This is a genomic window from Pseudomonas sp. SYWMCR5 (assembly GCF_057197165.1).
The window spans coordinates 967,442-1,082,784 of sequence record NZ_JBXUNH010000001.1 but is presented as its reverse complement, the minus strand read 5'-3'; the positions used below and the strand labels follow the sequence as shown (position 1 = coordinate 1,082,784).

At 63.9% G+C, this 115,343-nt stretch carries 99 protein-coding genes and 1 tRNA gene (2 of these 100 running past the window's edge); 68 read left to right on the top strand and 32 right to left on the bottom strand.

The window, feature by feature from the left end; genetic code table 11:
• The 10 genes from cyoB to AC2CGW_RS05025 all read left to right on the top strand — a co-directional run.
• Positions 1–1,435 carry the 3' portion of a cytochrome o ubiquinol oxidase subunit I gene (cyoB, locus tag AC2CGW_RS05070; protein ID WP_186668303.1) on the top strand. The gene continues 584 nt to the left of window position 1, outside the view, so the window shows 1,435 of its 2,019 coding nt (coding positions 585–2,019); its start codon lies off the left edge, out of view; its stop codon occupies positions 1,433–1,435.
• Positions 1,436–1,438: 3 nt separating this feature from the next.
• A complete protein-coding gene (locus AC2CGW_RS05065; RefSeq protein WP_186668302.1) occupies positions 1,439–2,062 on the top strand; it encodes a cytochrome o ubiquinol oxidase subunit III in 624 nt (207 codons plus the stop codon).
• Positions 2,062–2,394 carry a cytochrome o ubiquinol oxidase subunit IV gene (gene cyoD / locus AC2CGW_RS05060; protein ID WP_054892515.1) on the top strand — a complete coding sequence of 111 codons (333 nt, stop codon included), beginning with the start codon at positions 2,062–2,064 and terminating at the stop codon, positions 2,392–2,394. Before AC2CGW_RS05065 ends, cyoD begins: the two co-directional genes overlap by 1 nt.
• 11 nt (positions 2,395–2,405) lie before the next feature.
• Positions 2,406–3,293 carry a heme o synthase gene (gene cyoE, locus AC2CGW_RS05055; RefSeq protein WP_054892516.1) on the top strand — a complete coding sequence of 296 codons (888 nt, stop codon included), beginning with the start codon at positions 2,406–2,408 and terminating at the stop codon, positions 3,291–3,293.
• Between the two features lie 120 nt (positions 3,294–3,413).
• Entirely contained in the window at positions 3,414–4,541 is a 1,128-nt protein-coding gene (locus tag AC2CGW_RS05050; RefSeq protein WP_186721541.1) for a hypothetical protein, read from the top strand.
• Positions 4,542–4,700: 159 nt separating this feature from the next.
• Positions 4,701–5,909: an alanine transaminase gene (alaC, locus tag AC2CGW_RS05045; RefSeq protein ID WP_186708085.1), complete on the top strand. Its 1,209-nt coding sequence runs from the start codon at positions 4,701–4,703 to the stop codon at positions 5,907–5,909.
• A gap of 200 nt (positions 5,910–6,109) precedes the next feature.
• On the top strand, positions 6,110–6,493 hold the full coding sequence (locus tag AC2CGW_RS05040) for a YkgJ family cysteine cluster protein (protein ID WP_186668298.1): 384 nt from the start codon (positions 6,110–6,112) through the stop codon (positions 6,491–6,493).
• 284 nt (positions 6,494–6,777) lie between these two features.
• On the top strand, positions 6,778–20,760 hold the full coding sequence (locus AC2CGW_RS05035) for an autotransporter-associated beta strand repeat-containing protein (protein ID WP_484573615.1): 13,983 nt from the start codon (positions 6,778–6,780) through the stop codon (positions 20,758–20,760).
• 173 nt (positions 20,761–20,933) lie between these two features.
• The gene (locus AC2CGW_RS05030) at positions 20,934–21,497 is read left to right on the top strand and encodes a GNAT family N-acetyltransferase (protein WP_186668294.1); all 564 of its coding nucleotides are present in this window, start codon (positions 20,934–20,936) and stop codon (positions 21,495–21,497) included.
• Positions 21,498–21,547: 50 nt separating this feature from the next.
• Positions 21,548–22,087, top strand: a complete 540-nt coding sequence (locus AC2CGW_RS05025; protein WP_484573614.1) for a hypothetical protein — start codon at positions 21,548–21,550, stop codon at positions 22,085–22,087.
• Between the two features lie 10 nt (positions 22,088–22,097).
• Here the strand turns inward: AC2CGW_RS05025 and AC2CGW_RS05020 are convergent, their stop codons facing one another.
• On the bottom strand, positions 22,098–22,577 hold the full coding sequence (locus AC2CGW_RS05020) for a DMT family transporter (RefSeq protein WP_186668290.1): 480 nt from the start codon (positions 22,575–22,577) through the stop codon (positions 22,098–22,100).
• Between the two features lie 90 nt (positions 22,578–22,667).
• Here AC2CGW_RS05020 and AC2CGW_RS05015 point away from each other — a divergent pair, with 90 nt between their 5' ends.
• Together AC2CGW_RS05015 and AC2CGW_RS05010 are read left to right on the top strand one after the other, a co-directional pair.
• Positions 22,668–23,585, top strand: a complete 918-nt coding sequence (locus tag AC2CGW_RS05015) for a LysR family transcriptional regulator (protein ID WP_186708079.1) — start codon at positions 22,668–22,670, stop codon at positions 23,583–23,585.
• Positions 23,586–23,672: 87 nt separating this feature from the next.
• Complete coding sequence (locus tag AC2CGW_RS05010; RefSeq protein WP_186708077.1) at positions 23,673–24,062, top strand: lysozyme inhibitor LprI family protein; 390 nt, start codon at positions 23,673–23,675, stop codon at positions 24,060–24,062.
• 204 nt (positions 24,063–24,266) lie between these two features.
• On the opposite strand, the gene mnmH is transcribed toward AC2CGW_RS05010, so the two are convergent.
• Together mnmH and selD are read right to left on the bottom strand one after the other, a co-directional pair.
• Positions 24,267–25,370 (bottom strand): tRNA 2-selenouridine(34) synthase MnmH, encoded by a 1,104-nt coding sequence (gene mnmH / locus AC2CGW_RS05005; protein WP_484573613.1) that lies wholly within the window; start codon positions 25,368–25,370, stop codon positions 24,267–24,269.
• On the bottom strand, positions 25,370–26,404 hold the full coding sequence (gene selD / locus AC2CGW_RS05000) for a selenide, water dikinase SelD (RefSeq protein WP_288377041.1): 1,035 nt from the start codon (positions 26,402–26,404) through the stop codon (positions 25,370–25,372). The genes mnmH and selD overlap by 1 nt, the downstream gene beginning before the upstream one ends.
• Before the next feature lie 125 nt (positions 26,405–26,529).
• Here selD and AC2CGW_RS04995 point away from each other — a divergent pair, with 125 nt between their 5' ends.
• From AC2CGW_RS04995 to phnE, 4 genes are read left to right on the top strand one after another with little or no spacing between them, the layout of a single operon-like run.
• Positions 26,530–27,384 carry a putative selenate ABC transporter substrate-binding protein gene (locus AC2CGW_RS04995; protein WP_186668279.1) on the top strand — a complete coding sequence of 285 codons (855 nt, stop codon included), beginning with the start codon at positions 26,530–26,532 and terminating at the stop codon, positions 27,382–27,384.
• Positions 27,381–28,175, top strand: a complete 795-nt coding sequence (locus AC2CGW_RS04990) for a phosphonate ABC transporter ATP-binding protein (RefSeq protein WP_484573612.1) — start codon at positions 27,381–27,383, stop codon at positions 28,173–28,175. Before AC2CGW_RS04995 ends, AC2CGW_RS04990 begins: the two co-directional genes overlap by 4 nt.
• Positions 28,169–28,996: a PhnE/PtxC family ABC transporter permease gene (locus AC2CGW_RS04985; protein WP_186708070.1), complete on the top strand. Its 828-nt coding sequence runs from the start codon at positions 28,169–28,171 to the stop codon at positions 28,994–28,996. Before AC2CGW_RS04990 ends, AC2CGW_RS04985 begins: the two co-directional genes overlap by 7 nt.
• Positions 28,993–29,760: a phosphonate ABC transporter, permease protein PhnE gene (phnE, locus tag AC2CGW_RS04980; protein ID WP_186668272.1), complete on the top strand. Its 768-nt coding sequence runs from the start codon at positions 28,993–28,995 to the stop codon at positions 29,758–29,760. Before AC2CGW_RS04985 ends, phnE begins: the two co-directional genes overlap by 4 nt.
• A 15-nt stretch (positions 29,761–29,775) precedes the next feature.
• Here the strand turns inward: phnE and AC2CGW_RS04975 are convergent, their stop codons facing one another.
• The gene (locus AC2CGW_RS04975; protein WP_186721554.1) at positions 29,776–30,666 is read right to left on the bottom strand and encodes a bestrophin family protein; all 891 of its coding nucleotides are present in this window, start codon (positions 30,664–30,666) and stop codon (positions 29,776–29,778) included.
• A 258-nt stretch (positions 30,667–30,924) separates the two neighbouring features.
• Here AC2CGW_RS04975 and AC2CGW_RS04970 point away from each other — a divergent pair, with 258 nt between their 5' ends.
• The 3 genes from AC2CGW_RS04970 (at position 30,925) to AC2CGW_RS04960 (ending at position 34,146) form a co-directional block, all read left to right on the top strand.
• Positions 30,925–31,980, top strand: a complete 1,056-nt coding sequence (locus tag AC2CGW_RS04970; RefSeq protein ID WP_186668268.1) for a diguanylate cyclase — start codon at positions 30,925–30,927, stop codon at positions 31,978–31,980.
• 745 nt (positions 31,981–32,725) lie between these two features.
• Complete coding sequence (locus AC2CGW_RS04965) at positions 32,726–32,896, top strand: hypothetical protein (RefSeq protein WP_484573611.1); 171 nt, start codon at positions 32,726–32,728, stop codon at positions 32,894–32,896.
• A 785-nt stretch (positions 32,897–33,681) separates the two neighbouring features.
• Positions 33,682–34,146: a hypothetical protein gene (locus AC2CGW_RS04960; protein ID WP_484573610.1), complete on the top strand. Its 465-nt coding sequence runs from the start codon at positions 33,682–33,684 to the stop codon at positions 34,144–34,146.
• Between the two features lie 40 nt (positions 34,147–34,186).
• On the opposite strand, the gene AC2CGW_RS04955 is transcribed toward AC2CGW_RS04960, so the two are convergent.
• Together AC2CGW_RS04955 and AC2CGW_RS04950 are read right to left on the bottom strand one after the other, a co-directional pair.
• Positions 34,187–34,465: a DUF3077 domain-containing protein gene (locus AC2CGW_RS04955; protein ID WP_484573609.1), complete on the bottom strand. Its 279-nt coding sequence runs from the start codon at positions 34,463–34,465 to the stop codon at positions 34,187–34,189.
• A 13-nt stretch (positions 34,466–34,478) separates the two neighbouring features.
• Positions 34,479–34,712: a hypothetical protein gene (locus tag AC2CGW_RS04950; protein ID WP_484573608.1), complete on the bottom strand. Its 234-nt coding sequence runs from the start codon at positions 34,710–34,712 to the stop codon at positions 34,479–34,481.
• A gap of 374 nt (positions 34,713–35,086) precedes the next feature.
• Here AC2CGW_RS04950 and AC2CGW_RS04945 point away from each other — a divergent pair, with 374 nt between their 5' ends.
• The gene (locus tag AC2CGW_RS04945; RefSeq protein ID WP_484573607.1) at positions 35,087–35,707 is read left to right on the top strand and encodes a LysE family translocator; all 621 of its coding nucleotides are present in this window, start codon (positions 35,087–35,089) and stop codon (positions 35,705–35,707) included.
• A gap of 213 nt (positions 35,708–35,920) precedes the next feature.
• Here AC2CGW_RS04945 and AC2CGW_RS04940 read toward each other — a convergent pair whose 3' ends face one another.
• From AC2CGW_RS04940 to AC2CGW_RS04930, 3 genes are all read right to left on the bottom strand, one after another.
• Positions 35,921–36,223: a Fis family transcriptional regulator gene (locus tag AC2CGW_RS04940; RefSeq protein WP_484573606.1), complete on the bottom strand. Its 303-nt coding sequence runs from the start codon at positions 36,221–36,223 to the stop codon at positions 35,921–35,923.
• A complete protein-coding gene (locus tag AC2CGW_RS04935) occupies positions 36,220–36,591 on the bottom strand; it encodes a type II toxin-antitoxin system RelE/ParE family toxin (RefSeq protein WP_484573605.1) in 372 nt (123 codons plus the stop codon). Before AC2CGW_RS04935 ends, AC2CGW_RS04940 begins: the two co-directional genes overlap by 4 nt.
• A gap of 140 nt (positions 36,592–36,731) precedes the next feature.
• A tRNA-Leu gene (locus AC2CGW_RS04930) sits at positions 36,732–36,816 on the bottom strand.
• A 108-nt stretch (positions 36,817–36,924) separates the two neighbouring features.
• Between AC2CGW_RS04930 and queA the strand changes: the two genes are divergently transcribed.
• The 6 genes from queA (at position 36,925) to AC2CGW_RS04900 (ending at position 42,998) form a co-directional block, all read left to right on the top strand.
• On the top strand, positions 36,925–37,974 hold the full coding sequence (queA, locus tag AC2CGW_RS04925) for a tRNA preQ1(34) S-adenosylmethionine ribosyltransferase-isomerase QueA (protein ID WP_186668249.1): 1,050 nt from the start codon (positions 36,925–36,927) through the stop codon (positions 37,972–37,974).
• A gap of 14 nt (positions 37,975–37,988) precedes the next feature.
• A complete protein-coding gene (gene tgt / locus AC2CGW_RS04920; protein ID WP_162144435.1) occupies positions 37,989–39,104 on the top strand; it encodes a tRNA guanosine(34) transglycosylase Tgt in 1,116 nt (371 codons plus the stop codon).
• A 41-nt stretch (positions 39,105–39,145) separates the two neighbouring features.
• The gene (gene yajC / locus AC2CGW_RS04915; RefSeq protein WP_186668247.1) at positions 39,146–39,481 is read left to right on the top strand and encodes a preprotein translocase subunit YajC; all 336 of its coding nucleotides are present in this window, start codon (positions 39,146–39,148) and stop codon (positions 39,479–39,481) included.
• Positions 39,482–39,546: 65 nt separating this feature from the next.
• Entirely contained in the window at positions 39,547–41,409 is a 1,863-nt protein-coding gene (gene secD / locus AC2CGW_RS04910) for a protein translocase subunit SecD (RefSeq protein ID WP_186668245.1), read from the top strand.
• Positions 41,410–41,419: 10 nt separating this feature from the next.
• A complete protein-coding gene (secF, locus tag AC2CGW_RS04905; RefSeq protein WP_186708060.1) occupies positions 41,420–42,328 on the top strand; it encodes a protein translocase subunit SecF in 909 nt (302 codons plus the stop codon).
• 121 nt (positions 42,329–42,449) lie between these two features.
• Entirely contained in the window at positions 42,450–42,998 is a 549-nt protein-coding gene (locus tag AC2CGW_RS04900; RefSeq protein WP_186668241.1) for a glycine zipper 2TM domain-containing protein, read from the top strand.
• Between the two features lie 96 nt (positions 42,999–43,094).
• Here AC2CGW_RS04900 and suhB read toward each other — a convergent pair whose 3' ends face one another.
• Entirely contained in the window at positions 43,095–43,913 is an 819-nt protein-coding gene (gene suhB, locus AC2CGW_RS04895) for a type III secretion system regulator SuhB (RefSeq protein ID WP_186668239.1), read from the bottom strand.
• Positions 43,914–44,064: 151 nt separating this feature from the next.
• Between suhB and trmJ the strand changes: the two genes are divergently transcribed.
• From trmJ to AC2CGW_RS04790, 21 genes are all read left to right on the top strand, one after another.
• The gene (trmJ, locus tag AC2CGW_RS04890; protein WP_186668238.1) at positions 44,065–44,823 is read left to right on the top strand and encodes a tRNA (cytosine(32)/uridine(32)-2'-O)-methyltransferase TrmJ; all 759 of its coding nucleotides are present in this window, start codon (positions 44,065–44,067) and stop codon (positions 44,821–44,823) included.
• A 5-nt stretch (positions 44,824–44,828) separates the two neighbouring features.
• Complete coding sequence (gene cysE, locus AC2CGW_RS04885; RefSeq protein ID WP_054892548.1) at positions 44,829–45,614, top strand: serine O-acetyltransferase; 786 nt, start codon at positions 44,829–44,831, stop codon at positions 45,612–45,614.
• A gap of 167 nt (positions 45,615–45,781) precedes the next feature.
• Positions 45,782–46,273: a Fe-S cluster assembly transcriptional regulator IscR gene (iscR, locus tag AC2CGW_RS04880; RefSeq protein WP_054892549.1), complete on the top strand. Its 492-nt coding sequence runs from the start codon at positions 45,782–45,784 to the stop codon at positions 46,271–46,273.
• Positions 46,274–46,314: 41 nt separating this feature from the next.
• A complete protein-coding gene (locus tag AC2CGW_RS04875; RefSeq protein ID WP_054925565.1) occupies positions 46,315–47,529 on the top strand; it encodes an IscS subfamily cysteine desulfurase in 1,215 nt (404 codons plus the stop codon).
• Positions 47,530–47,575: 46 nt separating this feature from the next.
• Positions 47,576–47,962 (top strand): Fe-S cluster assembly scaffold IscU, encoded by a 387-nt coding sequence (iscU, locus tag AC2CGW_RS04870; protein ID WP_003443374.1) that lies wholly within the window; start codon positions 47,576–47,578, stop codon positions 47,960–47,962.
• 24 nt (positions 47,963–47,986) lie between these two features.
• The gene (gene iscA / locus AC2CGW_RS04865) at positions 47,987–48,310 is read left to right on the top strand and encodes an iron-sulfur cluster assembly protein IscA (RefSeq protein ID WP_003248536.1); all 324 of its coding nucleotides are present in this window, start codon (positions 47,987–47,989) and stop codon (positions 48,308–48,310) included.
• Between the two features lie 8 nt (positions 48,311–48,318).
• Entirely contained in the window at positions 48,319–48,840 is a 522-nt protein-coding gene (gene hscB, locus AC2CGW_RS04860) for a co-chaperone HscB (RefSeq protein WP_484573604.1), read from the top strand.
• A 43-nt stretch (positions 48,841–48,883) separates the two neighbouring features.
• Positions 48,884–50,746, top strand: a complete 1,863-nt coding sequence (gene hscA, locus AC2CGW_RS04855; RefSeq protein ID WP_186668234.1) for a Fe-S protein assembly chaperone HscA — start codon at positions 48,884–48,886, stop codon at positions 50,744–50,746.
• A gap of 3 nt (positions 50,747–50,749) precedes the next feature.
• Positions 50,750–51,091, top strand: a complete 342-nt coding sequence (gene fdx, locus AC2CGW_RS04850; protein WP_063546067.1) for an ISC system 2Fe-2S type ferredoxin — start codon at positions 50,750–50,752, stop codon at positions 51,089–51,091.
• A gap of 10 nt (positions 51,092–51,101) precedes the next feature.
• On the top strand, positions 51,102–51,302 hold the full coding sequence (gene iscX / locus AC2CGW_RS04845) for a Fe-S cluster assembly protein IscX (RefSeq protein WP_027920277.1): 201 nt from the start codon (positions 51,102–51,104) through the stop codon (positions 51,300–51,302).
• Positions 51,303–51,389: 87 nt separating this feature from the next.
• Positions 51,390–51,815: a nucleoside-diphosphate kinase gene (ndk, locus tag AC2CGW_RS04840; RefSeq protein ID WP_011532343.1), complete on the top strand. Its 426-nt coding sequence runs from the start codon at positions 51,390–51,392 to the stop codon at positions 51,813–51,815.
• A gap of 28 nt (positions 51,816–51,843) precedes the next feature.
• Positions 51,844–52,992: a dual-specificity RNA methyltransferase RlmN gene (gene rlmN, locus AC2CGW_RS04835; RefSeq protein WP_484573603.1), complete on the top strand. Its 1,149-nt coding sequence runs from the start codon at positions 51,844–51,846 to the stop codon at positions 52,990–52,992.
• 12 nt (positions 52,993–53,004) lie between these two features.
• Positions 53,005–53,766, top strand: coding sequence for a type IV pilus biogenesis/stability protein PilW (pilW, locus tag AC2CGW_RS04830; protein ID WP_186708056.1), 762 nt, complete (start codon positions 53,005–53,007; stop codon positions 53,764–53,766).
• Entirely contained in the window at positions 53,763–54,770 is a 1,008-nt protein-coding gene (locus tag AC2CGW_RS04825; protein ID WP_484573602.1) for a RodZ domain-containing protein, read from the top strand. Before pilW ends, AC2CGW_RS04825 begins: the two co-directional genes overlap by 4 nt.
• Positions 54,771–54,773: 3 nt before the next feature.
• The gene (ispG, locus tag AC2CGW_RS04820; protein WP_054892556.1) at positions 54,774–55,883 is read left to right on the top strand and encodes a flavodoxin-dependent (E)-4-hydroxy-3-methylbut-2-enyl-diphosphate synthase; all 1,110 of its coding nucleotides are present in this window, start codon (positions 54,774–54,776) and stop codon (positions 55,881–55,883) included.
• Between the two features lie 24 nt (positions 55,884–55,907).
• Complete coding sequence (gene hisS, locus AC2CGW_RS04815) at positions 55,908–57,194, top strand: histidine--tRNA ligase (RefSeq protein WP_186668219.1); 1,287 nt, start codon at positions 55,908–55,910, stop codon at positions 57,192–57,194.
• A 39-nt stretch (positions 57,195–57,233) separates the two neighbouring features.
• Positions 57,234–57,875, top strand: a complete 642-nt coding sequence (locus AC2CGW_RS04810; protein WP_054892558.1) for a tetratricopeptide repeat protein — start codon at positions 57,234–57,236, stop codon at positions 57,873–57,875.
• A gap of 1 nt (position 57,876) precedes the next feature.
• Positions 57,877–59,019, top strand: coding sequence for an outer membrane protein assembly factor BamB (gene bamB, locus AC2CGW_RS04805; protein WP_288377005.1), 1,143 nt, complete (start codon positions 57,877–57,879; stop codon positions 59,017–59,019).
• A 117-nt stretch (positions 59,020–59,136) separates the two neighbouring features.
• Positions 59,137–60,600: a ribosome biogenesis GTPase Der gene (der, locus tag AC2CGW_RS04800; protein ID WP_186668210.1), complete on the top strand. Its 1,464-nt coding sequence runs from the start codon at positions 59,137–59,139 to the stop codon at positions 60,598–60,600.
• A 192-nt stretch (positions 60,601–60,792) separates the two neighbouring features.
• Positions 60,793–61,941: a pyridoxal phosphate-dependent aminotransferase gene (locus AC2CGW_RS04795; RefSeq protein ID WP_288377002.1), complete on the top strand. Its 1,149-nt coding sequence runs from the start codon at positions 60,793–60,795 to the stop codon at positions 61,939–61,941.
• Positions 61,929–62,720, top strand: coding sequence for an amidohydrolase (locus AC2CGW_RS04790; RefSeq protein ID WP_186668205.1), 792 nt, complete (start codon positions 61,929–61,931; stop codon positions 62,718–62,720). The genes AC2CGW_RS04795 and AC2CGW_RS04790 overlap by 13 nt, the downstream gene beginning before the upstream one ends.
• Before the next feature lie 57 nt (positions 62,721–62,777).
• Here AC2CGW_RS04790 and AC2CGW_RS04785 read toward each other — a convergent pair whose 3' ends face one another.
• The gene (locus tag AC2CGW_RS04785) at positions 62,778–65,333 is read right to left on the bottom strand and encodes a PepSY domain-containing protein (RefSeq protein WP_288377000.1); all 2,556 of its coding nucleotides are present in this window, start codon (positions 65,331–65,333) and stop codon (positions 62,778–62,780) included.
• Between the two features lie 239 nt (positions 65,334–65,572).
• A complete protein-coding gene (locus tag AC2CGW_RS04780) occupies positions 65,573–67,864 on the bottom strand; it encodes a TonB-dependent receptor (RefSeq protein ID WP_186711485.1) in 2,292 nt (763 codons plus the stop codon).
• Between the two features lie 246 nt (positions 67,865–68,110).
• Here AC2CGW_RS04780 and AC2CGW_RS04775 point away from each other — a divergent pair, with 246 nt between their 5' ends.
• From AC2CGW_RS04775 to AC2CGW_RS04765, 3 genes are all read left to right on the top strand, one after another.
• On the top strand, positions 68,111–68,791 hold the full coding sequence (locus AC2CGW_RS04775) for a Fe2+-dependent dioxygenase (RefSeq protein WP_186668199.1): 681 nt from the start codon (positions 68,111–68,113) through the stop codon (positions 68,789–68,791).
• Between the two features lie 2 nt (positions 68,792–68,793).
• Complete coding sequence (locus AC2CGW_RS04770; RefSeq protein WP_186668197.1) at positions 68,794–69,546, top strand: tetratricopeptide repeat protein; 753 nt, start codon at positions 68,794–68,796, stop codon at positions 69,544–69,546.
• A 92-nt stretch (positions 69,547–69,638) separates the two neighbouring features.
• Positions 69,639–70,199, top strand: a complete 561-nt coding sequence (locus AC2CGW_RS04765; RefSeq protein ID WP_186668189.1) for a hypothetical protein — start codon at positions 69,639–69,641, stop codon at positions 70,197–70,199.
• Positions 70,200–70,251: 52 nt separating this feature from the next.
• On the opposite strand, the gene AC2CGW_RS04760 is transcribed toward AC2CGW_RS04765, so the two are convergent.
• Positions 70,252–71,415 carry a type III PLP-dependent enzyme gene (locus tag AC2CGW_RS04760; protein WP_186668187.1) on the bottom strand — a complete coding sequence of 388 codons (1,164 nt, stop codon included), beginning with the start codon at positions 71,413–71,415 and terminating at the stop codon, positions 70,252–70,254.
• Positions 71,416–72,020: 605 nt separating this feature from the next.
• On the opposite strand from AC2CGW_RS04760, the gene AC2CGW_RS04755 reads away from it, so the two are divergent.
• From AC2CGW_RS04755 to AC2CGW_RS04745, 3 genes are all read left to right on the top strand, one after another.
• Positions 72,021–72,509: a sigma-70 family RNA polymerase sigma factor gene (locus tag AC2CGW_RS04755; protein ID WP_484573601.1), complete on the top strand. Its 489-nt coding sequence runs from the start codon at positions 72,021–72,023 to the stop codon at positions 72,507–72,509.
• Between the two features lie 17 nt (positions 72,510–72,526).
• Complete coding sequence (locus AC2CGW_RS04750) at positions 72,527–73,489, top strand: FecR family protein (protein ID WP_288376992.1); 963 nt, start codon at positions 72,527–72,529, stop codon at positions 73,487–73,489.
• Between the two features lie 108 nt (positions 73,490–73,597).
• Entirely contained in the window at positions 73,598–76,027 is a 2,430-nt protein-coding gene (locus AC2CGW_RS04745; protein ID WP_484573600.1) for a TonB-dependent siderophore receptor, read from the top strand.
• A gap of 167 nt (positions 76,028–76,194) precedes the next feature.
• On the opposite strand, the gene AC2CGW_RS04740 is transcribed toward AC2CGW_RS04745, so the two are convergent.
• The 4 genes from AC2CGW_RS04740 to AC2CGW_RS04725 are packed head-to-tail and all read right to left on the bottom strand — an operon-like array spanning position 76,195 to position 79,637.
• On the bottom strand, positions 76,195–77,352 hold the full coding sequence (locus AC2CGW_RS04740; RefSeq protein WP_484573599.1) for an osmoprotectant ABC transporter ATP-binding protein OsmV: 1,158 nt from the start codon (positions 77,350–77,352) through the stop codon (positions 76,195–76,197).
• Complete coding sequence (locus tag AC2CGW_RS04735; RefSeq protein WP_186668177.1) at positions 77,349–78,002, bottom strand: ABC transporter permease; 654 nt, start codon at positions 78,000–78,002, stop codon at positions 77,349–77,351. Before AC2CGW_RS04735 ends, AC2CGW_RS04740 begins: the two co-directional genes overlap by 4 nt.
• Positions 77,999–78,910, bottom strand: coding sequence for a glycine betaine ABC transporter substrate-binding protein (locus AC2CGW_RS04730; RefSeq protein ID WP_186710993.1), 912 nt, complete (start codon positions 78,908–78,910; stop codon positions 77,999–78,001). The genes AC2CGW_RS04735 and AC2CGW_RS04730 overlap by 4 nt, the downstream gene beginning before the upstream one ends.
• Positions 78,911–78,923: 13 nt before the next feature.
• Positions 78,924–79,637 carry an ABC transporter permease gene (locus AC2CGW_RS04725; RefSeq protein WP_054892571.1) on the bottom strand — a complete coding sequence of 238 codons (714 nt, stop codon included), beginning with the start codon at positions 79,635–79,637 and terminating at the stop codon, positions 78,924–78,926.
• A 556-nt stretch (positions 79,638–80,193) separates the two neighbouring features.
• On the opposite strand from AC2CGW_RS04725, the gene AC2CGW_RS04720 reads away from it, so the two are divergent.
• Positions 80,194–81,777 carry a peptide chain release factor 3 gene (locus AC2CGW_RS04720; protein WP_186710992.1) on the top strand — a complete coding sequence of 528 codons (1,584 nt, stop codon included), beginning with the start codon at positions 80,194–80,196 and terminating at the stop codon, positions 81,775–81,777.
• 207 nt (positions 81,778–81,984) lie between these two features.
• Positions 81,985–84,378 (top strand): TonB-dependent siderophore receptor, encoded by a 2,394-nt coding sequence (locus tag AC2CGW_RS04715; RefSeq protein ID WP_186721574.1) that lies wholly within the window; start codon positions 81,985–81,987, stop codon positions 84,376–84,378.
• Positions 84,379–84,419: 41 nt separating this feature from the next.
• Here the strand turns inward: AC2CGW_RS04715 and AC2CGW_RS04710 are convergent, their stop codons facing one another.
• Positions 84,420–85,292 (bottom strand): helix-turn-helix domain-containing protein, encoded by an 873-nt coding sequence (locus AC2CGW_RS04710; protein ID WP_484573598.1) that lies wholly within the window; start codon positions 85,290–85,292, stop codon positions 84,420–84,422.
• Between the two features lie 166 nt (positions 85,293–85,458).
• On the opposite strand from AC2CGW_RS04710, the gene AC2CGW_RS04705 reads away from it, so the two are divergent.
• From AC2CGW_RS04705 to AC2CGW_RS04690, 4 genes are all read left to right on the top strand, one after another.
• Positions 85,459–86,364 carry a DMT family transporter gene (locus AC2CGW_RS04705; protein ID WP_186668165.1) on the top strand — a complete coding sequence of 302 codons (906 nt, stop codon included), beginning with the start codon at positions 85,459–85,461 and terminating at the stop codon, positions 86,362–86,364.
• Between the two features lie 84 nt (positions 86,365–86,448).
• The gene (locus AC2CGW_RS04700; protein WP_484573597.1) at positions 86,449–87,960 is read left to right on the top strand and encodes a glucosyltransferase domain-containing protein; all 1,512 of its coding nucleotides are present in this window, start codon (positions 86,449–86,451) and stop codon (positions 87,958–87,960) included.
• Complete coding sequence (locus AC2CGW_RS04695) at positions 87,957–88,343, top strand: GtrA family protein (RefSeq protein WP_346655305.1); 387 nt, start codon at positions 87,957–87,959, stop codon at positions 88,341–88,343. Before AC2CGW_RS04700 ends, AC2CGW_RS04695 begins: the two co-directional genes overlap by 4 nt.
• Positions 88,340–89,278, top strand: a complete 939-nt coding sequence (locus AC2CGW_RS04690) for a glycosyltransferase family 2 protein (protein WP_063546050.1) — start codon at positions 88,340–88,342, stop codon at positions 89,276–89,278. The genes AC2CGW_RS04695 and AC2CGW_RS04690 overlap by 4 nt, the downstream gene beginning before the upstream one ends.
• 130 nt (positions 89,279–89,408) lie before the next feature.
• Here the strand turns inward: AC2CGW_RS04690 and AC2CGW_RS04685 are convergent, their stop codons facing one another.
• On the bottom strand, positions 89,409–90,383 hold the full coding sequence (locus AC2CGW_RS04685; protein ID WP_186668160.1) for a 2-hydroxyacid dehydrogenase: 975 nt from the start codon (positions 90,381–90,383) through the stop codon (positions 89,409–89,411).
• 113 nt (positions 90,384–90,496) lie between these two features.
• Positions 90,497–91,444 carry a LysR family transcriptional regulator gene (locus tag AC2CGW_RS04680; protein ID WP_186668158.1) on the bottom strand — a complete coding sequence of 316 codons (948 nt, stop codon included), beginning with the start codon at positions 91,442–91,444 and terminating at the stop codon, positions 90,497–90,499.
• Between the two features lie 180 nt (positions 91,445–91,624).
• On the opposite strand from AC2CGW_RS04680, the gene AC2CGW_RS04675 reads away from it, so the two are divergent.
• The 4 genes from AC2CGW_RS04675 to AC2CGW_RS04660 are packed head-to-tail and all read left to right on the top strand — an operon-like array spanning position 91,625 to position 96,356.
• Positions 91,625–93,139 carry an efflux transporter outer membrane subunit gene (locus AC2CGW_RS04675; protein WP_484573596.1) on the top strand — a complete coding sequence of 505 codons (1,515 nt, stop codon included), beginning with the start codon at positions 91,625–91,627 and terminating at the stop codon, positions 93,137–93,139.
• Positions 93,139–95,295 carry an FUSC family protein gene (locus AC2CGW_RS04670; RefSeq protein WP_484573689.1) on the top strand — a complete coding sequence of 719 codons (2,157 nt, stop codon included), beginning with the start codon at positions 93,139–93,141 and terminating at the stop codon, positions 95,293–95,295. The genes AC2CGW_RS04675 and AC2CGW_RS04670 overlap by 1 nt, the downstream gene beginning before the upstream one ends.
• Positions 95,285–95,485 (top strand): DUF1656 domain-containing protein, encoded by a 201-nt coding sequence (locus tag AC2CGW_RS04665; RefSeq protein ID WP_054894899.1) that lies wholly within the window; start codon positions 95,285–95,287, stop codon positions 95,483–95,485. Before AC2CGW_RS04670 ends, AC2CGW_RS04665 begins: the two co-directional genes overlap by 11 nt.
• Positions 95,486–95,495: 10 nt before the next feature.
• Positions 95,496–96,356, top strand: a complete 861-nt coding sequence (locus AC2CGW_RS04660) for an efflux RND transporter periplasmic adaptor subunit (protein WP_186710987.1) — start codon at positions 95,496–95,498, stop codon at positions 96,354–96,356.
• Positions 96,357–96,359: 3 nt separating this feature from the next.
• Here AC2CGW_RS04660 and AC2CGW_RS04655 read toward each other — a convergent pair whose 3' ends face one another.
• Positions 96,360–96,806, bottom strand: coding sequence for a universal stress protein (locus AC2CGW_RS04655; RefSeq protein ID WP_484573595.1), 447 nt, complete (start codon positions 96,804–96,806; stop codon positions 96,360–96,362).
• 192 nt (positions 96,807–96,998) lie between these two features.
• Here AC2CGW_RS04655 and AC2CGW_RS04650 point away from each other — a divergent pair, with 192 nt between their 5' ends.
• From AC2CGW_RS04650 to AC2CGW_RS04635, 4 genes are all read left to right on the top strand, one after another.
• On the top strand, positions 96,999–97,904 hold the full coding sequence (locus tag AC2CGW_RS04650; protein ID WP_186668152.1) for a LysR family transcriptional regulator: 906 nt from the start codon (positions 96,999–97,001) through the stop codon (positions 97,902–97,904).
• Between the two features lie 121 nt (positions 97,905–98,025).
• On the top strand, positions 98,026–99,567 hold the full coding sequence (locus AC2CGW_RS04645) for an MFS transporter (protein ID WP_484573594.1): 1,542 nt from the start codon (positions 98,026–98,028) through the stop codon (positions 99,565–99,567).
• 23 nt (positions 99,568–99,590) lie between these two features.
• A complete protein-coding gene (locus AC2CGW_RS04640) occupies positions 99,591–100,652 on the top strand; it encodes an HlyD family secretion protein (protein WP_484573593.1) in 1,062 nt (353 codons plus the stop codon).
• The gene (locus tag AC2CGW_RS04635; RefSeq protein WP_186710984.1) at positions 100,649–102,097 is read left to right on the top strand and encodes an efflux transporter outer membrane subunit; all 1,449 of its coding nucleotides are present in this window, start codon (positions 100,649–100,651) and stop codon (positions 102,095–102,097) included. Before AC2CGW_RS04640 ends, AC2CGW_RS04635 begins: the two co-directional genes overlap by 4 nt.
• 55 nt (positions 102,098–102,152) lie before the next feature.
• Here AC2CGW_RS04635 and AC2CGW_RS04630 read toward each other — a convergent pair whose 3' ends face one another.
• Positions 102,153–102,965: an SDR family oxidoreductase gene (locus AC2CGW_RS04630; RefSeq protein ID WP_065864146.1), complete on the bottom strand. Its 813-nt coding sequence runs from the start codon at positions 102,963–102,965 to the stop codon at positions 102,153–102,155.
• A 143-nt stretch (positions 102,966–103,108) separates the two neighbouring features.
• Positions 103,109–103,573, bottom strand: coding sequence for a multidrug transporter (locus AC2CGW_RS04625; protein WP_186711183.1), 465 nt, complete (start codon positions 103,571–103,573; stop codon positions 103,109–103,111).
• Positions 103,574–103,897: 324 nt separating this feature from the next.
• On the opposite strand from AC2CGW_RS04625, the gene AC2CGW_RS04620 reads away from it, so the two are divergent.
• Complete coding sequence (locus tag AC2CGW_RS04620) at positions 103,898–104,302, top strand: hypothetical protein (protein ID WP_484573592.1); 405 nt, start codon at positions 103,898–103,900, stop codon at positions 104,300–104,302.
• Positions 104,303–104,483: 181 nt separating this feature from the next.
• Here AC2CGW_RS04620 and AC2CGW_RS04615 read toward each other — a convergent pair whose 3' ends face one another.
• The 9 genes from AC2CGW_RS04615 to algK form a co-directional block, all read right to left on the bottom strand.
• The gene (locus AC2CGW_RS04615; RefSeq protein WP_484573688.1) at positions 104,484–105,938 is read right to left on the bottom strand and encodes a mannose-1-phosphate guanylyltransferase/mannose-6-phosphate isomerase; all 1,455 of its coding nucleotides are present in this window, start codon (positions 105,936–105,938) and stop codon (positions 104,484–104,486) included.
• A 35-nt stretch (positions 105,939–105,973) separates the two neighbouring features.
• Positions 105,974–106,621, bottom strand: a complete 648-nt coding sequence (locus AC2CGW_RS04610; RefSeq protein WP_186668142.1) for an alginate O-acetyltransferase AlgF — start codon at positions 106,619–106,621, stop codon at positions 105,974–105,976.
• 17 nt (positions 106,622–106,638) lie between these two features.
• Positions 106,639–107,796 (bottom strand): alginate O-acetyltransferase, encoded by a 1,158-nt coding sequence (locus tag AC2CGW_RS04605; protein WP_484573591.1) that lies wholly within the window; start codon positions 107,794–107,796, stop codon positions 106,639–106,641.
• Between the two features lie 10 nt (positions 107,797–107,806).
• Positions 107,807–109,267: an MBOAT family O-acyltransferase gene (locus tag AC2CGW_RS04600; RefSeq protein WP_484573590.1), complete on the bottom strand. Its 1,461-nt coding sequence runs from the start codon at positions 109,265–109,267 to the stop codon at positions 107,807–107,809.
• 182 nt (positions 109,268–109,449) lie between these two features.
• Positions 109,450–110,553, bottom strand: a complete 1,104-nt coding sequence (locus tag AC2CGW_RS04595) for a mannuronate-specific alginate lyase (RefSeq protein ID WP_186711188.1) — start codon at positions 110,551–110,553, stop codon at positions 109,450–109,452.
• 7 nt (positions 110,554–110,560) lie between these two features.
• Positions 110,561–112,006: an alginate O-acetyltransferase gene (locus tag AC2CGW_RS04590; RefSeq protein WP_186668133.1), complete on the bottom strand. Its 1,446-nt coding sequence runs from the start codon at positions 112,004–112,006 to the stop codon at positions 110,561–110,563.
• Positions 112,007–112,019: 13 nt separating this feature from the next.
• Positions 112,020–113,579, bottom strand: a complete 1,560-nt coding sequence (algG, locus tag AC2CGW_RS04585) for a mannuronan 5-epimerase AlgG (protein ID WP_186718742.1) — start codon at positions 113,577–113,579, stop codon at positions 112,020–112,022.
• Between the two features lie 18 nt (positions 113,580–113,597).
• Positions 113,598–115,076: an alginate export family protein gene (locus AC2CGW_RS04580; protein WP_186668128.1), complete on the bottom strand. Its 1,479-nt coding sequence runs from the start codon at positions 115,074–115,076 to the stop codon at positions 113,598–113,600.
• Positions 115,073–115,343 carry the final stretch of an alginate biosynthesis TPR repeat lipoprotein AlgK gene (gene algK / locus AC2CGW_RS04575; protein ID WP_484573589.1) on the bottom strand. 1,250 nt of this gene lie beyond the right edge of the window, so 271 of the gene's 1,521 nt are visible here — the last part of the coding sequence; its start codon lies beyond the right edge, outside the window; it ends in the stop codon at positions 115,073–115,075. Before algK ends, AC2CGW_RS04580 begins: the two co-directional genes overlap by 4 nt.

Sequence of the window (115,343 nt, the reverse complement as noted above, 5' to 3'; positions counted from 1 at the left end):
GCTATCAGGCTTGGGTACGACACTGACAGGCGTGAACTTCCTGGTCACCGTCCTGAAGATGCGCGCACCTGGCATGAAACTGATGGACATGCCGATCTTCACCTGGACCTGCACCTGGGCCAACGTGCTGATCGTCGCTTCCTTCCCGATCCTGACCGCCGCACTCGCCCTGCTGACCGTTGACCGTTATCTGGACTTCCACATCTTCACCAACGAGCTTGGTGGGAACCCGATGATGTACGTCAACCTGTTCTGGGCCTGGGGTCACCCTGAGGTGTACATCCTGATCCTGCCGGCGTTCGGCGTGTTCTCGGAAGTAACCTCGACCTTCTCCAGCAAGCGTCTGTTCGGCCACCACGCGATGATCTACGCATCGGGTGCCATTGCCGTACTGGGCTTCGCGGTCTGGCTGCACCACTTCTTCACCATGGGTGCCGGCGCCAGCGTCAACACCTTCTTCGGTCTGGCGACGATGCTGATCTCCATTCCGACCGGTGTGAAGCTGTTCAACTGGCTGTTCACCATGTACCAGGGTCGCGTGCGTTTCACTCCGCCGATGCTCTGGACCCTGGGCTTCATGGTCACCTTCTCCATCGGTGGCATGACCGGCGTACTGCTGGCCGTTCCAGGTGCTGACTTCGTACTGCACAACAGCCTGTTCGTTATCGCCCACTTCCACAACGTGATCATCGGCGGCGCGGTGTTCGGCTACATTGCCGGCTTCGCCTTCTGGTTCCCGAAAGCCTTCGGTTTCACCCTCAACGAGAAGTGGGGCAAGGCGGCATTCTGGTTCTGGCTGTCCGGTTTCTACGTGGCCTTCATGCCGCTGTACGCGCTGGGCTTCATGGGTATGACCCGTCGTCTGAACCACTCCGACAACCCACTGTGGGAACCCTACCTGTACGTGGCCGTGGTCGGTGCGGTGCTGATCCTGTTCGGTATCGCCTGCCAACTGATCCAGCTGTACGTATCGGTTCGCGACCGCAACCAGAACCTGGACGTCACTGGCGATCCATGGGGTGGCCGTACCCTGGAATGGTCGACTTCGTCGCCACCTCCGTTCTACAACTTCGCCCACATGCCTGAGAAGGTCGGCCTGGACGCCTGGCAAGAAGCCAAGGAAGCCGGTGTCGCCTACAAGGTGCCGGCCAAGTACGAAGCGATCCACATGCCGAACAACACCTCGACCGGTCTGTTCATGGGTCTGTTCCTGACCATCTTCGGCTTCGCTTTCATCTGGCACATCTGGTGGCTGGTGGGTGCGAGCCTGGTAGCAACCATCGCGGTCTTCGTTCGCCACGCTGCACGTGACGATCAGGGCTACATGGTTCCTGCCGAAGAAGTGGCGCGCATCGAAGGCGAACGCCAGCGGGCCCTGCAGCTTGCCGGTGTACCTACCGGTGGCGCACGTGTCGAAACCTTTGAACGGGTGTAATCAATGTCCAGTCAAGTAATTCACGGCGATGCGCATGGTCACGACCATGGGCACGACGATCACCACCACGACTCGGGCCAGATGACCGTCTTCGGTTTCTGGCTGTACCTGATGACCGACTGCATCCTGTTTGCGTCGCTCTTCGCCACCTACGCGGTGCTGTCCGGCAGTTTTGCCGGCGGCCCGTCGGGTCATGACATCTTCCAGCTCGACTTCGTGCTGGTCGAAACCGCGTTCCTGCTGCTGTCCTCGATCACCTTCGGCTTCGCCATGCTGAAGATGTTCGCCGGTAACAAGGCAGGCGTACTGGGCTGGTTGGCTATCACCTTCCTGTTCGGTGCAGGCTTCATCGCGATGGAAATCTACGAGTTCCATCACCTGATCGTTGAAGGCTACGGCCCGCAGCGCAGTGGTTTCCTGTCGGCGTTCTTCGCGCTGGTCGGCACCCACGGCCTGCACGTGACCTCGGGTCTGATCTGGATGGCCATCCTGATGTACCAGATCAACAAGCACGGCATCACGCCGACTGCCAAGACCCGCATGAGCTGCCTGAGCCTGTTCTGGCACTTCCTGGACGTGGTCTGGATCTGCGTCTTCACCGTCGTCTACCTGCTGGGGGTTCTGTAATGGCTAACGCACACGACACTCACCACGAAGGTAACCACGGCAGCGTGAAGTCCTACATGATCGGCTTCATCCTGTCGATCATCCTGACCGCGATCCCGTTCGGCCTGGTGATGTATCCGACCCTGCCGAAGAACCTGACCGTCCTGATCGTGGTGGCCATGGCCGTCATTCAGGTCGTGGTGCACCTGGTGTACTTCCTGCACATGGACCGCTCGAAAGAGCAGCGCTCCACTGTCTCGACGTTCCTGTTCACCGCTCTGGTAATCGCACTGCTGGTAGGCCTGTCGCTGTGGATCATGTTCAGCATCCACTACGAAATGTTGGCCAAGTGAGGTAAGACTGCATGTCCGTGAAGCACTTTATCCAAATCACCAAACCGGGGATCATTTTCGGTAACGTGCTTTCCGTGGCAGGCGGTTTCTTCCTTGCCGCGAAGGGCCATGTGGATTTCGCCCTGTTCCTGGCGGTGGTGGTAGGTACTTCGCTTGTGGTTGCGTCCGGTTGCGTGTTCAACAACTGCATCGACCGTGACATCGACCAGAAGATGGAACGTACCAAGAACCGTGTCATGGTTCAGGGCGGCATGTCGCTGCCCCTCGCACTGATCTACGCCACCCTGCTCGGGGTGGCGGGTTTCAGCCTGCTGTATGTCCAGGCCAACCCGCTGTCGGCGTTCTGTGCGTTGATCGGCTTCGTGGTCTACGTCGGCTTCTACAGCCTGTGGCTCAAGCGCAAATCGGTGCACGGCACCCTGGTCGGCAGCCTGTCCGGTGCCATGCCTCCGGTGATCGGCTATTGCGCAGTGAGCAACAGCTTCGACCTGGCAGCGGTCACGCTGCTGGTGATGTTCAGCCTGTGGCAGATGCCGCACAGCTTTGCCATCGCCATCTTCCGCTTCAAGGATTACAGCGCAGCCAACATCCCGGTCCTGCCGGTGGCTCGCGGTATCCTGGCGGCGAAGAAGCAGATCGTGCTGTACGTGCTGGCCTTCGTGCTCGCCACGTTGATGCTGACGCTGGGTGGGTACGCCGGTCTGGGTTACCTGGCCGTCGCAGCCGCCATGGGTCTGTACTGGTTGTACATGGCCTGGGGTGGCTACAAGGCCGAAGATGACAGCAAGTGGGCACGCAAAGTGTTTGGCTTCTCCATCCTGACCGTCACCGCGCTGAGCGTGATGATGTCGGTGGACAGCCAGACTGCTGCCGACGTGCTGATGACCTACGCACGCTGAAGCCTACGCGCATTACAAGAACCCGGCCTTTGGCCGGGTTTTTTATTGGTAGATTTTCCGTCTGCGCGCTGGTATCCGAACGCACTAGTTTGAGCTTCCAAGTCATAAGGAAGCATCCAAATGAGTGTTTTTACCGTCTATTTCTGCGGAACCGGCTCCCACCGTTTCGATCACAACAACCCTAATTTCTGGAATGGCGAGCTGATCGCCACGCTGGCCAACCATACCTTCGGCAGGGAGTTCGTCGACTGGATCGCAGTCGATGGCCCAGGCAGTGGCAACCTGCAGGACGATGCCTTGTTCGTTGACGACGGCGACTACTACAAAGTGACCGGCACGCTGTTCGGCAAAGGTTGGGATGAGAACGTGCGGCATGCCCTGCAGGTCATCAAGGGCAAGAGTACCTGGGCCCGCACCAAGCTCACCGAGCAGCAATACCAGAACCTGAAGAGCGCTGGCATTCCAATTCCTGATGCCGAGGCCGGTGGCTCGTGGTTCTGGCGCACCTACGACTATGGTGATCGCGCGGTGACCCCCCAGGCCTTGCAAGAGCAGATGATCAGGCAACTGCGCAAACCGTTGATCCCGATCACGGTCAACCTGGTGGGGTGGAGCAGGGGCGGAATCAGTTGTCACATGCTCGCCAACGCAATGGCGCAAGATCCGGAGCTGCGTGATGTGAAGGTCAACATCTTTGCCATCGATCCGGTGCCGGGGGTAGGCAACCTGAAGTCTGAGCGCGTGCAACTGGGAGCCAACGTGAAGGAGTACGTGGGGTTCTATGCGCGAGACGAGCGATCCAAAGGGTTCGCCTGTGTGGTGCCTGCCACAGCGTACGGTACACGTGTCAGCGTACTGCCGATGCCGGGCCGCCATGCAACGCTGGTGGGCAATGCTTCGATAGACGGCGCAGGTTCTGGCAAGGCACTGCCTGAGCCGGGGATGATCGTGCGGCACTTCGCGGAGGTTTGCCTGAAGCGTTGGGGCGTAAAGCTGGACAAGTGTCTGGAGTTGGACGATGCGGGGCTGATGACCTATCACAAGACCATCGATGCGAACGATGAGCTTTACCGCGCCATGCGCAAGAAGTCCTATACCGTACTGACCGAAGGCACTGCCGATGAGCGTATGGTTCATCGCGGCAGCATTGCCACGGAGTTCAGCCAGGTGCGTGGCGAGCACCTGGACCCCAGCGATGGGTTGAGTATCCAGCGTTTCGACCTGCACGCCTACAAAGCCCTGCGCTGAGTTCTTCGACCCACCAGCGGGTAAGTCTCGCTGGTGGGCGGCGAATCTATCGACAGCCCCTTTACAACGCCGGGGCAACCAGACTATTTTCTGCCTCGGCCACCGCAGTGGCCAACGTCGCTCGGACGGTTCCGGGCGCTTACGTCTCTCGAGGAAAGCATGGCCAACCCAGGTTCGCCGCGCCGCTTTGCGCGCATCGATCGTCTCCCCCCCTACGTCTTCAACATCACTGCCGAGCTCAAGATGGCGGCACGCCGTCGTGGCGAAGACATCATCGACCTGAGCATGGGCAACCCGGATGGCGCGACCCCGCCACACATCGTCGAGAAGCTGGTGCAGGTCGCCCAGCGTGAAGATACCCACGGCTATTCCACCTCGCGCGGCATCCCGCGACTGCGCCGAGCCATTTCCAACTGGTACAAGGAACGCTACGACGTCGAGATCGACCCGGACAGCGAAGCCATCGTCACCATCGGCTCGAAAGAGGGCCTCGCGCACCTGATGCTCGCCACCCTCGACCATGGCGACACGGTGCTGGTACCCAACCCCAGCTACCCGATTCACATCTACGGGGCGGTGATCGCCGGTGCCCAGGTGCGCTCCGTGCCGCTGGTGCCGGGAGTGGACTTCTTCAATGAGCTGGAGCGGGCGATCCGCGAATCGATCCCCAAGCCGAAGATGATGATCCTGGGCTTCCCCTCCAACCCGACCGCGCAGTGCGTGGAATTGGACTTCTTCGAACGAGTGGTGGCCCTGGCCAAGCAGTACGACGTGCTGGTGGTGCACGACCTCGCTTACGCCGACATCGTCTACGACGGCTGGAAGGCGCCTTCGATCATGCAGGTGCCTGGCGCCAAGGATATCGCGGTGGAGTTCTTCACCCTGTCCAAGAGCTACAACATGGCGGGCTGGCGGATCGGCTTCATGGTCGGCAACCCCGAGCTGGTCAGCGCCCTGGCGCGGATCAAGAGCTACCACGACTACGGCACTTTCACGCCGCTGCAGGTGGCGGCGATTGCCGCGCTGGAAGGTGACCAGCAGTGCGTGCGCGACATCGCCGAGCAGTACCGCCAACGCCGCAACCTGTTGGTCAAGGGGCTGCATGAGATGGGCTGGATGGTCGAGAATCCGAAAGCCTCGATGTACGTCTGGGCCAAGATCCCCGAAGCCTATGCACACCTCGGCTCGCTGGAGTTCTCCAAGAAGCTGCTGGCCGAGGCCAAGGTCTGTGTCTCGCCCGGTATCGGTTTTGGCGACTATGGCGATGACCATGTGCGCTTTGCCCTGATCGAGAATCAGGACCGCATCCGCCAGGCCATCCGCGGTATCCGTCAGATGTTCCGCGCCGACGGGCTGACCAGCAAGTAAGCCCCAGGCGTCAAGCCGCAAGCCGGTCTGCGATGGCAGGCCGATTGCGGCTTTTGCCTGCCACGGTCGGCATGGCGCTCGAGGGCTGCGACCAGCGGCCGTCTTTTTTTCATTTCCCCTCTATCCAGCCGCTCGTGCTTGGATTAAAAATGGCGCCGCGAGCGCCCGCTCGATAACAACAACTTCCCTTCCTGGCCATCATGTCCGAACAGAACCCTTGCCTGACCTGCGGCGCCTGCTGCGGCTACTTTCGTGTGTCTTTCTTTTGGGGTGAATGCCAGTCTTCGGGCGGGTTGGTGCCCGACGATCTGGTGGTGCAGATCAATCCGACCCGCGTGGCCATGATCGGCACCGACGCCAAGCCTTGCCGCTGTATCAGCCTGGAAGGCGAGATCGGCAACAAGGTGGGGTGCACCATCTACGAGAATCGTTCCAGCCCCTGTCGCGAGTTCGACGCGTCGTGGGAGAACGGCGTGCACAACCCCAGCTGTGATGACGCCCGTGCCGCCTATGGCCTGCCACCGCTGACCCCGCCTGGCGCCAACGAACCGCACTGGCCTGACGATGGGGCAGAGGTCGCCTGAACGGCCAAACACATCACGTTTTGCCCACCGGACATGACCGTTCGTCGGTTGGATCCAAGCGACACCCTGCTGCAGCCCGCGAAATACGTGCTGCCTCGAGAAAGTATTAACACCATTTGACCGTCCCCGCGTCCCTTCGCGCCTGCTCGCCAGCGGCTACACATTCCCAACAAGGAATCATGTAGCCATGGTCAGGTGTTTCGTCGTCGCGTGTTCGACTAACCGGCAACATAGCAGTGCACGCGTTCAAGGACCGAACCACCTGATCCACGAAGGAGCTCTCCGTGGACAGAAGCGTCGCCTCCATTTTGCCTACCCGTCTTTCCCATTTGTCGCTCGCTGTGAGCCTGGCTGTCGGAGGCCTGGCCTTCGGTCTGACGAGCGAGCAGGCCCTGGCCGTGTGCAGTGCGGCCGGTTCCACCATCACGTGTAACGGCGCCGCCAACCCTCTGGCACCGAGCTATACCAACGGCGGCAGCGGCCTGACGGTCAACGTGAACCCTGGCGCCAGCCTGGGTACCTTGCTGGGCGTAGGGGGCACGTCGCTGTCGCTGGCGGGCAACAACAACACGTTGAACAACTCCGGCACCATCGACCCTACATTGCTGGGGCTGTTGAGCATTCAGTCCAGTGCAGTGCTGATCGGCAATACCAGCACCGGCAGCACGCTCAACATCAACAACAATGCCACGGGTGTGATCAAGGGCACGGGGGCCTTGCTCGGCGCCAACCTTCTTAACCTCACGGGCATGGCGCTGGACGCGCGCAACGGTGCGGCCGGTACCACTACCATCAGCAACGCCGGCAGCATTGGCTCCTCGGCATTGGCTTCACTGACGCTGCTCAGTGAAGACACCCCGGTCATCGCGGTTACCGGCGGCAGCACGGTGAACTTCACCAACACCGGCACCATTCTTGGCCGGGCAGCGTTCGAGGCTTCTGCCGCAGGCAACACCTTCACTAACGCCGGCACCTTGACCGGCAGCTTGTCGATGGGGGCCAACAGCACCAACCGCTTCAATGCCATCACTGGTTCGAGTGTCGGTGCCGGGCTTGGTATCAGTGTCGCCTTGCTGGTCACCAGTAATCCCAACCTGGCTTTCGCAGCCGCCGGCAAGATCGACGGCGGTGCCGGCGGCACCAACACGCTGGCCTTGCAGAACGCTATTGGTGGCGGCAGCGGGACTGCCGGCAGCGGCACGATCAACGCCAACAACTACATCAACTTCAGCCGTCTGATCGTCGATAGCGGCACCTGGAGCCTGATCGGCGCGGTGCTCAGCGGCACGACCCAGACCACCCTCAACGGCGGCGTGCTCAACTTCGACAACTCCAGCGCCTTCGGCAGCGGCGGCATCACCGTCAACGGTGGCAGCCTGTTGGGCAGTGTCGCGGGGTTGAGCCTGGCCAACGCCCTGACCCTCAACGCCGGCCTGAGTGTCGGCGGTGGCAACGACCTGGCCCTCAACGGCGTGGTCTCGGGCGTCGGCGGGCTGACCAAGACCGGCGCCGGCCTGCTCACCCTCGGTGCCACCAACACTTACAGCGGCGGCACCAACCTGACTGCGGGCGGCCTCAACCTGACCAGCGCTGCGGCGCTCGGCAGTGGAGCGCTCACCGTCAGTGGTGCGGGCAGCCTGCAAGGCAGTGTGCCGCTGGTATTGAACAACGCGGTGGCGCTGAACGCGGCGCTGACCTTGCCCGGCAGCAACGCCCTGAGCCTTGGCGGCGTGCTGAGCGGCACGGGCTCGCTGGTCAAGAGCGGTACCGGCAACCTGACGCTCAATGGCGTCAATACCTTCTCCGGCGGCACCACCCTCGGCACAGGCACGCTCACCCTCGGCAATGCCAGCGGTCTGGGCAGTGGCGCGTTGACCCTGACCGGCAACGGCACCCTCGATACCACGGCCGTCATGACCCTGGGCAATGCCATCAACCTGGGCAGCAGTGCCTTGACCTTGACTGGCAATAACGCGCTCACACTGGGCGGTGTGATTGGCGGTACCGGCAGCCTGGTCAAGAACGGCGCGGCCGACCTGACCCTGAACGGCGTCAATACCTTCAGCGGCGGCACCACGCTCAGCACCGGCAAACTCACTGTCGGCAACAGCGCCGCGCTGGGTACGGGCGCTCTCGCATTGACTGGCAACGCCAGCCTCGACGCCAGCGCAGCGGTCAGCCTGGGTAACGCGATCAACCTCGGCGCCAACACCCTCAACCTGCTGGGCACCAGTGCCACCACCCTGGGCGGGGTGATCAGTGGCACCGGCGCACTGGTCAAGAGCGGCGCAGCCGACCTGGCGCTCAACGGCAACAACACCTTCAGCGGCGGCCTGACTCTCAACACCGGCAAACTCACCGTGGGCAACAACAACGCCCTGGGCGGCGGTGCCTTGACCCTGGGTGGCAATGCCAGCCTCGATGCCAGCACCGGTGTCAACCTGGGCAACGCCATCAGCCTGGGCGCCAATACCCTCAACCTGCTGGGCACCAGTGCCACCACCCTGAGTGGGGTGGTCAGCGGCACCGGCGCGCTGGTCAAGAACGGCGCCGCCGGCCTGACCCTCAACGGCGCCAACACCTTCAGCGGTGGCACCACCCTCAACGCCGGGGTGCTGACCGTCGGCAACAACGCCGCACTGGGCACCGGTGCCCTCAGCCTGGGCGGCAATGCCAGCCTCGACGCGGGCGTGGCCGTCAACCTGGGCAACGCCATCGACCTGGGGGCCAACACCTTGAGCGTGCTGGGCAGCAACGCCACCACCCTGGGCGGGGTGGTCAGTGGCACTGGTGCGTTGGTCAAGAGCGGTGCCAGCAACCTCACCCTCAGTGGTGCCAATACCTTCAGCGGCGGCCTGAACCTCAACGCCGGCACCCTGACCCTGGCCAGCGCCGCGGCGCTGGGCACCGGCGCGCTCAACGTTGGCGGCGCATCCACACTCGCCAACAGCGCGGCGATGACCCTGAACAATGGCGTCAACCTCGGCGCCAACCTGACCCTCTCCGGCGCCAACAACCTGACCCTGGCTGGCAACCTGAGCGGTACCGGCGGCCTGATCAAGAATGGGGCGAGCACCCTTACCCTGAGCGGCAGCAACACCCAGAGCGGTGCCACCGCGCTCAACGCCGGCACCCTGGTGGTCGGCAGCGCCACCGCCCTGGGCACAGGCGCGCTCAACGCCGCCGCAAACACCACGTTGGATTCTTCGGTGGCCGGGCTGACCCTGGGCAACGCGTTGAACCTGGCCGGTAACATCACCCTCGCCGGCAGCAACGACCTGACCCTGGGCGGCGTTATCGCCGGTATCGGTGGCCTGACCAAGAACGGCAGCACGACCCTGACCCTCAATGGCGCCAACACGCAGTTCGGCGCCACCAACCTCAACGCCGGCACCCTTGTGGTCGGCAGCAACACGGCCTTGGGTACTGGCGCGCTGAATGCCGCTGCTGGTACCCACCTGGACGCCAACACCGCAGTCAACCTCGGCAACGCCGTGAACCTGGCCGGTGCCCTGACCCTCGACGGCACCGCCAACCTGGGCCTCGGTGGCGTGATCGCCGGTGCCGGCAGCCTGGTCAAGAACGGTGCCGCCACGCTGACGCTCTCCGGCCCCAACACCTTCCTGGGCGGCACCACCCTCAATGCCGGTGGCCTGGTGCTGGGCAATGGAGACGCACTGGGCGTCGGCAAGTTGACCGTCGCAGGTGCCGGTACCCTGGATACCACGGCTGCGCTGACCGTTGGCAACGCCGTTACCCTGGATGCCGACCTCACCCTGGCCGGCAGCAACAACCTCAACCTCTCCGGCCTGGTCGATGGCACCGGCCGTCTGATCAAGAATGGCACCAGCACGCTCACCCTCGGCGGCCTGAACACCTATGCCGGTGGCACACTGCTCAACGCTGGCGCCCTGGTGCTGGGCAATGGTAGCGCCATCGGCACCGGCGACCTCACCGTCGGTGGCGCCGCAAGCCTGGACGCCAGCGCCGCACTTAGCCTGGGCAACAACATCGGCCTGAACGCCGACCTCACCCTCACCGGCAGCAACGCGCTGACCCTCGGTGGTGTAGTCAGCGGGACAGGAAAGTTGGTCAAGAACGGCAATGCCACCGTGACCTTGGAAGGGGTCAACACCTATGCCGGTGGCACCACGCTCAACGCGGGTGGCCTGGTGATAGGCAACGGCAGCGCCCTGGGGACCGGTGCCCTGACCGTGGCCGGCGCCGCCAGCCTGGACAACAGCGCAGTCGCTACCCTGGGCAACGACATCGCGCTCAACGCCAACCTGACCCTCGGCGGCAGCAACGACCTGACCCTGGGCGGTGTCATCAGCGGTACCGCAGGTCTGATCAAGAATGGCCTGGCCGACCTCACGCTGACCGGCAACAACACCTTCAGCGGCGCCGTCGACTTGCTCGGCGGCAGCCTCACCACCATAGGTACTGGCGCCCTCGGCAACAGCTCGGGCGTCAACGTCGGGGCGGGCGCCAGCCTGAACCTCGGTGCCAGTACCACGATCGGCGGCCTGAGCGGTGCCGGCGCGGTGAGCGTGGCGGGGGGCAGTGACCTGACGGTCGGCGGCAACAACCTCAACAGCGTTTTCAGCGGCGCCCTGGCCGGTAGCGGTGGCCTGATCAAGACAGGTACCGGTGCTCTGGAACTGTCCGGTGTGAACGTGCTTGGCGGCGCCACCACGGTCAATGGCGGCCTGCTCAATGTCAGCGGTTCGCTCGCCAGCTCCGGCGTACAGGTCAATGTCGGCGCCAGCCTGGGCGGCACCGGCAGTCTGCTGGGCGCGGTCGACATCGCCAACGGCGCACACCTGTTGGCCAACAGTGGCGCGACCCTCAACACCGGCGCGCTGACCCTGCACAGCGGCTCGATTCTCGACTTCGGCCTCGGCTCGCCATCCACGGGCGGCACTGCCTTGGTCAACGTCAACGGCAACCTGACCCTCGACGGCACCCTCAACGTCACCGACCTCGGTGGCTTCGGCACCGGTATCTATCGGCTGTTCGACTACACCGGCGCGCTGGTCGACAACGGTCTGGTCGTTGGCGCGTTGCCGGGTAGCGTACTGCCGGGCGATGTCCAGGTGCAGACCGCCATCGGCGCGCAGATCAACCTGCTGGTGGGCGGTGCCACCGGCACCGTGCAGTTCTGGGACGGTGCGCAAAGCGTGCCGAACGGCGTCATCGACGGTGGCGCCGGCACCTGGGATGGCAGCAATACCAACTGGACCGATATCAACGGTGTGCTCAACGGCAGCTGGGCCAGCGATTTCGCCGTGTTCCAGGGCACCGCTGGCGATGTCAACGTGGTGGGCACCCAGGCTGCCACCGGTCTGCAATTCGTCACCAATGGCTATCGCCTGATCGGTGCCGGTGGCCTGGACCTGGTCAACGCCAGCAACGGTGCCTTTGCCGTGCGTGTCGACCCGGGCGTTACCGCGACGATCAACGTCGGCCTCTCCGGCAGCGGCCAACTGGCCAAGCTCGACACCGGCACCCTGGTGCTCAACGGCGCCAACAGCTACACCGGCGGGACGCTGCTCAACGGTGGCACCCTGGTAGTGGGCAACGACACCGCCCTGGGCACTGGCGCGATCAGCGCCGCAACGGGCACCACCCTGGACAGCAACACCGCAGTCACCCTTGGCAACGCCCTGGCCTTGAGTGGCGCGCTGACCATCGCAGGTAGCGCCGACCTCGGCCTGTCTGGCGTGGTATCGGGTGCCGGCAGCCTGGTCAAGAACGGCGCGGCCAACCTGACGCTGGGCAACGCCAACACCTACAGCGGCGGCACCACCCTTGCCGCTGGCACCCTGACCCTGGGCAACGACCTGGCCCTCGGCACAGGCGGCCTGAACGTCACTGGCGCTTCCAGCCTCGCCGCTACTGGCAGCGTGGCGCTGGCCAATACTGTAGCGCTGAACGCCAACCTGACTGTGCCAGGCACTGGCAACCTCACGCTCAACGGCGCACTCAGCGGCACCGGTGGGCTGATCAAGAACGGCACCGGCGTACTCACCCTGAACGGCAGCAACAGCCAGCAGGGCTCTACCAGCCTCAATGGCGGCACCCTGGTGGTTGGCAGCAACACCGCCCTGGGCACTGGCGCGCTGAATGCCACAGGTGGCACAACCCTGAGTGCAGGCGCCAACGTGACCCTGGCCAATGCGCTCAACCTGGCGGGCAACCTCACCATCGCTGGCGCGCAGGACCTGGTGCTAGGCGGCAACATCAATGGTGTCGGCGGCCTGACCAAGACCGGCAGTGGCACACTCACCCTCAATGGCACCAATGGCAACCTGGGCAACACCAACCTCAACGCCGGCACCTTGGTGCTCGGCAGTGCCAGCGCGCTCGGCCTCGGCCAGCTCAACGCGGCTGCGGGCACCACGCTGGACAGCAACTCGGCGCTCACTATCGGCAACACCGTCAATCTGGGCGGCAACCTCACCATCGCCGGCAGCAACGACCTGGGCCTTGTTGGGCTGGTCGCGGGCGCTGGCAGCCTGACCAAGAATGGCGCCGGCAACCTCACCTTGAGTGGCCCCAACACCCTGTCCGGTGGCGTGACCCTTAACGCCGGCACCCTGACCCTGGGCAATAACTCGGCACTGGGCCTCGGCAACCTGACCGTCGGCGGCGCCAGCAACCTGGCCACCACTGGCCCCCTGATCGTGGCCAATCAGGTCACGCTCAACGACACCCTGACCCTGCCTGGTAACAACGACCTGGCCCTGAGCGGCGTGATCAGCGGTACTGGTGGGCTGACCAAGACCGGCACCGGCAACCTGACCCTCGGTGCCGCCAACACCTACCAAGGCACCACCACGCTCGCCGCAGGCACCCTGACCCTGGGCAACGGCAGCGCGCTGGGCGCTGGCAATCTTTCGGTCACCGGCAACAGCACCCTGGCCACCACCGGCGCCCTGCAAGTAGCCAACGCCATCGGCCTGGGCACGGGCGCTACCTTGGGCGTCAACAACGCCCAGACGCTGACCCTCGACGGGGTCATCAGCGGCGGCGGCGGCCTGAACAAGACCAGCACCGGTCAACTGGTGCTCAACGGCGCCAACAACTACACCGGCGGCACCTCGTTGCAAGCCGGCAGCCTGCTGCTGGGCAACGCCAGTGCCCTGGGCAGTGGCGCCCTGAACGTCACCGGCGCCGCAGCCCTCGACGCCAGCCAGGCTCTGGCTCTGGTCAACGCGGTCAACCTGACCGGTGGCAATCTTACCCTTGATGGCAGCCAGGCCCTCACCCTCAACGGTGTGGTTTCCGGCACCAACGGCCTGGTGAAGAACGGCGCCGCCAGCCTGACCCTCAACGGCAACAACACCTACAGCGGCGGCACCACGCTCAACGCCGGCACGCTGACCGTCGGCAGCAATACCGCGCTGGGTACCGGGGATCTGAGCACAGGTGCCAATACCTCCCTCGATGCCAGCGCGAGCGCCGCCTTGGCCAACAATGTGCACCTGGGCGGCACGCTCAACCTGCCAGGCACCGCCGACCTGACCCTCAATGGCGTGCTCGACGGTGTCGGTGGCCTGAACAAGGCTGGCGCCAGCACCCTGACCCTCAATGGCGCCAACAACTACCTGGGTGGTACCACCCTGGGCGCCGGGCAACTGGTGGTGGGTAACGACAACGCGCTGGGGCAGGGCGCCCTGACCGTCGCCGGGGCCTCGACCCTGAGCAGCGGCGTCGCCAGCACCACCCTGGCCAACAACGTCACCCTCAACGCCGGCCTCACTGTCGCCGGCACCAACGACCTGACCCTCAACGGTGTGATCAACGGTACCGCTGGGCTGACCAAGAACGGCAGCGGCAACCTCACCCTCAACGGCAACAATGGCTACCAGGGCGGCACCGAGCTCAATGCCGGGCGCCTGACCCTCGGCAGCAGTGGCGCCCTGGGCACCGGCACCCTCAGCGTGACCGCCGACGCCACCCTGGCCAACAGCGCGCCGATGGCACTGGGCAACACCATCGCCCTGAGCAACGGCGCCAACCTGACCGTCGAGGCCGCCAACGCCCTGATCCTCAGTGGCGATCTGGGCGGCACAGGCAACCTGGTCAAGACCGGTGTCGACGACCTGACCCTGGTCGGCGTCAAGACCTTCACCGGCAACGTCGATATCCAGGCCGGCTCGCTCACCACGCTCGGCAGCGGCGTGCTGGCCAACGTCGACACCCTCAACATCGGTGCCAGTGGCCAGCTCAACCTCAACGGCAACACCAGCCTTGGTGCCCTCACCGGCAGCGGCAACGTCGATGTCGGCGTTGGCAGCACCCTGAACCTGGGCAGCAACAACGCCAGTACGACCTTCGGTGGCGCCCTCAGCGGCTTGGGCGGCCTGGCCAAAGATGGCACCGGTACTCTGACCCTTACCGGTACCAGCAACCTGGCTGACAACACGCAGGTCAACGCTGGCACCCTGAAAATCGATGGCAGCCTGGGCAGTAACCTGCTGACCGTCGCCAGCGGCGCAACCCTCACCGGCAGCGGCTCTGCCAATGCCTCGGTGGTGATCGACAACGGCGGCCACCTGGCAGGCCAGAGCGGCGCCACCCTGGGCCTCGGTTCGCTGGTGCTCAACAGCGGATCGATCGTCGATGTCGGCCTGGCTTCGCCAGGCACTGGCGGCACCGCACTGTTCAATGTCGGCGGCAACCTGACCCTCGACGGCACCCTCAACGTCAGCAATATCGGTGGCTTCGGCAACGGCGTGTACCGCTTGTTCGACTACGCCGGCGCGCTGACCGACAATGGTCTGGACTTCGGCACCCTGCCGCTGGGCGTGAGCCTTGGCGATGTGTCGCTGCAGACCGCCCTGGCCAACCAGATCAACCTGCTCGTCAGCTCCAGCGGCCTGAACATCCAGTTCTGGGACGGCAGCCAGACTGCCCCGAACGGCCAGGTCGATGGTGGCACCGGCGTGTGGAACGCCGGCAACACCAACTGGACCGACCTCAACGGCACCGTCAACACTACCTGGGGCAGCACCTTCGCGGTGTTCCAGGGCACGGCAGGTGACGTCACCGTCGACGGCAGCCAGAGCGTCAATGGCATGCAGTTCGTCAGCAACGGCTATCGCCTGCTGGCCGGAACCGCCGGCCTGCTCGACCTGGTCAACGGCAGCGGTGGCGATACCAGCGTGCGGGTCGATCCCGGCGTGATCGCGACCCTCGATGTCGGCCTGGGCGGTGTCGGCAAACTGAACAAGCTCGACACCGGCACCCTGGTGCTCAACGGCAACAACAGCTACAGCGGCGGCACCCAGCTCAGTGGCGGCACCCTGGTGCTGGGCAGCAACACCGCCCTCGGCACCGGCCTGCTGGACACTGCCAGTGGTACCACCCTGGACACCAACAAGAACGTGAGCCTGGCCAATGCGATCACCCTCGCCGGCCCGCTGAACCTGACCGGCAACAACGACCTGGCGCTCACCGGCAACATTGGCGGCGCCGGCAGCCTGGTCAAGGCCGGCAATGCGCAACTGGCCTTGTCCGGCAACAACAGCTACAGCGGCGGCACCGCGCTGAACGGCGGCACCCTGGTGGTAGGTTCCAACACCGCACTGGGTACCGGCGCGCTCGATGCGGCGGCAGGCACCAGCCTGGACAGCAGCCAGGCCGTGGCGCTGGCCAACAACGTCAACTTGGCCGGTAACCTCAACGTGCTGGGCGGCAATGACCTGAGCCTCGGCGGCACCGTCGCTGGCGCTGGCCGTCTGATCAAGTCCGGCATCGCGCGGTTCAGCCTGCTGGGCGCCAATACCTTCAGCGGCGGCACCGAGCTGCAGGCCGGCACCCTGGTGGTCGGCAACAACGGCGCGCTCGGCACAGGTGGCCTGGACGTGACCGGCAACGCCATCCTCGACAGCAGCGCTGCGGTCACGCTGGCCAATCCGGTCAGTGTCACCGGCATCCTCAACGTGCTGGGCAGCAACGACCTGCAACTGGCCGGCGTGCTCAGTGGCAACGGCGTGTTGAACAAGAACGGCCTGGCCGACCTCACCCTGTCGGGCAACAACACCTTCAGCGGTATCCTCAACATCCTCTCCGGCAGCCTGAGCACTATCGGCACCACCGCGCTGGGTACCCAGAGCGAGTTGAACGTCAGTGCAGGCGCCAGCCTCAATCTTGACGGCAACACCACGCTGGGCGAGATCGGTGGCACCGGCGCGATCCAGATCGCTGCGGGCAACAGCCTCAACGTCGAAGGCGGCGTGTTCGACGGCAACATCAGCGGCACCGGCACGCTCAATAAACTCGGCACCGGCACCCTGGCCCTGAGCAGCAGCAACAGCCATACCGGCAATACCAACGTGCAGGCCGGTGGCTTGAAGGTGGATGGATCGCTCGCCAGCAGCGCGGTCAACGTTGCCAGTGGGGCGACGCTGTCGGGTGCGGGCAGCCTCGGTGGGGCGGTGACCGTCGCCAGCGGCGGCAGCCTCGCAGCCACCAGCGGCACGACCCTGAACGCGGGCAACCTGTCGCTGGATGCCGGTTCGAACTTCAACGCGGCCCTTGGCGCGCCGACTGGCGGCAATTCGCCGTTGGTCAACGTATCCAACAACCTGACCCTTGGCGGCACCTTGAACGTCACTGATATCGGTGGCTTCGGTGCCGGTGTGTACCGCCTGTTCGCCTACGGCGGCAGCCTCGTCAACAATGGCCTGGCCTTTGGCACCACGCCCGTTCCAGTGACCGACCTGACGGTGCAGACGGCCATTGCCAACCAGGTCAACCTGGTAGTAGGCGGTGCCAGCAACGTGCTGTTCTGGGACGGCAGCCAGAGCGTGGCCAACGGCCTGATCGATGGCGGCAGCGGTACATGGGATGCCACCAATACCAACTGGACCGATGCCAACGGCGTACTCAACACCACCTGGAACGACACCTTCGCCGTCTTCCAGGGCGCCACCGGCACCGTCACCGTGAACGGCAGCCACAGCATCACCGGCCTGCAGTTCATCACCGACGGCTATGTGCTCGATGCCGGGACGGGGGGCGAGCTGCTCACCAGCACCAGCGGCACCACCAACCTGCGGGTAGACAGCGGCGTCACCGCCACCCTCAACGTCGCCCTCAACGGTGCCGGCAACGTGGCCAAGTACGATGCTGGCACCCTAGTGCTCAACGCCGCCAACGGCTACAGCGGCGGCACCGCGCTCAACGGCGGCACCCTGGTGGTCGGCAACGACAGTGCGCTGGGTAGCGGCACGCTGACGGCCGCCGCGGGCACCACCCTGGACAGCAACACCGCCGTCACCCTGGCCAACGCCGCAGTACTCAACGGCGCACTGGCCATCGGCGGCAGCAACGCGCTGACCCTCAACGGCGACATCAGCGGTGTCGGCGGGCTGGTCAAGAATGGCGCAGGACTGCTGACCTTGGGCGGCAGCAACAGCTACAGCGGCGGCACCCAGATCAACGCGGGCAGCGTGGTCGGCAACACCACCAGCCTGCAGGGTGCGATCCTCAACAACGCGGCGCTGACCTTCGAGCAGAACGCCAACGGCAGCTACACCGGCAACCTCACTGGCAGCGGTACGCTGACCAAGAACGGCAGCGGTGAACTGCTGCTGACCGGGGTCAACGGCTTGACCGGTGCCACCACCGTCAATGCCGGCAGCCTGCTGGTCAACGGACGCCTGGACAGCGCCACCGTACAGGTCGCTACCGGCGCTCGCCTGGGCGGCAGCGGCACCTATGCCGGGGCTGTGCAGATCGCCGACGGCGCCACCCTGGCCGCAGGCCAGAGCAGCACACCGTTGACGGTAGGCAGCCTGAACCTGAGTTCCGGCAGTGCCCTGGACTTCTCGCTCGGGGCGCCAGCGGCGTCCACTACGGTGGTCAAGGTCGACGGCAACCTGGTGCTCGACGGTACGCTGAACATCACCAATGCCGGCGGCTTCGGCACCGGCGTCTACCAGCTGTTCAACTATGGCGGCGCGCTGACCAACAACGGTCTGGTCTTCGGCGCCATCCCCGGCAGCGTGGCACTGGGCGACCTGAGCCTGCAGACCGCCATCGCCAACCAGATCAACCTGGTGGTGCAGGGCGCGGGCGACCAGCTGCAGTTCTGGAACGGCGGCAAGACCAATCCGGACGGCAGCATTGGCGGCGGCAGCGGCACCTGGGGCCCTGGTACCAACTGGACCAACGCCAACGGCACCACTGGCGAAACCTGGAGCGATGCCTTCGCCGTGTTCGGTGGCCAGCCTGGCACCGTCACCGTGGTCGGCAATCAGTCGTTCAGCGGCATGCAGTTCCTCAGCGACGGCTACCAGGTGGTGCCGGGTACAGGTGGCAGCCTGACCCCGGTCAACGGCGCCGATGGCAGCCTGGCGCCGGTACGGGTCAACGCAGGTGCCAGCGCCGTGATCAGTGCGCCACTGGTTGGCACTGGCGGTATCGAAAAACTCGACGCAGGCACCCTGGTGCTGACCGGTGCCAACACCTACAGCGGCGGCACCACCGTCAGCGGCGGCACCTTGGCCGGTAACACCACCAGCCTGCAAGGCAACATCACCAACAACGCCAACCTGGTGTTCGCGCAGGGCACCAACGGCACCTTCAACGGCACCCTCAGCGGCACCGGCACCACCACCAAGCAAGGGGCGGGCAGCCTGTTGCTGACCGGCAACCAGCCGTTCAGCGGCGCCTTCAACGTCAACCAGGGCACGCTGCAGGTCGGCAATGCCGACAACCCGGGCACCAACCTTGGCGCCCAGGTCACCGTGGCCAACGGCGCGGCGCTGACCGGCAACGGCACCGTCGCCAGCCTGACCAACCACGGCACCGTGCTGCCAGGGCCTGCGGGCAACCTCAATGTCAGTGGCAACTTCACCAACGCCAGTGACGGCAACCTGGTCATCGACCTGGGCACCGCCCCGGTGAACTACCTGAATGTCGGCGGCACCGCCAACCTGGGCGGCAGCCTGACGGTTGCCAACCTCTCCGGCGGCAACGGGCAGTACACCGTGGTCAGTGCAGCTGGCGGCATCAACGGCACCTTCGCCAGCAACAACCTGGTGAACTCGGCGTTCCTCAACAGCTCGATCGACTATGGCGCCAACCAGGTGACCCTGTCGGTCAGCCGCAACGGCAACTCGTTCGCCGATGTCGCTGCCTCCAGCAACCAGCGTGGTGTCGCCACGGCCTTGGAAAGCACCGGTGCGCCGACCAGCCTGCGCGACAACATCCTGCCGCTCGACCGTCAGGCCGCGCAGTCGGCGTTCGACAGCCTGTCCGGGGAAATCCACGCCAGCACCGCGACCGTGCTGATCGAGGATTCGCGCTACATCCGCGACGCGGTCAACGACCGTATGCGTCAACCGGATTGCAGCCGCGAGGACGACCCACGCCGCACCCTGGCGCCGACCGCCAACCAGCAGCTGACCAGCGAAGGTTGCCAGGGCCAGGCCGTGGGCTGGATCCGCGCCATCGGCGGCTGGGGTGACTACGACGGCAGCAGCAGCCATGCCAGCGTCGACCGTGACCTGTCGGGCTTCATGCTCGGTGTCGATCGTGCCCTGGACGATCAGTGGAAGGTCGGTATCGCTGCCGGGTACACCCGCAGCAGCATCGATGCCCACCGTCGTCAGTCGGACGCCAGCGTCGACAGCTACCACCTGGCCACCTACCTGGGTTACCAGATGGATGCCTTCGCCGCACGCCTGGGCGCCAGCTACACCTGGCACGACATCGATACCAAGCGCGATGTCCAGGTGGGCAGCTACGACGACCGCCTGAAAGCCAAGTACAAGGCACGCAGCGCCCAGGTGTTCGGCGAGGTGGGTTACGCCATCGACGCTGGCGGTATCGCCCTGGAGCCGTTCGCGGGCCTTGCCTACGTCAACTACGACAGCGACAGTGCCCGTGAGAAGGGTGGGGACGGTCGCCTGAAGGCCAGCGTCGATCAGGACGTGACCTTCTCCACCGTCGGGGTGCGCGCCGGCAAGCGTATCAAGCTGGACAACGGCAGCGAGATCACTCCGCGGCTGTCGGTCGGCTGGCGCCACGCGTTCGGCGATACCAAGCCCGATGCCGATGCACGCTTCATCGCCGGAGGTGCGAGCTTCAGCACCGAAGGGGTGCCGATCGCGCGGGATGCGGCGGTGGTCGAGGCGGGTGTCGACCTGGCCGTGGGCCAGAGCGGCAAGCTGGGCCTGGGTTATTCCGGGCAGTTGTCCAGCGAGAACCGCGACCATGGCGTGGTTCTGAGCTTCAGCATGGGCTTCTGATCGGTTGAACCGCAGGGGCTGTTCTGCAGCCCCGTTACATAACAAGCCCGCGCCACAAGACCTGTGGGCGCGGGCTTGCTACGTGACGGAGCCTTCACCGCCACCTCGACTTACTTTCATCACGCCGCTGACGCTAGACTGTCATCTTCCCAAAGTCGGACAGGAGTCCCTGCGTGACCCACCCCCGCAGTTTCCCCAGCGACCTGTGCCTGGACAGCCCGCGCCTGCAACTGCGCCCCATGCGTCATGGCGATGCGGCGCAGTGGCTGGCGATCATGGCCGACCCGGAGGTCATGCGTTTTTGGCACCATGCCCCCTGGCAAGAACTGGCCGAGGCCGAAAGCGCCCTGGCCGCCGACCGTGAAGCCTATGCCGCCGGCACCCTGCTCAAGCTCGGCATGTACCGGCGCGACAACGGCGAGCTGATCGGCATGGTCCAGTTGTTCAATCTCGATGACGATTCGCGTCGCGGCGAGATCGGCTACTGCCTGGCCAAGGCCGTGCAAGGTCGGGGTTACATGGACGAGGCGCTGACCTGCTTCATCGACTATCTGGCCCACACCCTGCACATGCGCCGCCTGGAGGCGGAGATCGACCCGCGCAACCAAGGCTCGGCGCGCACCCTGGAGCGCCAGGGCTTCGTCCTCGAAGGCACGCTGCGCGCCCGCTGGTGCGTGGCGGGCGAGCTGTCCGACTCGGGGATTTACGGGCTGTTGCTGGAACCGCCTGTCGCCTGAGGCGCGGGTGCGGTAAGGTCGGGGTTTCGCCCGATCCGATGGAGCTTCGGTTGCCAGCCTACTACCTCAGTATCAGCCTGCTGCTTTACCTGCTTGGCCTGTGTTTCGACGGCGTCCTGATGGGGGCCGGGCGGCACATGCCCGCTTTGCAGATGCTGCTCTACGGCCCCTGGGGCGTGGCATTCGAGCTGTACCAGTGGTTCGCCAACCCCCTGATGGCGCTGGCGGTCCTGAGCCATCGGCGCTTGCGGCGACTGTCGCTGCTGTTCGGTCTGCTGGCGCTGTACCTGGCCGCAAGCAGCCTTGGCCTCGAGCGGCTACCCGACAACCGCAGCTACGCGTTCCACGATGTCACAGGTTTCGGTGCCGGGTTCTACCTGTGGTCGCTGTCGATCCTGACCTTCTGCGCGGGCCAGGCCTGGTGGTGCTGGAAGGCCCGCAAGGCCGACGACATGCCAGGTTGGCACTGGCTGGACGTGGCCCTGATCGCGGCGCTCGGGGTGATGCTGTATGCCGCAACGCAGATGCCCTCGCTGCGCTTCGAGGTGGATCAGGTGCTGATGCCGCCCGAGCGTGCACAAAGCTTGTAGAGCCCTGGCCTCAGGCGCTGCGCGCCGTGCCCCACTGCACCACCAGCATGCCCCCGACGATCATCGCCACCCCCAGCAGCCGTGGCAGGTTCACGGGTTTCTCCGGCAGGCCCATCAAGCCGAACTGGTCGATCAGCAACGACGACAGCACCTGCCCAGCGATCACGCAGACGATGAACCCCGCCGCGCCCAGGCGTGGCGTCAGCACCAACGCGGCGGTGATGTAGATCACCCCGGCGACGCCCCCCAGCCAGGCCCACCAGGGTGCCTGGGCCAGGTTCTGCAGCTGTGGCATGGGCGCGCGCATCAACAGCAGCGCTGGCACCAGCATCATCAGGCTGACCAGCAGCGAAACCCCCGCCGCCCACAACGGGTGCCCGAGCAAGCGCCCCAATGCAGCATTGCTGCCGGCCTGAAAAGGCACCGCCGCTCCGGCGAGCAGGGCGACGAGCAAGGGCAGGATGGCGGACAAGGCAAAGACGTTGGGCATGGCGTGAGCTCCTGTGGATAACCTTGGCCCAGTCTCTTGTATGCGCTTAAATGATGGAAATTCGAATTCTGCACAGGCTTTATTCGTCAAATGGATGATTTGCGTCGCATCGACCTCAACCTGCTGTTGACGCTGCATGCCCTGCTCAGCGAGCAGCACGTGTCCCGCGCAGCTATCCGACTGCACCGCAGCCAGCCGGCGGTGAGCCATGCCTTGGCGCAACTGCGCGACATCTTCGCCGACCCGCTGCTGGTACGCCGTGGCGCCCGCCTGGTACTGAGCCCTCGCGCCCAGGCCCTGCGCGATCCGCTGCAGCAGGCGCTGGCGCAGCTCGACGGGCTGCTGGGCAGCCCGGGGTTCGAGCCGGGCAAGGCGCGCCGCACCTTTCGCCTGGCGATGTCCGACTACGGCGCCCAGGTGGTCCTCCCTGCGCTGATGCGCGAGTTGCGTAGCGTGGCACCGCAGATCGATCTGGTCATCTCCCAGGGCAGCCGCGAGGCGATGCTCGGGCAGTTGATCGATGGCGAAGTGGATCTTGCCCTGGGGGTGTTTCCCGAGTTGCCCTCGGAGGTCCATGAGCAGGGCTTGTTCGAGGAGTCGTTTGTCTGTGTGGCCGATCGCAGCAGCCTGCCAGCACGTGGCGGCCTGACTCTGGACACCTGGCTGGCGCGCCCGCATGTACTGGTGGCGGTACGTCCTGGCATCGACAACGAGATCGACCAGGCACTCAAGGCTCTTGGTGTCCGTCGGCGCATTGCCCTTACTCTGCCGCATTGGGGCGTGGCCCAGACCGTGCTGGCCGGGACCGACCTGGTGCTGACCGTGGCCCGGCGCAGTCTGGCAGCAAGCCCGCCAGACAAGGCCCTGCGGGTCTTCGAGCCGCCGCTGCCGATCAGCGCGTTCAGCTTTGCCCAGGCCTGGCATGCCCGGCGCGAGGGCGATGCTGGGCATCAGTGGTTGCGCGAGCTGATCCATCGCCACTGCCAGGGCTGGCATTCACCTGCGTAGGACGGGTCCGATTTCACAGGGTTACAGGGGCCTTGCGGCGTACTTGCTGCTAGGCTGGCAATCTTTCCGATCAGAGGGTTCTCTTCGATGTTCAAGCATTCCCTGGCAGCCGTCGTTGCCGCGCTGGTATTCGCCTCGCAGGCACAGGCCGACGAGAACTCCCCCGCCTATACCCAATGCATGGACAACGCCTCCAGCACCGTTGCGATGAGTGCCTGCATCAAGGATGAAACCAAGTTGCAGGATGATCGCCTCAACCGGGTCTACAAGCAGTTGCTCGGCAAGCTCGAGGCGCCGCAGCAGAAAAGCCTGCGCGAAGTGCAGCGCGACTGGATCAGCTTCCGCGACAAGAACTGCAAGTTCCACGTGCAGGCCAGCGGCGGGACCCTGGCGCAACTCGAAGGCGGCATGTGCGTACTGGACATGACCCGCGAGCGCGCCGCGGAGCTGGAGCGGATTCTCAGCCCTGGGCAGTGAATGGTCTCGAACCCTGTAGGAGCGGGCTTGCCCGCGAAAAATACAACGCGCTGCCTGGCACGGGCTACGCCCGTGTTCGCGGCGGTTCGGCGCCCCGACAAGCCCGCTCCCACAGGGGGGTGGGCTGGCCTTTAGATTTTGAGCAAGACAGTTGCTCCTACAGGTATCGCACCGGCAGAGTCGGTGCCATGCCCCGCGAGGCAATCAGCGCCGACGCAGCGCCCGTGCTTTCAGGTACTCCCGCACCTCGACCGCATCGCCGGCAAACTCGATCCTGCCCGACTTCGCCTCACGCTGGTACGCATACATCGGGTCGTAGTACTCGTTGAGCAGACCCTCGATCCAGCCTCGGTGCAGATCCACCTCACCGCTGTGCAACTGCACCTGCAGCGCCTGCTCCAGCAGCGCATACAGCCGCTGGAAGCGTTCGCCCCCCAGACGCTTGTGGATATTGCCCATGCTCTGACGCAGGCGCTCGGCAAACAGGCGGCGCCCATCCTCTTCGCCATGCAGGGCAACGAATTCGGCACACAGGTTGATCACGTAGTCGCGCAGGATGCGCTCGACGCGATGGGCAAAACTGTCTTCCAGCCACACCAGCGGATACTGCTGCATGCCTTGGTACAGCGCCAGCGGCACCGAGCAGCTGCCGACCATCCGCCCCTCGTCCTCCAGCACGAACTGCTGCACGCCCCGCGCGCGCTTCTTGAGCACATCGATGGCCAGGCGGTTCTCGAAGTCGATCGGTGCCGGTTGCGCGGTGGCGCGCTTGCCGAAGCTCGAACCGCGGTGGTTGGCGTGGCCTTCGAGGTCGAGCACGTTGTCCAGTTGCAGCAGCACGTCGGTCTTGCCGGTGCCGGTCAGGCCGCCCAGCAGCACGAAGTCGCATTGCTCGACTGCCTGTTGGGTGGTGTCCATCAGGAAGGTCCGCAGGGCCTTGTAGCCGCCTTTGACCCGCGGATAGTCGATGCCCACGTCTTTCAGCCAGCCCTGGACGATCTGCGAGCGCAGGCCGCCACGAAAACAGTACAGATACCCTTGGGGGTTGGCCTGGGCGAATGCGGCCCAGGCTTCCAGGCGCGCCTGCTTGACCGCGCCGCTGACCAGTTGGTGGCCCAGGGCGATGGCTGCGCTTTGGCCCTGATGCTTGTAGCAGGTGCCAACCTTCTGCCGCTCCTGGTCGTTCATCAGCGGCAGGTTGATGGCGCTGGGGAAGGCACCCTTGGCAAACTCGACCGGTGCACGCATGTCCATCATCGGCGCATCGTCGAGGAACAGCTGTTTGAAGTCAGTGCAGTCGGGGCGCATCAAATCACCTCGACTGCGTAGGTCTGTCGCTCGACCAGTGTGCCGATCGGCGACAGGTCCAGGCCCAGTTCAGCGGCGACCCCCAGAAACTCCGCCTCACCCTCGGGACTCACGGCTACCAGCAGGCCACCACTGGTCTGCGGGTCGCACAGCAGGTGCTTCTGCTCATCGCTCAGGGTGCCGATCTTGTGGCCATAGCTGTCGTGGTTGCGCAGCGTACCGCCGGGAATGCAGCCCTCGGCCAGGTAGTGATCCACACCCGGCAGGCGCGGTACTGCCTCGAACTGCAGGCGCGCGGTCAGGCCGCTGCCTTCGGCGACTTCGACCAGATGGCCGAGCAGGCCGAAGCCGGTCACGTCGGTCATCGCCTTGACCCCGTCGAGCTTGCCGAAGCGGCTGCCGGGTGTGTTCAGGGTGCACATCCAGTCCCGCGCAAGGCCCTGGTCCTGCTCACGCAGCTTGGACTTTTTCTCGGCGGTGGTGAGGATGCCGATACCCAGTGGCTTGGTCAGGTACAGCGTGCAGCCGACGGTCGCGGTGTCGTTGCGCTTGAGATTGCGCTTGCCGACCACGCCGGTCACCGCGAGGCCGAAGATCGGCTCGGGCGCATCGATGGAGTGGCCGCCGGCCAGTGGAATGCCCGCTTCGGCGCAGACCGCACGGCCACCACGGATCACCTCGCGGGCAACCTCAGGCGGCAACACGTTGACTGGCCAGCCGAGGATGGCGATGGCCATCAGCGGGTCGCCACCCATGGCGTAGATGTCGCTGATGGCGTTGGTCGCGGCGATACGGCCGAAGTCGTACGGATCGTCGACGATGGGCATGAAGAAGTCGGTGGTCGAGACCACCCCGCGCTCGTCGTCCAGGGCGTACACGGCAGCGTCGTCACGCGAGGCGTTGCCGACCCAGAGCTTGGGGTCCAGCGCCTGGCTGCCGCTTTCGGCAAGGATCACATCCAGCACCTTGGGGGAGATCTTGCAGCCACAGCCTGCGCCGTGGCTGTACTGGGTCAGACGAATCGGCTCGCTCATTAGGCACCTCGGGGTCCAATTGTTGCGCGATTGTAGCAAAGCTGGCCTTTGCGCCATCGGCTCTTATAATTCCCGCAGTCGGTGCGTCGCCGGCACTTTCCCCGCTATTGAACCGGAGAACTCCCATGCTCAAACGCCCCTTGGCGCTCGCCGCCGGCCTCATGCTGTCCTGCTGCGCCGTCATCGCACAGGCCGCCGACACTTTGCGGGTCAGCGCTATTCCCGACGAAGCGCCGACCGAACTGCTGCGCAAGTTCAAGCCGCTGGGTGAATACCTCGAGCAGCAACTGGGCATGAAGGTGCAGTTCGTACCGGTCGCCGACTACCCGGCGGTGGTCGAGTCGCTGGCCAGCAATCGCCTGGACCTGGCCTGGCTGGGGGGCTTCACCTTCGTCCAGGTGCACCTGAAGGATCCGACCGCCACTCCGCTGGTGCAGCGTGAGCAGGATGCGCAGTTCACCAGCAAGTTCATCACCGCCAACCCGGACGTGAAGAGCCTGGCCGACCTGAAGGGCAAGACTTTTGCCTTCGGTTCGATCTCCTCGACGTCCGGCAGCTTGATGCCGCGCTATTTCATGCTCAAGCAAGACAACATCAAGCCTGAAGACTACTTCAGTCGGGTCGCCTATTCCGGTGCACACGACGCCACCGTGGCCTGGGTTCAGGCGGGCAAGGTCGATGCCGGCGTGCTCAACGCCAGCGTCTGGCAGAAGCTGGTCGATGCGGGCAAGGTCGACACCAGCAAGGTGAAGGTGTTTGCCACCACGCCGACCTACTACGATTACAACTGGACCGTGCGCGGCAACATGGACCCGGCCCTGAAAGACAAGATCAAGCAAGCCTTCCTCGCCCTCGACCCGGCCAAGCCTGAGCACAAGGCGATCCTCGACCTGCAAGCGGCCAGCCGCTTCATCGAAACCAAACCCGAAAACTACGCCGGCACCGAACAGGCTGCCCGTGAGGCCGGCTTGCTCAAGTGAGTATTCAACTGCACGCGGCAGGGCTTCGGCATGGTCAGGTACGCGCCCTCGAAGACGTGAGCCTGCGCATCGACAAGGGCGAGCGGGTGGCGGTGATCGGGCCATCGGGAGCGGGCAAGTCCAGCCTGCTGCACCTGATGGCCACGGCCGTGCAGCCCGGCGCCGGGCACCTGGAGGTGCTTGGCGCACAGCCCTGGGCATTGTCGGCGGGGGCGCGGCAGCGCCTGCGGGCGCGGGTCGCGCTGGTGCACCAGGCGCCGCCGCTGCCGCCGCGCCAGCGGGTGGTCACCGCCGTCCTGGCCGGGCGCCTTGGCCAGTGGGGCACCTTGCGCGGCCTGCTCAATCTGCTGCACCCCAGCGATGTGCCGGGCGCGCGACAGGTGCTGGCGGAGTTGGGGCTGGCCGACAAGCTGTTCGTGCAGTGCGGGCAGTTGTCCGGTGGCCAGTTGCAAAGGGTGGGTATCGCCCGGGCGCTGTATCAACAACCTGAAGTACTGCTGGCCGACGAACCCGTCTCGGCGATGGACCCGGTGCTGGCTGATCACAGTCTGGCCCTGCTCAATCGCCACGCGCAAACCCATGGCGTGACACTGGTCGCCAGCCTGCATGCCGTGGAGCTGGCGCTCGCGCATTTCCCCCGGGTGATTGGCATCCGCGAAGGGCGCGTGGTGTTCGATTGCCCGGCAGTGGCGGTGACCGATGCCTTGCTCGACGCCCTCTACGCCAATGAGCAACTGGCGTCGCCAACGACCGTGGGGCCGACGCTGACGGTGCAGATCCCGCGATGCTGAAGACCGATGCCCGCGACCCTGCGGCGTTGCCACGCCTGTTGCTGACGCTGTTGTGCCTGGCCCTGTTGTGGCCGGGCGTGCAGTTGAGCGAACTCGACCCCGGGGTGCTGTTGCAGGCCGAGAACCGTCAACAGATGGCAAGCTTCGTTGGCGCCTTCTGGCCACCGGCCCATGACCGGGACTTTCTGGCGTTGCTGTTCGAGGCCACCCTGCAGACGCTTGCCGTGGCCACTGCCGGCATGACCCTGGCATTGCTGCTGGCCATCCCCGCCAGCCTGCTGGGCAGCCGGGCATTGTCGTTGAGGGCGGCATCCCGCGCGGGTCGCCCCGGGCCTTGGTCGCGGCTGGTGCGCATGCCGGTACGCGGCATGCTGGTGTTCCTGCGCAGCGTGCCGGAGATCGTCTGGGCGTTGTTGTTCGTGCGCGCCGTGGGGCTGGGACCGACGGCGGGGGTACTGGCCATCGCCATCACCTACAGCGGCATGCTTGGCAAGGTCTATGCCGAGATTTTCGAGTCGGTGGACCAGCGCCCGGCCCACGCCTTGATGCAGGCTGGCAGCGGACGGCTGAGTGCGTTCTGCTATGGCATCCTGCCGGTGGCGGCGGCGGAGGTGGTGTCCTACACGGTCTATCGCTGGGAATGCGCGGTGCGGGCTTCGGTGGTGATGGGCTTTGTCGGTGCTGGCGGGCTGGGGCAGCAGATCGACCTGTCGATGCGCATGTTCGCTGGCGCCGAGGTGGCGAGCATGCTGCTGGCGTTTCTCGTACTGGTGACCCTGGCCGATGTGTTGAGCCGCGTGTTGCGTGGGAGGCTGGCATGAACCGGGCGATCAACCTGCTGGTGATCGTCGCCATCGTCGCGGCGGTGGTGGCGTCGTTCGCCTACCTGGAACTCGACCTTGCGGCCGTCGTCGGCAATGGTGGATTGGCGCAGATGGGCGAGTACGCCTCGCGCTTCCTGAGCCCCGACCTGTCCCCCGAGCATCTGCGTGCCGTGGGCCGTGGTGCATTGGAAACCCTGGCGATGTCGGGGCTGGGCACCTTGCTGGCGATGGTGCTTGGCCTGCTGCTGGCATTGCCCGCGGCCGGGCGCTTCGGCTGGCCGCTGCAGGGGGCGGCGCGCTTGCTGCTCAATGCCCTGCGGGCTATCCCTGAGCTGGTGTGGGCGGCCTTGACCGTGCTGGCAGCCGGGCTCGGGCCCAATGCTGGCACCCTGGCCCTGGCGCTGCACACGGCAGGCGTGCTGGGGCGCCTGTTCGCCGAGGCGCTGGAGAACGCGCCCGCAGAGCCGGCGGCGGCGATCCGCTTGCAGGGCGGCAGCCAGGTCGCAGCGTTCTGCTTCGGCACCTTGCCCAATCTGTGGCCGCAGTTGCTGGCCTACAGCCTGTATCGCTGGGAGAACAATATCCGCATGGCCAGTGTGCTGGGCTTCGTTGGTGCGGGCGGGTTGGGGCAGATGCTCTACACCACCCTCAGCCTGTTCCAGGAAGCCCAGGCCAGCACGGTGATCATCGGCATGCTGGCGCTGGTGTTGCTGGTGGATGCCTTCAGCGATGTGCTGCGCCAGCGCTATGTGCGGGCGTAGATGAAGAGGGCTGTTTCAGTCCACCCATTCCCCACACTGCGCCTCGCGCTGCATCGACTCCAGGTTCCGTTCGATGGCCTCGCAGATCGTGTCCATCGGAATCTGGTGCTCGCTGCGTCGAAACGGGCTCTGCAGGTCGGTGCCGATCCGCTCGATCGCCAGCAGCATGAAGCCCACCACCGTCGAAGCCAGCGGCGTGAACCACTCCAGCGACTCCACCAGCCCGATCGGCACGATCACGCAGAACAGCGTGATGAACAATCGCGGAAAATACACGTAAGGGTAGGGCAGTGGCGTATTGGCGATCCGCTCCATCCCGCCCTGGGCGTTGGACAGGTCCACCAGCGTCGACTCCAGCCGCGCCAGGCGAATGCTGTCCAGCCGCCCGGCCTTGTATTCGCGTGCCAGCAAGGCGGCGGAGCCGGCGAGGATGTCGTTGGCGAAGTTGTTCGAACCATTGCGCCGCTCGAACTCGTGATGCGGGATGAACGCCATCAGCTCCGGCGGGCACGGCTCGTTCTTCAGGTTCGCTGCCAGGCAGTTCACATAGGCCACATGCCGACGCAGCAAGGTCGCCTTGACCGGGTTGAGCCCGTCATCTGGATCGTCTACCAGCGTCAGCACCTGCCGCGCAAAGCTGCGTGAACTGTTCACCATCGCCCCCCACAGCGTGCGCGCCTCCCACCAGCGGTTGTAGGCACTGCTGTTGCGAAAGCTCACCAGCACCACCAGCGCCGAACCCAATAGCGTCAGCGGGATCAGCGGCAGGCTGAACTTGCTGTTGAAGAACAGCATGAAGTCGATGGTGACCAGGATGTCCCACACCAGCAGCCACAGCAGCGACCAGCCGATGTAGTTGAAGGTCTTGAGGACCAGGCGGTACTTGCGCACGAGGTAGTTTTTCACGCAGGGATCTCTTCGTGGAGCGGATGAAGGATCCGACGTCGGGGGCGGGGCAAGGTTCGGTGGACTGGATGTTACTGGACGTGTTTCTCGCGAGGTCGAGACGGAATTAACCCGACGGTTAGTGTATTTCGTCCAGCACGTTTGAAGTCCTGTTTTCGATAGTGGCACAATGCTCGAACGCCGACCCCCAGGGCATTTTCCCGCCTGGCTGCCTGTCCGGTGCATTCAAGGACAGTCCATTTTTTCGGTGAGCCCTCAATGATCGAGCGAACGGGTAAGGGTCTTTCCTTCGCCAAACGCATGTACCCACCCCGCGCCATTGGCACCGGGCTGGGGTTCTTCTGTGTGCTGATCGGCATCTGGCCGCTGCAGCCGGCCTGGTGGACCTGGGCCTTGCTAGCGCTGCACGGCTTCGTCTGGCCGCACGTCGCTTATCAGCTGGCCCGGTTGTCGAAGCAGCCCTTTCGCGCCGAGCAGCGCAACCTGGTGTTCGATGGCTTTGCAGGAGGCTGCTGGGCTGGCGTCATGGGGCTCAACCCGCTGCCGAGCGTGATCATCCTGTCGATGATCGCCATGGACAAGATCGCTGCTGGCGGCTGGCACATGCTCGGCAAGACCTTCCTCGCCCAGGCGCTGGGCATTGGCCTGGGGCTCTGGTTGTACGCGCCACCGCTATTCCCGCCTACCAGCCAGGCACAGATGCTTGCGTGCCTGCCGATCCTGCTGATCTACCCCATGGCCATCGGCCTGATCTGCTATCAAGTCACCGTCCAGCTCGCCCAGCACAAACGCACCCTGGCGCGCCTGAGCCAGACCGACAGCCTCACCGGCCTGATCAACCACGGCGCCTGGAAAGACCTGCTGCTGCGCGAATTCCAGCGTTGCCGCCGCGACAATCAGGCCAATGTGCTGGCGCTGATCGACATCGACCATTTCAAGCAGATCAACGACCGTCACGGCCACCTGATGGGCGACGACATCCTGCGCACCCTCAGCGCGTTCCTGCCGACCCACCTGCGCAAGAGCGACCCGGTGGCGCGCTATGGCGGTGACGAGTTCTGCGTGATGCTGCCCGGCGTCAGCGTGGCGCAGGCCGAAGAAGTGCTCGAGCGGCTGCGCGAGGCGGTGGAGTGTTATCGCCATCCTGAATTGCCGGAGCAGGGGTTGAGCCTGAGCATCGGCATCGCGCCTTTTGGCGGGCATCTTCAGAGCGCCGAGGCCTGGTTGCATGAGGCGGATATGGCGCTGTACCAGGCCAAGAGTGCGGGTCGAAATCGGATTGTGGTGGCGGGGCGGTATGGGGCGATGGTCTAACACCAGCAATTCCATAGCTGCTATGTGTTGGTTTTTAGTTGGCTCAGCAGGTCGACCTCTTCTGACCCGCGCAGCTCAAAAATAAACGGACGCCAATCATCCGATTGTTCTCGATAAGCAGGCTCTTCAGCTATGTTTAGGCGTACCCAACCCTATGGATAAACGGATTTAATCGTCCGTTTATTTTAATTAGTCGGACATATTTGGCCGCTTATGGAAAGATTTTTTCCGGTAGATTGTGACGCAAGCCTCCAGCGTATAGGGCTTCTAGGGTCTGTATGAAAAGCCTTGAGACGAAGGTCAGGCAAGGCGAAAACAGCCGAGGAAGCGGAGTTTACGGGTTGTAAATGAGCATTCCGAGGCTGTTTTCAACGCAGCATCACCGAGTATCAAGGTTTTTCATACAGAGCCTAGTCAAAACGGCGCGCCTGGAGCAGGTTGTCCGGCAACTGGATGTCGTCAGTAGACTTGGCGTTACCGAGAAGATGCTGCGTCGCATCGAACGTGGTGATCCATCCGTCAGTGTCAGCATCGTTGATGCTCGTGTTGTGGAACCTTGGTCTCACAGACAAGGTTTTCCGTCCTCTGGAGGACGCTTCAGTCTCCTTCGTTGAGTTGAAGGACGAGACCAGTGGCCGCCGAGCGCGCAGACGTCGCGCCAAGCCGGAGGACTTCTGATGCCCAGTGCCTACATCTACATGGAGCCCCCCAGACCGGTGAGGTTCTGACGCTTGGGCGCCTGACCTTGAATGGCAACCGCCCTGGCGAGTTCGTCTATTCTCCCGCCGCGCAGGATGAGGCGGACCCGGTTGCCGGTTGGGCTGATGAGTTGAAGGAGTACTACGCGGACTTTCTGCAAGGCAAGGTGCTGGAACTGGCGCGCAATGCGACCACCGCACAGAGGATTCTGGGCTGAGCGTCAATGGCGGGCTGCATGCGGAAAAATCCGATTGATATTTGGGATGTGTACTGCTGATCTGGTAAGTGGCAAACGGTTAGAACTGGCGTTTCGACGCTGGAATGTTTGCCATGGAAAAGCTGGTCCGGTGGACCAAGGTGCAAACGGAGCATCTTGCGCAAATTGAAAGCCCAACATTTGCCAGACGCAGGGTTGAAAGCGCTCTTCGGCATGATGAGTATCTTGTTGGCCTTGATGAGCTGATCCGATCCTGTACTCATTCATCTCCTCTGCGAGCTGGTACGTCTTGCACTGAAACCTTGCTAGCACACGTCGAGCACGGGCGATGGCTGTTAATTACTCCTAGGCCGCTCAGGCCTTTCGTCTCCGGTGGACTTGGCCATTACCCGCATTTGTCATGGTGCCAATCCAGGTTGTCCTAGCACCTCCGTGTTGCATGAAGGTCCTGGAAAATGGCGAACAGTAGATATCAGTGTTGATATGGGAAAAAGTGCCTTGGCCTTCGCTGCCAACCTCCTGGTGTCTCGCGGTGAAGACCGAATGTTCTTGTCTGAAGGCAAGGATTACTCGAATACGGTTCGAACGATCACACAGAGATGGACTCCGCTGGAGGAGCATGAATTGCGGATGTCGCTTCGCTCAACCAAACGTAACTATGGCGAAATTCGGCACATTAGACAGGTTTATGTCGAGGCTGATGATCATTGGCCTGTTGACGGTAAGTCTTGGCATTGGCGACCTGTCGTCGCGGACACTATCTATGAACAGAAAGGAGGTGTTTTTTGGCCCTGATGAACGATCGTCTTCAGCGATTCACCCAATTATGCTGGGGCGCGATGGATGCGCTCATCATCGTGCTCTACGCAGTCGCCAGCATTCGCCGTGGTCGGATTCCATTTTGGGATGATCTGCAAAGCATTGTGGCCTTGTCACGCGAGCATGGTGAGTTGGCATTGTTTGTCGGCCTTACAGGCGTAGCGGTGCATCTCTCGGTAGTCGCCAGTGGTTTGCTGTTTATCAAAGGTGTGCGTGTTGCGGCCTATGTCGGCCTGGCCCAGGCGCCATTTCGAATGATCCTGCTTCCCTCGATACCTATCGCCTTCCTATGGCCCAACGTCCTTGTTACGCCAGCACCCTGGCTGCTTTTTCTACTGGGAGTTGTCACGGAAGCCGTTAAAGTGTGGAGTTTGGTACTGCTGGTGCGAAGCCAGCGGTTCGCCCAAGCGACTGAATCACAGCCTGTGTAGCCGATGCGACTCAATAGGCCGGGGCTACGTGCAGCCCCACCTATCGACAATGCGGCTCTGACCTAGCGGTTTCCCGCCCGCGCCCTATCTCCACGTCATCCATCACCGCCTTGACCATGTCGCACAGCAAGTGCGCAGCCCAGCCCAGGTCGGCTTCGCCATCGGTGGAGGCGAGCAAGGTCATGCGCTTGGCGCAGGCCATCATTGCCGACGCCTGTTCCATTGCCAGTTTCGAATCATGCCCGGGCTCGACCCGGAACAGCGGCTTGTCGCCATCGCCGTAACCGAACCCGGTGACGCCTGCAGTGGTATCGCTCATGTTCGATGCTCCTTCAGTGACGGACCTGGATCCTGCTCAGTGCGGTTTCCGCCAGCCTCAGAGCGGCATCGACTTCGTGGGCGGTGGCGATGGTCAGGGGCTGGGCGGGGGTGCCGAGGGTGAGGGCGGTGCTGTGGTGGGTGATGGCGAGGGCGCAGGTGAGGTGTTCGATGATTTGGAGGACGAGGTCTTCGAGGGCGTGGGGATTTTCGGGGGAGAAAGAGGGATCGGGGACGATCTTTAACATGGTGAACTCCTCGCTGATGAAGGGACCACCACCATTGCTGTCAAACAAGAGGGTGGCAGCTGTAAGCAGGTTGACAGACCGGTCAGCAAGGAAACCCGGCGCACCCGAAGGTGCCCCACCTACAGCCGCCATAAAAGCGAAGCCGTGTGAGTTGCAATGCTGATTCGGCCTGTCATAGCCGGTCGTTGATGAGCAACGACCGGGCGAGACTAGAACGCGCCCCATGGCACCGCAACGGCTTTAGGCGGCCGAGAGTATGTTTGGGAAACGGACTACAGGGAATGGGGAAAAACTGAAAATCGAGCCACTTATCCACAACGAAAAAAGCTGCGCCCAAGCTAATCTAGGGCAACTTCCCGTCAGGTAGAGCCCCCATGTCCATCGCCGACAATCTGATTGCCTTCACGCTCGCGGCTACCCTGCTGACGATAACCCCCGGCCTCGACACCGCCCTGATCCTCAGAACCTCCGCCGTCGAAGGACGCAAGCAGGGACTGCGCGCGGCCCTGGGCATCAACGCCGGTTGCCTGCTTTGGGGCGCGGCGGTCGCCTTCGGCCTTGGCGCATTGATCGCTGTCTCCGAGCTGGCGTACGACATCCTCAAGTACTGTGGCGCTGCCTATCTGGCATGGTTGGGCGTGAACATGCTCCTGCGCCCACGCCAGTCGCTGGCGCCTGCCGAGGCTGAGGGGAGACCGGCAGCGAACTGGTTTCTCAAGGGCATGATGGGCAATCTGCTCAATCCCAAGGTCGGCATTTTCTACGTGTCGTTCCTGCCGCAATTCATTCCGCAAGGCCAGCCATTGATTGCATGGACCTTCGGGCTTGTGGGCATTCATGTGCTGCTGGGGTTGATCTGGGCGGTGGGGTTGATCAGTGCGACACAATCCATGGCGGGTGTGCTGCGCAAAGGGAAAGTGATCCAGTGGACGGATCGGGTGACTGGAATGGTGTTTGTGTTGTTTGCGGCGCGGCTGGCGTTGAGTCGGCGCTGAGGTGGGCTGTGATTTTGCTGATATTCCAAGGGTAAGCGTGGTAAGTGCTTAAACAGGGTTATTGCTTGCAGAGCTCCAAGAACTTTGGATCGCCAAAACCTAGTTAAAAAAAGAACCGACCCTTTGGTCGGTTCTTCATGGCGTCGCAGTATTGGCATAGACCATTCGATTTGAGCTTGAGAAAAACAAACTCAAAGCTTTATCGACTATGGGTCAGGCGTGGGCTGTTTCTTTTTCTGGGACCAGTCGCACCTCGAAGCGCTGACCAAGCGCGCGGGCAGCGCTAGCCAGGGTCGCCAAGGTCATTCCTGGATCGTCCTGATCGAGCGCTCGATCTACTGCAGTACGGCTGGTATGCATGCGCGTGGCCAGTGCTTTCTTCGTCATCTTCTGGCGCTTCATGGCTTCAGCGATCTGCCAAGAGATGACTCGCTTGAGGGCAGCAGCAGACACTTCTTCTGCGAGCCCTTGCTCTGCAAGGAAATCATCGAAGTCGGAGCCAATGTGCTGGTTCATTGCTTGTTCCTCTTGAGTGTTGCTTTGCGCTTCCTGGCAGTGGCCAGGTCGGACGCCGGTGTTTTCTCACTTTTTTTGATGAAGCCGTGAAGCAGGACCATGGCCTGACCTTCTACCGCAAACAAAACCCTGGCGATGCTATCGACTAAGTTCGTCCTTACTTCCCAGAGTCCTGGCTCCATCTTGCGTACGACAGGCATTCCGATCGGCCACCCAAGCTGCACGGTCTTGATGTCGACTCCAATGAGTCGGCGACTTGCACGGTCCAGTTCTGTCAGCCATTCACGCACGGGTTCATTTCCTGCCTCCGTGCGGAAAAATTTGACTTCACAGCTTGATAAGGGGGTCGTCCATGAACGGGATTGCACCAAAAAAGGTGCACAAATCAACTGGTCAGGTAACTGGAGGACAATGATAGGTTTGCACTGACAACAGACACAAAAAAACCGGCTCGTGGGCCGGTTTTTTGTCGTTCCAGGTCTGGTAGGGACCGCTTGGAACTATGTGATGGTGCCCCGAGGGAGACTCGAACTCCCACTCCTTTCGAAAACGGATTTTGAATCCGCCGCGTCTACCAATTCCGCCATCAGGGCTTGTGGCGCCGCAGTATAGAGAGGCTCCTGCAGTCGGTCAATCGGCTTTCATGGTCAATTTTCATGCATTGGGCTAAACTTCCCGGCCCTGCCAAGCCGAACACGATCATGCGCGTCGCCGATTTTTCCTTCGAACTCCCCGATTCCCTCATCGCCCGCCATCCCCTGGCCGAGCGCCATGGCAGCCGTCTGCTGGTCCTTGACGGGCCGAGCGGGGAGCTGGCGCATCGGCGCTTCACCGATTTGCTCGAGTACCTGCGCCCGGGCGACCTGATGGTGTTCAACAACACTCGGGTGATTCCGGCGCGGCTGTTCGGTCAGAAAGCCTCCGGCGGCAAGCTGGAAGTGCTGATCGAGCGCGTGCTCGACAGCCATCGGGTCCTGGCCCATGTGCGTGCCAGCAAGGCACTGAAGGTCGGCGCCACGGTGCTGATCGATGGCGGTGGCGAGGCCGAGATGGTCGCGCGCCATGAGACGCTGTTCGAGCTGCGCTTCACCGAAGAGGTGCTGCCACTGCTCGATCGCGTCGGTCACATGCCGCTGCCGCCGTATATCGACCGCCCGGATGAAGGCGCCGACCGTGAGCGCTACCAGACCGTGTACGCCGAGCGTGCCGGTGCGGTTGCTGCACCCACGGCGGGCCTGCACTTCGACGAGGCGCTGCTGGCGCAGATCGCCGCCAAGGGCGTCGAGCGTGCCTTCGTGACCCTGCACGTGGGCGCCGGCACCTTCCAGCCGGTGCGGGTCGACAAGATCGAAGACCACCACATGCATAAAGAGTGGCTCGAAGTGAGCCAGGAGGTGGTCGATGCCATCGAGGCCTGTCGCGCCCGTGGCGGGCGGGTGGTCGCGGTCGGCACCACCAGCGTGCGTTCGCTGGAGAGCGCCGCGCGCGATGGCGTGCTCAAGGCGTTCAGTGGCGACACCGACATCTTCATCTACCCCGGCCGGCCGTTCCATGTGGTCGATGCCCTGGTAACCAACTTCCATTTGCCCGAGTCCACGCTGCTGATGCTGGTCTCGGCCTTTGCGGGGTATCCCGAGACCATGGCCGCGTACGCCGCGGCGGTCGAGCAGGGATACCGCTTCTTCAGTTACGGTGATGCCATGTTCATCACCCGCAATCCGGCGCCGCGCGGCCCCGAGGATCAAGCATGAGTCGCACCTGTCGAATGTCCTTCGAACTGCTGGCCACCGACGGCAAGGCCCGTCGCGGTCGGCTGACCTTCCCCCGTGGCACCGTGGAAACCCCGGCGTTCATGCCGGTGGGCACCTATGGCACGGTCAAGGGCATGCTGCCGCGAGACATCGAGGCCATTGGCGCCGAGATCATCCTGGGCAACACCTTCCACCTGTGGCTGCGCCCGGGCACCGAGGTGATCAAGAAGCACAACGGCCTGCACGACTTCATGCAGTGGAAAGGCCCGATCCTCACCGACTCCGGCGGCTTCCAGGTGTTCAGCCTGGGTGCGATGCGCAAGATCAAGGAAGAGGGCGTGACCTTCGCCTCGCCGGTAGACGGCTCAAAGGTGTTCATGGGCCCGGAAGAGTCGATGCAGGTACAGCGTGACCTGGGCTCGGACATCGTGATGATCTTCGACGAGTGCACGCCATATCCGGCCGAGCACGACGTGGCGCGCACCTCCATGGAGCTGTCGCTGCGCTGGGCCCAGCGCTCGAAGAACGCCCACGGCGACAACACCGCGGCACTGTTCGGCATCGTTCAGGGCGGCATGTACCAGGACTTGCGCATGCGCTCGCTGGAAGCGCTGGTCAACATCGACTTCGACGGCCTGGCCATCGGCGGCCTGTCGGTGGGTGAACCCAAGCACGAGATGATCAAGGTGCTGGATTACCTGCCGGCACAAATGCCTGCTGACAAACCTCGTTACCTTATGGGGGTAGGCAAACCGGAAGATCTGGTTGAGGGTGTGCGCCGCGGCGTCGACATGTTCGACTGCGTGATGCCCACGCGCAACGCGCGCAACGGCCATCTGTTCGTCGATACAGGGGTGATCAAGATCCGCAATGCGTTCCATCGCCACGATGATTCGCCGCTGGATCCGACCTGTGACTGCTATACCTGCACCAACTTCTCCCGCGCTTATTTGCATCACCTGGACAAGTGCGGCGAAATGTTGAGCAGCATGCTGAATACCATCCACAACTTGCGCCATTACCAGCGCTTGATGGCCGGTTTACGCGAGGCTATTCAACAGGGTAAATTGGCCGCCTTTGTCGACGCCTTCTATGCCAAGCGCGGACTTCCCGTTCCGCCTTTGGACTGACTGTTCGCACACATAACTAAATTCAGCAACTGGAGTGCTACATGAGCTTTCTGATTCCCGCCGCTTACGCGGACGCTGCAGCCCCTGCCGCCGGCCCAGCTGGTACCGGCTTCGAGTGGATCTTCCTGGTCGGCTTCCTGGTCATCTTCTACCTGATGATCTGGCGCCCGCAGGCCAAGCGCGCCAAAGAGCAGAAAAACCTGCTCAGCGCACTGCAAAAGGGTGATGAAGTGGTCACCAACGGCGGTATCGCCGGCAAGATTGTCAAAGTTTCCGACGATTTCGTGGTACTGGAAGTGTCCGACAACGTCGAGCTGAAGTTCCAGAAGGGTGCCATCGCGGCCACCCTGCCAAAAGGTACGCTCAAGGCTATCTGAGTTACCGGTTTCATTTTTTCCAGTCGGGGCGCGCAAAGCGCCCCGCGTCTTGAACGGGCGGCGTGATGCTGAACAAATACCCTCTGTGGAAATACCTGCTGATCCTGGTGGTACTGGCGGTCGGCTTTATTTATTCCGCTCCCAACCTCTACCCGGATGACCCGGCGGTGCAGATCAGCGGTGCAAGTTCCGCGCTGCACGTGAGCCAGGCCGACCTCGACCGCGCTACCAAGGCGCTGGTTGATGCCGGTATCACCGTCAAGGGTGGCAGCCTGGGCGAGAAGGGCAGTGCGCTGGTGCGCCTGACCAACCAGGAAGACCAACTGCCGGCCAAGGATGTGGTGCGCAAGACCCTGGGTGACGACTACGTCGTCGCACTGAACCTGGCCCAGACCACCCCGCAGTGGCTGCGCAACCTGGGTGCCAGCCCGATGAAGCTGGGCCTGGACCTCTCCGGTGGTGTGCACTTCCTGCTGGAAGTGGACATGGACAAGGCCATGAGTGCCCGCCTGAAGGTCTACGACGGCGAAGTGAAGACCCTGCTGCGCAAAGAGCGCGTGCGCTACCGTAGCCTGCCCCAGCAGGACGGCAGCATCATGCTGGGCTTCTCCGACGATGCTACCCGCGAACAGGCGCGTGCCCTGGTCCGCAAGAATTTCAATGATTTCGACATCACCACCACCGAGCGCAACGAGCTCTCCGTGCTGCGTCTGGCGCTGACCCAGGCCAAGGTCGCCGAAATCCGCGAATACTCCATCAAGCAGAACCTGACCACCGTCCGCAACCGTGTGAACGAGCTGGGCGTGGCCGAGCCGCTGGTTCAGCGCCAGGGCGCCAACCGTATCGTGGTCGAGCTGCCCGGCGTGCAGGACACGGCCGAAGCCAAGCGTATTCTCGGCAAGACCGCCAACCTCGAGTTCCGCTTCGGCGCTGAGCCAGGTGCTTCGAAAGCGACTACCGAGGTCTTCGAGTTCCGTGATGGTAACCGTTCGGCTGCGGTCGAGCGTGGCTTGATCATCACCGGTGACCAGGTCACCGATGCCCAGGCGAGCTTCGACGAGCACGGTCGTCCGCAGGTGAACATCCGCCTGGACGGCCACGGCGGCGAGTTGATGAGCCGCGCCACGCGCAGCAACGTCGGTCGCAGCATGGCGGTGATCTTCATCGAGCAGAAGCCGGTGACCCGCTACGTCAAGCAGACCGTCGACGGCGTCGAGAAGGAAGTGGCGGTACAGAGCTTCCAGGAAGAGAAGAAGATCATCAGCCTGGCGACCATCCAGTCGCCGCTGGGCAGCCAGTTCCGCATCACTGGCCTGAACGGCCAGGGCGAGTCGTCGGAACTGGCCCTGCTGCTGCGTGCCGGTGGTCTGGCAGCGCCGATGTACTTCGCTGAAGAGCGTACCATCGGCCCGAGCCTGGGTGCCGACAACATCACCAAGGGTGTCGATGCGTCGCTGTGGGGCATGCTGTTCGTCTCGCTGTTCATCATCGCCATCTACCGTGGCTTCGGCGTGATCGCCACCATCGCCCTGACGGGCAACATGGTGCTGCTGCTGGCGCTGATGTCGCTGCTGGGCGCGACCCTGACCCTGCCGGGTATCGCCGGTATCGTGTTGACCATGGGTATGGCGGTCGACGCCAACGTGCTGATCTTCTCGCGGATTCGCGAGGAGCTGAAAAACGGCATGTCGGTGCAGCGTGCCATCCACGAAGGCTTCAACCGTGCCTACACCGCGATCATCGACGCCAACCTGACCAGCCTGCTGGTCGGCGGCATCCTGTTCGCCATGGGTACTGGCCCGGTCAAAGGCTTCGCGGTCACCATGTCCCTCGGGATTTTCACCTCGATGTTCACCGCCGTCATGGTGACCCGCGCAATGGTCAACCTGACCTGTGGCGGGCGTGACATCAAGAAGCTGTGGGTTTGAGGGAGCTGCGATGAAAACCATCAACTTCATGGGCGTGCGCAACGTTGCGTTCGCCGTCACTGTCCTGTTGACCGTACTGGCGCTGTTCAGCTGGTGGCACAAGGGCTTGAACTTCGGCCTGGACTTCACCGGCGGTACGCTCATCGAGCTGACCTACGAGCGTCCGGCCGACCTCAAGGCGGTGCGTGCCGAGCTGGTCGAGTCCGGCTTCCACGAGGCCATCGTGCAGAGCTTCGGTGCCACCACCGACCTGCTGGTGCGCATGCCTGGCGACGACCCGCAACTGGGCAATCAGGTTGCCCAGGCGCTGCAGAAAGTGGGCGGCGACAACCCGGCCACCGTCAAGCGTGTCGAGTTCGTCGGCCCGCAGGTCGGTGAAGAACTGCGTGACCAGGGCGGCCTGGGCATGCTGCTGGCGCTGGGCGGGGTACTGATCTACCTGGCGTTTCGCTTCCAGTGGAAGTTTGCGGTGGGTGCGATCGTCTCGCTGATTCACGACGTGATCGTGACCGTGGGCATCCTCTCGTTCTTCCAGATCACCTTCGACCTGACGGTGCTGGCGGCGGTGCTGGCGATCATCGGCTACTCGCTCAACGACACCATCGTCGTGTTCGACCGGGTGCGTGAGAACTTCCGCGTGATGCGCAAGGCCTCGCTGATCGAGAACATCAACGTCTCGACCACCCAGACCCTGCTGCGTACCATCGCCACTTCGGTGTCCACCCTGCTGGCGATCGCTGCGCTGCTGTTCTTCGGTGGCGACAACCTGTTCGGCTTCTCCCTGGCCCTGTTCATCGGTGTCATGGCGGGTACCTATTCGTCGATCTACATCGCCAACGTGGTGCTGATCTGGCTGAACCTGAACAGCGAAGACCTGATCCCGCCGGTCAAGGCCGAGGGTGTGGACGACCGTCCGTAAGGGCTTGTCCTGCGCCGTTTGGCGTAAAGGGAGGCGCGAGTGTTGAACTCGCGCCTTTTTTTTTGCTCCAAGGCAGGGAGAAGGCGGGCAATGTCCCGCGGGTATGATCAGGAGATTCCACGTGAACAAATCAATGCTGGTGGGTGCGGTTTTGGGTGCTGTCGGTGTTACAGCCGGAGGTGCTGTGGCGACCTACAGCTTGGTGAACAAAGGGCCGGAATATGCCCAGGTCACTGACGTACAGCCGATCAAGCAACAGGTGAAGACACCGCGCGAAGTGTGCAAGGACGTGACCGTGACGCGCCAGCGTCCGGTGCAGGACCAGCACCAGATCGCAGGTACCGTGGTGGGCGCCCTGGCCGGTGGGCTGCTGGGTAACCAGATCGGTGGCGGCACCGGCAAGAAGATCGCAACGGTGGCCGGTGCGGTCGGTGGCGGTTATGCCGGCAACAAGGTGCAGGAGGGCATGCAGGAGCGTGATACCTACACCACCACGCAAACGCGCTGCAACACGGTCAACGACGTCAGCGACAAGGTGGTGGGTTACACCGTGAAGTACACCATCGGTGATCAGGCGGGTGTGGTGAAGATGGATCACGAGCCAGGCTCGACCATCCCGCTGGACAAGAATGGCAAGCTGATACTGAGCCAGGCACAGCCAGGGCAGTGACCTGCGTGCCGGCCCCATTGCGGGTCGGCAGGGTTGTGGAAAACAGGCATAAAAAAGCACCCCGAGGGGTGCTTTTTTTGCATCTGGAGCCTTGGCTCAGCGCTTCAGGTTCTCTGGCAGGTGCGGCTGGATCGCAGTCAGCACCGCCTTGAAGCACTTGATGTTGCCGGCAACGATGTGGCCCTTGTCGAGGAAGTCATGGCCACCGTTGAAGTCGCTCACCAGGCCGCCTGCTTCCTGGATCAGCAGTACGCCTGCAGCCATGTCCCACTCGGACAGGCCCGACTCCCAGAAGGCGTCGAAGCGGCCTGCAGCAACGTAGGCCAGGTCCAGGGCGGCGGAGCCGGCGCGGCGGATGCCGGCGGTCTGGCCGGTGAGGGCGCGGAACATGCCGAGGTAGTTGTCCAGGTCAGCCATCTGGTTGTCGCGGAACGGGAAGCCGGTACCCAGCAGGGCACCTTCCAGGCTGGTGCGCGAGCTGACGCGCAGGCGACGACCGTTGAGCTGGGCGCCACGACCGCGGCTGGCGGTGAATTCTTCCTGGCGGACCGGGTCGACGATGACCGCGTGCTCGAGACGGCCGCGGTATTTGCAGGCGATGCTGACCGCGAAGTGCGGAACGCCACGCAGGAAGTTGGTGGTGCCGTCCAGCGGATCGATGATCCACAGGTAGTCCTTGCCTTCCTCACCGGAGCCGGCGTGCAGGCCAGTCTCTTCACCCTGGATCGAGTGGTTCGGGTAAGCCTTGCGCAGGGCGTTGACGATGGTCTGCTCGGCGGCGCGATCGACCTCGGAGACGTAGTCCTTGGCCTCTTTCTCGTCGACCTTGATGCTGTCCAGGCGTTCGATGGAGCGGAAAATCAGTTCACTGGCGCTGCGAGCGGCGCGCAGGGCGATATTCAGCATAGGCTGCATGGGCGTTTCACCTGGAGATGTTAAAGAAGAAAGCCGCATAGTCTATCAGAAAACTGTTCCGGCAGAAGGGTGACATTCGCATTCGTGGCGTTACGCCCGTCGCTTAGGTAAGATCGTTCCCCCCTTTATAGGCATCCGTGAGCTCGACACCTTGCTGCAGAATATTCGTGTTGTTCTGGTCAATACCAGCCACCCCGGCAACATCGGCGGCGCTGCTCGTGCCATGAAAAACATGGGCTTGTCGCGCCTGGTGCTGGTTCAGCCACTGGATTTCCCCGCTGCGGACGCCAGCGCTCGTGCCTCCGGCGCCGACGATGTGCTGGACGGTGCCGTTGTGGTCGATACGCTCGAGCAGGCGCTGGCTGGCTGCAGCCTGGCGATTGGTACCAGCGCCCGTGACCGCAGCATGCCGTGGCCGATGCTCGACCCGCGCGAATGCGGGGTGCAGAGCGTCGCGCGTGCGGCCGCCGGCGAGGAGATCGCCCTGGTGTTCGGTCGCGAACATGCAGGCCTGACCAATGACGAACTGCAGCGATGTCACTTCCACGTGCACATTCCATCGAACCCCGACTTCAGCTCGCTGAATCTTGCTGCCGCAGTCCAGGTGCTCGCCTACGAGGTGCGCACCGCATGGCTGGCGGCGCAAGGTGCGCCGGCGAAGGTCGAGAAGGTCGATGCCAGCGACGAGCTGGCCACCCTGGACGAAATGGAGCTGTTCTACGAACACCTGGAAAAGACCCTGGTGGACATCAGCTTCCTCGACCCTGAAAAGCCCAAGCACCTGATGGCGCGTCTGCGCCGGTTGTATGGGCGCAGCTCGGTCAATCGTTCGGAAATGAGCATTTTGCGCGGCATCCTCACCGAGACTCAGAAAGTCGCCCGGGGTGATGCGCACAAGCGGAAGGACTAGAAACAATGTTCGAGCGTCTGCGTGAAGATATCCAGAGTGTGTTTCATCGTGACCCCGCGGCACGCAATGCCTTCGAGGTGCTGACCTGCTACCCCGGGATGCATGCCATCTGGCTGCATCGCCTGGGCAATGCCCTGTGGAAGCGCGACTTCAAGTGGCTGGCGCGCCTGGTGTCGAACTTCGGGCGCTGGATGACCGGCATCGAGATCCACCCCGGCGCCACCATCGGCCGGCGTTTCTTCATCGATCATGGCATGGGCATCGTCATCGGCGAGACCGCCGAGATCGGCGATGATGTGACGCTCTATCAGGGCGTGACCCTCGGCGGCACCAGCTGGAACAAGGGCAAGCGACACCCGACCCTGGAAAACGGCGTAGTGGTGGGGGCGGGCGCCAAGGTGCTCGGCCCGTTCACGGTGGGCGCCGGGGCCAAGATCGGCTCCAATGCGGTGGTGACCAAGGCCGTGCCGGCCGGTGCCACGGCAGTCGGGATCCCGGGGCGGATCATCGTCAAGACCGAAGACAGCGAGGTCGAGGCCAAGCGCAAGGCCATGGCCGAGAAGATCGGCTTCGATGCCTACGGCGTCAGTGGCGACATGCCCGACCCGGTGGCGCGCGCCATCGGCCAGATGCTCGACCACCTGCAGGCGGTCGACGAGCGCCTGGAGGGCATGTGCGGGGCGCTGACCAACCTGGGCAGTGACTACTGTGCCAAGGCCTTGCCGGCCCTGCCGGAAGAGGACTTCGCCGAGGTCAAGCAGGCTGCGCAGAGCGACACTCCGTCGCATTGATTACGCCGGGCTGATACACGGGGCGTGTGCTCGCGCCCCTTGTCTGCTATCATCGCGCCCGCTTCCCGCGTGCAAACCCGACTAAAGCACTAGGTCTTATAGTTGACTTAAATGCTCGGGAATCGCATACTCGCACACATCCTGTAACTCCCGTGGTACCCATAGCCATGCGATTGACTACCAAAGGCCGTTACGCCGTCACCGCCATGCTCGACCTGGCGTTGCACGCGCAGCATGGGCCGGTATCCTTGGCCGACATTTCCGAGCGCCAGGGCATCTCCCTCTCCTATCTGGAACAGCTGTTCGCCAAGCTGCGCCGCAGCAGCCTGGTTTCCAGCGTGCGCGGTCCGGGTGGCGGCTACCAGCTGTCGCGGGGCATGGAAACCATCCAGGTGGCGCAGGTAATCGACGCGGTCAACGAGTCGGTAGATGCCACTCGCTGCCAAGGCCTCGGGGATTGCCACGCCGGTGATACCTGCCTGACCCACCACCTGTGGTGCGATCTCAGCCAGCAGATCCACGAATTCCTCAGCGGCATCAGCCTGTCCGACCTCGTCATGCGCCGCGAGGTGCAGGAAGTCGCCCAGCGCCAGGACCTGCGCCGAGTCGCCGGTCGCGTTGCCCAGCTGGACAAGATTGAGACGTCCGCCGTCGACTGATGCAGCGACGAGCGACGCCAACGCCTGATAGGAGATACTCAATGAAGTTGCCGATCTACCTCGATTACTCCGCGACCACCCCGGTCGATCCCCGCGTCGCCCAGAAGATGGCCGACTGCCTGCTGGTCGACGGAAACTTCGGTAACCCGGCCTCGCGTTCCCACGTGTTCGGCTGGCGCGCTGAAGAGGCGGTCGAGAATGGCCGCCGCCAGGTCGCCGAGCTGATCAATGCCGACCCGCGCGAAATCGTCTGGACCAGCGGTGCCACCGAGTCCGACAACCTCGCGCTCAAGGGTGTCGCGCACTTCTATCAGACCAAGGGCAAGCACATCATCACCTCCAAGATCGAGCACAAGGCGGTCCTCGACACCGCTCGCCAGCTCGAGCGCGAAGGTTTCGAAGTCACCTACCTCGAACCCGGTGAAGACGGCATCGTCACCCCGGCGATGGTCGAGGCCGTGCTGCGCGACGACACCATCCTCGTCTCGCTGATGCACGTGAACAACGAAGTCGGCTCGATCAACGATATCGCCGCCATCGGTGAACTGACCCGCTCGCGCGGCGTGCTGTTCCACGTCGATGCCGCGCAGTCGGCCGGCAAGGTCGAAATCGACGTGCAGAAGACCAAGGTCGACCTGATGTCGTTCTCGGCGCACAAGGTCTACGGCCCGAAGGGCATCGGTGCGCTGTACGTCAGCCGCAAGCCGCGTGTGCGCCTGGAAGCCATCATTCACGGCGGTGGCCATGAGCGCGGCATGCGTTCGGGCACCCTGCCGACCCACCAGATCGTGGGCATGGGCGAGGCCTTCGCCATCGCCAAGCAGGAAATGGCCGCTGAAAACGTGCGCATCAAGGCGTTGAGCGATCGCTTCTTCAAGCAGGTCTCCGACCTTGAAGAGCTGTACGTCAACGGCAGCCAGACCCAGCGCGTTCCGCACAACCTGAACCTGAGCTTCAACTACGTCGAAGGCGAGTCGCTGCTGATGTCGCTCAAGGACATCGCCGTATCGTCCGGTTCGGCCTGCACCTCCGCGTCGCTCGAGCCTTCTTATGTACTGCGCGCCCTGGGCCGCAACGACGAGCTGGCGCACAGCTCGATCCGCTTCTCCTTCGGTCGCTTCACCACCGAGGAAGAAGTTGACTACGCCGCGCAGGAAGTCTGCAAGGCCGTGAACAAACTGCGCGAACTGTCGCCGCTGTGGGACATGTACAAAGACGGCGTCGACATCTCCAAGATCGAGTGGGCCGCCCACTAAGCAGTCGCCAGCAAGAGCGGCTCCCTGATGAGGAAGGAATTGCACCATGGCATACAGTGAAAAGGTCATCGACCACTACGAAAACCCGCGTAACGTCGGCAAGATGGACGCCGAAGACCCGGACGTCGGTACCGGCATGGTCGGCGCCCCGGCGTGCGGTGACGTGATGCGTCTGCAGATCAAGGTCAACGAGCAAGGCATCATCGAAGATGCCAAGTTCAAGACCTACGGCTGCGGTTCGGCCATCGCCTCCAGCTCCCTGGCCACCGAGTGGATGAAGGGCAAGACCCTGGACGAAGCCGAAACCATCAAGAACACCCAGCTGGCCGAAGAACTGGCGTTGCCGCCGGTCAAGATCCACTGCTCGGTACTCGCCGAAGATGCCATCAAGGCAGCCGTTCGCGATTACAAGCAGAAGAAAGGCTTGATCTAAGTCGCCGCGAGGTAAGGAGTTCCGATGGCTATCAGCATGACAGAAGCCGCCGCCAACCACATTCGCCGCTCCCTCGACGGGCGCGGCAAGGGTGAAGGCATCCGCCTGGGCGTGCGCACCACCGGCTGCTCGGGCCTGGCCTACGTGCTGGAGTTCGTCGACGAGCTGGCCGACGAGGACCAGGTGTTCGAGAACCATGGCGTGAAGGTCATCATCGACCCGAAAAGCCTGGTGTATCTCGATGGCACCGAGCTGGATTTCGTCAAGGAAGGGTTGAACGAAGGCTTCAAGTTCAACAACCCCAACGTGCGCGGTGAGTGTGGCTGCGGCGAAAGCTTCAATGTCTGAGGCTTGACGTGGGTACTCCTTGCCATTTCGCCCTGTTCGACCTGCAGCCGGGCTTTCGCCTGGACCTCGACAAGCTGGCCATCCGTTATCGTGAGCTGGCCCGCGAGGTCCATCCAGACCGCTTTGCCGACGCCTCCGAGCGTGAGCAGCGTGTTGCCCTGGAAAAGTCCGCAGCACTCAACGACGCCTACCAGACGCTGCGCAGCGCGCCGCGTCGTGCGCGCTACCTGCTGGCCGTCAGCGGCCACGAAGTGCCCCAGGAAGTCACGGTCCACGACCCCGACTTCCTGCTGCAGCAGATGCAGTGGCGTGAAGAACTCGAAGAGCTGCAGGACGAAGCCGACCTCGACGGTGTTGCTGTGTTCAAGAAGCGCCTGAAGGTCGCCCAGGACACGCTCAACGAGGATTTCGCCGCCTGCTGGGATCAAGCTGCCGAGCGCGACAAGGCCGAGCGCCTGATGCGCCGCATGCAGTTCCTCGACAAGCTCGCCCAAGAAGTGCGCCAACTCGAAGAGCGCCTCGACGATTAACCCCGGCGTTGCCCGTGATGACGCCTAAGGTATTCAGATAAGCATGGCCCTACTGCAGATCGCCGAACCCGGTCAGAGCCCCCAGCCGCACCAGCGTCGCCTGGCGGTGGGTATCGACCTGGGTACCACCAACTCTCTCGTCGCTGCAGTGCGCAGCGGTCGCAGCGAGCCCCTGCCCGACGCCCAGGGCAATGTCATCCTGCCGTCCGCCGTGCGCTATTTGCCAGGGCACTGCGACGTCGGCCAGGACGCTCGTGACGCAGCCTCCAGCGACCCGCTGAACACCGTTCTTTCGGTCAAGCGCCTGATGGGTCGCGGTCTTGCCGACGTCAAGCAACTGGGCGAGCAACTGCCTTACCGCTTCGTTGGCGGTGAATCGCACATGCCATTCATCGACACTGTCCAGGGGCCGAAGAGCCCGGTGGAGGTGTCGGCCGACATTCTCAAGGTCCTGCGCCTGCGCGCCGAGCAAACCCTCGGTGGCGAGCTGGTGGGCGCGGTCATCACCGTGCCGGCCTACTTCGACGACGCCCAGCGCCAGGCCACCAAGGACGCGGCGCGCCTGGCCGGCCTGAGCGTGCTGCGCCTGCTCAACGAGCCGACCGCTGCCGCCGTGGCCTATGGCCTGGACCAGAACGCCGAAGGCGTGGTGGCGATCTTCGACCTGGGGGGCGGCACCTTCGATATCTCGATCCTGCGCCTGACCGCGGGCGTCTTCGAAGTGCTGGCCACGGGGGGGGACACTGCCCTGGGTGGCGATGACTTCGATCACGCCATCGCTGGCTGGATCATCGAGCAGGCCGGTCTGTCCGCCGATCTCGACCCGGCTACCCAGCGCCAACTGCTGCAGACGGCCTGTGCCGCCAAGGAAGCCTTGACCGATGCCGACACCGTCAGCGTCGCCCACGGCGCCTGGCAGGGTGAGCTCAGCCGTGCCGCCTTCGAAGCCATGATCGAGCCACTGATCGCCCGCAGCCTCAAGGCCTGCCGCCGCGCCGTGCGCGACAGCGGTGTCGAGCTGGAAGAGGTCGGTGCCGTGGTGATGGTCGGTGGCTCGACCCGCGTGCCGCGTGTACGCGAAGCCGTCGGCACGCTGTTCGGCCGTACTCCGCTGACCTCGATCGATCCTGACCAGGTCGTGGCCATTGGCGCCGCGATCCAGGCCGACACCCTGGCCGGTAATCGCCGCGAAGGTGGCGAATTGTTACTTCTGGACGTCATCCCGCTGTCGCTGGGTCTTGAGACCATGGGCGGGCTGATGGAAAAGGTGATTCCGCGCAACACCACGATTCCCGTGGCTCGTGCCCAGGAGTTCACCACCTACAAGGATGGCCAGTCGGCCATGATGATTCACGTCCTGCAGGGCGAGCGCGAGTTGATCAGCGACTGTCGTTCGCTGGCCCGCTTCGAGCTGCGTGGCATCCCGGCGATGGTGGCCGGTGCAGCGAAGATCCGCGTGACCTTCCAGGTCGATGCCGACGGCCTGCTCAGCGTCGCGGCCCGCGAACTGGGCTCGGGCGTGGAGTCGAGCATCCAGGTCAAGCCGTCCTACGGCCTGACCGATGGCGAGATCGCCCGTATGCTCAAGGACTCCTTCGAGCACGCAGGCTCCGACAAGCAGGCGCGCCAGTTGCGCGAGCACCAGGTCGATGCCGAGCGCTTGCTCGAAGCGGTGCAGGGCGCCCTGGATGCCGACGGCGAGCGTCTGCTCAGCGCTGACGAGCGCGAGGCCATTGCCTTCCAGATGCAAGAATTGCGTGATTTGCTCACCGGCACCGATGGCGCGGCCATCGAGCAACAGACCAAGCGTCTGTCGCAGGTGACCGATGCCTTTGCCGCCCGTCGCCTTGATTCGACGGTCAAAGCCGCACTGGCCGGGCGCAACCTGAATGAGATCGAGGAGTAACCGATGCCCCAGGTGATTTTCCTGCCGCATGAGAAGTTCTGCCCGGATGGGCTGGTGGTCGAAGTGGAGCCAGGCACCAACATTCTGGAGCTGGCCCACGAACACCATATCGAGATGGAAAGCGCGTGCGGCGGCGTGTGTGCCTGCACCACCTGCCACTGCATCGTGCGTGAAGGTTTCGACTCGCTGGAAGAAGCCGACGAGCTGGAAGAAGACATGCTGGACAAGGCCTGGGGCCTGGAAGCGCAGTCTCGCCTGGCGTGCCAGGTGATCGTGGGTGATGAAGACATCACCATCGAGATTCCGAAATACTCGCTCAACCACGCTGCCGAAGCGCCGCACTGAGGTTTTCAGCATGAGCCTGAAATGGATTGATGTACTTGAGATCGCCATCCAGCTTGCGGAAAGCAAGCCGGACGTCGATCCTAAATATGTGAATTTCGTCGATCTGCACCGTTGGGTGCTGGCTTTGCCAGAGTTCAGCGACGATCCGTCACGCGGCGGTGAGAAAGTGCTCGAGGCCATCCAGGCGGCCTGGATCGAAGAAGCCGACTGAGCGTCTCTGCAGGTTAGGCAATCCCCTGGAACCCGCGTATAATTCGCGGGTTTAATTTTTCGCAACACTCAAATTCTGGAGTTTTCCATGGCTGTTCAACGTACTTTCTCCATCATCAAGCCTGACGCAGTTGCCAAGAACGTCATCGGCAAGATCACCACTCGCTTCGAAGAAGCCGGCCTGAAAATCGTCGCTTCGAAAATCAAGCAGCTGTCCAAGGCCGAAGCCGAAGGCTTCTACGCCGAGCACAGCGCTCGTGGCTTCTTCGGTGATCTGGTTGCCTTCATGACTTCCGGTCCGGTCGTCGTTCAGGTGCTGGAAGGCGAGAACGCCATCGCTCTGAACCGTGAGCTGATGGGCGCCACCAACCCTAAAGAAGCCGCTCCAGGCACCATCCGTGCCGACTTCGCCGAGTCGATCGACGCCAACGCCGTTCACGGTTCGGACTCCGAAGCCGCTGCAGCTCGCGAAATCGCTTACTTCTTCGCTGCTACCGAGGTAACCACTCGCTAAGCGAAAGCTTACGAGTGAGGGTGAATCCATGACGACATCTACTGGCAAAATCAACCTGTTGGGGCTGACCCTGCCGGAAATGGAACAGTTCTTCGACTCGATCGGGGAGAAGCGCTTCCGTGCCGGTCAGGTGATGAAATGGATTCACCATTTTGGCGTGTCCGACTTTGCGGACATGACCAACGTCGGCAAGGTCTTGCGCGAGAAGCTCGAGGCCGTTGCCGAGATTCGCCCCCCGGAGGTGGTCAGCGAGGACATTTCCGCCGACGGTACCCGTAAATGGGTAGTCCGCGTTGCCTCCGGCAGCTGCGTCGAGACCGTCTACATTCCCACCGACGACCGCGGTACCCTCTGCGTTTCGTCGCAAGCCGGCTGTGCCCTGGACTGCAGTTTCTGCTCCACCGGCAAGCAAGGCTTCAACAGCAACCTCTCCGCCGCCGAAGTGATTGGCCAGGTGTGGCTTGCCAACAAATCCTTCGGGACCGTCCCGGCCAAGATCGACCGCGCTATCACCAACGTGGTCATGATGGGCATGGGCGAGCCCTTGCTGAACTTCGACAATGTCATCGCCGCGATGAAGATCATGATGGACGATCTGGGCTATGGCATCTCCAAGCGTCGCGTCACCCTGTCCACTTCGGGTGTCGTGCCGATGATCAATGAGTTGGCCAAGCACATCGACGTGTCGCTGGCGCTGTCGCTGCATGCGCCCAACGACGCGCTGCGCAACCAGTTGGTCCCGATCAACAAGAAGTACCCGCTCAAGATGCTGCTCGAGTCCTGCATGGGCTATATGTCCACGCTCGGCGGCAAGCGGGTGCTCACCATCGAGTACACCCTGCTCAAGGACGTCAACGATCAGCCTGAGCATGCCGCGCAGATGATCGAGTTGCTGCGTGACGTGCCGTGCAAGATCAACCTGATTCCGTTCAACCCGTTCCCGCACTCCGGTTACGAGCGTCCCAGCAACAATGCGATCCGTCGCTTCCAGGATCTGCTGCACCACGGCGGCTTCAACGTCACCACCCGCACCACCCGCGGCGAAGATATCGACGCGGCCTGTGGTCAGCTGGTGGGGCAGGTCATGGACCGCACTCGCCGCAGCGAGCGCTACATCGCCGTGCGCCAGATCAACGCCGATGGCAGCGAGCTGCAAGACAGCGCTGCGCGCCACTGACGGAAGCCGCCGATGACCCTGCGCGCCGCGCTGTCGATGCTGTCGCTTTTGCTGCTGGCCGGCTGCGTGTCCGGCGGTGCAGGTGATCCGCTGTCCAGCCGACAGGGCAGGGCGGAGGCAGGGCGTGCCTATGTGCAGTTGGGGCTGGGGTATTTGCAACAAGGCATGACTGAGCAAGCCAAGGCCCCGCTGGCCAGGGCGCTTGCGTTGAACAGCCACGATGCCGATGCACACGCCGCCCTGGCCCTGGTCTTCCAGGCCCAGGGCGAGCCCGATCTGGCCGATGGCCATTTCCGCGAAGCCTTGTCGCAACGCCCGAATGACACGCGGATTCGCAACAACTTCGGCAGTTTCCTATATGCTCAGGGGCATTTTCGCCAAGCAGAACAGATGTTTCGCCAAGCTGCTGCCGATACCCTGTATCCTGAACGTTCCCGGGTATACGAGAACCTTGGCCTGACCGCCCTCAGGCAAGGGCGTCGCGAGCAGGCTCACGAATACCTGGACAAGGCCCTGCAGCTCGATCAGCGGCAACCACGAGCGCTGCTGGAAATGGCTGAGTTGTCCTACGAAAACAGGCATTATGTGCCGGCCCGGGACTATTTCGAGCGCTTCAGCCAGCATGGCGATCACGACGCTCGCAGCCTGCTGTTGGGCAGCCGCCTCGCCCGAGTCTTCGAAGAGCACGGCACCGCAGCCGAGCTGGGCCAGAAATTACAACGACTTTATCCCGGTACGCCGGAATATCAGCAATACCTGTCGGAGCAACGATGAAAGCCGCGCACCCCGAAGCAGCAGCAGCGATTCAGCAGAATCCAGGTGATATCTTGCGCCAGGCCCGCGAGAACCGGAACTGGTCGCAGGCCGAGGTCGCCCGTAAGCTGAATCTCACGGTCACTTCGCTGAACAACCTGGAAACCGGCGCCTTCGACAAGCTTCCCGGACACACCTTCGCGCGCGGCTATATCCGTGCTTACGCCAAGCTCATGGACATGGACCAGGCGCCGCTCGTCGAGGCTTTCGACCAGATCACCGGGACTCACGCCAAGGGCAGCGAAGTACATGCCCTTGGTCGTATCGAGGAGCCGGTGCGCCTTTCGCACAATATTCTGCGTGTCGTCAGCCTGTTGCTGCTGGTGGCCGTGGTCGGTGGCGGGTTCTTCTGGTGGCAGGACCAGAGCAGCCTGCGTGGCAAGGACCTGGCCAAGATCGCCCTGGAGCATGTCGAGGTCGAAAGCGCCGACGGCACCACGCAGATCCACCCGCTCGATGAGCCGGAAGATCAGGCCGTGACTGCGGGCCAGCAGCCAGAGAGCGCGCCACTGCCGCTTGAGCAGGCTACGACCGAAGCTGCCGCCGAGGCTGCTGAACAGGGCGCCCCGGGCACCGCAGCATCCGCCGCCGCTCCAGCCGCTCCGGTTGCCCAGGCTCCTGCCCAGACGCACGCGCCCGCCACCGCGCCCGCACCAACCGCATCGGCCACCCACGCCGTACCGACTGCGCCAGTTGCCAGCGAGCCTGCCGTGGTTGCTGCGGGCGATGGCAAGATCGCCATTCAATTCACCGCCGATTGCTGGACCCAGGTCACCGATGGCAACGGCAAGGTGCTGTTCAGCGCGATCAAGCGCAAGGGTGACAGCCTGGAACTGACCGGCAAGCCGCCGTTCGCGGTCCGCCTGGGCTTTGCCCGCGGCGCTCAGGTCAGCTACAACGGTCAGGCCGTCGATGTCGCCCCGTTCACCAGTGGCGAGACCGCTCGCCTGAAGTTGGGACAGTAAGTCATGCACGGCGAATCTCCGATCAAACGTCGCGAATCCCGCAAAATCTGGGTCGGCAATGTGCCGGTGGGTGGTGATGCACCCATCGCGGTACAGAGCATGACCAACACCGACACCAATGATGTCGCCGCCACCGTTGGGCAGATCCAGCGCCTGGTCGATGCTGGCGTCGACATCGTCCGCGTCTCGGTGCCGGACATGGACGCGGCCGAAGCCTTCGGCAAGATCAAGCAATTGGTCAGCGTGCCATTGGTCGCCGACATCCATTTCGACTACAAGATCGCCCTGCGCGTCGCCGAGCTTGGTGTTGACTGCCTGCGCATCAACCCGGGCAACATCGGTCGCGAAGACCGTGTGCGCGCGGTGGTCGATGCCGCTCGCGACCGTGGTATCCCGATTCGCATCGGCGTCAACGCGGGTTCGCTGGAAAAGGACCTGCAGAAGAAGTACGGCGAGCCGACCCCGGCAGCGCTGGTGGAGTCGGCGCTGCGCCATGTCGAGCACCTTGACCGCCTCGACTTCCAGGACTTCAAGGTCAGCGTCAAGGCCTCCGACGTGTTCATGGCCGTCGAAGCCTACCGCCTGCTGGCCAGGCAGATCGTGCAGCCGCTGCACCTGGGCATCACCGAAGCCGGTGGCCTGCGTTCGGGGACGGTGAAATCCGCTGTCGGCCTCGGTATGCTGCTTGCCGAAGGCATTGGCGATACCATTCGCATCTCCCTCGCTGCCGATCCGGTCGAGGAAGTGAAAGTCGGCTACGACATTCTCAAGTCGCTGCACCTGCGTTCCCGTGGCATCAACTTCATCGCCTGCCCGAGCTGTTCGCGGCAGAACTTCGATGTGGTCAAGACCATGAACGAGCTGGAAGGGCGTCTGGAAGACCTGCTGGTGCCGCTGGACGTCGCGGTGATCGGCTGCGTGGTCAACGGCCCGGGCGAAGCCAAGGAATCCCACGTCGGCCTGACCGGTGGTACCCCCAACCTGGTGTACATCGATGGCAAGCCGGCGCAGAAGCTGACCAATGACAACCTGGTCGATGAGCTGGAAAAGCTCATCCGCCAGAAAGCGGCCGAGAAGGTCGAGGCCGACGCGGCGCTGATCGCCCGCGGCTGATACACAGATTCGTAAGGACTTTTCGTGAGCAAATCGCTGCAAGCCATCCGTGGCATGAACGACATCCTGCCCGAGCAGTCGCCCCTGTGGCGCTACTTCGAAGGCACCGTGGCCGGCCTGCTGGACGGCTACGGCTACAGCCAGATCCGCACGCCGATCGTCGAGTTCACCGAGCTGTTCAAGCGCTCGATCGGTGAAGTCACCGATATCGTCGAAAAAGAGATGTACACCTTCCAGGACAACAAGGACTCGCTGACCTTGCGCCCGGAAGGCACTGCCGCGTGTGTGCGTGCTGTGCTCGAGCACGGCATCATCGGCAATGGCCAGGTTCAGAAGCTCTGGTATGTCGGCCCGATGTTCCGCCACGAACGCCCACAACTGGGGCGTTATCGCCAGTTCCACCAGATCGGCGTCGAGGTGTTCAACCTGGCCGGTCCGGACATCGACGCCGAGCTGATCCTGCTCACCTGGCGCCTCTGGGCGCGCCTGGGTATCCAGGACGCGGTCACGCTCGAACTCAACAGCCTGGGCACCAGCGAAGCCCGTGCGCGCTATCGCGACGCGCTGGTCGAGTTCCTCAGCGAGCGTATCGATCAACTGGACGACGACAGCAAGCGTCGCCTGAAGAGCAACCCGCTGCGCATCCTCGACAGCAAGAACGAAGGCACCCAGGCCGCTCTGGTGGGCGCACCGAAGCTCGAAGAGTACCTGGACGAAGAGTCCCGCGTGCACTTCGAGGGCGTGAAGGCCCGCCTCGACGCTGCCGGTATCCCGTTCGTGATCAACACCAAGCTGGTGCGTGGCCTGGACTACTACAGCAAGACCGTGTTCGAGTGGGTGACCGACAAGCTCGGTGCCCAGGGCACTGTCTGTGCCGGTGGCCGCTACGATGGCCTGGTCGAGCAGATGGGCGGCAAGCCGACGGCTGGCGTGGGCTTCGCCATGGGTATCGAGCGACTGCTGCTGCTGATCGAGACGCTGGGCCAGGTGCCCGAGTCGATCAGCCGCACGCTGGATGTCTACCTGTGCGCCTTCGGCGAGCAGGCGGAGCTGGCGGGCCTGAAGATCAGCGAGCAACTGCGCGATCGTCTGCCGGGCCTGCGCCTGGCGGTCAACGCCGGTGGCGGCAACTTCAAGAACCAGTTCAAGAAGGCCGACAAGAGCGGGGCGCTGTTTGCCCTGATCCTGGGGGACGACGAACTGGCGCAACAAGTGGTAGGTTTCAAGCCCCTGCGTGGCCAGGGCGAACAACAGAACATTGCCTGGGATGCTCTGGCCGAGCACCTGCAAGCTGCTCTCGCGCAGGCGTGAAGCGGTCAAACAGCCGAATTGCTGAAAAGGAGTATTGGGGTGTCGAGTACCGATGATGATGGCCTGGCCGCAGCCAAGGACTGGTGGAACCGCAACGGCAAGCCGCTGCTGACCGGTGCCCTGCTCGCCGCTGCGGTGGTGATGGGCTGGCAGGCCTGGCACAAGTACCAGAGCAACCAGTCGCAAGGCGCTTCGGCGCTGTACCAGGCGTTGCTGGAAACTACCCTGACGCCTGACGGCAAGCCGGATGCGACCAAGGTCGCCGAGCTGTCCGGCAAGCTCAAGAGCGAATTTGGCGGTTCGGCCTATGCCCAGTACGGCAGCCTGTTCGTGGCCAAGGTCGCGGTCGACAGCGGCAAGCTGGACGACGCCGCCGCCGAGCTCAAGAGCGTGATGGACAAGCCGGCCGATGCCACCCTCGGCGAGATCGCGCGCCAGCGTCTGGCCCGTGTGCTCGCTGCCCAGGACAAGGCCGAGGAGGCCCTCAAGCTGCTCGACGGTGACGCCGACAAGGCCTTCCTGGCCAGTCGTGAGGAGCTCAAGGGTGACTTGCTGGTCCAGTTGGGCCGTGCCGACGATGCCCACGGTGCGTATGAAAAAGCCAAGGCCGCGCTGTCCGACGACGCCGCGATCGGTGGCCTGCAACTGAAGCTGGATGACCTGGCCAAAGGGGACGCGTGAAGTGACCGGTTGGAAACAAGCAGCAGTGCTCGCCCTGGCCGTGCTGGCCGCGGGTTGCAGCAGCAACAGCAAGAAGGAACTGCCCCCGGCCGAACTGACCAAGTTCACCGAAGAGGTGGTGCTCAAGAAACAGTGGAGCCGTTCGATCGGTGACGGCCAGGGTGACAAGTACAACACCCTGGTGCCGGCCATCGAGAACGACCGCATCTACGCTGCCGACGTCAACGGCAAGGTCTTCGCGCTGAACCGCAGCAACGGTGACGTGGTGTGGAAGAAGGACCTGGACGTACCGGTTTCCGGTGCTGTCGGCGTGGGTTACGGCCTGGTGATGATGGGCACCCTCAAGGGTGAAGTCATCGCACTGGACTCCAGCACCGGTGAAGAACGCTGGCGCTCGCGCGTCACCAGCGAAGTGCTGGCTCCGCCAGCGACCAACGGTGATGTGGTGGTGGTGCAGACCCAGGACGACCGTCTGATCGGCCTGGACTTCAACACCGGTGATCGCCGCTGGATCTACGAGAGTTCGCCAGCAGTGCTCACGCTGCGTGGTACCGGCGCGCCGATCGTGACCAACCGCCTGGCGGTGGCTGGTCTGTCCACCGGCAAGGTGATCGCGGTCGACACGCAGAACGGCGTGCCGGTGTGGGAGGCCCGCGTGGCCGTTCCGCAGGGCCGTTCCGAGCTGGACCGTGTAGTGGACATCGACGGTGGCTTGCTGCTGTCCGGTGGTACCCTTTACGTCACCAGCTACCAGGGTCGCGTCGCGGGCCTGGACCTGGAAAGCGGTCGCGTGCTGTGGCAGCGCGATGCCTCCAGCTATGTGGGTGTCGCCCAGGGCTTTGGCAACGTCTACGTGAGCGAGGCTTCGGGCACTGTCGAGAGCATCGATGAGCGTTCGTCTTCGGCGCTGTGGACCAACGACTCCATGGCCCGTCGCCAACTGTCGGCGCCGGAAGTGTTTTCCAGCTATGTCGCGGTAGGTGACTTCGAGGGTTACCTGCACCTGCTCAGCCAGGTCGATGGGCGCTTCGTCGGCCGTGAGCGTATCGACAGCGATGGCCTGCGCGCCCGCCCCCTGGTGGTCGGCGACACCATTTATGTCTATGGCAACAGCGGCAAGCTCGAGGCACTGACCATCCGCTGAAGCTATGCTTGAGACCGTCATCGGTTTCAGGCTGCGGCGCAGGAAGCGCCGCCCGAACTCCGGCCGCTGCCTTGCAGCGGCCTTTGCATTTTCAAGAATTCACGAGTGGAGAGCCGCATGGTTCCCGTAATCGCCCTGGTGGGACGGCCGAACGTCGGCAAATCCACCATGTTCAACCGCCTGACCAAGACCCGCGATGCCATCGTCGGCGACCTGTCGGGCCTGACCCGTGATCGCCAGTACGGCGACGCCACCTGGCAGGGTCGTTCGTTCATTCTTATCGACACCGGCGGTATCACCGGTGACGAAGTGGGCATGGACGAGAAGATGGCCGAGCAGTCGCTGATGGCCATCGAAGAAGCGGACTATGTGCTGTTCCTGGTCGATGCCCGCGCTGGCATGACCGCCGCTGACCAGATGATCGCCGAGCACCTGCGCAAGCGAAACAAAGAGGCGATCCTGGTCGCCAACAAGATCGACAACATCGATGCCGATGTCGCCCGCGCCGAGTTCTCGCCGCTGGGTATGGGCAACGCCATTCCGGTCGCCGGTTCGCAAGGCCGTGGTATCAACGCACTGATGGAAGCCGTGCTTGGCCACATCCCGCGCGACCAGGTCGAGGAAGCGCTGGATGCCGAAGTCGCCGAAGGCGAGGAAGCGGTGCGTATTCCGGGGCCGAGCGAGAAGGATGGCATCAAGATCGCCATCATCGGTCGCCCGAACGTCGGCAAGTCGACGCTGGTCAACCGCATGCTCGGTGAAGAGCGTGTGGTGGTCTACGATCAGCCGGGCACCACCCGTGACAGTATCTACATCCCGTTCGAGCGTGATGGCGAGAAGTACACCTTCATCGACACTGCCGGGGTGCGCAAACGCGGCAAGATCCACGAGGAAGTCGAGAAGTTCTCGGTGGTCAAGACGCTGCAGGCGATCAAGGACGCCAACGTGGTGATCTTCGTCATGGACGCGCGCGAGGGGGTGGTCGACCATGACCTGAACCTGCTGGGCTTCGCCCTGGAAGCCGGCCGTGCCATCGTCATCGCCCTGAACAAGTGGGATGGCATGGAGCCGGGCGAGCGCGACTACGTGAAGACCGAGCTGGAGCGTCGGCTGTTCTTCGTCGACTTTGCCGACATCCACTTCATCTCCGCCTTGCACGGCACTGGCGTCGGCCATCTGTACAAGTCGGTGCAGGCTGCGTTCAAGTCGGCGGTCACCCGCTGGCCGACCAGCCGCCTGACGCAAATCCTCGAAGACGCCATCAGCGAGCACCAGCCGCCGCTGGTTAACGGTCGACGGATCAAGCTGCGCTACGCTCACCTCGGAGGTGCCAACCCACCCCTGATCGTGATCCACGGCAACCAGACCGACAAGATCCCGCGTTCCTACTCGCGCTACCTGGAAAACACCTACCGCCGTGTGCTGAAGCTGGTCGGTACGCCGATCCGCATCGAGTACAAGGGCGGCGAGAACCCGTACGAGGGCAACAAGAACACCCTCACCGATCGCCAGGTCAACAAGAAACGCCGCTTGATGTCGCACCACAAGAAGGCTGAGAAGAAGCGCAAAGACAAGCGCTGATTCTCGCGTCTGCTTCTTCGCGGGCAAGCCCGCTCCCACTGCAAGGCACAGGCATTGAGATCTGTGAACGACCTGTGGAGCGGGCTTGGCCACGAATGAGCCTTTAAATGTTTCAACCTTTTTCCTGCCTGCCCGATCCGCTATGCTCGGACTCCACCCCGTGCCGGACCACCCCGCAGGAAAGAGGGCTCCATGATCCGCAGCAAACTGCCGAACGTCGGCACGACCATCTTCACCACCATGTCCCAGCTCGCCGCGCAAACCGGCGCGCTCAACCTGTCCCAGGGTTTCCCCGATTTCAATGGCCCGCAGCCGCTGCTCGATGCGGTCGGCCGACACGTGGCCGCTGGCAACAACCAGTACGCGCCGATGACCGGCTTGCCGGTGTTGCGCCAGCAGGTCGCGGCGAAGATCGCCCGTCTTTATGGCGCTCAGGTGGATGCCGATCAGGAAGTGACCATCACGCCTGGCGCCACCGAGGCGATCTTCTGTGCGATCCAGGCGGTGATCCAGACTGGCGACGAAGTGATCGTCTTCGACCCGTCGTACGACAGCTACGAGCCGTCGGTAGAGCTGGCCGGTGGTCGCTGCGTGCATGTGCAACTGAGTGATGGCGATTTTCGCATCGACTGGCAGAAATTCAGCGATGCCCTGACCCCGCGCACGCGCATGGTCATCCTCAACTCGCCACACAACCCCAGCGGTGCGTTGATCACTCGCGACGACCTCGACCAGCTTGCCGCCTTGATTGCCGAGCGCGACATCTACCTGGTGAGCGACGAGGTCTACGAGCACCTGGTCTACGACGGCGTGCGCCATGCCAGCGTGCTGGCTCACGAGCCGCTCTATGCCAGGGCCTTCGTGGTCAGTTCGTTCGGCAAGACCTACCACGTCACCGGCTGGAAGACCGGCTATGTGATTGCACCGCCTGCGCTGAGTGCCGAGCTGCGCAAGGTCCACCAGTACGTCAACTTCTGCGGCGTGACGCCGCTGCAATGGGCGCTGGCCGACTTCATGGCCGAACACCCGGAGCATATCGACGAACTGCCAGGCTTCTACCAGGCCAAGCGCGACCTGTTCTGCGACCTGCTGCAGACATCGCGCTTTGCCTTCACCCGCACCGCGGGCACCTATTTCCAGTTGGTGGATTACTCGGCGATCCGTCCCGACCTCAATGATGTGGAGATGGCACTGTGGCTGACCCGCGAGCATGGCGTGGCGACCATCCCGGTGTCGGTGTTCTACCGGCGCCCTATCCCCGAGCAACGCCTGGTGCGCCTGTGCTTTGCCAAACGTGAGGAGACGCTGCGTCAGGCAGCGGAAAAACTATGCGCGATCTGAGTCAACTGCCGAACCTGAAGCTCGCCCTGGTGCAGACCACCCTGGCCTGGCATGACCGCGAGGGCAATCACGCGCATTTCGAGGTACTGCTGGAGCAGGCCCGTGGCGCTGACCTGGTGATCCTGCCGGAAATGTTCACCACCGGTTTCTCGATGGAGTCCGAACGCCTTGCCGAGCCCGAGCAGGGGCCGACCTACAAGTGGCTCAAGGCACAGGCAAAGAAGATCGATGCGGTGATCACCGGCAGTGTGATCATCCAGGCCGCCGATGGCAGCCACCGCAATCGCCTACTGTGGGCACGACCGGACGGCGAGGTGCTGCATTACGACAAGCGCCACCTGTTCCGCATGGCGGGCGAGCACAAGCACTACACGCCTGGCGAACGCCAGGTACAGTTCGAGCTCAAGGGCTGGCGAGTTCGCCCGCTGATCTGCTACGACCTGCGCTTCCCAGTGTGGAGCCGCGACGCACAGGATACCGACCTGCTGCTGTACACGGCGAACTGGCCGGCCGCGCGGCGCCAGCACTGGAACCGGCTGCTGCCGGCGCGGGGGATCGAGAACCTGTGCTACGTGGCTGCGGTGAATCGGGTGGGGACCGACGGCAAGGGCTTTGCCTATTCGGGTGACAGCCAGGTGCTGGACTTCCAGGGCGAGAGCCTGCTGAGTGCGGGGGAGGCCGACGGGGTGTTCAGCGCGGTGTTGAGCGCGGCGGAGCTGGCGGCGTATCGGACCAAGTTCCCGGCGAACCTGGATGCCGATACCTTCGAGCTGCATTGAGATCGTGGTGGCCTTTTCGCGGGTAAGCCCGCGAAAAGAGCGACACATAGGCACTGATCAGTACACATCCCGCCGGTAGCGCCCATCCTCGATCAGTTGCTCAACGACCTCTTCACCCAGCATCCCCTTCAGCGCCGCATCCACGCCGCCTGCCATCCCTTGCAGGCTCCCGCAGACGTACACGCAGGCGCCGTCGTCCACCCAGCGGCGCAATTGTTCGCCTTGCTGCAACAGCACATCCTGCACATAGACCTTTTCCGCCTGGTCCCGCGAGAACGCCAGGTCCAGTCGCGCCAGATCGCCGCTGTCCAGCCAGCCTTGCAGCTCACGGCCGCAGAGCAGGTCGTGGGCGCGGTTGCGTTCGCCGAACAGCAGCCAGTTGCGCTGCTCACCCCCCGCGATCCGGGCCTTGAGCAGGCTGCGCAGGCCTGCCAGGCCAGTACCGTTGCCGATCAGCACCATCGGTGCCGAGGTTGTCGGCAGGTGGAAGCTGCTGTTGCGGCGCAGACGCAGGCTGGCATGGCCGTCCATGGGCAGGTATTCGGTCAGCCAGCCGGAGCCCAGCCCGAGGCTGCCATCGGCATGACGCTCCTGGCGCACGATCAGCTCCAGCACGCCGTCGCTGGCGATCGACGCGATGGAGTATTCGCGGGCACCGAGTGGGATCAGCGAATCGACCAGCGCCTGGGCGTGCAGGCCGACCAGATGCTCGCGGCTGGTCGGCAACTGGCGACTGGCCAGCGCTTGGCCAAGCGGTTCGACAAGACCATCAAGTTGCACCGGTAGATTCGCATCGAGCCCCAGCCCTTGCAGGAAGGCATCGATCCGCGCCTGGCTGTGGCGGGGCAGCACCTCGACCAGGTCGCCAGCTTCCCAATGGCTTGGGTGTTCGGCACTCAGGCCCAGCAAGTACACCGGTGCGCCCTGGCTGCCGGGGTTGAGCCGTTCGCGTCGGACCAGGCGCCAGTTGCCGTAGCTGGGCGGCTGCCAGGCGGCGAGCGGACGTGCGCCGGTCAGTTGCGCCAGGGCCTGCTGCCATTGTTGCAGGGCATTCTGGTCGGCACTGTCGACTTCGATCGGGCTGAACGCCGTGGTCGCGCCGCGTTCGGCCAGCCAGGCGTGCAGGCGTCGGGCGAAGCCGCAGAAATGCGGATACTGTCGATCGCCCAGGGCGAGCAGGGCGTAGTTCAGGTGTTGCAGCGCCCAGGGTTGGCCCAGCACCTTGCGCTCGAAGCCGCGGGCGCTGTCAGGCGCTTCGCCATCACCGAAGGTGCTGACCACGAACAGTGCACGACGGGCCTGGCGCAGCTCGTCCGCGCCCAGTTCGGCAAGCGAGCGCACCTGCACCGGCAAGCCCGCCGCCTGCAACTGCCCTGCGCTCTGCCAGGCCAGTTGCTCGGCCAGGCCACTCTGGCTGGCGAAGCCGATCAGCCAGCTGTCGCCGCTGGCCTGGGCGGTGTCGACCGAGCCACGGGCGGCACGGACCTGGCGCTTCTTGCGGCGGCGATCGAGATACAGCAGCCAGCCGGTGACGAAGAACAGCGGCATGGTCAGGCTGGCGATGGTGAGGATGATCCTGCCCGGCAAACCGAAATAGCTGCCCACGTGCAGGGCGTAGACGCTCTGCAGCAGTTGGGCTTTGAACGACTTGTCGGTGTAGCGCTCGTGACGCTTGATCTGGCCGTTGGCGGGGTCAAGTGTCAGGGTGTTGAAGGCGCGCTCGTGGGCTGAGTCATCGAGCAGGTAGAACAGCGTCGCTGGCTGCCCGCCGCCAGGTGGCAGGCGCAGGTTGTAGCTGGCAAGGCTTGGGCCGGCGGCATTCTTGAGGTTGTTCCAGATGGCGTCGTAATCGACCACCAACGGCGCCGCCTTGGCATCCGCTGCTTGCGGTCCGGGGCGGCCACGACCTGCGCCGCGCTGCTGCTGTTCGCCGGCTGCGGGTTTGTCGGCGAGCAGTGTGTTCAGGCCCTCGCGGTACCAGTCGTAAGACCAGAACAGGCCGGTCAGGGCAAACAGCAGGTAGAACAGCAGGCACCAGGTCCCGGCGACGGCGTGCAGGTCCCAGTTGAAGGCGCGGCCTTTCTTGGCCCAGTCGAAGCTCAGCCAGACCCGCCAGTTCAGGGCCCGGCGCGGCCAGCGCAGGTAAAGGCCGGAGAGGCAGAAGAAGATCAGCATCAGGGTGCAGGCACCGGTGATCTGCCGGCCGCTATCGCCCATGGCCAGGAAACGGTGCAGCTGCAGCATGAGGTTGAAGAAGCCTATCCCCGCGACCTCACCCTTGAGCTCGCCTGTGTAAGGGTCGGCATAACGCAGCTCGCCGCGGCGTTCGCCGGGCGGCGGGGTGAAGAAGAGGCGGGCGGCATTGTCGGCGTGGGTATCGACCCAGAGCATCGCCACCTTGTCGCCCTGGGCCAGTTCGGCGCGGCGCACCAGTTCCGGCAGCGGCAGCACGCCCTCCTGGCGCACCTCGACCTTGAGCACATCGGCGTTGAACAGGCGCAGCAGTTCTTCCTGGAACGACCAGATCGCACCGGTGATGCCCATCAGCGCCAGCACCAGGCCGGCGGTGATGCCAAAGAACCAGTGCAATTGGAACAGCGACTTCTTCACCACATCGATCACCTTGTGTTGCAGCCACAGACCGCGCGGCGTGCATTATGCCTTGATACGCAAAAGCCCCGCCCACAGGAATGATCGGGGCGGGGGGCGTTCTGTTTCGTGCTCGACTGCACCGGCCTCTTCGCGGGCAAGCCCGCTCCCACAGGTGTTCCACAGGATTTGAGGATTGTGGTGTCCCTATGGGAGCGGGCTTGCCCGCGAAGAGGCCGGTGCAGACTAGCCCAGTCCCCTCATCAGAAGTGGACGCTGGTGGTCAGCAGCGCCGTGCGCCCGGCCGCCTGGTTGGCGAAGTGGGTGGAGAAGGCCTTGTCGTAGTACACCTCGTTGGTCAGGTTCTGCACGTTCAGTTGCAGATCGACGTTCTTGGTCAGCTTGTACGCTGCCATGGCGTCGTAGCGCACGTAACTGTCGACCATGGTGGTATTGGCCACGCTGCCATACACGTCATCCACATAGAAGGCGCCGCCGCCAACGGTCAGCTTCGGTGTGATGGCGTAGGTGGTCCAGAGGCTGGCGCTGTTGTTCGGCGTGTTCGGCAGCTGGTTGCCGTCGTTGGCCTTGCCCAGCGGGCCACCGTCGATCTGGCGTGCCTGCATGTAGGTGTAGCCGGCGAACACCTGCCACTTGTCGGTGAGCTTGCCGCTGGCCGACAGCTCGATGCCCTGCACGCGAGTTTCGCCGACGTTCTCGTAGGTGGTGGTATTCACCTGGACGCGAGCGTTTTCCTTTTCGGTGCGGAACAGCGCAGCGGCCAGGGACAGGCGCTGGTCAAGCAGGTCCCACTTGGTACCGATCTCGTAGTTGGTCGTTTCTTCAGGTTCCAGGTCGCTGGACAGCAGGTTGCCCGAGCGGTCCGGCGTACCCGGCAGCGGGTTGCCTTCCTGGCCTTCGCCGAGCATCGCGCCCGGTGGCGTGGCGGAGGTGGCGTAGGACACGTAGATGCTGCCGTTGTCGGCCGGCTTCCACACCAGGCCCAACTGGCCGGTGATGAACTCGCTCTTGTCGCGGCCCTTGGCAGTGGTGGCGCCGGCTGCGGTGTAGGTCTTGTAGTCGGTGTCGAAGTGGTCGTAGCGCAGGCCCATGTTCAGCAGCCACTGCGGGGTCAGTTCGAGGGTATCGAAGACGTACAGCGCACGGGTCTTGCTGTTGGTGGTGGTGCCGGCGTAGTTGCGCGAGATCGCGCCGTTCCACGGATCGTCCGGGTTGGGATTGCTCAGCGAGGTGCAGTTGTAGCCGCTGGAGACGATCATGCCCGGGGTGCAGTTGGTGCTCGCGTTGCCGGGCGAGGCGGGCGTGGTGTCGGTGTTGACGTTGTACGAGGAGCGCTCGCTCTCTTCGCGGCTCAGTTCGATGCCGGTGGAGAAGCTGTTCTTCAGGCCGCCCAGGTAGAACTCGCCGAACAGGTCGGTCTGGTTGGTGGTGGTGGCGGTGTTGCCCACGCGGGTGTTGGCGCGGCGCCAGACACTGCCGTTGTTGACGTTGCCCTTGCTGTCGTCTGGCTGGGTGAGGATGTAGTCCTGCATGCTGTTGCCGTGGCGCAGGGTGTTCTTGACGGTCAGCGAGTCGGACAGGTCGTGCTCGACGGCGATGGTGGCGATGTCCACCCGCGATTTGCGGAAGTCGCGACCGGTCAGGCCGTAGAAGTTGTCGTGGTCGCCACCCGCGTAAGGCTTGCTCGGATTGGCCGAGGTACGGGCGCCGGTGCCGCCGGCCGGCACGGTGTAGGGGATGCCCGAATCCGGCAGGTCGTCGCTTTCCAGGTGGTAGTAGTCGAGGTTGACGCGGGTCGGGGTGCCCAGGCCGAAGGCCAGCGACGGGGCAATGCCCCAGCGGTCGTAATTGACCTTGTCGCGCCCGGCGACGTTGCTCTCGTGGGTCATCAGGTTCAGGCGCCCGGCCACGGTGTCGCTGAACTGGTAGTTGCCATCGAAGGTGTAGCGCTGGGTCTGGTCGCTGCCCCAGGTCCAGGCGCCGTCGAGCGAGTTGCCGAGGTGGGCGCGCTTGCTCACCAGGTTGATGGTGCCGCCTGCAGCACCACGACCGCCAATGGCGGAGTTCGGGCCCTTGGCCACTTCCACCGATTCGATGGCGAAGATCTCGCGGGTCTGTGCGCCCGTGTCGCGCACGCCGTCCAGGTAGGTATCGCCTTGGGCGTCGAAGCCGCGGATGAACGGGCGATCGCCTTGCGGGTTGCCGCCTTCGCCGGCACCGAAGGTGATGCCCGGCACGGTACGCAGCGCATCCTGCAGGCTCAGGGCGTTGGTGTCCTTGATCACCTGCTGCGGGATCACCGTGACCGAACGCGGGGTGTCCACCAGTGGTGCGGTGTATTTCTGCGAGGAGGCTTTTTCGACCTTGTACTCGGTGCTCGCCTGTTCGGCCTTGCCGTTGACGCTGGTGGCGTCGAGGGTGACCGGCTGGGCGGCTGCGGGATCGGCGGCATAGGCCGAGGTCGCGCTGAGGGCGACGCCGATGGCGCAGGTGAGCAGGCGTGGTGAGCTGACAGCGGATGGTACGTGGCGCATTTTGTTTTTGACCTTCCCCAAGGTGTGAAGGCCGCGGATGTTAATGTAAGCAATTGTAAGTAACAATTGAGACTCGTTACCATTCGCAAGAAACTTACAATCTTTACATTTTACCCTTACGGTTTTTCCGGGTTCGTGCGTCTGCGGTCGTGGCCGCAAGGCAGGGGATTGCGCCAACGGCACTTGCCTGTCGCAAAAGGGAATCAATATCATTGGGCCTTTGCCCTCTGCCAGGTACCTCGCGCCATGCTTCTGCACATCCCCGGCCTGTTCGACGCCGACGAGATTTCCCGCATCCGCCAGGCCCTGGAGCAGGCCGACTGGGCCGATGGCAAGGCGACGGCCGGCTACCAGTCGGCCAAGGCCAAGCACAACCTGCAGTTGCCCGAAGGCCATGCCCTGGCCAAGGAGATCGGCAGCGCGCTGATCGACCGGCTGTGGCGCAATCCGTTGTTCATGTCGGCGGCGTTGCCGCACAAGGTGTTCCCGCCGCTGGTCAATTGCTACCGCGAAGGTGGCAACTTCGGTTTTCACATCGACAACGCGCTGCGCCAACCCAAGGGCAGCCCCGAGCGGGTACGCACCGACCTTTCGTCCACGCTGTTTCTCAGCGAGCCAGACAGCTACGACGGTGGCGAGCTGGTGATCCAGGACACCTACGGTGTGCAGCAGGTCAAGCTGGCGGCAGGCGATATGGTGCTGTATCCGGGCACCAGCCTGCACAAGGTCAACCCTGTGACGCGCGGCGAGCGCTTCGCGGCGTTCTTCTGGACCCAGAGCCTGGTGCGTGACGATGGCCAGCGCACGCTGCTGTTCGAGATGGACAACGCCATACGCCAGCTCGGTGCCGATGTGCCCGATCATCCGTCGCTGTTGCAACTGACCGGCACCTACCACAACCTGTTGCGTCGCTGGGCGGAGGTTTGAGCATGTCGTATCAGTTGCGACGCGAGGATGTGATCGATGTAGCCGAGCTCAAGTCGATGCTCGAGCACAGCCCCGGCAAGGCCGCCCAGGCGATTCTTGCCGCCGCGGGGCAGGGGGTGGTCGAGGCGCAGGCATTGCTTGGGCAGATTCTGCTCGACGGGCATGGGATCGAACAGGATGAGCGCCTGGCACGGCATTGGTTCGCCATTGCCGCCCAGGCCGGCAACGCCATGGCGTACAACATGCTGGGGCGATGCCTGGAGCACGGTTGGGGTGGTGAAATCGATCTGACCCAGGCGGCCATCCATTACGCAAAGGCCGCCGATGCCGACTCCGATTGGGGCCTCTACAACCTGGGCAACCTGTTGGCTACCGGTCGCGGGGTGCCAGTGAATCAGGCGCAGGCGCTGATCTGTTACGAGAAGGCGGCGCACATGGGGCATGCCAAGTCGATGAACCTGTACGGGCGTTACCTGGAGCAGGGTATTGCCACCACCGCGAGCCCTGCGCGGGCGGTACGCTGGTATCGGCGTTCGGCCGAGGCGGGGGATTTTCGCGGAATGTTCAGCCTGGCGCTGGTGCTTGTCGAACGAGGGCAAATCGAAGCGGCGTTTCCCTGGCTACGACGAGCCAGGCAGGAGGGCAACGAAAGCTTCCTGCGCAGCAGCGTGTTGACTTTGCGTGCCGGTGGGCCTTTGTTGGCTTGCGTTGCAGCGGACTACCAGGAGGAACTGGAGCGTCGCAGCCGCTCGTGAAGCATGGCGTCAGACCCGAGAAAGATTTCACGATTATCCAGCTAGGTCGTACTTGTGACGATAGGGCTCATTTCAGCGATCTGAGGTCAAACATGAGTACTTATAACCAAGCTGCTTCGTTTATCGCCGTTTTATCCTGTGAAACCAGCAAGGGCTCGGGCACGCTGACCGCCGGTAAACTCAAGGGAGCAAAGAGCGGGGGTGGCTACTATGGCAACGTTGATGTAGACCGCCGTGGTGATGTTTACCTCTGCAGCAGCGTCAACTTACAAAATCAAGAGCGTTTCTGGTTTGGTTGTTTCAACCGCGGTGAGCCGGAGCGCTATGACGTTCGTAGTTGGGCTCCAGGCAAGCCTCATCATGGGCAGCGCTTGGCTGTAGCCAGTGATGGCAGTCTGAGGATGGTTCCCGCTGTCGGTATTTCCTGCGACTGGCTTCTAAGCTGGGATGGCAAGCCATTGCGGCTTGGTCATGTCAACGAAATGGGCGGGCCAGCCTATGGCTTTGCAATGTCGCATGTCACTGCTGGAGGCTTGCGCCATGAAGCGCCGACCAGCGTTCGGACGGGATGGCATAACAAGATGCGCACAGGCAGTGGCGAGCAGGCTGGGCTCTGGATTCAGATTCAAGAGACTTGGGTAGCACAGCCCTGACACCCATCGTCTGGCTGAAAAGGCGCTTCGTGACGAAGCGCCTTTTCAGGTGTTACAGGTAGAACGCCTTCAGCGGCGGGAAGCCGTTGAACTCCACCGCGCTGTAGCTGGTGGTGTAGGCGCCGGTCGACAGCCAGTACAGGCGGTCGCCGATGGCCAGGTTCAGCGGCAGGCCGTACTTGTAGTTCTCGTACATGATATCGGCGCTGTCGCAGGTCGGGCCGGCGATCACCACTTCTTCGGCTTCACCTTTCTTCTCGGTCCAGATCGGGAACTTGATGGCTTCGTCCATGGTTTCGATCAGGCCGGAGAACTTGCCCACGTCGGTGTAGATCCAGCGCTCGACCGCGGTGCGCGACTTGCGCGCCACCAACACCACTTCGCTGACCAGGATACCGGCGTTGGCGATCAGCGAACGGCCCGGCTCCAGGATGATTTCCGGGAGGTCGTCACCGAAGTCTTCCTTGAGGAAGCGGATGATCTCTTCAGCGTAGGTTTCCAGGCTGTTGGTACGGGTGATGTAGTTGGCCGGGAAGCCGCCGCCCATGTTGATCAGCTTCAGCTCGATGCCGTCTTCTTCCTTCAGGCGCTCGAAGATCACCTTGACCTTGGCGATGGCCGCGTCCCAGACGCTGATGTCGCGCTGCTGGGAACCGACGTGGAACGAGATGCCATAAGGCACCAGGCCCAGGTCACGGGCCAGGATCAGCAGGTCCATGGCCATGTCGGTCTGGCAACCGAATTTACGCGACAGCGGCCAGTCGGCGGTGGTGGAGCCTTCGGTGAGGATGCGCACGTACACTTTCGAGCCCGGTGCGGCCTTGGCGATGTTGCGCAGGTCGGCTTCGGAGTCGGTGGCGTAGAGACGCACGCCCTTCTCGTAGAAGTAGCGAATGTCCTTGGACTTCTTGATGGTGTTGCCATAGCTGATGCGGTCGGCGCTGACACCACGGCCCAGCACTTTGTCCAGCTCGTAGATCGAGGCGATGTCGAAGCTCGAGCCTTTTTCCTTGAGCAGGTCGATGATCTCGACCGCCGGGTTGGCCTTGACTGCGTAGTAGACCTTGGCGAATTCGAAGCCCGCGCGCAGGTCGTCGTAGGCCTGGCTGATCATCTGGGTGTCGATGAGTACGAACGGGGTTTCCTGCTTGTCGGCGAACGCCTTCATTTTCTGGAAGGTGTCGCGCGCGAAATAGTCTTCGACCTGGATCGACATGCTTAGGGACTCCATGGGCAAACTGAAAAGATAAGTGGCTGCAAACTGAACGTCCTCCGTATCCCCACTTTGGTTCGCCTACTTCCCAAGGCATGTCGCCGAAAGCAAAAAGGTCGCTGTAAAAGCGGCGGCCTTGCTGTCTCGTCGTCAGTACTTGAGCCGGATGGATCGTTTCCAGCATGGACGTTCGGCGCGCACTTTAGGACGTGAGGAATGCAGAATCAACCCGCAATCCCAGCGTGTTCCCGTGCAATCGACGAGTAGCCATTTGAATAACCGACTCGTGTGACCGGCAGATGTTCCCCTGGTCAATTCCAGCGTAAAGAATTGTGGAATGGAGCATGTCGGCCCGTTGCTGGGTGAACCCGTTTCCATAGGCATCAGGGTGTTTGCGCCGTGCCGTGCTCGTTCGCGAAAAGCGCCTGGGTGTTCATATTTATGGCCACGCCTGGCTGGCACCTCCGTGCCGGAATCCCTCGATAAATTTTTTGTTACCGAGGCAAAAAAATGCTCCCGGGAGGACAGTTGCACGCCGATTTGCCGCTTTTAATAAGAAGTATTATTATTTGCGACCTCTTGTCCCCGCCTCCCTGACGAGCCAGACCGTGTCCGGACACAAAGGCTTTCTCGACCACTATCACGAGCTGATCGGCACCTGGACGCGCAAGTTGCGCAGTCGTCAGCAGGCCGAGGACCTCGCCCACGATGCTTTCGTACGCGTGCTGGAAAATCCGCGCGAGCAGGTCGAGCAGCCGCGTGCCTATCTGCACCAGACCGCACGCAACATCGCGGTGGATGGTTTCCGTCGCGAAGACCGGCGCCAGGCACTGGAACTGGAGCTGTTCGATGAGGGCGGTGCCAAGGGCGGTGACCCGGAAGCCTACATGCACGCACTGGAGCTGGCAGACACCGTCGAGCGGGCGCTGGCGCAACTGCCGGTCAATTGCCGGCGGGTGTTCATCTGGCAGAAACTCGAAGGCCTGACCCAGGCCGAGATCGCCGAGCGCATGGGTTTGACCAAGAATATGGTCGAAAAGTATATGATTCGCACGCTCCGACATCTGCGTGAGCACCTGGACGTGACCACCAGATGAGTCAGGAGACCCTTTCGATGAATCAGCAAGGCGCCGACAACCCGCGCGAACAGGCCGCCGACTGGTTTGTCCGCGTTCAGGATGCGCCGGATGACAGCGGCCTGCGCGAGCGCCTGCAGCGTTGGCTGGACGAGCGCCCCGAGCACCGGCAGGAATACGAACTGCTTGGCAGGTTGTGGTGTGCAGCCGATTTCATCCCCTCCGAACGCCTTGAGGCACTGTGTGAAACAGAGCCGGTGCGTCAGTTGCCGCGTCGGCGTCTGCTGCGTCAGGCCCTGGCCGCAGGCGTTGCGGTCGCCGCGCTGGGGCTGGGCTGGGCGGGGTGGCAGTATCAGCAGTTGAACCACCATGACGTGCTCGCCACGCAATTGGGCGAGCGCCGCCTGTTCGAGCTGCCGGACGGCTCGCGCCTGGAGCTGAACAGCGCGACGCGCGTCGAGGTCGCCTTCAGCGCCGGGCGCCGGCAACTGCGCCTGGAGACGGGCGAGGCGATGTTCAGTGTCGCCCACGATAGCAGTCGGCCCTTCGTGGTTCATACGGCCCAGGGCAGCGTCACCGTCACCGGTACCCGTTTCGACGTGCGCCAGGACAGCGGCCTGACCCGGGTTGCCGTCGAGCAGGGTTCGGTGAAGGTCGAAGGCGCGGCTGGCTCGCTGGCGCAGTTGGGCGCAGGGCAGGGCGCGCATATCGACCAGCAGGGCAAGGTCGCCGCGCCCTATGCGGTCAACGCCGCCTCGCTCACCGCCTGGCGCCAGGGCAAGCTGGTGTTCGACAACGCGACCCTCGCCGAAGTGGTCAGCGAGGTGTCGCGCTATCGCGCCCACCCGCTGCGTGTCGCTCCGGGCAAGGTCGCCAACCTGCGTCTGTCCAGTACCTTCAGCACCGACGACACCGACGCGTTGCTGCGGGCCCTGCCGAACATCCTTCCCGTGGCCGTGAAAGCCCATTCCGACGGCTCCAGCGAAATAATCGCGAAATAGATTCAGGTTTTTGCCGGTTCGTTCGTCTTCCTCGCCAGCTGCAACTGCCAAGCATTTCCATTTGCGCATGGTTGGCGTTTATCCGGACTTTCAGGACCTATCGAAGACGTGAACAACAACAAGCCCTTCCTTCGCCTGCGCCGCCTGGCGCTGGCCCTGGCGGTCAGCGCCGCCGCTGCGAACAGCTATGCCGAACAAGCTCCGGCCGCCATCCAGATCCAGGCCCAGCCATTGGCTTCGGCCCTGACTCAACTGGGCCAGCAGACCAGCCTGCAATTGTTCTTCAGCCCCGAGCTGGTCGCTGGCAAACAGGCGCCAGCGGTGTCTGGCAGCCTGGCCCCCGAGCAGGCCTTGCAGCAGCTGCTGCAGGGCAGCGGGCTGACCTACGAAATGTCTCAGGACACCGTGGTGGTCAAACCGGCCCAGAGCGCCGGCACCCTGACCACCGGCAGCCTGGAACTGGCACCGACCGATGTGAAGGTGGTAGGTGACTGGTTGGGCGATGCCGACCAGACCGTGGTGCAGAACCACCCCGGCGCGCGTACCGTGGTGCGCCGCCAGGAAATGGTCGAGCAGGGCACCATGAACGTGCGCGACGCACTGCGTGGTATCCCGGGTGTGCAGGTACAGGACTCCAACGGCACCGGCGGCAGCGACCTGTCGCTCAACGTCGGGGTGCGTGGCCTGACCTCGCGCCTGTCGCCACGCTCGACCGTGCTGATCGACGGCGTGCCGGCGGCCTTCGCCCCCTATGGCCAGCCGCAGTTGTCGATGGCGCCGATCTCCTCGGGCAACCTTGACAGCATCGACGTGGTCCGCGGTGCAGGCTCGGTGCGTTATGGCCCGCAGAACGTCGGTGGCGTCATCAACTTCGTCACCCGGGCGATCCCGGAAAAAGCCACCGCCGAGCTGAGTACTACCCTGGAAACCTCCAAGTACGGTGGCTGGAAACACACCGAATCGGCCTTCGTCGGCGGTACTGCCGACAACGGCATCGGCGTTGCGCTGCTGTACTCCGGCGTCAACGGTAACGGCTACCGCCGCAGCAACAACGACAACGATATCGATGACGTGTTGCTCAAGACCCACTGGGCACCCACCGACAGCGACGAGTTCTGGCTCAACTTCCACTACTATGACGGCCGCGCCGACATGCCCGGTGGCCTGACCCAGGCGCAGTTCGACCGCGACCCTTACCAGTCGGTGCGTGACTACGACTACTTCAGTGGTCGGCGCAAGGACGTCTCGTTCAAGTGGCAGCGCCAGCTCGACGAAGCCACTCAGTTCGAAGTGCTGACCTACTACACCGACAGCTTCCGCGGCAGCGCCATTGCCGCTCGCGACCAGCGCACCCTGTCGTCGTTCCCGCGCAACTACACCACCTTCGGTATCGAGCCGCGTGTGTCGCGGGTCTTCTTCACCGGGCCTGTGACCCAGGAAGTCAGCGTCGGCTATCGCTACCTGAAGGAAACCATGCGCGAGCAGGCATCGCGCCTGGCGCTGATCGACAACGTGCCGACCGTCACCCCGACCGCCGATGGCCACGTCTACCAGGACCGTACCGGTGGTACCGAGGCCAGTGCCTACTACATCGATGACAAGATCGACGTCGGCAACTGGACCATCACCCCGGGCATCCGCTTCGAGCACATCAATACCGACTGGCGCGACCGTCCGGTGCTGGACAACAACAACCGCCCGGTGCCGGAGAAGAACCGCAGCATCACCAGCAACGAGCCGCTGCCGGCCCTGAGCGTGATGTACCACATGTCCGAGGCGTGGAAATTGTTCGCCAACTACGAGACCTCGTTCGGCAGCCTGCAGTACTTCCAGTTGGGTCAGGGTGGTTCGGGTGACAACACCGCCAACGGCCTGGAGCCGGAGAAGGCCAAGACCTACGAGATCGGTACCCGTTATGACGACGGCCACTTCGCGGGCGAGCTGACGGCGTTCTACATCGACTTCGACGACGAACTGCAGTACATCAGCAACGACGTGGGCTGGACCAACCTGGGTGCGACCAAGCACCAGGGTATCGAGGCATCGGTGCGTTATGACCTGGCGGGCCTGGATCCGCGTCTGGACGGTCTGTCGGCCAATGCCGGTTTCACCTACACCCGTGCCACCTATGAAGGCGAGATCCCTGGCTTCAAGGGCCGCGACTTGCCGTTCTACTCGCGTCAGGTGGCCACTGCCGGGCTGCGTTACCAGATCAACCGCTGGACCTGGAACCTGGACGCCTACGCTCAATCCAAGCAGCGCGCACCGGGCACCGGGGTCAATGCCGATGGCAGCTTCACCGGCAACTACATCACCCAGCCGAGCGCCGATGGGCAGTACGGCAACATTCCGGGCTATGTGACCTGGCATGCTCGTGGTGGCTATGACTTCGGTCCGCAGCTGTCGAACCTGAAGCTGGCGGCGGGGGTGAAGAACATCTTCGACAAGCAGTACTACACCCGCTCCAGCGACAACAACGCCGGGTTGTACGTGGGTGAGCCGCGCACCTTCTATGTACAGGCCAGTGTAGGGTTCTGATACCGAGTCGCCCCATTCGCGGGCAAGCCCGCTCCCACAGCTACAGCGCCAGCCTCAAGGCTTGCAGAAGACCTGTGGGAGCGGGCTTGCCCGCGAATAGGCCCGTACAGCACTACATATCCAGGATTTGATTCGACATTGGCGAGGCGCAAAGCGCCCCTGGCAATCTAAAGGGCCACCGCCTCCGCAGGCGACACGATGCTGGTCTTCGCTCCCCGCGACCTACCCGAACTCAAGTAAGCCGCAATAGACTCCTGGGTCACCTCACCCAGAAACACTTGCTCGGCATCCAGCACCGGCAACCAGGCCCGATTGAACTCGTACATGCGCGACAGCAGGATGCGCAGGTGCTCGTCATGGGCCGCGGTGGCATTGAACGGTCGCAGGAAGTCCCCACAGGTGCCTTGCTGGCGGTGCATGTCGCGCCGGCGCACATACCCCATCGCCTTGTTCGCCGCATCGGTGACCACCAGGTAGCGACGGTCGTGCTCGTCGAGCAACTCCAGCGCCTCGCTCACCGGGGTCTCGGGGCTGACCGACGGCGCGTTGTCCGCGGCATCTTCTGCGCGCACCAGCAGCAGGCGTTTGAGGGTGCTGTCCTGGCCGACGAAGTTGCTGACGAAGTCATCCACCGGGTGCGCCAGCAGCGTGTCCGGGTGATCCAGTTGCAGCAACTTGCCCGCGCGGAAGATGGCGATCTTGTCGCCCAGCTTGATGGCCTCGTCGATGTCGTGGCTGACCATGATCACGGTTTTGTTCAGCGCCCGCTGCATCTCGAAGAACTCGTTCTGGATCATCTCGCGGTTGATCGGGTCGACCGCGCCGAACGGCTCGTCCATCAGCAGCACCGGGGCCTCGGCCGCCAGCGCGCGGATCACGCCGATGCGTTGCTGCTGGCCACCCGACAGCTCGCGCGGGTAGCGCTGCAGGTACTGCTTGGGCTCGAGCTTGATCATGCTCATCAGCTCGCGGGCACGATCGTGGCAGCGCTGCTTGTCCCAGCCGAGCAGGCGCGGCACCACGGTGATGTTCTCCTCGATGGTCATGTTGGGGAACAGGCCGATCTGCTGGATCACGTAGCCGATGTGGCGGCGCAGGGTGACCTCGTCGAGTCCGGTGGTGTCTTCACCATTGATGAACACCTGGCCGGAGGTCGGGGTGATCAGGCGGTTGATCATCTTCAGCGTGGTGCTCTTGCCGCAGCCCGAAGGGCCGAGGAACACGCAGATTTCGCCTTCGTTGACGGTGAGGCTGACCGAGTCGACGGCTTTGACGTCCTTGCCGTTGACGTTGAAGGTCTTGCTGAGGTTCTTGAGTTCGATCATGAGCGCAGTCCTTCTGGAGTCAGGGCACGTTGCAGGGTTTGCAGGAGCAGGTCGGCGATGATCGCCAGCAGGCTGACCAGTACGGCGCCGACCAGCAGCATCGACATGTCGCTGCGGCTGATGGAAGTGAGAATGAGCACACCCAGGCCACCGGCACCGATGGTCGCGGCAATGGTCATCACGCCGATGTTCATCACCACGGCGGTGCGTACGCCAGCGAGGATCACCGGTACGGCGATGGGCAGCTCGACCATGCGCAGGCGCTGGCCGAAGGTCATGCCGATGCCGCGTGCCGCTTCGCGGATGCCCGGCTCGACGTTGGTCAGGGCCAGGTAGGTGTTGCGCAGGATCGGCAGCAGCGAATAAAGGAACACCGCGGTGATCGCCGGCAGCGGGCCGAGGCCCTGGCCGAACTTGCTGTAGAACGGCAGCAGCAGGCCGAACAGGGCGATCGACGGGATGGTCAGCAGTACCGTGGCGCTGGCCTGCAGCGGGCCGGCCAGGACCGGGAAGCGGGTCATCAGGATGCCCAGCGGCACGCCGATGACGATGGCCAGGCTGACGGCGATGCCGACCAGCATGATGTGTTGCCCGGTCAGTTGCAGGACCAGGGCCCAGTCGAGATGGGCGAAGGTATCGAACAGGTTCATCGCGCGACCTCGCTGAAGGCATGTTCACGCAGGAAAGCGGCGGCCACGCTGGACGGGCTCTGGTGCTCGACATCGACCTTGGCGTTGAGCTGGCGCATGGTCTCGTCGTCGAGCGTCTCGGCCAGCGGCTTGAGCAGGTCGGCCAGTTGTGGATGGGCGTCGAGCACGGCCTTGCGCACCACTGGCGCGGCGGTGTAGTCGGGGAAGTAGTGCTTGTCGTCGTCCAGCAGCTTGAGGTCGAAGGCGCTGAGGCGGCCGTCGGTGGTGTAGACCAGGCCGGCGAACACTTGGTTGTTGCGCAGGGCGGTGTAGACCAGGCCCGCATCCATCTGCCGGATGTTGGCGCGCCCCAGTTGCATGCCGTACATCGCCTGCAGGCCATCGAGACCATCGGGGCGATTGGCGAACTCGGTGTCCAGCGCCACCAGGTGCTTGCGTGCCTGTTCGTCCTGCAGCACCTGGTTCAGCTGGCTGATGCTGGTGACCTGCGGGTAGGCTTCGGCGACCTTGCGTGGCAGGGCCAGGGCATAGGTGTTGCTGAACTTGGAAGGGGTCAGCCAGATCAGGTCTTTCTTCGCATCCAGGGCCTTGACCTTGTTGTAGGTCGCTTCGGCGCTGGGCATGCGCTCCTCGATGTGGTTGTAGGAGACCAGCGATACCCCGGTGTACTCCCACATCAGGTCGAGCTGCCCGGTTTCGTGGGCCTGGCGCGCCAGGCTGCTGCCCAATCCGCCGGTGACTCGGACCTGGAAGCCGTTGGCGCGCAGGTACTGGGCAGTGATTTCGGCGAGCACGGTCTGCTCGGTGAACACCCGCGCGCCGATGCGCACCAGGGGTTTTTCTGCAGCTTGGGCAAAACCTGCGCATAGCAGTGCCGCGCCCAGCAGCAAGGCGATTGTCTTTTTCATGAGTTCCCTCTTGTTATCCGGCCAGGCCGCGTTCCAGCCAGCGCTTGCTGGAGAAGCTCACCAGGGCATCCAGTACCAGGGCCAGGAGCGCCGTGCAGGCGGCGCCCAGCAGCAGCTGCGGCTGGTTGTTCAGGGCGATGCCGGGGAAGATCAGGCTGCCAAGGCTATTGGCGCCGATCAGAAACGCCAGTGGTGCGGTGCCCACATTCAACGCCAGGGCCACGCGCACGCCGCCGACGATGATCGGCACGGCATTGGGCAGCTCCACCTGCCAGAGTTGCTGGCGTGGGGTCATGCCGATGCCGGTGGCGGCTTCCTTGAGCGAGGCGGGGACGTTTTTCAGGCCCTCGTAGGTGTTGCGCACGATGGGCAGCAGGGAGGCGAGGAACAACGCGAAGATCGCGGGGCCTGCGCCGATGCCCAGAATGCTCAGGGCAATGGCCAGAACGGCCAGGGGGGGAATGGTGTTGCCAACGTTGAAGAACTGCATGAAGCGCTCGGCTTTGTCGACCCGGTGCGGTCGACTGAGCGCAATGCCGGCGGGGATGCCCACGGCCAGCGCCGCCGCCATCGAAGCCAACACCAGTACCAGGTGCGCTTGCAGGTAGAACCCAAGATCGTCGCGGTAACGCGCGATCGTGTCAGTGCCGATCCAGTGGATCAGCAGGGCCAGGATGACGAGCACGCAGGCCCATCCCATCAGCCCTTTTCCGTAGCGTTTCGCCACAGGTGGACTCCTTATGTCGTCGGCGGACACACTTCTTCGTAGCCGGCCCGTGCGGGAGGCGGGTGGTGTGTTCGCGAGTAGCAGCGTGACGCCTGCGAGGCAGTGCGTTCATGCCATGAGTCGAGCCCCGTCAGGCTCGTGAATGCTGGTGAAACCAGCCCTGAACCGAAACGGGTTGCAGGGGAGTGGACGTCTCCGGGGGCGTAAAGGTTCCCATCTGAGGCGGCATTTGGCCAGTGTTAATCACTGGCTTCAGGGAAATATGACAAGAATAAAAATCGCATTGATACGCTGCAGGCGTTGAAATAACTGCCCTGCGGCCTTTTGTCGTGACTAGCCGATTGTTTGCTGCATTTGATGTGTCTGTGCCGGCCTCTTCGCGGGCAAGCCCGCTCCCACAGGTATTGCACAGGGCTTGAGGGCGGTGGGTATCTTGTGGGAGCGGGCTTGCCCGCGAAGAGGCCGGGCCTCAACCACTCATTCATCCGATTTTGGTCCAGGCCCGAGTTCAGGTATGATATCGCCCCTTTTTCGATCCCCAGTCAGGCGATTTCCCATGACCAACCAGGCCGCCGAAGTCGCGAAGCGCCGCACTTTCGCAATCATTTCCCACCCCGACGCCGGTAAGACCACCATCACCGAGAAGCTGCTGCTGATGGGCAAGGCGATCTCCGTCGCGGGGACCGTGAAGTCGCGCAAGTCCGATCGCCATGCCACCTCCGACTGGATGGAAATGGAGAAGCAGCGCGGCATCTCCATCACCACCTCGGTGATGCAGTTCCCGTATCGCGAGCACATGATCAACTTGCTCGACACCCCCGGCCACGAAGACTTCTCCGAAGACACCTACCGCACCCTCACCGCGGTGGACTCGGCGCTGATGGTGCTGGACGGCGGTAAGGGTGTAGAGCCGCGTACCATCGCCCTGATGGACGTGTGCCGCCTGCGCGACACGCCCATCGTCAGCTTCATCAACAAACTCGACCGTGACATCCGCGACCCGATCGAACTGCTCGACGAAATCGAAGCGGTACTGAAGATCAAGGCCGCGCCGATCACCTGGCCGATCGGTTGCTACCGCGATTTCAAGGGCGTGTACCACCTCACCGGTGACTACATCATCGTCTACACCCCGGGCCATGGCCACGAGCGCACCGAAGCCAAGATCATCCAGAAGCTGGACTCCGATGAGGCCCGCGCGCACCTGGGCGACCAGTACGATAGCTTCGTCGAGCAACTGGAACTGGTGCAGGGCGCCTGCCACGAGTTCAACCAGGACGAGTTCATCAACGGCCAGCTCACGCCTGTGTTCTTCGGGACCGCCCTGGGCAACTTCGGTGTCGACCATGTGCTCGATGCCGTTGTCGACTGGGCGCCGCGCCCGCTGGCACGTGTGGCGCACGAGCGCACCGTGGAGCCGGTGGAAGAGAAGTTCACCGGTTTCGTGTTCAAGATCCAGGCGAACATGGACCCCAAGCACCGCGACCGTATCGCCTTCATGCGCATCTGCTCGGGCAAGTACGAGAAGGGCATGAAGATGCGCCATGTGCGCCTGGGCAAGGATCTGCGCATCGGCGATGCGCTGACCTTCTTCTCGTCCGAGCGTGAACAGCTCGAAGAGGCATACGCCGGCGACATCATTGGCCTGCACAACCACGGCACCATCCAGATCGGCGACACCTTCAGCGAAGGCGAAGCGCTGGGCTTCACCGGTATCCCGCACTTCGCCCCGGAACTGTTCCGCCGTGTGCGCCTGAAAGACCCGCTGAAATCCAAGCAACTGCGCCAGGGCCTGCAGCAGTTGGCCGAGGAAGGGGCGACCCAGGTGTTCTTCCCCGAGCGCAGCAACGACATCATCCTCGGTGCGGTCGGTGTGCTGCAGTTCGATGTGGTCGCCAGCCGCCTGAAGGAAGAGTACAAGGTCGAGTGTGCCTACGAGCCGATCACCGTCTGGTCGGCACGCTGGATCGCCTGCGACGACAAGAAGAAACTCGAGGAATTCCAGAACAAGGCCATGGAGAACCTCGCCATCGATGGCGGTGGTCACCTGACCTACCTGGCGCCGACCCGGGTCAACCTGTCGCTGATGGAAGAGCGCTGGCCTGACGTGCAGTTCCGCGCGACCCGCGAACACCACTGATCCCACCAGGATGCGGCGCAAGGCCGCTTCCGGGTAATGCGCCGATGAGCGCTCTGCCCGGGAGCAGCCTTGTGCCGTTATGGGGCGTGCAGCCGCTTCCGGAAATATTTTTTGCACAAGCAGTGAGGTAACCCGGCGCGGCATTCGTGTAGTGAGTGAAAGTGCGATTCATTCGCAATCAATCCGTTCTCTCACAGGTCAGCGTCCATGAAGTTTACCCCACGTTGCGTCCCTCTCTGGTTCGGTCTCTGCACCCTGTCCGCTGTGGCGCTGACACCCCTGGCTCACGCCGCCGAGCAGGTTCAGGTGTATACCTTCGCCCAGCCCGGTCAACCACTGGCCCAGGCCCTCAACGCCTTCAGCCGCACCACTGGGCAAAGCGTGGTGTACACCTTCGAGCTGCCCAGCCAGCAGGCGCCGGCGCTCAACGGCGCGTTCAGCGCCGAGCAGGCCTTGCAGCAATTGCTCGGCCATTCCGGGCTGGCCTGGCGCCGCGTCGATGCGCGCACCCTGACCCTGGAGCCTCTCGACACGTCCGGCGCCTTGAACCTGCAGGCCACCACCGTGACCTCGCAGATGGACAGCTTCAGCTACCAGCCACCGGCCAGCCCCTCGATCATGCGCGGCCAGGGGACGAACCTGGAAACGCCGCACGCCATCAACGTGGTTCCGGCCCAGGTGCTGCGCGACCAGGCACCGCGCAACCTCGACGATGCCCTGGCCAACGTCAGTGGTATCACCCAGGGCAACAACTTCGGCGGCACCTCCGACACGGTGATGAAGCGAGGCTTCGGCGACAATCGCGACGGTTCGATCATGCGCGACGGCATGCCCATCGTGCAGGGTCGCAGCCTCAACGCCACCACCGAGCGCGTCGAAGTGCTCAAGGGGCCCGCGTCGCTGCTGTACGGCATCCAGGATCCGGGCGGGGTGATCAACGTGGTCAGCAAGCGCCCGCAGCTCGAGCAATACAACGCCTTGACCCTGCGCGGCTCGACCTACGGCAGCGGCAAGAATGGCAGCGGTGGCAGTTTCGACAGCACTGGTGCACTGGGCGACAGCAACCTGGCCTATCGCTTGATCGTCGATCATGAAGATGAAGACTACTGGCGCAACTACGGCGTGCACCGCGAGTCGCTGGTGGCACCGTCGCTGGCCTGGTTTGGCGAGGACACCCAGGTGATGCTGGCCTACGAGCACCGTGAGTTCCTGTATCCGTTCGACCGAGGTACGGCGATCAGCAACCGCACCAATCACCCGCTGGACATCCCGGCCACTCGCCGCCTCGACGAGCCGTTCAACGACATGGAAGGCCGTTCGGACCTGTATCGCCTTGAAGTCGATCACCAGTTGGCGGACGACTGGAAACTGCACTTCGGCTACAGCTTCAACCGTGAAACCTACGACGCCAGCCAAGTACGGGTGACCGGCGTCAACGATGCCCGTGGCACCCTGACCCGCAGCATCGACGGCACCCACGGCGCCATGAGCCGCGACCAGTTCGCCACCCTGAGCCTGAACGGCAATGTGCAACTGGGCGGGATGCAGCATGACCTGTTGCTGGGCTTCGACCATGAAGACCGCAAGGTCTACCGCGCAGACCTGATCCGCCAGGCCAGCCGCTCGACCTTCAGCTACCTCAACCCGGTCTACGGCCAGGAGCCTGAAGGCAGCACCGTGCGTGCCAGCGACAGCGACCAGACCGACAAGCTGCGCACCGACTCGCTGTTCTTCCAGGACGCCGTGCACCTGGACGAGCACTGGATCGCCGTGGCCGGTGTGCGCCTGCAACAGTACGACCAGCTCGCCGGTCGCGGCCGGCCGTTCACCACCAACACCGATACCAGCGACCGCGCCTGGACCCCGCATGCCGGGCTGGTCTACAAGGTCGATGAGCAGTTGTCGTTCTATGGCAGCTACAGCGAGTCGTTCAAGCCCAACTCCAGCATCGCCCCACTGACCGGTGGCCTGGTGCTCGACTCTTCCATCGCTCCGGAGGAGGGCAAGGCCTGGGAGCTGGGGGCCAAGCTCGACATTCCCGGGCAGATCACCGGCACCCTGGCGCTGTTCGACATCACCAAGCGCAATGTGCTGGTGGCCAACTTCGACACCCGCACCGGCGAAACCCTGTACAGCAATGCCGGCGAAGTCAGCTCGCGTGGCGTCGAACTGGACCTGAGCGGCCAGCTCAGCGAACGCTGGAGCCTGATCGGCAGCTATGCCTTCACCGACGCCGAAGTGACCAAGGACCCGGACCTCAAGGGCAATCGTCTGCAGAACGTGGCGCGCCATACTGGCTCGCTGTCAGCGGTGTACGACTACGGCAGCCTGTTCGGCGGTGATCGTCTGCGCCTGGGAGCGGGTGCACGCTATGTCGGTGAGCGGGCAGGTAACCCGGCCAACGATTTCGACCTGCCGGCCTACACCGTCGCCGATGCCTTCGCCAGCTACGAGACCAAGCTGGATGCGCACAAGGTGCGTTTGCAGTTGAACGTGAAGAACCTGTTCGACAAGGTGTACTACAGCTCGGCGGTGAACCGATACTTCGTGGCCATCGGCGATGCACGGCAGGTGAGTGTGTCGAGTACGTTGGAGTTCTGAGGCGCTGGCACCCCGCCAAGTCTGCTCCGACCTCGGGGGCCTCAACCGAATGCCGCGCGATATTCCCCGGGCGTTGCACCCATAGCCTGCCTGAAGCGATTGCTGAAATGGCTGGCACTGGCAAACCCGCACAGCAATGCCACCTGCCCCAGCGGCAGGTCGCCCTGGCGCAGCAACCGGCATGCCTGGTGCAGTCGGCGCGCCAGCAGGTACTGGTGCGGCGGCAGGCCGAAGCTTGCGCGGAACATCCGGGCGAAGTGGTATTCGGACAGATTGCAGCGCAGCGCCAGTTCGTTCAGTGAAAGCGGCTGGTCGAGATTGGCCTCGATGTAGTCCACCAAGTGCCTACGCTGGTGCGGTGCCAGGCCGCCTTTGAGCCGCAGGCCCTGTCGCAGCCCGGCCTGGCCCAGCACGGCATGGTCGATGATGGCGTGCGCCAGGCTGCTGGCCAGCAGGCGCTCGGCAGGTTCGTTCCAGTCAAGCCCGATCAGTTGGTGAAAGCGCAGGGCCTGCTGTGGGTCGTCGAGGAAGGTGGCTTCGTGTAGCTGCATTTCCCGTGGCTCGCGGTCGAGCAGGCGAATGCAGCCCAAGGCGAACTGTTCTTCGCTGATGTACAGGTGCGCCAGGCGGATAGCACCGTTGACCACCCAATTGGACTCGTGGCCGGCCGGCATGATGCACAGTTTGTTGGGCGCGCCCTTGTCGCCCGGGCGCTGGCGGCGGAAGGTGCCGGTGCCGTCGGCGATGTAGCACGACAGGGTGTGGTGGCTGGGGGCGAGGTAGTCACGCGCATCGTCACGGTTGCGCCACAGGGCTGCTGCCAGGCCCTCACCCATTTGCGCGCTGGCTTCCAGGCGGGCGTTGGGCGAGCTGTGCATGGCGTTGAAGACTTGCAGCTGATGAAGTGGCGGCATGGGCGATTCCTCTGGAGGGCTATCGTACTGCGAGGCGAGCGCAATGGGAGTGGTTGCCGACGGAAAAGCGCAAGTTTGTGCAAGCGCGGGGCGGGGCGAGGGGGACAGACTTCGTGAGCCCACCGCCGTTCCCGCAGACCACCGCCAAGCCCCAAGGATCCAGCCCATGAACCTGTCGCTCTACCTGCTCACCGTCCTGATCTGGGGCACCACCTGGATCGCCTTGAAACTGCAATTGGGCGTGGTCGAGATCCCGGTATCGATCGTCTACCGCTTCGCCCTGGCCGGGCTGATCCTGTTCGCGGTCCTGCTGCTGACCCGTCGCCTGCAACCGATGAATCGGCGCGGGCACCTGATCTGCCTGGCCCAGGGGCTGTGCCTGTTCTGCGTCAATTTCATGTGCTTCCTCACCGCCAGCCAGTGGATCGCCAGCGGCCTGATCGCCGTGGTGTTCTCCACCGCAACCCTGTGGAACGCGCTCAACGCGCGGATCTTCTTCGGCCAGAAGATCGCCGCCAACGTGCTGGGTGGCGGCGCCTTGGGCTTGCTGGGGTTGGGCCTGCTGTTCTGGCCGGAGCTGTCAGGGCACGCCGCCAGCCGCGAAACCCTGGTCGGCCTGGGCCTGGCGTTGCTGGGCACCCTGTGCTTCTCGGCCGGCAACATGCTTTCCAGCCTGCAACAGAAGGCGGGCCTCAAGCCGATGACCACCAACGCCTGGGGGATGGTGTATGGGGCGAGCCTGCTGGGGTTGTATTGCCTGGTCACAGGCGTGCCCTTCGCCATGGAGTGGAACACACGCTATATCGGTTCGCTGCTGTACCTGGTGATCCCAGGTTCAGTGATTGGCTTCACCGCCTACCTTACCCTCGTCGGGCGCATGGGTCCGGAGCGGGCGGCGTATTGCACGGTGCTGTTCCCGCTGGTGGCGCTGAACGTGTCGGCATTCGCCGAAGGCTATCAGTGGACCGCACCGGCATTACTGGGGCTGGTCGCGGTGATGGCCGGTAACGTGCTGGTGTTTCGCAAGCCCCGGGTTGCCAAGGCTGCGCAGGCAACGCTGGCCATGAAGTGAGGCCTGTGCCCGACACCGATGCAGAAGATGCCGGCGCTGCGCTGTCTACACTTGGCCAAATCCCTTGATCCTGCAAGGTAGGCCATGTCGACAGCCCAGCCGTGGAACCGCCCCCTGACACCGCGCCAGGCGCACATGCTCTGCCTGCTCGCGCTTGGCCTGCATGTGCTGCCGCTGATTCTTGCCGACTCGATGTACCTCGACGATGTCTGGCGCGCGCAGACCGCCACGGGTAACTGGATCGCCGAAGGGCGCCTGTTCACCCAGTGGCTGCATGCCGGGCTGAGCTTCGCGGGTGGGGCGATCAACCTGTTTCCCTTGCCGCTGCTGTTGAGCCTGCCGGTGGCGGCCTATGCCCTGGCGCGCCTGGCCATCCATTACTTCGGACAGCCGCGCCCGACCGACCTGCTGGTGGTGTTGCCGCTGTGGTACAGCCCGTTCTTCCTGCAGAACCTGTCGTACCAGTACGACGGGCCCGCCATGGCACTGGGGTTGGCGGCGATGATCCTGGCGGTAAGCCTCGATTCACGCCGGTTGTTCGCTGGCACCGTATTGATTGCCTGCGGCCTGGGTTTCTACCAGGTGACGCTGAATGTATTCATCGGCTTGTGTTGCATCGACGCGGTGCGCGGCCTGTTGCGGGGCGATCGGCTGGCCAGGGTGGGCAAAGCGGTGACCCTGCGTGTGGTGCAGATGCTGTTGGGCGGGCTGGTGTACCTGTTGGTGGCGATGCCCTGGATGTCCGAGCAGCGTTTGACCATGCTGGCGGTGGACGCTGCGCTGCCGGGCGAAGTGATACAGCGCCTGGGCACTGCGTTCGAACAGGTCGCCCTGCTGCTGACGCCCGGCAATCGGGTCCTGGCGGTTGGGCTGGCGCTGCTGGCCGGCGTTGGCCTGTGGCGCGATGCCCGGGGTATCCATCGGGACCACGGCCTGCCGGGCCTGCTCGTGCGCGGCGGCGGCCTGCTGCTGGCGGTGCTGGTGCTGCTGGTGATGACCAGCGGCGTGATGCTGGCATTCGACTATTTCATTCATGGCGCGCGCACCCTGATGGGCTTTGCCTGCGTACTGGTGCTGCTGCTCTACCTGGCCAGGCGCGGGCTGGGCAACCGTGCGCCCGACCGTGCGCTGATTCTCTGCCTGCCGCTGCTGTCGATGCTGTCGCTGGCCTACGCCCATGGCCGCCTGCTGGAGGCGCAGAAGGCGCAGTTCGCTGCGATCGGCCAGTACATCGGTCAGGACATCCTCAGCCACCCGGCGCTGGACAAGGCCCGCGCCTTCTACCTGCTCGAACGCAACCAGGCCGACGGCTGGTTGCCTGCAGCCTCTGGCGCGCAGGCCCGGGCGCCGCTGCTCAAGTTCATCCGCAGTTCGGACTTCGTACTCTTGCCGGAGATGATGGCGCGCGTCGGTATCGGCCAGTTCTATATCAACAGCTCCGCCAACCAGAGCCCGGCGCCGCCCTGGCGCGCCGATGATCTGCTGGCCCGCGGCGACATACCAGTGGTGGACAACCGCCTGTACAGCATCTACCTCGTCGGCGACCAGGGTTATGTGGTGACCAAGCCGCAGCCCAGGCCCTGGACGTTGCCGTGAGCAGCGGTGCGGGCGGCCTGTTCGGCCAGATGCGGCGCTATGTGCTGGTCGGGTTGGGCAATACCTTGGCGCACTGGTCGGTGTTCTTTCTGCTGCACCTGCTGCTGGGGTTGCGCCAGGCGCCAAGCAACCTGCTGGCGTTCGCCGTGGCGGCCAGCCTGTCGTACTACGTCAATGCCCGCTACACCTTCGCGGCCAGGCCCAGCAAACGGCGCTACTTGCTGTTCCTGCTGGGCATGGGGATAGTGAGCGTGGCACTGGGAGCGCTTTCCGACTGGGCACGCCTGTCACCCTGGCTGACCCTCGTGACCTTTTCCACGGTCAGCCTGGTAGTGGGTTACAGCTACTCGCGCACTGTGGTCTTCAGACGGAGGACGCCATGAACATCACCCTCATCGTGCCGGTGTACAACGAGCAGGACACCCTCGAGCACTTCTACCGCACCGTGCGCGCCGAGCCGTCGCTGCAGGGCATGACGGTGGAGATCCTGTTCGTCAATGACGGCAGCAGCGACGAGACCGAGGCGATCTGCGCCGAACTTGCGCTGCGTGATGAATGGGTCACGGTGATCAACTTCTCGCGCAATTTCGGCAAGGAGTCGGCGCTGTTCGCCGGGCTCGAATATGCCGATGGCGATGCCATGGTGCCGATCGATGTCGACCTGCAGGACCCCATCGAGCTGATCGCACAGATGGTCGAGCGCTGGCAGCAAGGCGCCGACGTGGTCCTGGCCAAGCGCCGCAGCCGCGATGCCGACACCCCGCTCAAGCGCTGGAGCGCGCGCCTGTACTACCGGCTGCACAACCGCATCGCCTCCACCCATATCGAAGAGAACGTCGGTGATTTTCGCCTGCTCGACCGCAAGGTGGTCGCCGCGATCCGCCAGTTGCCGGAGCAACAGTTGTTCATGAAGGGCGTGTTGTCGTGGGTGGGATTTCGCACCGAGATCATCGAGTACGACCGCCCGCCGCGGGTGGCGGGGGAGAGCAAGTTCGGGCTGTGGCGGTTGTGGAACCTGGCGCTGGATGGCATCACCTCGTTCAGCACCGTGCCTTTGCGCTTGTGGACCTACATCGGCGCGGGGGTGTCGCTGTTCGCGCTGGTGTTCGCGGTGTACCTGATCGTGCAGAAGGTGCTGTGGGGGATCGACCTGCCGGGATATCCGTCGCTGCTGTCGGCGATCCTGTTCCTGGGGGGCGTGCAACTGATCGGTATCGGGATCCTGGGGGAGTATGTGGGGCGTATCTACCAGGAGACCAAGCACCGGCCGCGGTATGTGGTGCGCAAGGTGCTGGGACGGCGGCGCCAGCCGCGTTGAGCCTGTTGGATTGGTGCAGGTCTCTTCGCGGGCAAGCCCGCCCACAGGTAACACCACCATATTCAAGCTATGTGGGCTGTTGTGGGAGCGGGCTTGCCCGCGAAGAGGCCGGTACAGTCAGCGGCCAGGTTCAGCCCTTCCACACCTGCGGATTCACCAGGTCCCGTGGTCGCTCGCCCAGCAGCGCTGCGCGCAGGTTCTCCATCGCCCGGTTGGCCATGGCTTCGCGGGTCTCGGCAGTCGCCGAGCCGATGTGCGGCAGGGTCAGGGCGTTGGGCAGCTTGAACAGCGGCGAATCGGCCAGCGGCTCCTTCTCGTACACATCCAGTCCGGCACCGCGAATGGTGCCGGCTTGCAGCGCCTCGACCAGCGCCGCCTCGTCCACCACCGGCCCGCGGGCGATGTTGATCAGGAAGGCGCTCGGCTTCATCAGCTTCAGCTCACGGGCGCCGATCAGCTTGCGGGTGGCATCGGACAACGGCACCACGATGCAGACGAAATCGGACTCGGCCAGCAACTGCTCCAGGCTGCGGAACTGCGCGCCCAGTTCCTGCTCCAGCGCGCTCTTGCGGCTGTTGCCGGCATACAGGATCGACATGTTGAAGCCCAGGCGGCCACGGCGAGCCACGGCGGCGCCGATGTTGCCCATGCCGACGATGCCCAGGGTCTTGCCGTGTACATCGCTGCCGAAATGCGCCGGGCCTACGGTCGCCTGCCAATTGCCGGCCTTGGTCCAGGCGTCCAGCTCGGCGGTACGGCGGGCACAGCCCATGATCAGCGAAAAGCCCAGGTCGGCGGTGCTTTCGGTGAGCACGTCGGGGGTGTTGGTCAGGGCGATGCCGCGCTCGTTGAAGTAGTCCAGGTCGTAGTTGTCGTAGCCGACCGACACGCTCGACACCACCTCCAGCTTGCCGGCACCTTCGAGCTGCGCGCGGCCGAGCTTGCGGCCGACGCCGATCAGGCCGTGAGCCTCAGGCAGCGCTTCGTTGAACTGGGCATTGATGTCGCCCAGTTTGGGATTGGGCAGGATCACGTTGAAGTCGTGCTGCAGGCGCTCGGCCATGGCCGGGGTGATACGGCTGAAGGCCAGGACGGTCTTTTTCATCGGGCTACTTCTCTGCAAGGCGGTGGGACGATGGCGGCCTGCGAAAAGGCCGCCGCGAATCAACGATTGGTTAGCAACCTACCATTGTCGCCACCTGCAATGCAGCAGCTTTTTCAGGTGGCGATCAGCAATTCATGGGTCTTCAGGTCTGCTTCGTGCGCCGCCAGGATCTCTGGCAGCGAGTTGCGCAGGTATTCGACCCAGGTCTTGATCTTGGCATCCAGGTACTGGCGCGACGGGTAGATCGCGTACAGGTTCAGCTCCTGCAGGCGATAGTCGGGCATCACCCGCACCAGGCTGCCGTCGCGCAGGCCGTCGATGGCGGAGTAGATCGGCAGCACGCCCACCCCCATGCCACTGCGGATCGCGGTCTTCATCGCGTCGGCGGAGTTCACCTGGAACGGCGAGCTGGTGATGTTGACCATCTCCTGGCCTTCCGGACCGTCGAACAGCCATTTTTCCAGCGGAATCACCGGGCTGACCATGCGCAGGCACTGGTGCTTGAGCAGGTCGGCGGGCTTGTGTGCGATGCCGTGGCGAGCAATGTAGTCGGGGGAGGCGCAGACGATGCTGTAGGTGATCCCCAGGCGCTGGGAGACGAACCCTGAGTCAGGCAGCTCGCTGGCCAGCACGATGGACACATCGTAGCCCTCGTCGAGCAGGTCGGGCACACGGTTGGCCATGGTCAGGTCGAACGTGACGTCTGGGTGCGTCTGGCGGTAGCGAGCGATGGCATCGACCACGAAATGCTGGCCGACACCGGTCATCGAATGCACTTTGAGCTGCCCGGCGGGGCGGGCGTGGGCATCGCTGGCCTCGGCTTCAGCTTCCTCGACGAAGGTCAGGATCTGTTCGCAGCGCATCAGGTAGCGCTTGCCCGCTTCGGTCAGGGCGATGCGCCGTGTGGTGCGATTGAGCAGGCGGGTTTGCAGATGGGCTTCCAGGTTGGAGACCGCCCGCGACACGTTGGCGGTGGTCGTATCCAGCTGCGCAGCGGCGGCGGTGAAGCTGCCGAGCTGGGCTACACAACTGAAAGCACGCATGTTTTGCAGGGTGTCCATGGGTCACTCTCGATCTAGAGGACAAAATTGTGACATGAAGTAATGAAAAAGCACGTCCGACCAAAGCCGGATTATCGCTGTTTTGGTAACAAAGATTCGCAGGAATATGCGCTTATCGCCAATGAAACCCGCCCCTAGAATTGCCCGGCCCCTTCACCTCTTCCTCGGGAAATCGCAGCTGTGCCGCGTCGCAACATCGGAGCGCTTCGAGCGCTCAGTGCCTGTGCCCTAAGCCTGTCCTTGAGCGGCTGTATCGGAACCTGGGGCATTGCCCCGCAAAGCAAGACGCTGCAAGCCAACCAACTCGCCACCGACCCTGCCATCCGCGAAGCCGAGCGCGACGCCCATTGGCCCGCGCAGCAATGGTGGCGCGCCTATGGTGATCCCCAGCTGGACCGCTGGATGGACCTCGCAGTTGCCGGTAGCCCGAGCCTGGCCATGGCCGCGGCGCGGGTGCGCCAGGCCAGGGCCATGGCCGGTGTGGTCGAGTCGGCGGAACAGCTCCAGGCCAACGGCGAGGCGACCCTCAAGCGCCACAACTGGCCGGAGGATCAGTTCTACGGCCCCGGCGCCCTGTCCGGCGCCAACACCTGGGACAACAACGCCGCCATCGGCCTGAGCTACGCCCTCGACCTGTGGGGCCGTGAACGCAACGCCAGTGAGCAGGCGCTGGACCAGGCGCACATGCGTGCCGCCGAAGCCCGCCAGGCCCAGCTCGAATTGCACAACAACGTGGTGCGCACTTACATCCAGCTGAGCCTGCATTTCGCCCAGCGCGACATCGTCAAGGCCGAGCTGGAGCAGCAGGAGCAGATCCTCGCGCTGGCCAGGCGGCGTCTCGAGGCCGGGATCGGCACCCATCTGGACGTCAGCCAGGCCGAAGCGCCGTTGCCGGAAACCCATCGGCAGATCGACAGCCTCGACGAAGAAATCGCCCTGACGCGCAACCAATTGGCGGCACTGGCCGGCAGGGGACCGGGCGAGGGTGCCAGCCTGCAACGCCCGACGCTGACCCTGGCGGCGCCGCTGTCCTTGCCCTCGGCATTGCCTGCCGAGCTGGTCGGCCAGCGCCCCGACGTAGTTGCCAGCCGCTGGCAGGTGGCAGCCCAGGCTCGTGGCATCGAGGTCGCCCACGCAGGCTTCTTCCCCAACGTCGACCTGGTCGGCGGCCTTGGTTTCATGGCCACCGGTGGCGGGCCGCTGGAGTTTCTCACCGGGCGCAAGTTCAACTACAACGTCGGGCCTGCCATCAGCTTGCCGATCTTCGATGGCGGGCGGCTGCGCGCGCAGTTGGGCGCGGCTTCTGCTGGCTACGACATGGCCGTTGCGCATTACAACGAAACAGTGGTCGGGGCGTTGAAGGGTATCTCCGACCAGTTGATCCGTCGCGAGTCGATGGCGCAGCAGGCGCACTTCGCCGCCGAATCCGTCGCCGCTGCGCAGAAGACCTACGACATCGCCACGGTTGCCTTCCAGCGCGGGCTGACCGACTACCTGAACGTGCTCAATGCGCAGACCCTGCTGTTTCGCCAGCAGCGGATCCAGCAGCAGGTCCAGGCTGCGCGCTTGAGTGTGCATGCCGAGCTGGTCACGGCGCTGGGCGGTGGCCTCGACGCGGGCAGGGACGTGCCGGATGAGGCGCACCAGGCAGCGCCGAAAGCGCCGGCCCTGATTGCCTCGGGACGCGAGCAATGATGCGCTGGCTGTCCAGCCTGGAGTGGCGCCGGGGCTTCTTTGCCTGGGCGCGCACCGACGGGGTGACCTGGGTCTACATCTTCAAGGTGCTCGCTGCGGCGTTCCTCACCCTCTGGCTGGCCATGCGCCTGGAGCTGCCGCAGCCGCGCACGGCGATGATCACTGTGTTCATCGTCATGCAGCCGCAGAGCGGGCATGTGTTCGCCAAGAGTTTCTACCGCATGCTCGGCACCCTGGCCGGCTCGGCGATGATGGTCGCGCTGATCGCTATCCTCCCGCAGAACACCGAGCTGTTCCTGCCCAGCCTGGCGCTGTGGGTCGGCCTGTGCTCGGCAGGGGCCATGCGCTACCGCACCTTCCGTGCCTATGGCTTCGTGCTGGCCGGTTATACCGCGGCGATGATCGGCCTGCCGGTGCTCCAGCACCCCGACCAGGCGTTCATGGCCGCCGTCTGGCGGGTGCTGGAGATTTCCCTGGGGATTCTCGTCTCGACCCTGGTCAGTGCCGCGATCCTGCCGCAATCGGCCAGTGCCGCCATGCGCAATGCCTTGTACCAGCGCTTCGGCGTGTTTGCCGGGGTGGTGGTCGAGGCCCTGCGCGGCAACAGCCAGCGTGCGCTGTTCGAGTCCAGCAACGTGCGTTTCATCGCCGAGGCGGTGGGGCTGGAGAGCTTGCGCAACGTCACCGCCTTCGAAGACCCGCACATGCGCAGGCGCTCTGGCCGCCTGGTGCGCATGAACAGCGAGTTCATGGCCATCACCACCCGTTTCAACGCCCTGCACCGTTTGCTCGAACGCCTGCGCGCGCGCGGCCCGGCGCAGATCGTCGGCGCCATCGAACCGGGCCTGCAAACCCTGGCGCAGCTGCTCGAGCCTTACGTCGGGCGAGCCCTGACCGATGCCGATGCACTACGCCTGACCCTGGAGCTGGCGGCCTACAAGGACGGCCTGCAGGCCCAGGTGCGCGGGCTGCGTGCGGCGTACCTGGAGACCGACCCCAGCGACGCCGACCTGCTGGACTTCCACACCACCTACGAGCTGCTCTACCGCCTGGTCGACGACCTCTACAGCTACGCCCAGACCCACGCATCACTGGCCGTGCACAACCACGAACGCGAGCAGTGGGACGAGCCCTATGTGGCTCAGACCAGTTGGCTGGTGTCGTTGGCCGCCGGGGTGCGTGGTGCAGCGGTGCTGTTGCTGCTGGGCAGCTACTGGCTGCTCAGCGACTGGCCCAGCGGCGCCATGATGACCTTGATCGCCACGGTCACCGCCGGCCTTTCGGCAGCTTCGCCCAACCCCAGGCGCATGTCGTTCCAGATGGCGTGCGGCACCCTGCTCGGGGCGTTCATCGGCTTCTTCGAAACCTTCTTCGTGTTCCCCTGGATCGACGGTTTCGCCTTGCTGTGCATGGTGCTGGCGCCGGTGTTCGTGCTCGGTGCTTTTCTCTCGTCGCGCCCGGCCTATGCCGGTTATGGCGTGGGCTTGCTGGTGTTCTTCGCCATCGGCTCGGTGCCCAACAACCTTACGGTCTATGACCCGTACGCCTTCATCAACGACTACATCGGCATGATCATCGGCATGCTGGTCTGCGCTGCGGCCGGGGCGATCATCCTGCCGCCGAACAGCCGCTGGCTATGGAGCCGCCTGGAGCAGGACCTGCGCGAACAGGTGCTGTTCGCCATCGGTGGGCGCCTGCGTGGCCTGGGCTCGGCGTTCGAGAGCCGCACCCGCGACCTGCTGCACCAGGCCTATGGCCTGGCGGCCGGGAAGCCGCAGGTGCAGGCCGAGCTGATGGGCTGGATGTTCGTGGTATCGGAAGTCGGCCACGCTGTCATCGAAACGCGCAAGGAGCAGGCCAATGCCCCGGTGCACCCGGCCTACGCCGAGTCGCAGCCCTGGCGCCAGGCGATCCGGGTGATGGGGCGAGCCCTGGCGCGGCTGTTCCTGCAGCCCAACCCCAGCAACCACGAGCGCGCGCTGGTGGCGGTCGACCACGCCATCAGCCGCGTGCAGGCCACCGACGAACCCTTCGCCCGGCACTTCGACACGTCGGTGCTGCGCCGTGCGCAGAGCTACCTGCACTTCATCCGCACCTCGCTGCTCGACCCCCAGTCACCCCTGGCCCCGGCCAAAGGATTGCACCATGCCCCGTGAGATCGCCTTCCATGGCGTGTACATGCCCACCATGACCCTGATGTTCCTGTTCGCTGCGGGCCTGGCCTGGGGCCTGGACCGCTTCATCGCCAGCCACGACGGCTATCGCTTCTTCTGGCACCCGGCGCTGTTGCGCCTGTCCCTGTTCGTCTGCCTGTTCGGCGCACTGGCGCTGTCTGTCTACTGGTGAGAAACCTTCGATGAAAAAGTTCTTCAGCCTCCTCGCCACCCTGCTGGTGCTGACCGCTGCCGTGGTGATCGGCCGCCAGTTGTGGCTGCACTACATGACCACGCCCTGGACCCGCGACGGTCGCGTGCGCGCCGACATCATCAACGTCGCCGCCGATGTGCCGGGCTATGTGGTGGACGTGCCGGTGCGTGACAACCAGCAGGTGAAGAAGGGCGATGTGCTGATCCGCATCGACCCCGAGCACTATCGCCTGGCAGTGGAGCAGGCCCGGGCGCTGGTCGCTTCGCGCAAGTCCACCTGGGAGATGCGCAAGGTCAACGCGCGGCGCCGTGCCGACCTGGACAACCTGGTCATCTCCAAGGAAAACCGTGACGACGCCAGCAATATCGCAAACGCCGCCCTGGCCGACTATCAGCAGGCCCAGGCACAGTTGGCGGCGGCCGAGCTGAACCTCAAGCGCACCGAGATCGTCGCCACGGTCGACGGCTACGTCACCAACCTGAATATCCACAAGGGCGATTACGCCCGCACCGGCGAGGCGGTGATGGCGGTGGTGGACGAGCATTCGTTCTGGGTGTACGGCTTCTTCGAGGAGACCAAGCTGCCGCATGTGAAGGTGGGGGACCAGGCCGAGCTGCAGATGATGAGCGGCGAGTTGCTCAAGGGGCATGTCGAGAGCATCGCCCGTGGTATCTACGACCGCGACAACCCGCAGAGCCGCGAGCTGATCGCCGATGTGAACCCGACCTTCAACTGGGTGCGCCTGGCGCAGCGGGTGCCGGTGCGGATTCATATCGATGAGGTGCCCGAAGGGTATCTGCTGGCGGCGGGCACGACCTGCACGGTGGTGGTCAAGCCGGGCGGGGCGTGAGGGTCACTCGCCTGCCGGGCAGACCAGCACCGGCACCTGTACCCGGTCGATCACCTTGCTGCTGATCGACGGGTCCAGCAGCCTGCCGAGGCGCGACAGGTGCCGGTGGCCCATGATGATCAGCTCGCAGCCGAGTTCCCGGGTCTTGTCGACGATGGCCTCGACCGGTTGCGCGGCGACCATGCAACCCTGGCATTGGAAACCCGCTTCACGCAGCGTGGCCACCGCTTGCTGCAGGGCGCGTTCGGCCAGTTGCTGCTCCTCGCAGGCGGCGGGGTATTCCTCCAGTTCCTGCTCGGTATAGGACGCTGGGCGCTTGTGCACGGCGAAGGTCGGGTCGATGGCCAGTAGTACCTGCAATGGATGTTCGCCGGGGCGGCAGTAGCGGCGGGCGAGGTCGATCAGGGGGGCGCTGGCGGGGGAGGCGTCGATGGCGATGAGGATGGGCATTGGCGGGGCCTTGTGTCAGGGCGGGTGAGCGGTGTCGATCTTTTCGCGGAGTTGCCCGCGAAAAGATCGACACCATTCTCGAACCTTCCCCCAACCCGGATAAATAGCACCCCACGCACGGCGTCATTGCACCAGACGCAATCGTGCGACCTGCTACCATCGCGTTTCCCACACTCGCCACGGAAAACGGCCATGCAACTCCCGGACATGAACCTGCTTGTCGCCCTCGATGCCCTGCTCGACGAGGGCAGTGTGGTGGGCGCTGCGCAGCGCATGAACCTGAGCCCGGCGGCGATGAGCCGCACACTGGGGCGAATCCGCGACGCGCTGGGCGATCCGATCCTGGTGCGGGCCGGCCGTGGCCTGGTGCCGACACCCCGCGCGCTGGCCCTGCGTGACCAGGTGCGGGCGCTGGTGGAGCAGGCCGGGCTGGTGTTCAACAGCGGCGAGGACGTCGACCTGCCGAACCTGGAGCGCGCTTTCAACATCCGCACCAACGACCTGTTCGTCGCCCTGTATGGCGCGCGCCTGCTGCACATGATGCTGGCCCAGGCACCGCGTACGGTGCTGCGTTTCGTGCCAGAAGCCCATGGCGATGACGACCTCGTGCTGCGCCACGGGCAGATCGATCTGGTGGTGAGCTCGAGTATCGAACTGGGGCCGGAGATCAAGGTGCAGCATCTGTTCGATACGCACTTCGTGGGCCTGGCGCGGGACGACCATCCGATCTTCGACGCACCGATCACCCCCGAGCGCTTTGTCCGCTATCCACAGATCAGCGTGTCGCGGCGCGGGCGGGCCAACGGGCCGATCGACGTGGAGCTGGGCAACTACAAACTGCAGCGGCGGGTTTCGCTGATCACCCCGAGCTTCCACTCGGCGATGTTCTCCCTGCCGAATTCGGACCTGATCCTGCCGATGCCGGCGAATATCCTCGGCAATGTGCTGAAGTTCGGGCTGCCGCTGCGCTCCTTCGAGATTCCGGTGGAGTTGGAGAAGGTGCGGGTGATGCAGGCCTGGCATCCACGGTTTGACAATGACCCGGCGCATCGGTGGCTGCGGCGCACGCTGAAGGCGTGTTGCGGGACCGAGCCTTGAGGCCACCACCGAAAGCGGATTGCGTCTGGCGCAATATAAACCTGCCGACAAGTCAGTTTTCGTAAGCATTCCCCACCCCTAGACTTCCCACAGCTGAAAAATGTTGCTGGAGATGTCGAAAATGAGTTCCCTGACCGCGCCCGCCGCTGCGATCGCCGCCGCCCCCGTGGCGGCCGCGCCCGCGCAGACGCCCTTCGGCCTGCGCGTGGTGGTGGGGTTGTTCGGTGTGCTGCTGGCGGTGCTCTGCGCAGGCCTCAACGAGGCGGTGACGAAGATTTCGCTGGCCGATATCCGCGGCGCCATGGGCATCGGTGCCGACGAGGGCGCCTGGCTGGTGGCGGTGTATGCGGCTGCGTCGGTGTCGGCCATGGCCTTCGCACCTTGGCTGGCCACCACCTTCTCGCTGCGCCGCTTCACCATGACCGCCATTGGCCTGTTCGCCGTGCTGGGCCTGGTCCAGCCTTTCGCCCCCAACCTGCACAGCCTGATGCTGCTGCGCGTGCTCCAGGGTTTCGCCTCGGGAGCATTGCCGCCGATGCTGATGAGCGTGGCGCTGCGCTTCCTGCCGCCGAACATCAAGGTCTATGGCCTGGCCTGCTATGCCCTGACCGCCACGTTCGGGCCGAACCTCGGCACGCCCCTGGCGGGCCTGTGGACCGAATATGTCGGCTGGCAGTGGGCGTTCTGGCAGATCATCCTGCCCTCGGCACTGGCGATCTTCTGCGTCGGTTGGGGCCTGCCGCAGGATCCGCTGCGCCTGGAGCGCTTCAGGCAGTTCGACTGGCGCGGCGTGCTGCTGGGGTTGCCGGCCCTCAGCAGCATCGTGCTGGGCCTGTCGCTGGGCGATCGCTGGGGCTGGTTCGATTCGGCCTTGATCTGCTGGCTGCTGGGCGGTGGCCTGCTGCTGCTGGTGCTGTTCATGTACAACGAATGGTCCGAGCCCTTGCCGTTCTTCCAGTTGCGCATGCTGTCGCGGCGCAACCTGAGCTTCGCCTTGGTGACCCTGGCCGGTGTGCTGGTGGTGCTGTCGGGGGTGGGCAGTATCCCCTCGGCGTACCTGGCGCAGATCCAGGGCTATCGCCCGGCGCAGACCAGCCCGCTGATGATGCTGGTGGCCATGCCGCAATTGATCGCGCTGCCGCTCACCGCAGCGCTGTGCAATATCCGCGCGGTGGACTGCCGCTGGGTACTGGCGAGCGGGCTGGCGATGCTGGCGGCCTCGTGCGTGGGCAGCAGCCTGCTGACCAGCGAATGGATCCGCGGTGACTTCTACCCGTACTACCTGCTGCAGGTGTTCGGCCAGCCGATGGCGGTGCTGCCACTGCTGATGCTCTCGACCAACGGCATGACCCCGCAGGAAGGCCCGTTCGCGTCCGCCTGGTTCAACACCGTGAAGGGCCTGGCGGCAGTGGTCGCTACCGGCCTGCTCGATGCCCTGGGCACCCTGCGCCGGCATTTTCATTCCAATCATCTGGTCGACAGCCTGGGCAATGCGCCACTGCTGAACGACGGCGCGGCGAACCTGGCCAGGCGCCTTCACGAACAGGCCCTGGTACTCACCTCGGCCGACCTTTACCTGGTGATGGCCTGCATCGCCGTGGCCCTGATCTGCCTGATTCCCTTTGTGCCTACCCGGGTCTATCCGCCCCGTGCGGTGGCCTGACGCTGTAGTTCGAGACAAATGACATGACGCAAACACGCAAGACAGTTTTCATCGGCTCGGTCCTCGCCGTGGCCGTCCTCGCCGCCATCGTCGGCCCCTGGATGTTCGGCAGCGACCACCGCCAGAGCACCAACGACGCCTACGTCACCGCCGACTACACCGTGGTCGCGCCGAAGGTGGCCGGCTTTATCAAGCAGGTGCTGGTCGAGGACAACCAACAGGTCAAGGCCGGCCAGTTGCTGGCGATCATCGACGCCCGCGATTACCAGGCCGCGCTCGATGCCGCCCAAGCCCAATTGCTGGTGGCCAAGGCGCAGGCCATCGATGCCCGTGCCACCCTCGAGCGGCAGGCGGCGCTGATCGCCCAGGCCGAGGCTGCGGTGAAGGCCGCGCAGGCCGAGGCTGGTTTCGCCGACCATGAAGTGACGCGCTACAGCCGTCTGGCCGAGCAGGGTGCCGGCACCGTGCAAAACGCCCAGCAGGCCCGCAGCCGGGTCGACCAGGCCCGTGCGCGACTGGCCAACACCCAGGCGGCGCTGGTCGCCACGCGCAAGCAGGTGGATATCCTCCAGGCCCAGGTCGCCAGTGCCGATGGCCAGCTCAAGCGGGCCGAAGCCGGCGTGGAAAAAGCCGAGCTGGACCTGTCCTACACCCGCATCACTGCGCCGGTGGACGGCATGGTCGGTGAACGTGCGCTGCGCGTTGGCGCCTACGTCAATCCGGGGGCGCGGCTGCTGTCGGTGGTGCCGCTGCAACAGGCCTATGTGGTCGGCAACTTCCAGGAAACCCAACTGACCCATGTGCAGCCAGGCCAGCCGGTGCGTATCAGCGTCGACACTTTCTCCGGCGAAACCCTGCACGGGCATGTCGAGAGCATCGCGCCGGCCACCGGCGTTACCTTCGCCGCGGTGAAGCCGGACAACGCGACCGGCAACTTCACCAAGGTGGTGCAGCGTATTCCGGTGAGGATCGTCTTCGATGATGGGCAGCCTCTGCTCGAGCGTCTTCGCGTGGGCATGTCGGTGGAGGCGACCATCGATACCCAGGGTGACACCCTGGCTGGCAAAGAGGTGACGGCGCGATGAAAGCTCATCCAGCCATTGCGGCAGCCACTCCCACGGTGCTGCTCGCCGCGCTGTTGGCCGGCTGCACCCTCGGCCCGGACTTCCAGCGCCCCGACAGCCAGGCGCCGCAGCAATGGAACGCCCTGCAGGGCGAGCAGGCGGCGAGCCAGCCTGTGGCAGAGCCGCTGCAACTGCGCTGGTGGGACAGCTTTCACGACCCGCGCCTGAGCGCGCTGATCGAGCAGGTCGCGACGCGCAACCTCGATCTGCAGATCGCCAGCGCACGCCTGCTGCAGAGCCGGGCGCTGCGCAGTACCGTCGCCGCCGACGAGTTGCCGTCGGTGGATGTCAACGCCGGCTACAGCCGCGCGCGCAACAGTGCCGAAGGGCTGAGCGACCCGTCCGGCAAGGCGGGCAAGTCGGCCTTCAACCTGTGGCAGGGCGATCTGGTTGCCGGTTGGGAGCTGGATTTCTGGGGGCGGGTGCGGCGCCAGGTCGAGGCCGCCGACGCCAGCGTCGAGGTCGCCGAGAATGACCGCAATGGCGTGCTGCTGGCGCTGCTCGCCGAGACTGCGGGTGACTATATCCAGTTGCGCGCGGTGCAGCACACCCTGCAGGTCACCGAGGATAACCTGAAGGTTGCCCGGCACAGCCTGAAGCTGTCCGAGGACCGCCAGGCCGAGGGCGTCGCCACTCGCCTCGACGTGGCCCAGGCCAACGCCCAGGTGGCGTCCATCGAAGCGCGCCTGCCGACCTTGCAGGCGCGTCGCGATGACCTGATCAATGCCCTGAGCCTGCTGGCGGCCGAGCCGCCGCGCAGCCTGCAGAGCACCTTGCTGGACGCTGGCGCGTTGCCGGCACCGGAGCAGAAGTTCGCCATTGGCGTGCCCTCGGAGCTGGCCGAGCGCCGCCCGGACATTCGCCAGGCAGAAGCCCGCCTGCATGCCGCCACCGCGAGCATTGGCGTGGCCAAGGCCGATTTCTACCCCAGCATCCGCTTGTCCGGGAGCGCTGGCTTCCAATCGATGCAGCTGGCTGATTTCGGCAACTGGGATTCGCGGCGTTTCGCCTTCGGGCCGCAGTTGTCGCTGCCGATCTTCGAAGGCGGCCGCCTGAAAGGCACGCTCCAGTTGCGTGAGGCGCAGCAGCAGGAGGCGGCGCTGAACTACCGCAAGGTGGTGCTGGGTGCCTGGCACGAGATCGACGATGTGCTGCGCTTGTACAACGCCAGCCAGTTGCGGCGCGACCACCTGGCCGAGGCGGTACGGCAGAACCGCATTGCCCTGGAGACGGCGCAGCGTCAGTACGTGGAAGGGGCGGTGGACTTTCTCAACGTGCTGACCGTGCAGTCGGCACTGTTGGCCAGCGAAGAGCAGTGGATCGACAGCTCGGCGGCGGTGTCGCAGGCGCTGGTGGGCCTGTACAAGGCGCTTGGCGGCGGCTGGCAGGCGTTCGACAAGGTTTGAGATGGGTGGTGGATTCTTCGCGGGCAAGTCGGGGCGCGAAGAATCCACTACCGCTTCAAAGCGGCCGCAACAACCCGAAGCGCTTGCGCAACACCTTGTCCAGCAACCGCTGCGGCAGTAGCCGCGCCATCAGTGGCAAGGCGGTGCTGCCATTGCCCAGCCTTACCAGCGCCGGTGTCGGCGTCTTGCGTGTGGCTGCCAGCAATCCCTGGGCGAAGGTCGCCGCCGGGGTCGGCCTGTCCTGCGAGGCGCGGGCCCTGGCCTGCACCTGCTCGCGCAGCGGCCACCACGGCGAATCCGCTGCCAGTACCTGCTCGGCTTCGTGTTGCGCATTGCTGGCGAACTGTGAAGCGATCGCCCCGGGCTGCACTTCCATCACCCGGATCCCGAACGGTGCCAGCTCCAGGCGCAGGGCGTCGCTCAGCGCATGCACGGCGGCCTTGGAGGCGCAGTAGGCGCCGGCGAACGGGGTGACCAGTACCCCCGACACGCTGCCGATATTCACCACCAGGCCTTTGGAGCGACGCAGCAGCGGGAACAGGGCGCGGGTTACGCCGACCAGCGAGAACACATTGGTTTCGAACTGGCGCTGCAGGGCTTCGACGCCGCCGTCGAGCAGCGGTCCCATGGCGCCGTAACCGGCGTTGTTGATCAGGATGTCGAGTTCCGGCAATTCCTCGGCCAGTCGTGCCAGGGCCTGCGGGTCGTTGACGTCCAGTTGCCGGGCGGAGAAACCTGCGGCGGCGAGGCGCTCGACATCTTCAGGCTTGCGGGCGGTGGCCCAGACCTGGTGGCCGGCATCGCGGAAAGTATCGGCCAGGGCGCGGCCGATGCCGCTGGAACAACCGGTGATGAGGACGGTGGGCATGGTCAGGGTCTGCTTTCAGGTGAGGTGTGTAGCGTCTGCACCGGCCTCTTCGCGGGCAAGTCGGAGCGCCGAACCGCCGCTCCCACGGCCAAGCTATCTGTAGGAGCGGGCTTGCCCGCGAAAAGGTCGACGCGGTCGCCCGGTCAATTGGCAAATGTACCTTGCAGGTGCTCGGCACGAAACTCCAGGGTCTGCGGACGATACCCGGAGCGCAGCGGCGGCAATGGCAGGCAGTCTGTCCATTCGGCACCGGGCTGCAGCTCACCGGGCCCGCGATAGCGCGGCGCGGCATAGGTGTTTTCGGCAAGGTTGACCGTATCGCCGGGGGCGTAGGCGGCAACCCGCCAGCGCAGTTCGGTGAGCGGTGCCTTGTTGCCGTTTTTCATCCGCACTTGCAGGGCGCGGTCGGCGGGGCATTGGTCAGGCGCATAGCTCAGGCGCAGATCGAGGCGGGCCAGTTGCGAGGCCTCGCGGCTGTCCTGCCAGACCACGAACAGCGCGACCAGGCCCAGGCCGCACACGGCGGCCATGGAAATCGGCAGGGCCTTGGCCGGGTAGCGCAGCAGCAGGACCAGCCAGGTGAGGATGAGAAAGGCGCCGATGATCATGTGCGCAGATTCCGTACAAGGATTTGCCCATCTTGGCGGCAGTGGCGCCAAGTCGCAAGAAGGCTGTCTGCCTGACCATCCGCCACGTTTGGTAAAACTGGTATTTTTGTCAGGTTCGCGTTCATGTCGATATTGATAGTCTCTTGATCGTTGTCGCGCACTTTCCAACAGCGACTGAGTGACAGGAACGGAGAGAAGTACGTCACTCTGTGCACAATATCGAGGGCACCGTTGAGGGCTTCGTCAAGGGTCGAAATTTTGCGCGGTGCACATCTTTCGCGCCGAGCTAAGTTGCGAGTTCTGTTTTTCTCAGGAGAGTTTCTCATGATCGCAAAACATAAAGGCACAGAAGTGAAAGTTGATTCTAGCTATTTTAAGGGTGTGTTGACTCGTGAGCGTGATGGCGAGGTAGTGAAAACATACGAAGTCGATATTCGCAGAGTGAGTGTCTATGACTTTGATGATGAGAGGACCGTTGAGGCTAGGGATGATTCCGGCGGCATCGTTTTGACTTTTGTGTATAACCCTGAGTCACCGGAACGCACGAATATTCTAAATATGGAAATCGACAATCGCGATTTGCCCTATGCGTACGGAGAAGAGGGTACGATTTTCGATTTGGTCAGTACGCCAAACGAAGTTTCCTGCCGTCTCTTTACGGCGCCGCTGAGAGGCGATGGAACCGGCACGCTATCATTTGCAGGTCGTTTTCACGTTGATCTTGCCTGAGCGACAGGTCGGCTTTCCGCGCTCGGGCCTGATATTCAATGAGCCTGATTGATGTATCAACGATCCTCGATATACAGCCTCGCTCCCATTACCGAACGGAAAGGTTTGAACCGAACATCGCAGGGCACGCCACAGCGGTAATGTACCTCTGTCACTTGCCCCGCGATGGTACTTGCTCAAATTACTGCGCGATGGTCTTCACCGAAACCCCACGCTCCAACGGCGTGGACGTGCGCCCATACACATCCTCGAAGCGCTCGATATCATCCTCGCCCAGGTAGCTCCCGGACTGCACTTCGATGATCTCCAGCGGGATCTTGCCGGGGTTGCGCAAGCGGTGCACCGAGGCAATCGGGATGTAGGTCGACTGGTTCTCGGTCAGCAGGAACACGTTCTCGTCGCAGGTCACCTCGGCGGTGCCGCTGACCACGATCCAGTGCTCGGCGCGGTGGTGGTGCATCTGCAGCGACAGGCTGGCGCCGGGCTTGACGGTAATGTGCTTGACCTGGAAGCGTCCGCCCATGTCCACCGAGTCGTAGGAACCCCATGGGCGGTACACCTCGAGGTGGTTCTGGGTCTCGCTGCGGCCTTGCTGGTCGAGGGTGTTGACCAGTTGCTTGACGCCCTGGACCTTGTCCTTGTGGGCGATCATCATCGCGTCCTTGGTCTCGACCACGACGATGTTCTCAAGGCCGATCACCGACACCAGCTTGCCGTTGCCGTGGATCATGCAGTTGTGGCTGTCCTGCACCACCACATCGCCCTTGGTGACGTTGCCGTTGTCGTCCTTCTCGTGCACGTCCCACAGCGACGACCAGCAGCCCACGTCGCTCCAGCCGGCCGACAGCGGCACCACGCAGGCACGCTGGGTCTTTTCCATCACCGCGTAGTCGATGGAGTTGTCCGGGCAGCAGGCGAAGGTGGCTTCGTCGATGCTCAGCACATCGGCCTCTTCGTCGCTGCGCTCCAGGGCCAGCAGGCAGGTGTCGTAGATGTCCGGGTCATGCTTTTTCAGCTCTTCGAGGAAGCGGCTGGCGCGGAACAGGAACATGCCGCTGTTCCAGAAGTAGCCCCCCGCGCGGACGAACTCGTTGGCGCGTTTCTCATCGGGTTTTTCGACGAACTGCGCGACCCGCGCCACGCCCTCGGGCAGCAGGGCGTCCTGGCTGGAGCGGATGTAGCCGTAGCCGGTCTCGGGCTTGGTCGCCGGCACGCCGAACAGCACCATCTCGCCGCGCTCCGCCGCCACGGTGGCCAGGGCCAGGGCGCGTTGCAGGGCTTTCTGGTCCTCGATCACGTGGTCGGCGGGCAGCACCAGCATCAGCTCGTCGCGGCCCTCATTGACCAGCTTCATCGCAGCCATCGCCACCGCCGGCGCGGTGTTGCGGCCGAAGGGCTCCATGAGAATGGCCTGGGTTTCGAGCTTCAGGCCCGCCAACTGCTCCTGGACGATGAACTTGTGGTCCTTGTTGCAGACCACGATGGGGGTGTCCATGCCCTCGAACACCAGGCGCTGGAGGGTCTGCTGGAACAGTGTGTGTTCGCCGGTCAACGCCAGGAACTGCTTGGGGAACTGCTTGCGCGACAGAGGCCACAGACGCGAACCGCTACCACCAGAAAGAATTACCGGGATCATCATGTTTCTCCAATAGTCGTTTAGAGGCAGGGGGATCAGTTGCTAGCGACGGGGCGAGTCACCCACACCGGCGACAAGCTGTTGCCGGAACCGGTGACATACAGCACGGCCGCTTCGCCGCGCTCCAGGGCGACGGGTTTGACGTCGCTGACTTTCTTGTTGCCGTCGAACAGGGCCAGGTTGACCTTGACCGGATTGATTTCACGCTCGCCGCGCCCCTTGGCGGCCACCGCCTTGACCACTTCGGTCTTGCCGTCGGCAGTCTTCAGGGTCAGCGACTGGTCGCTGAGGTTCTGCACGCGCACCAGCGCTTTTTGCTTGTTCTTGAACGGTGGCTCCTCGATCAGTTGCGGGTTGCCAGCGTTGTTGTTGACCAGGGTGTAGTACGTGTCCGAGGCCAGCTTGACCGGCACGCTCTTGCCGCCGACCTGGGCGGTGTAGTCGCCGCCGGGCAGGAAGCTGAAGTCGCTGCTGGCCTGGGCACCGACCTGCTTGATCTGGGTATTGCCGACCGAGGCCGCGGTCGGCGCGGAGCTTGCGTTGTACAGGCGCACGAAGGTCGAGCCTTTCGGGGCGCTAGGGCCATAGAGTGCAGCGTCGGCGCCGGCGAAGGCCTGCAGCGAAGCCAGGGAAAGGCCGGCCGCGAGGGTGAGGGCTTTGGCGATGGATGGCTTGTGAGTCATGTGCGTGTTCCTCTCTTTCAGTGGTCCGTCCGGTTGGACGAAAGGGCCAGGTTTTCTTCGGATTTACGGGTGTTCTTCAGTTGCGCGATCCACTGCGGATCGAAGCTGCTGAGGTCGTTCTTCATGGGCAGATAGCGCTCGGGGAACTCCCACACCACGACCTGTGGCGGGGCGTTCTTGAAGGCGTCGCTCTGCAGGTACTTGAGCATCGGCAGCAGCGGACCGTGGCCGTCCTCGGCGTAGTTGGCGACGTCGCTGTGCAGCGCCTGCTGCAGGGCGCCGAGGAAGTTCCAGTGCGGGTTGGCGCTGTAGCTGGTGCCCACCAGCGCCACCGGGATGGCGCTGTCGGCGAACAGCGCGTCATCGCCCTGGCCTTCGCTTTGCGCCGGGCGGGTGGTGCGCTGCTGCAGGTTGTCCGGGGGTGGCAGCAGGTTGTTGAACAGCGGGTCGAGCGGCAGGAAGTTGGTCAGGTCGCCTTTGTATGGCGCAGTCTTGCCCGCCTCGGTGATGTAGGCCTGGGGTTCGGTTTCGAGCAGTTGCTGGCGCTTCACGCCCTCGGCGATCGCCTGGGCGACCACTTCGGCGCCCATGGGCGTCCAGTGGGTGTCGGTACGCAGGAACACCTGGCCGCGGGCCTTGGCCTGCTCCAGCGGGGCCAGCAGGTCGGGGGCGAACACGTTGGCCTGGCGGGCCTGGGCGTGGAACTGGTTGAACAGGTCCGCATGCAGGCTGGCAGGTGCCTGCTTGCCGAGGTATTCGTCATAGACGCGTGCCTTGGCTGGCAGGATCGCCAGCACCAGCTGGATGTTCTGGCGCTGCAGGGTGTCGCGTACGCCGCGAATCAGCGCCAGGTTGTCCTGCATCAGGTGGTCGGCATTGGCGGTGGGGTTGAACTCTTCATCGCTGAACAGCCACTGGTCGCGGCCCAGCACCACGCCGGGGCGGCCTTCGTTGAACAGCTTGAAATCCAGGGCCGCCCAGAGGTTGGTGCCCAGGCGCTTGATCGGGAACTGGTCGTCGTAGTGGGTTTCGGCGGCCTTGGCCAGCTTGCCGTCGAGCAGGGTCATCTGCCCGGTGCGGTTGAAGCTGTCCAGGCCACCGACCGACCAGGCGCCCAGGCCCAGCAGCAGGCCGAGGAACGACAGCGAATAGGTGATGCGAAGTGTGCGGTTCATGTCATCCACCTCAGAACTGGAAGTACAGGAACGGCGAGTAGCTCTGCGCCGAAAGCTTGAGGATCGAGGCCACGAACAGCAGCAGCACCAGGGCCCGGGTCATGACCCGGGTCCAGTCCAGGCTCAGCGTGCCGTCGCCATGTACTTGCGCCGGAATGCGCGGGGCGGCCGGTGGCGTTGCGTTGCGGAAGAAGTCGCGCAGGCCGAAGAACGCCAGGGTCAGGTAGGCGACGATCAGCGTGGCCACCTGCAGGCCGGTGAGCTGGGCGCGGTTGAGTTCCGACAGTTGCCACTGGCCGAAGCTGAACATGGCGCCGTACATGCGCCCGGCCACTTCGAGGTTTTCGGCGCGGAAGATCACCCAGCCGACCACCACCAGCAGGAAGGTGAAGGCCCACTTGACCGGGTTGAAGCGCTGCGGGTTGGTGTCGATACCCAGCGCCCGTTCGATCGCCAGCCACATGCCGTGCCAGGCACCCCAGATGATGTAGGTGAAGTTGGCGCCGTGCCACAGGCCGCCCAGCAGCATGGTCAGGAACAGGTTGCGGTAGGTGGCGAAGGTGCCTTTGCGGTTGCCGCCCAGGGTGATGTACAGGTAGTCGCGCAGCCAGGTCGACAGGCTGATGTGCCAGCGCCGCCAGAACTCGGTGATCGACTGGCTGATGTAGGGCTGCTTGAAGTTCTCCATGAAGCGAAAGCCCATCATCAGGCCCAGGCCGATGGCCATGTCGCTGTAGCCGGAGAAGTCGAAGTACAGCTGCGCGGTGTAGGCCAGCGCGCCCAGCCAGGCATCGCCTGTGGTGGGGTTCTGCAGGGCGAAGCAGTGGTCGGCGACCACCGCCAGGGTGTCGGCGATGAACACTTTCTTGATGAAGCCCTGCATGAAGCGAGTGCAGCCTTCGGAGAACTTGTCCAGGGTGTGGGTGCGGTTGTTGAACTGATCGACCAGGTCCTTGAAGCGCAGCACGGGGCCGGCGATCAGGTGCGGGAAGATCGCCACGAACGCGGCGAAGTCGATCAGGTTGCGCGTGGCCGGGGTGTCGCCGCGGTACACGTCGATGATGTAGCTGATCGACTCGAAGATGTAGAACGAGATCCCGATCGGCAGCAGCACATGGGTGAGGATGAACGGCTCAAGGCCGAACGAGGTGATGATCGCGTTGAGGCTGTCGACACCGAAGTTGGCGTACTTGAAGTAGCCGAGGATCGCCAGGTCCACGCCCACGCCCAGCAGCAGCCAGCGCTGGGCCGGCTTCGTGCGCACGCCGGCGGCGCCGACTTTCAGGCCGATCCAGTAGTTCCACAGGGTGACGCCAGCGAACAGCGCCAGGAAGTCTACCCGCCACCAGGCGTAGAAGATGTAGCTGGCCACCAGCAACAGCAGGTTGCGATAGCGGTTCCCGCTCAGATAGTACAAGCCGAGGAAAACCGGCAAGAACAGGAACAGGAACACGTTGGACGAGAAGACCATCCCGGTTCTCCTTTTTGTTCACAGCATCCGGGGCACAGCGCCCCCCAAACCCCCCACGAAAATGCGGGGGATCACCTTGGTCCCTGTGGGAGCGGGCTTGTCCCGCGATTGCGTCAGTCGATTCGCCGGTGTTGTCCAGTCGGACGCAATCGCGGGACAAGCCCGCTCCCACAGGGGTCACTTCATTTTTTGCTTTCCGCGCTCGGGTCGTAGACCCGGGTCATGTCGCCCCCCATGCGGAAGCTGTTGAACGGCTGCATGTCGTGCTTGCGCTCGAGGGTGTCGCCGACGCACTGGTACAGCGCGCACCAGGGCTCGAGCCAGGCGTACTTGCTGTCGACCTTGAGGTCCTTGAGGTCTTGCTTGACCCCCGCGCGCTCGGCGAAGTGCACCGGATCGCGGGCACCGGCCAGCACGCCTTCGCCCAGACGCTGCAGGGCGAAGTTGTTTTCCTTGCGCAGGTCCACGCCGTTGGCCTGGGCGAAGCTGGCGATCATCGCCAGCGGCGGCAGGGCGTAGTTGTGGTAGGCCAGCGCGCGCTGGCGACGCTTGACCTCGTTGGGCAAGAAGCCCTGGTCGTCGACCTGGTTGGCGCCGACCTTGTATTCCTTCACTGCCCAGTCGAACAGGTCGCGCCGATCGGTCGCCACTGCCGTGGCCATCACTGACCAGGCCGCCCAGTAGCTATGGTTGTTGATCTTCTCCAGCGGCAGGTCGCTCCAGTCGCGCACGGTCTGGGTCGCCAGCTTGGCGAGCCACTTCTCGATCAGCTCGGCCTCGGCCTGGTGCGCGGCCAGTGGCTGGGAGTTGGAGAACTTCAGGCGCAGCCACGAGCCGCTCATGCTGCCCAGCGCCCATTTGCGCATGGACTTGCCGGTGTGGTTGAAGTCGGTGGACTCCAGCGCATCGGCGCGTGCCCAGGTGCCGAGCCAGGTCAGCACGCAATCGAGCTGGGCCGGGCGACCGTCGCGCATGTACTGGCCGACCATCTTGCTGACACCCTTCTCCAGGGTGGTGATATCGGCAGTGGAGTCGCGGAAGGCTTTTTCAGAGGCGACGTTGAGCGTTGCCCGGGCCTTGTCCGAGCCCTCGTACTTGCTGCGAAACTGCAGCGCGCCGGTGTACGGCTTGGGCGCGGCTTCACAGGTGAAGTTGCCGTCGCTGGTCTTGAGTTTCTCGATGCCCTCGTAGTAACCCTGCGGGGGCACCAGCGCAGCCTGCGCGGCACCGCCGAACAGGGCCAGCGCGAGCAGGGCGGGGCTGAAGGTTCGCTTCAATGTCGTCATGTTCGCCTCACTGGCCGGCTTGTGCGGTGTTGCGCGCGCTGCCGGCGAAGTTGTTGCGTTTGCAGAGCTTGGCCTCGACTTTCTGGGTGCCGTTTTCCGGACCCTGGACTTCCAGGGCCAGCAGGTTCTGGCTGGCCCAGTCTTCGTCCTCGCGCATCTGGAAGACGAAGCGTCCGTCGGTGTCGGAGGTCTCGGGTTTTTCGATCTTGATGTCCTCGTGGCGGCCGTTCAGGTACCAGAGGGTGGCCTGCAGGACCTTGACCGAGGTGTCCTCGAAACGGATGTCGAGCTGGTGATTGCGGTTGACCAGGTCTTTGATCACGCCGCCCTTGCCGTTGACCATCAGCTCGTTCTTGCCTGGCTTGAGTGTGGTGCTGGCGCTCATTTGCGCCGGGCGGTCGTCGCAGCCGTCGTCGAGCAGTCCGAGGATCTGCCGCCAGATGGTTTCCTGATCGAGGCGGTACAGCGGCGAGAACTCCCAGATCAGGATCTTCGGCGGGTTCTTGTGGAATTCTTCGCTGCCCAGGTACTGGATCATCGAGCCTTCCAGGCCGCCACCGGGGAAGGCGACGTTGAGCACGTCGGCGCCGATGTACTGCTCCAGGAAGCCCGAGAAGTTGTAGTTCTTGCCGCTGTGGCTGGTGCCGACCAGGGTGATCTGCGCGTTGCCCGAGTCGCCGAACAGGTCGTCGCCGCCACTGGCGCCACCCTTGGGCTCGGTGGCGAACTGGTCCATGTACTGCACCGCGTAGCTGGTGCCGCACAGCTGCCCGGCGACGTTGTGCAGGGTGCCGGTCTTGCCCATGCGCCCGGATTTCCGGGTCTCGAATTCCTTGCGTGGAATACCCTCGAAAGCCGGCATCTGGTGCACGGTGTCGGCCACGATCTTCGCTGCGCGCTGGGCGCCGTAGGGCGTCCAGTGCTGGTCGCCGCGGAAGTAGAAGTCCTTGCCCTGGTCGGCGGCGGCGAGCTGCTCGTTGGTCAGGGGCGAGAGGTCGGGCACGTTGTAGCCCATCCTGGCGAAGCGCTGCAGCATCGCCTGGTAGTTGTGCAGGGCCTTCTGGTAGTCGAAGGCGGCCTTTTCCTCGGGCTTGAGCATGTTGCGGTTCACCAGGCCACGGGTCGGCTGGTAGACCACCACCAGCTCCACGCCGCGTTTCTTGAAGGCATCGTGCACCTGCTGCAGGCGCTTGTAGCCGCCGGGCGTGGTGTCGAATTCGGTGCGCAGGTCTTCGCGGGTACGGAACAGCCAGTCGCCCTGGGCCTGCACCAGGGTGGTGAAGTTCTGCTGGTAGCGGGTGGTGTAGCGGCTGGCGTCGTGGGCCTCGGGGCACAGCTGGCAGCACGGCTCGGCGCTGAAGCTCGGTGGCTGCACGTCGTCGGCGCGCACACCCTGGCTGATGGCCAGGAGGGCGGCGGACAGGCCGAGCAGTTTCATCAGGTGTGGGGTCATGGTCGGGGCTTCCTTAGTCGATCATTTCGGTCTGGCGTTCGACCGGGTCGATCAGCACGGCCTTCTGCTGGCGCACCAGCAGGTCGAGGATTTCGTCCTGGCGCTCGCCGAGCACGCCGTTGAGGCTGATGCCGCTGGACTTGCGCGGGGCGAGCATGGAGACCTTGTACAGCTCCACCGACAGCGGCGAGTCGATCGACAAGGGCCCGGAACCGTTGGCCGACAGCTCGCCGCCAACCACGATCAGCGAGACCTTGGTGTCGAACGGGTCCAGGGCGATGTCGCGGTCGGTGTCGGAGAGGTCCTTGATGTGCCCGTACACCCCGACCAGGCCGTTGGCCATGGCGATGTTTTCGTACAGGCGGATGTTCACGCTGTTGCGTACGCGGATGCCGTGGCGACGGTTGTTGATCAGCTTGTTGCCCCAGATCAGGTTGTCGCCGCTCTCGTAGAGGGTGATGCCGTCGGTGTGGTTGCGGTAGATCTCGTTGTAGGCGATCAGGTTGTTGACGCTGTTGCGGTCGATCACCACGCCCGAGAGCTTGTTGTCGTAGCTTTTGTTGTTGATGATCCAGCTGTCGTTGACCTCACGCGAGACGATGATCCCGTGCTTCTTCTTGGTGCCGTACACGGTATTGCCGGCAATGATCAGGCGGTGCGAGCGGTCGTGCGGGTCGATGCCGTAGACGATGTTGTCGCGGTAGGTCGAGTCCTTGACCACGAAGTCGCGGGTCTCGTAGCAGTAGAAGCCGTACCACATGTCGCTGAACTCCGAGCCGATGATCCAGCCGGTCGGTTCGGGGCGGCCCATCTGCTTGGCCATGTTGGGGGTGTACTGCGAGATGCTCACGCCATACGACTTGGACTTGGCATAGCCGAAGCTGGCCATCTTGCTGTTGACGATGTAGGTCTCGGTGCCGCCCCAGCTGAGCAGGAACGGGCGGAATTCCTTGGGCGAACGGAAGGTTGCCGGGCCGTTGGCCTGCTCGCGCCAGCCGGTGATCTGGGTATCGCTGACGAACAGCTTGCCGTCGTTGACGATGAACGAGCCGCCCTCCTGGGACAGGCGCAGTTCCTTGACCTTGCCGTCGATCTCCAGCACGCCCTTGCGTCCGACCACGATCGGCAGGCGCGCCAGGTACACGCCCGGCGAGGTTTCGCGCAGGTATTGGGCAGGCACCTTCTTGCTCAGTTCGACCAGGTCGACATGCCCGTCATCGACGAAGATCGCCTGGGGAATGCCGTGCTGGCGCTGGACCCACTCGGCGGCCTTGTTGTCGCCGCCGATGAACTCCTTGAGCGACTCTTCCTGGAGCATGCGGCGCACGCTGACCTTGCCCTTGTGGCGGCGGTCGATCTTCTGTTGCACGGCCTGCGCGGTGTAGCCGGAGAGGTCGGGCAGCTTGGGCGGATCCATCTGCAGCGGCTCGATCGGCGCGCTGGCGACGGTGTAGGTCTTGGCCTGTTGCAGGCCCTTGGCGATCACCGCCGGTTCTGCGGCACCGGCCATGCCGCTGGCCAGCAGCAGGGCGCTGGCGAGTAGGCTGTGGCGAAGGTTCGGGTGCAGGTTCATAACGGTCTTCTCCCGGCCTCAGAAGCGCCAGATCACGTCGACGAAGGCGCGGTGCATGTACGAGTCCGCTTCCTTGCCATAGGCATCGCCGGGCTTGAACACACCGGCGCGCAGGCGTACCAGGGCCGACGGCTCGTCGATCGACTGGCTCAGCGAGGCGGGCAGCAGGCCCTGCTTGAAGTACTTGGTGACCACCACGTCCATCTCCTGGCCCAGGTCCTTCTCGCCGTTGATCAGCGGACGGTTGATGCCATCGTCGTTGACCACCGCATTGATGCCGCTGGAGCCGATGTTCTGGTTGCCATCGACGCGCCAGAACTTGTGGTAGATGAAGCTTGCGTCGTAGTCGTCGCGCAGTTGCCAGGAGGCGAACAGGGTCGCGGCCTGCAGGTTGCCCAGCTCGCCGCGGAAGGCCTCGCCGAAGCGGTGCACGCGCGAGCGGGTGCCGGTGAAGTTGGAGCGGTTGCTCTCAAGGCCGGTCTGCTCGAAGTTGTTCGAGCCATCGCTGCCGCCACCACCGCTGCCACGGGCGTAGGCCGCGCCGACCTGCCACTGCGGGTCGAGGCGCAGGCGGATACCGAGGTCGGTGGCCCAGGCATTGACGTCGCCGCTCTGTTTGCCGGTGGCGATCTGGTCTTCGCCCACCAACTGGCTGCTGAGGCTGTCGCGATTGCCGGTCAGCCAGGTAAGGCTGCCCCAGTAGTTGACGGTGTGGTCGTTGCGCCAGTTGTAGGCGTCGCTGTTGGCCTCAAGGCCCAGCCAGGTGAGGTCGCCGGTGCGGGTCTTGTCGAGGGCATCGACGGTTTCGCCGGGGTTCTTCAGGCTGCCGCTGTCATGGGTATGGTGGGCGCGCAGGCCGACCCAGTGGCCGGGTGTCCACTGCGTGGCGATATTGCCGTAGAGGTGCGTGCGGTCCTTGTCTTCGGGGGCCAGCTCAGTGAGGTCGGTGCGGTATTCGCTGAAGCGTTGGGCGACACCGAGGTCGGCTTTGAGCAGGGTGGTGTCGAAGCTCCAGTTCAGCGCCTCGATGTTGGTGTCGCGCCACATGCCGTCGTCGCTGCGCAGGCGCTGGCGGCCGAAGCGCAACTGTTCGCCGGGGTAGGGCGTGAAGCCGCTGTAGCCGATCCAGAATTCGCGCAGGGCCAGGTAGCTCTTGTCGGGCTTGCGGCTGTCGTCGCCGGTGTCGACGGCGGTGCCGTCGTCGTTCTGGCGCAGGGTGTCGGTTTCGATGATGTCGGTGGCAGTCACCGCCTGGCCCATGGCGAAGGCGCTCCAATTGCCGCGCTCGCCGTACACCCAGGGACGCAGGTCCAGGCCCAGGCCGTTGACGTCGCCGCCGGAGCGGGTGCCCAGGTCACGGTCGTCCTCGGACTGGCCGGTGATCTTCACGTCCAGGCCGAAGTTCTTCACTGCGGTTTCCGCGGCCAGGGTCGGCAGCGACCACAGCAGGGCGAAGCTCAGGCCGATGCCGGCTTTCACGAAGGGATTGAGCGTCATAGCGAGTCCTCGGCGTCTACGTCTTTCTCGTCTTTCTCGTCTTGCAGGGCGTCCAGGGCCAGCGGGCTGTTGCTGGCCTGGAGCATCCCGGCGCGCGCCTTTTTCTCCTGCTCCAGCAGGCGCTGGGCCTGGCTGCGCTGGTCGGGCGTGAGTTGCTGGTCGAGTTGCTGCAGCAGTTCGCTGGACTGCGGCGTCGGGTTGACCTGGGCGAGCTGGGCGAATACCCAGGCGTTGCCGGTGTTCTGGCGGATGCCGTGGCCTTCGCTG

Coding starts and splice junctions, on each gene's coding strand:
- pilW (WP_186708056.1), top strand. CDS start 53,005: ATGACCCTGCGCGCCGCGCTGTCGATGCTGTCGCTTTTGCTGCTGGCC.
- iscX (WP_027920277.1), top strand. CDS start 51,102: ATGAGCCTGAAATGGATTGATGTACTTGAGATCGCCATCCAGCTTGCG.
- AC2CGW_RS05050 (WP_186721541.1), top strand. CDS start 3,414: ATGAGTGTTTTTACCGTCTATTTCTGCGGAACCGGCTCCCACCGTTTC.
- iscR (WP_054892549.1), top strand. CDS start 45,782: ATGCGATTGACTACCAAAGGCCGTTACGCCGTCACCGCCATGCTCGAC.
- fdx (WP_063546067.1), top strand. CDS start 50,750: ATGCCCCAGGTGATTTTCCTGCCGCATGAGAAGTTCTGCCCGGATGGG.
- mnmH (WP_484573613.1), bottom strand. CDS start 25,370: ATGCGCCCCGACTGCACTGACTTCAAACAGCTGTTCCTCGACGATGCG.
- AC2CGW_RS04635 (WP_186710984.1), top strand. CDS start 100,649: ATGAAAGCTCATCCAGCCATTGCGGCAGCCACTCCCACGGTGCTGCTC.
- AC2CGW_RS04950 (WP_484573608.1), bottom strand. CDS start 34,712: ATGTTAAAGATCGTCCCCGATCCCTCTTTCTCCCCCGAAAATCCCCAC.
- rlmN (WP_484573603.1), top strand. CDS start 51,844: ATGACGACATCTACTGGCAAAATCAACCTGTTGGGGCTGACCCTGCCG.
- AC2CGW_RS04765 (WP_186668189.1), top strand. CDS start 69,639: ATGAGTACTTATAACCAAGCTGCTTCGTTTATCGCCGTTTTATCCTGT.
- AC2CGW_RS04645 (WP_484573594.1), top strand. CDS start 98,026: ATGAGTTCCCTGACCGCGCCCGCCGCTGCGATCGCCGCCGCCCCCGTG.
- AC2CGW_RS04590 (WP_186668133.1), bottom strand. CDS start 112,006: ATGACCCCACACCTGATGAAACTGCTCGGCCTGTCCGCCGCCCTCCTG.
- AC2CGW_RS04940 (WP_484573606.1), bottom strand. CDS start 36,223: ATGAACCAGCACATTGGCTCCGACTTCGATGATTTCCTTGCAGAGCAA.
- AC2CGW_RS04715 (WP_186721574.1), top strand. CDS start 81,985: ATGAAGTTTACCCCACGTTGCGTCCCTCTCTGGTTCGGTCTCTGCACC.
- AC2CGW_RS04760 (WP_186668187.1), bottom strand. CDS start 71,415: ATGTCGATCCAGGTCGAAGACTATTTCGCGCGCGACACCTTCCAGAAA.
- AC2CGW_RS04720 (WP_186710992.1), top strand. CDS start 80,194: ATGACCAACCAGGCCGCCGAAGTCGCGAAGCGCCGCACTTTCGCAATC.
- AC2CGW_RS04620 (WP_484573592.1), top strand. CDS start 103,898: ATGATCGCAAAACATAAAGGCACAGAAGTGAAAGTTGATTCTAGCTAT.
- AC2CGW_RS04700 (WP_484573597.1), top strand. CDS start 86,449: ATGTCGACAGCCCAGCCGTGGAACCGCCCCCTGACACCGCGCCAGGCG.
- AC2CGW_RS04630 (WP_065864146.1), bottom strand. CDS start 102,965: ATGCCCACCGTCCTCATCACCGGTTGTTCCAGCGGCATCGGCCGCGCC.
- suhB (WP_186668239.1), bottom strand. CDS start 43,913: ATGCAGCCTATGCTGAATATCGCCCTGCGCGCCGCTCGCAGCGCCAGT.
- AC2CGW_RS04690 (WP_063546050.1), top strand. CDS start 88,340: ATGAACATCACCCTCATCGTGCCGGTGTACAACGAGCAGGACACCCTC.
- AC2CGW_RS04970 (WP_186668268.1), top strand. CDS start 30,925: ATGATCGAGCGAACGGGTAAGGGTCTTTCCTTCGCCAAACGCATGTAC.
- AC2CGW_RS04750 (WP_288376992.1), top strand. CDS start 72,527: ATGAATCAGCAAGGCGCCGACAACCCGCGCGAACAGGCCGCCGACTGG.
- AC2CGW_RS04790 (WP_186668205.1), top strand. CDS start 61,929: ATGCGCGATCTGAGTCAACTGCCGAACCTGAAGCTCGCCCTGGTGCAG.
- AC2CGW_RS05020 (WP_186668290.1), bottom strand. CDS start 22,577: ATGCCCAACGTCTTTGCCTTGTCCGCCATCCTGCCCTTGCTCGTCGCC.
- AC2CGW_RS04770 (WP_186668197.1), top strand. CDS start 68,794: ATGTCGTATCAGTTGCGACGCGAGGATGTGATCGATGTAGCCGAGCTC.
- AC2CGW_RS04795 (WP_288377002.1), top strand. CDS start 60,793: ATGATCCGCAGCAAACTGCCGAACGTCGGCACGACCATCTTCACCACC.
- AC2CGW_RS04670 (WP_484573689.1), top strand. CDS start 93,139: ATGCGCTGGCTGTCCAGCCTGGAGTGGCGCCGGGGCTTCTTTGCCTGG.
- iscU (WP_003443374.1), top strand. CDS start 47,576: ATGGCATACAGTGAAAAGGTCATCGACCACTACGAAAACCCGCGTAAC.
- queA (WP_186668249.1), top strand. CDS start 36,925: ATGCGCGTCGCCGATTTTTCCTTCGAACTCCCCGATTCCCTCATCGCC.
- AC2CGW_RS04655 (WP_484573595.1), bottom strand. CDS start 96,806: ATGCCCATCCTCATCGCCATCGACGCCTCCCCCGCCAGCGCCCCCCTG.
- cysE (WP_054892548.1), top strand. CDS start 44,829: ATGTTCGAGCGTCTGCGTGAAGATATCCAGAGTGTGTTTCATCGTGAC.
- AC2CGW_RS04710 (WP_484573598.1), bottom strand. CDS start 85,292: ATGCCGCCACTTCATCAGCTGCAAGTCTTCAACGCCATGCACAGCTCG.
- AC2CGW_RS04595 (WP_186711188.1), bottom strand. CDS start 110,553: ATGACGACATTGAAGCGAACCTTCAGCCCCGCCCTGCTCGCGCTGGCC.
- AC2CGW_RS04735 (WP_186668177.1), bottom strand. CDS start 78,002: ATGAACCTGTTCGATACCTTCGCCCATCTCGACTGGGCCCTGGTCCTG.
- AC2CGW_RS05065 (WP_186668302.1), top strand. CDS start 1,439: ATGTCCAGTCAAGTAATTCACGGCGATGCGCATGGTCACGACCATGGG.
- AC2CGW_RS04615 (WP_484573688.1), bottom strand. CDS start 105,938: ATGATCCCGGTAATTCTTTCTGGTGGTAGCGGTTCGCGTCTGTGGCCT.
- AC2CGW_RS04705 (WP_186668165.1), top strand. CDS start 85,459: ATGAACCTGTCGCTCTACCTGCTCACCGTCCTGATCTGGGGCACCACC.
- ispG (WP_054892556.1), top strand. CDS start 54,774: ATGCACGGCGAATCTCCGATCAAACGTCGCGAATCCCGCAAAATCTGG.
- AC2CGW_RS04995 (WP_186668279.1), top strand. CDS start 26,530: ATGCTCAAACGCCCCTTGGCGCTCGCCGCCGGCCTCATGCTGTCCTGC.
- der (WP_186668210.1), top strand. CDS start 59,137: ATGGTTCCCGTAATCGCCCTGGTGGGACGGCCGAACGTCGGCAAATCC.
- ndk (WP_011532343.1), top strand. CDS start 51,390: ATGGCTGTTCAACGTACTTTCTCCATCATCAAGCCTGACGCAGTTGCC.
- AC2CGW_RS04650 (WP_186668152.1), top strand. CDS start 96,999: ATGCAACTCCCGGACATGAACCTGCTTGTCGCCCTCGATGCCCTGCTC.
- AC2CGW_RS04780 (WP_186711485.1), bottom strand. CDS start 67,864: ATGCGCCACGTACCATCCGCTGTCAGCTCACCACGCCTGCTCACCTGC.
- AC2CGW_RS04600 (WP_484573590.1), bottom strand. CDS start 109,267: ATGGTCTTCTCGTCCAACGTGTTCCTGTTCCTGTTCTTGCCGGTTTTC.
- AC2CGW_RS05040 (WP_186668298.1), top strand. CDS start 6,110: ATGTCCGAACAGAACCCTTGCCTGACCTGCGGCGCCTGCTGCGGCTAC.
- AC2CGW_RS04825 (WP_484573602.1), top strand. CDS start 53,763: ATGAAAGCCGCGCACCCCGAAGCAGCAGCAGCGATTCAGCAGAATCCA.
- AC2CGW_RS05010 (WP_186708077.1), top strand. CDS start 23,673: ATGTTCAAGCATTCCCTGGCAGCCGTCGTTGCCGCGCTGGTATTCGCC.
- AC2CGW_RS04955 (WP_484573609.1), bottom strand. CDS start 34,465: ATGAGCGATACCACTGCAGGCGTCACCGGGTTCGGTTACGGCGATGGC.
- AC2CGW_RS04665 (WP_054894899.1), top strand. CDS start 95,285: ATGCCCCGTGAGATCGCCTTCCATGGCGTGTACATGCCCACCATGACC.
- selD (WP_288377041.1), bottom strand. CDS start 26,404: ATGAGCGAGCCGATTCGTCTGACCCAGTACAGCCACGGCGCAGGCTGT.
- algG (WP_186718742.1), bottom strand. CDS start 113,579: ATGAACCTGCACCCGAACCTTCGCCACAGCCTACTCGCCAGCGCCCTG.
- AC2CGW_RS04580 (WP_186668128.1), bottom strand. CDS start 115,076: ATGACGCTCAATCCCTTCGTGAAAGCCGGCATCGGCCTGAGCTTCGCC.
- hscA (WP_186668234.1), top strand. CDS start 48,884: ATGGCCCTACTGCAGATCGCCGAACCCGGTCAGAGCCCCCAGCCGCAC.
- yajC (WP_186668247.1), top strand. CDS start 39,146: ATGAGCTTTCTGATTCCCGCCGCTTACGCGGACGCTGCAGCCCCTGCC.
- AC2CGW_RS05015 (WP_186708079.1), top strand. CDS start 22,668: ATGGATGATTTGCGTCGCATCGACCTCAACCTGCTGTTGACGCTGCAT.
- AC2CGW_RS04875 (WP_054925565.1), top strand. CDS start 46,315: ATGAAGTTGCCGATCTACCTCGATTACTCCGCGACCACCCCGGTCGAT.
- AC2CGW_RS04660 (WP_186710987.1), top strand. CDS start 95,496: ATGAAAAAGTTCTTCAGCCTCCTCGCCACCCTGCTGGTGCTGACCGCT.
- secF (WP_186708060.1), top strand. CDS start 41,420: ATGAAAACCATCAACTTCATGGGCGTGCGCAACGTTGCGTTCGCCGTC.
- phnE (WP_186668272.1), top strand. CDS start 28,993: ATGAACCGGGCGATCAACCTGCTGGTGATCGTCGCCATCGTCGCGGCG.
- AC2CGW_RS04625 (WP_186711183.1), bottom strand. CDS start 103,573: ATGATCATCGGCGCCTTTCTCATCCTCACCTGGCTGGTCCTGCTGCTG.
- secD (WP_186668245.1), top strand. CDS start 39,547: ATGCTGAACAAATACCCTCTGTGGAAATACCTGCTGATCCTGGTGGTA.
- iscA (WP_003248536.1), top strand. CDS start 47,987: ATGGCTATCAGCATGACAGAAGCCGCCGCCAACCACATTCGCCGCTCC.
- tgt (WP_162144435.1), top strand. CDS start 37,989: ATGTCCTTCGAACTGCTGGCCACCGACGGCAAGGCCCGTCGCGGTCGG.
- cyoD (WP_054892515.1), top strand. CDS start 2,062: ATGGCTAACGCACACGACACTCACCACGAAGGTAACCACGGCAGCGTG.
- AC2CGW_RS04610 (WP_186668142.1), bottom strand. CDS start 106,621: ATGACTCACAAGCCATCCATCGCCAAAGCCCTCACCCTCGCGGCCGGC.
- AC2CGW_RS04605 (WP_484573591.1), bottom strand. CDS start 107,796: ATGAACCGCACACTTCGCATCACCTATTCGCTGTCGTTCCTCGGCCTG.
- AC2CGW_RS04740 (WP_484573599.1), bottom strand. CDS start 77,352: ATGATCGAACTCAAGAACCTCAGCAAGACCTTCAACGTCAACGGCAAG.
- alaC (WP_186708085.1), top strand. CDS start 4,701: ATGGCCAACCCAGGTTCGCCGCGCCGCTTTGCGCGCATCGATCGTCTC.
- cyoE (WP_054892516.1), top strand. CDS start 2,406: ATGTCCGTGAAGCACTTTATCCAAATCACCAAACCGGGGATCATTTTC.
- AC2CGW_RS04730 (WP_186710993.1), bottom strand. CDS start 78,910: ATGAAAAAGACAATCGCCTTGCTGCTGGGCGCGGCACTGCTATGCGCA.
- AC2CGW_RS04685 (WP_186668160.1), bottom strand. CDS start 90,383: ATGAAAAAGACCGTCCTGGCCTTCAGCCGTATCACCCCGGCCATGGCC.
- AC2CGW_RS04985 (WP_186708070.1), top strand. CDS start 28,169: ATGCTGAAGACCGATGCCCGCGACCCTGCGGCGTTGCCACGCCTGTTG.
- AC2CGW_RS04680 (WP_186668158.1), bottom strand. CDS start 91,444: ATGGACACCCTGCAAAACATGCGTGCTTTCAGTTGTGTAGCCCAGCTC.
- AC2CGW_RS04775 (WP_186668199.1), top strand. CDS start 68,111: ATGCTTCTGCACATCCCCGGCCTGTTCGACGCCGACGAGATTTCCCGC.
- AC2CGW_RS04640 (WP_484573593.1), top strand. CDS start 99,591: ATGACGCAAACACGCAAGACAGTTTTCATCGGCTCGGTCCTCGCCGTG.
- AC2CGW_RS04945 (WP_484573607.1), top strand. CDS start 35,087: ATGTCCATCGCCGACAATCTGATTGCCTTCACGCTCGCGGCTACCCTG.